At 31.7% G+C, this 115343-nt stretch carries 98 protein-coding genes, 1 tRNA gene and 1 pseudogene (2 of these 100 cut by a window edge); 51 read left to right on the top strand and 49 right to left on the bottom strand.

The window, feature by feature from the left end:
- Both Q0935_RS03475 and Q0935_RS03480 read left to right on the top strand, forming a co-directional pair.
- Nucleotides 1-533, top strand: partial view of a DUF2723 domain-containing protein gene (locus tag Q0935_RS03475; RefSeq protein WP_299382444.1) — the end only. 2959 nt of this gene lie to the left of the window's left edge; 533 of the gene's 3492 nt are visible here — the last part of the coding sequence; its start codon lies beyond the left edge, outside the window; it ends in the stop codon at nt 531-533.
- A 2-nt stretch (nt 534-535) separates the two neighbouring features.
- Nucleotides 536-1189, top strand: a complete 654-nt coding sequence (locus Q0935_RS03480; RefSeq protein WP_299382447.1) for a polysaccharide deacetylase family protein — start codon at nt 536-538, stop codon at nt 1187-1189.
- Here the strand turns inward: Q0935_RS03480 and Q0935_RS03485 are convergent.
- Both Q0935_RS03485 and Q0935_RS03490 read right to left on the bottom strand, forming a co-directional pair.
- The gene (locus Q0935_RS03485) at nt 1186-1482 is read right to left on the bottom strand and encodes a co-chaperone YbbN (protein ID WP_299382449.1); all 297 of its coding nucleotides are present in this window, start codon (nt 1480-1482) and stop codon (nt 1186-1188) included. The two genes, Q0935_RS03480 and Q0935_RS03485, sit on opposite strands and share 4 nt — an antisense overlap.
- 244 nt (nt 1483-1726) lie before the next feature.
- On the bottom strand, nt 1727-3028 hold the full coding sequence (locus tag Q0935_RS03490) for a metallophosphoesterase (RefSeq protein WP_299382451.1): 1302 nt from the start codon (nt 3026-3028) through the stop codon (nt 1727-1729).
- A 205-nt stretch (nt 3029-3233) separates the two neighbouring features.
- Here Q0935_RS03490 and Q0935_RS03495 point away from each other — a divergent pair.
- The 8 genes and pseudogenes from Q0935_RS03495 to Q0935_RS03525 all read left to right on the top strand — a co-directional run.
- Nucleotides 3234-5393: pseudogene (locus tag Q0935_RS03495) on the top strand (GH92 family glycosyl hydrolase); the annotation flags it as partial.
- Entirely contained in the window at nt 5391-6170 is a 780-nt protein-coding gene (locus Q0935_RS15895) for a chitobiase/beta-hexosaminidase C-terminal domain-containing protein (RefSeq protein ID WP_367275009.1), read from the top strand. The pseudogene Q0935_RS03495 and the gene Q0935_RS15895, both read left to right, overlap by 3 nt.
- 81 nt (nt 6171-6251) lie before the next feature.
- A complete protein-coding gene (locus Q0935_RS03500) occupies nt 6252-7568 on the top strand; it encodes a sugar MFS transporter (RefSeq protein ID WP_299382454.1) in 1317 nt (438 codons plus the stop codon).
- A complete protein-coding gene (locus Q0935_RS03505) occupies nt 7565-8566 on the top strand; it encodes a N(4)-(beta-N-acetylglucosaminyl)-L-asparaginase (RefSeq protein WP_299249620.1) in 1002 nt (333 codons plus the stop codon). The genes Q0935_RS03500 and Q0935_RS03505 overlap by 4 nt, the downstream gene beginning before the upstream one ends.
- Before the next feature lie 329 nt (nt 8567-8895).
- Nucleotides 8896-9801, top strand: coding sequence for a T9SS type A sorting domain-containing protein (locus Q0935_RS03510; RefSeq protein ID WP_299382457.1), 906 nt, complete (start codon nt 8896-8898; stop codon nt 9799-9801).
- A gap of 141 nt (nt 9802-9942) precedes the next feature.
- Nucleotides 9943-12789, top strand: a complete 2847-nt coding sequence (gene polA, locus Q0935_RS03515; RefSeq protein WP_299382460.1) for a DNA polymerase I — start codon at nt 9943-9945, stop codon at nt 12787-12789.
- Between the two features lie 105 nt (nt 12790-12894).
- Nucleotides 12895-13146, top strand: a complete 252-nt coding sequence (locus Q0935_RS03520) for a hypothetical protein (protein ID WP_299382462.1) — start codon at nt 12895-12897, stop codon at nt 13144-13146.
- Between the two features lie 68 nt (nt 13147-13214).
- Nucleotides 13215-13925, top strand: coding sequence for a PmeII family type II restriction endonuclease (locus Q0935_RS03525; protein ID WP_299382464.1), 711 nt, complete (start codon nt 13215-13217; stop codon nt 13923-13925).
- On the opposite strand, the gene dcm is transcribed toward Q0935_RS03525, so the two are convergent.
- Entirely contained in the window at nt 13871-15142 is a 1272-nt protein-coding gene (gene dcm, locus Q0935_RS03530) for a DNA (cytosine-5-)-methyltransferase (protein ID WP_299383027.1), read from the bottom strand. The two genes, Q0935_RS03525 and dcm, sit on opposite strands and share 55 nt — an antisense overlap.
- A gap of 118 nt (nt 15143-15260) precedes the next feature.
- Complete coding sequence (locus Q0935_RS03535; protein ID WP_299382467.1) at nt 15261-15761, bottom strand: hypothetical protein; 501 nt, start codon at nt 15759-15761, stop codon at nt 15261-15263.
- 100 nt (nt 15762-15861) lie between these two features.
- On the opposite strand from Q0935_RS03535, the gene Q0935_RS03540 reads away from it, so the two are divergent.
- Nucleotides 15862-16182, top strand: coding sequence for a hypothetical protein (locus Q0935_RS03540; protein ID WP_299382469.1), 321 nt, complete (start codon nt 15862-15864; stop codon nt 16180-16182).
- A gap of 30 nt (nt 16183-16212) precedes the next feature.
- A complete protein-coding gene (locus tag Q0935_RS03545) occupies nt 16213-16422 on the top strand; it encodes a hypothetical protein (protein WP_299382471.1) in 210 nt (69 codons plus the stop codon).
- Nucleotides 16423-16440: 18 nt separating this feature from the next.
- Here Q0935_RS03545 and Q0935_RS03550 read toward each other — a convergent pair whose 3' ends face one another.
- A complete protein-coding gene (locus Q0935_RS03550) occupies nt 16441-17238 on the bottom strand; it encodes a tryptophan-rich sensory protein (protein WP_299382473.1) in 798 nt (265 codons plus the stop codon).
- 222 nt (nt 17239-17460) lie between these two features.
- On the opposite strand from Q0935_RS03550, the gene Q0935_RS03555 reads away from it, so the two are divergent.
- Nucleotides 17461-18417, top strand: coding sequence for a Fic family protein (locus Q0935_RS03555; RefSeq protein ID WP_299382475.1), 957 nt, complete (start codon nt 17461-17463; stop codon nt 18415-18417).
- An 8-nt stretch (nt 18418-18425) separates the two neighbouring features.
- Here Q0935_RS03555 and Q0935_RS03560 read toward each other — a convergent pair whose 3' ends face one another.
- Together Q0935_RS03560 and Q0935_RS03565 are read right to left on the bottom strand one after the other, a co-directional pair.
- Nucleotides 18426-19493 (bottom strand): methyltransferase, encoded by a 1068-nt coding sequence (locus Q0935_RS03560; protein ID WP_299382477.1) that lies wholly within the window; start codon nt 19491-19493, stop codon nt 18426-18428.
- Nucleotides 19494-19576: 83 nt separating this feature from the next.
- Nucleotides 19577-21544, bottom strand: coding sequence for a YgiQ family radical SAM protein (locus Q0935_RS03565; RefSeq protein WP_299382480.1), 1968 nt, complete (start codon nt 21542-21544; stop codon nt 19577-19579).
- Nucleotides 21545-21868: 324 nt separating this feature from the next.
- Here Q0935_RS03565 and rplM point away from each other — a divergent pair, with 324 nt between their 5' ends.
- From rplM to Q0935_RS03625, 12 genes are all read left to right on the top strand, one after another.
- Nucleotides 21869-22324 (top strand): 50S ribosomal protein L13, encoded by a 456-nt coding sequence (gene rplM, locus Q0935_RS03570; protein ID WP_055435952.1) that lies wholly within the window; start codon nt 21869-21871, stop codon nt 22322-22324.
- Nucleotides 22324-22710, top strand: coding sequence for a 30S ribosomal protein S9 (rpsI, locus tag Q0935_RS03575; RefSeq protein ID WP_299249579.1), 387 nt, complete (start codon nt 22324-22326; stop codon nt 22708-22710). The genes rplM and rpsI overlap by 1 nt, the downstream gene beginning before the upstream one ends.
- 202 nt (nt 22711-22912) lie before the next feature.
- Nucleotides 22913-23698 (top strand): 30S ribosomal protein S2, encoded by a 786-nt coding sequence (rpsB, locus tag Q0935_RS03580; protein WP_055435954.1) that lies wholly within the window; start codon nt 22913-22915, stop codon nt 23696-23698.
- 83 nt (nt 23699-23781) lie between these two features.
- The gene (gene tsf, locus Q0935_RS03585; protein WP_299249573.1) at nt 23782-24741 is read left to right on the top strand and encodes a translation elongation factor Ts; all 960 of its coding nucleotides are present in this window, start codon (nt 23782-23784) and stop codon (nt 24739-24741) included.
- 171 nt (nt 24742-24912) lie between these two features.
- The gene (gene pyrH, locus Q0935_RS03590; RefSeq protein WP_299249570.1) at nt 24913-25638 is read left to right on the top strand and encodes a UMP kinase; all 726 of its coding nucleotides are present in this window, start codon (nt 24913-24915) and stop codon (nt 25636-25638) included.
- 159 nt (nt 25639-25797) lie between these two features.
- Nucleotides 25798-26355 carry a ribosome recycling factor gene (gene frr / locus Q0935_RS03595; RefSeq protein ID WP_299249567.1) on the top strand — a complete coding sequence of 186 codons (558 nt, stop codon included), beginning with the start codon at nt 25798-25800 and terminating at the stop codon, nt 26353-26355.
- A 68-nt stretch (nt 26356-26423) separates the two neighbouring features.
- Complete coding sequence (locus Q0935_RS03600) at nt 26424-27164, top strand: TlpA disulfide reductase family protein (protein WP_299249564.1); 741 nt, start codon at nt 26424-26426, stop codon at nt 27162-27164.
- Between the two features lie 3 nt (nt 27165-27167).
- On the top strand, nt 27168-28436 hold the full coding sequence (locus Q0935_RS03605) for a DUF5686 family protein (RefSeq protein ID WP_299249561.1): 1269 nt from the start codon (nt 27168-27170) through the stop codon (nt 28434-28436).
- A 52-nt stretch (nt 28437-28488) separates the two neighbouring features.
- Nucleotides 28489-30900 (top strand): efflux RND transporter permease subunit, encoded by a 2412-nt coding sequence (locus tag Q0935_RS03610; RefSeq protein ID WP_299382485.1) that lies wholly within the window; start codon nt 28489-28491, stop codon nt 30898-30900.
- A 45-nt stretch (nt 30901-30945) separates the two neighbouring features.
- On the top strand, nt 30946-32376 hold the full coding sequence (gene asnS / locus Q0935_RS03615; RefSeq protein ID WP_299249555.1) for an asparagine--tRNA ligase: 1431 nt from the start codon (nt 30946-30948) through the stop codon (nt 32374-32376).
- Between the two features lie 94 nt (nt 32377-32470).
- Nucleotides 32471-33928 carry an RNA polymerase factor sigma-54 gene (gene rpoN, locus Q0935_RS03620; RefSeq protein WP_299382487.1) on the top strand — a complete coding sequence of 486 codons (1458 nt, stop codon included), beginning with the start codon at nt 32471-32473 and terminating at the stop codon, nt 33926-33928.
- 24 nt (nt 33929-33952) lie between these two features.
- Nucleotides 33953-34558, top strand: a complete 606-nt coding sequence (locus tag Q0935_RS03625; protein ID WP_299382489.1) for a hypothetical protein — start codon at nt 33953-33955, stop codon at nt 34556-34558.
- Here Q0935_RS03625 and Q0935_RS03630 read toward each other — a convergent pair.
- From Q0935_RS03630 to Q0935_RS03670, 9 genes are all read right to left on the bottom strand, one after another.
- Nucleotides 34553-35257 (bottom strand): porin family protein, encoded by a 705-nt coding sequence (locus Q0935_RS03630; RefSeq protein ID WP_299382491.1) that lies wholly within the window; start codon nt 35255-35257, stop codon nt 34553-34555. The genes Q0935_RS03625 and Q0935_RS03630 overlap by 6 nt on opposite strands.
- A 178-nt stretch (nt 35258-35435) precedes the next feature.
- Nucleotides 35436-35912, bottom strand: a complete 477-nt coding sequence (locus Q0935_RS03635; RefSeq protein WP_055435965.1) for a biopolymer transporter ExbD — start codon at nt 35910-35912, stop codon at nt 35436-35438.
- Between the two features lie 18 nt (nt 35913-35930).
- Nucleotides 35931-36566, bottom strand: a complete 636-nt coding sequence (locus Q0935_RS03640) for a biopolymer transporter ExbD (RefSeq protein WP_299249531.1) — start codon at nt 36564-36566, stop codon at nt 35931-35933.
- Between the two features lie 2 nt (nt 36567-36568).
- Nucleotides 36569-37021, bottom strand: a complete 453-nt coding sequence (locus Q0935_RS03645; RefSeq protein WP_299249528.1) for a hypothetical protein — start codon at nt 37019-37021, stop codon at nt 36569-36571.
- A 31-nt stretch (nt 37022-37052) separates the two neighbouring features.
- Nucleotides 37053-37820 (bottom strand): MotA/TolQ/ExbB proton channel family protein, encoded by a 768-nt coding sequence (locus Q0935_RS03650; RefSeq protein ID WP_299249526.1) that lies wholly within the window; start codon nt 37818-37820, stop codon nt 37053-37055.
- 182 nt (nt 37821-38002) lie between these two features.
- Nucleotides 38003-39034, bottom strand: coding sequence for an asparaginase (locus tag Q0935_RS03655; protein WP_299382494.1), 1032 nt, complete (start codon nt 39032-39034; stop codon nt 38003-38005).
- A gap of 35 nt (nt 39035-39069) precedes the next feature.
- A complete protein-coding gene (locus Q0935_RS03660; RefSeq protein WP_299382496.1) occupies nt 39070-39837 on the bottom strand; it encodes a TatD family hydrolase in 768 nt (255 codons plus the stop codon).
- A 109-nt stretch (nt 39838-39946) separates the two neighbouring features.
- The gene (locus tag Q0935_RS03665; protein WP_299382499.1) at nt 39947-40687 is read right to left on the bottom strand and encodes a tol-pal system YbgF family protein; all 741 of its coding nucleotides are present in this window, start codon (nt 40685-40687) and stop codon (nt 39947-39949) included.
- Nucleotides 40688-40692: 5 nt separating this feature from the next.
- Nucleotides 40693-41274 carry a sigma-70 family RNA polymerase sigma factor gene (locus Q0935_RS03670; RefSeq protein ID WP_299382501.1) on the bottom strand — a complete coding sequence of 194 codons (582 nt, stop codon included), beginning with the start codon at nt 41272-41274 and terminating at the stop codon, nt 40693-40695.
- Nucleotides 41275-41425: 151 nt separating this feature from the next.
- Between Q0935_RS03670 and Q0935_RS03675 the strand changes: the two genes are divergently transcribed.
- The 5 genes from Q0935_RS03675 (at nt 41426) to Q0935_RS03695 (ending at nt 47845) form a co-directional block, all read left to right on the top strand.
- Complete coding sequence (locus Q0935_RS03675; RefSeq protein WP_299382503.1) at nt 41426-41863, top strand: hypothetical protein; 438 nt, start codon at nt 41426-41428, stop codon at nt 41861-41863.
- A gap of 270 nt (nt 41864-42133) precedes the next feature.
- Complete coding sequence (locus tag Q0935_RS03680; RefSeq protein WP_299382505.1) at nt 42134-44092, top strand: PKD domain-containing protein; 1959 nt, start codon at nt 42134-42136, stop codon at nt 44090-44092.
- A gap of 51 nt (nt 44093-44143) precedes the next feature.
- Complete coding sequence (locus Q0935_RS03685) at nt 44144-46717, top strand: CHAT domain-containing protein (protein ID WP_299382508.1); 2574 nt, start codon at nt 44144-44146, stop codon at nt 46715-46717.
- Complete coding sequence (locus Q0935_RS03690; RefSeq protein ID WP_299382510.1) at nt 46707-47153, top strand: aspartyl protease family protein; 447 nt, start codon at nt 46707-46709, stop codon at nt 47151-47153. The genes Q0935_RS03685 and Q0935_RS03690 overlap by 11 nt, the downstream gene beginning before the upstream one ends.
- A gap of 59 nt (nt 47154-47212) precedes the next feature.
- A complete protein-coding gene (locus Q0935_RS03695; protein ID WP_299249500.1) occupies nt 47213-47845 on the top strand; it encodes a response regulator transcription factor in 633 nt (210 codons plus the stop codon).
- A gap of 1401 nt (nt 47846-49246) precedes the next feature.
- Here Q0935_RS03695 and odhB read toward each other — a convergent pair.
- Genes odhB through Q0935_RS03710 form a run of 3 tightly spaced genes read right to left on the bottom strand, consistent with a single transcriptional unit; the run spans nt 49247 to nt 53649 of the window.
- Nucleotides 49247-50461, bottom strand: a complete 1215-nt coding sequence (odhB, locus tag Q0935_RS03700; RefSeq protein WP_299382512.1) for a 2-oxoglutarate dehydrogenase complex dihydrolipoyllysine-residue succinyltransferase — start codon at nt 50459-50461, stop codon at nt 49247-49249.
- A gap of 40 nt (nt 50462-50501) precedes the next feature.
- Nucleotides 50502-50873 carry a DUF3887 domain-containing protein gene (locus tag Q0935_RS03705; protein ID WP_299249494.1) on the bottom strand — a complete coding sequence of 124 codons (372 nt, stop codon included), beginning with the start codon at nt 50871-50873 and terminating at the stop codon, nt 50502-50504.
- A gap of 19 nt (nt 50874-50892) precedes the next feature.
- Nucleotides 50893-53649 (bottom strand): 2-oxoglutarate dehydrogenase E1 component, encoded by a 2757-nt coding sequence (locus Q0935_RS03710; RefSeq protein ID WP_299249491.1) that lies wholly within the window; start codon nt 53647-53649, stop codon nt 50893-50895.
- Nucleotides 53650-53764: 115 nt separating this feature from the next.
- Here Q0935_RS03710 and Q0935_RS03715 point away from each other — a divergent pair, with 115 nt between their 5' ends.
- The gene (locus tag Q0935_RS03715; protein WP_299249488.1) at nt 53765-54298 is read left to right on the top strand and encodes an alpha-ketoglutarate decarboxylase; all 534 of its coding nucleotides are present in this window, start codon (nt 53765-53767) and stop codon (nt 54296-54298) included.
- Between the two features lie 130 nt (nt 54299-54428).
- Nucleotides 54429-54932: a cytochrome c gene (locus Q0935_RS03720; protein WP_299249485.1), complete on the top strand. Its 504-nt coding sequence runs from the start codon at nt 54429-54431 to the stop codon at nt 54930-54932.
- Between the two features lie 50 nt (nt 54933-54982).
- Here Q0935_RS03720 and Q0935_RS03725 read toward each other — a convergent pair whose 3' ends face one another.
- Together Q0935_RS03725 and Q0935_RS03730 are read right to left on the bottom strand one after the other, a co-directional pair.
- Nucleotides 54983-55336, bottom strand: a complete 354-nt coding sequence (locus tag Q0935_RS03725; protein WP_299382514.1) for a hypothetical protein — start codon at nt 55334-55336, stop codon at nt 54983-54985.
- Between the two features lie 11 nt (nt 55337-55347).
- On the bottom strand, nt 55348-56322 hold the full coding sequence (locus Q0935_RS03730; RefSeq protein WP_299249479.1) for a polyprenyl synthetase family protein: 975 nt from the start codon (nt 56320-56322) through the stop codon (nt 55348-55350).
- A 158-nt stretch (nt 56323-56480) separates the two neighbouring features.
- Between Q0935_RS03730 and Q0935_RS03735 the strand changes: the two genes are divergently transcribed.
- From Q0935_RS03735 to Q0935_RS03775, 9 genes are all read left to right on the top strand, one after another.
- Nucleotides 56481-57086, top strand: a complete 606-nt coding sequence (locus Q0935_RS03735) for a TetR/AcrR family transcriptional regulator (protein WP_299249476.1) — start codon at nt 56481-56483, stop codon at nt 57084-57086.
- 3 nt (nt 57087-57089) lie between these two features.
- Complete coding sequence (locus tag Q0935_RS03740; RefSeq protein WP_299249474.1) at nt 57090-58397, top strand: TolC family protein; 1308 nt, start codon at nt 57090-57092, stop codon at nt 58395-58397.
- A 22-nt stretch (nt 58398-58419) separates the two neighbouring features.
- Nucleotides 58420-59589: an efflux RND transporter periplasmic adaptor subunit gene (locus tag Q0935_RS03745; protein WP_299382516.1), complete on the top strand. Its 1170-nt coding sequence runs from the start codon at nt 58420-58422 to the stop codon at nt 59587-59589.
- 10 nt (nt 59590-59599) lie between these two features.
- The gene (locus tag Q0935_RS03750) at nt 59600-63112 is read left to right on the top strand and encodes an efflux RND transporter permease subunit (RefSeq protein WP_299249465.1); all 3513 of its coding nucleotides are present in this window, start codon (nt 59600-59602) and stop codon (nt 63110-63112) included.
- A 93-nt stretch (nt 63113-63205) separates the two neighbouring features.
- On the top strand, nt 63206-64954 hold the full coding sequence (gene aspS / locus Q0935_RS03755; RefSeq protein WP_299249460.1) for an aspartate--tRNA ligase: 1749 nt from the start codon (nt 63206-63208) through the stop codon (nt 64952-64954).
- 71 nt (nt 64955-65025) lie between these two features.
- A complete protein-coding gene (locus Q0935_RS03760; RefSeq protein ID WP_299382519.1) occupies nt 65026-65580 on the top strand; it encodes a hypothetical protein in 555 nt (184 codons plus the stop codon).
- On the top strand, nt 65552-66364 hold the full coding sequence (locus tag Q0935_RS03765) for a hypothetical protein (RefSeq protein WP_299249454.1): 813 nt from the start codon (nt 65552-65554) through the stop codon (nt 66362-66364). Before Q0935_RS03760 ends, Q0935_RS03765 begins: the two co-directional genes overlap by 29 nt.
- A gap of 66 nt (nt 66365-66430) precedes the next feature.
- Nucleotides 66431-68233 carry a chloride channel protein gene (locus Q0935_RS03770; RefSeq protein WP_299249452.1) on the top strand — a complete coding sequence of 601 codons (1803 nt, stop codon included), beginning with the start codon at nt 66431-66433 and terminating at the stop codon, nt 68231-68233.
- A 42-nt stretch (nt 68234-68275) separates the two neighbouring features.
- Nucleotides 68276-68509 (top strand): hypothetical protein, encoded by a 234-nt coding sequence (locus Q0935_RS03775; RefSeq protein ID WP_299249450.1) that lies wholly within the window; start codon nt 68276-68278, stop codon nt 68507-68509.
- A gap of 33 nt (nt 68510-68542) precedes the next feature.
- On the opposite strand, the gene Q0935_RS03780 is transcribed toward Q0935_RS03775, so the two are convergent.
- Both Q0935_RS03780 and Q0935_RS03785 read right to left on the bottom strand, forming a co-directional pair.
- Nucleotides 68543-68992, bottom strand: a complete 450-nt coding sequence (locus Q0935_RS03780) for a nucleoside deaminase (protein ID WP_299249449.1) — start codon at nt 68990-68992, stop codon at nt 68543-68545.
- 66 nt (nt 68993-69058) lie between these two features.
- Entirely contained in the window at nt 69059-71722 is a 2664-nt protein-coding gene (locus Q0935_RS03785) for a T9SS-dependent M36 family metallopeptidase (RefSeq protein ID WP_299382521.1), read from the bottom strand.
- A gap of 151 nt (nt 71723-71873) precedes the next feature.
- Between Q0935_RS03785 and dxs the strand changes: the two genes are divergently transcribed.
- Nucleotides 71874-73646 (top strand): 1-deoxy-D-xylulose-5-phosphate synthase, encoded by a 1773-nt coding sequence (gene dxs, locus Q0935_RS03790; protein ID WP_299382523.1) that lies wholly within the window; start codon nt 71874-71876, stop codon nt 73644-73646.
- A gap of 43 nt (nt 73647-73689) precedes the next feature.
- Here the strand turns inward: dxs and Q0935_RS03795 are convergent, their stop codons facing one another.
- The 3 genes from Q0935_RS03795 to Q0935_RS03805 form a co-directional block, all read right to left on the bottom strand.
- Entirely contained in the window at nt 73690-74403 is a 714-nt protein-coding gene (locus Q0935_RS03795) for a hypothetical protein (protein WP_299382525.1), read from the bottom strand.
- 5 nt (nt 74404-74408) lie between these two features.
- Complete coding sequence (locus tag Q0935_RS03800) at nt 74409-78410, bottom strand: thrombospondin type 3 repeat-containing protein (RefSeq protein ID WP_299382528.1); 4002 nt, start codon at nt 78408-78410, stop codon at nt 74409-74411.
- Between the two features lie 82 nt (nt 78411-78492).
- A complete protein-coding gene (locus Q0935_RS03805; RefSeq protein WP_299382530.1) occupies nt 78493-79833 on the bottom strand; it encodes a deoxyguanosinetriphosphate triphosphohydrolase in 1341 nt (446 codons plus the stop codon).
- A gap of 179 nt (nt 79834-80012) precedes the next feature.
- On the opposite strand from Q0935_RS03805, the gene Q0935_RS03810 reads away from it, so the two are divergent.
- The gene (locus tag Q0935_RS03810; RefSeq protein WP_299382532.1) at nt 80013-82838 is read left to right on the top strand and encodes a TonB-dependent receptor; all 2826 of its coding nucleotides are present in this window, start codon (nt 80013-80015) and stop codon (nt 82836-82838) included.
- 38 nt (nt 82839-82876) lie between these two features.
- A complete protein-coding gene (locus Q0935_RS03815) occupies nt 82877-84043 on the top strand; it encodes a multidrug transporter (RefSeq protein WP_299249429.1) in 1167 nt (388 codons plus the stop codon).
- Between the two features lie 76 nt (nt 84044-84119).
- Here the strand turns inward: Q0935_RS03815 and Q0935_RS03820 are convergent, their stop codons facing one another.
- Nucleotides 84120-84479, bottom strand: coding sequence for a nicotinic acid mononucleotide adenyltransferase (locus Q0935_RS03820; RefSeq protein ID WP_299249426.1), 360 nt, complete (start codon nt 84477-84479; stop codon nt 84120-84122).
- Between the two features lie 397 nt (nt 84480-84876).
- Between Q0935_RS03820 and Q0935_RS03825 the strand changes: the two genes are divergently transcribed.
- The gene (locus Q0935_RS03825; protein ID WP_299382535.1) at nt 84877-86079 is read left to right on the top strand and encodes a porin; all 1203 of its coding nucleotides are present in this window, start codon (nt 84877-84879) and stop codon (nt 86077-86079) included.
- A 78-nt stretch (nt 86080-86157) separates the two neighbouring features.
- On the top strand, nt 86158-88434 hold the full coding sequence (locus tag Q0935_RS03830; RefSeq protein WP_299249420.1) for an inorganic phosphate transporter: 2277 nt from the start codon (nt 86158-86160) through the stop codon (nt 88432-88434).
- Nucleotides 88435-88498: 64 nt separating this feature from the next.
- Here Q0935_RS03830 and chrA read toward each other — a convergent pair whose 3' ends face one another.
- Entirely contained in the window at nt 88499-89623 is a 1125-nt protein-coding gene (gene chrA, locus Q0935_RS03835) for a chromate efflux transporter (protein ID WP_299382538.1), read from the bottom strand.
- A 155-nt stretch (nt 89624-89778) separates the two neighbouring features.
- On the opposite strand from chrA, the gene Q0935_RS03840 reads away from it, so the two are divergent.
- Nucleotides 89779-90630 (top strand): OmpA family protein, encoded by an 852-nt coding sequence (locus Q0935_RS03840; protein WP_299249756.1) that lies wholly within the window; start codon nt 89779-89781, stop codon nt 90628-90630.
- A gap of 147 nt (nt 90631-90777) precedes the next feature.
- Here the strand turns inward: Q0935_RS03840 and Q0935_RS03845 are convergent, their stop codons facing one another.
- The 17 genes from Q0935_RS03845 to Q0935_RS03925 form a co-directional block, all read right to left on the bottom strand.
- Nucleotides 90778-91122 carry a helix-turn-helix transcriptional regulator gene (locus tag Q0935_RS03845; protein WP_055436010.1) on the bottom strand — a complete coding sequence of 115 codons (345 nt, stop codon included), beginning with the start codon at nt 91120-91122 and terminating at the stop codon, nt 90778-90780.
- Nucleotides 91123-91213: 91 nt separating this feature from the next.
- Nucleotides 91214-91678, bottom strand: coding sequence for an NINE protein (locus tag Q0935_RS03850; protein WP_299382540.1), 465 nt, complete (start codon nt 91676-91678; stop codon nt 91214-91216).
- A gap of 54 nt (nt 91679-91732) precedes the next feature.
- A complete protein-coding gene (locus Q0935_RS03855; protein ID WP_299382542.1) occupies nt 91733-92119 on the bottom strand; it encodes a VOC family protein in 387 nt (128 codons plus the stop codon).
- A 99-nt stretch (nt 92120-92218) separates the two neighbouring features.
- The gene (locus tag Q0935_RS03860; RefSeq protein WP_299382545.1) at nt 92219-92674 is read right to left on the bottom strand and encodes a DUF1801 domain-containing protein; all 456 of its coding nucleotides are present in this window, start codon (nt 92672-92674) and stop codon (nt 92219-92221) included.
- Between the two features lie 28 nt (nt 92675-92702).
- The gene (locus Q0935_RS03865; protein WP_299382547.1) at nt 92703-93641 is read right to left on the bottom strand and encodes a 2-hydroxyacid dehydrogenase; all 939 of its coding nucleotides are present in this window, start codon (nt 93639-93641) and stop codon (nt 92703-92705) included.
- 218 nt (nt 93642-93859) lie between these two features.
- A complete protein-coding gene (mgtE, locus tag Q0935_RS03870; protein ID WP_299249401.1) occupies nt 93860-95233 on the bottom strand; it encodes a magnesium transporter in 1374 nt (457 codons plus the stop codon).
- 69 nt (nt 95234-95302) lie between these two features.
- On the bottom strand, nt 95303-96112 hold the full coding sequence (gene rsmA, locus Q0935_RS03875) for a 16S rRNA (adenine(1518)-N(6)/adenine(1519)-N(6))-dimethyltransferase RsmA (RefSeq protein ID WP_299382549.1): 810 nt from the start codon (nt 96110-96112) through the stop codon (nt 95303-95305).
- A gap of 108 nt (nt 96113-96220) precedes the next feature.
- Nucleotides 96221-96544 carry a DUF4286 family protein gene (locus Q0935_RS03880; RefSeq protein ID WP_055436016.1) on the bottom strand — a complete coding sequence of 108 codons (324 nt, stop codon included), beginning with the start codon at nt 96542-96544 and terminating at the stop codon, nt 96221-96223.
- Between the two features lie 6 nt (nt 96545-96550).
- The gene (locus tag Q0935_RS03885; protein WP_299382552.1) at nt 96551-97060 is read right to left on the bottom strand and encodes a GNAT family N-acetyltransferase; all 510 of its coding nucleotides are present in this window, start codon (nt 97058-97060) and stop codon (nt 96551-96553) included.
- 67 nt (nt 97061-97127) lie between these two features.
- The gene (locus Q0935_RS03890) at nt 97128-98903 is read right to left on the bottom strand and encodes a tetratricopeptide repeat protein (RefSeq protein ID WP_299382554.1); all 1776 of its coding nucleotides are present in this window, start codon (nt 98901-98903) and stop codon (nt 97128-97130) included.
- Nucleotides 98904-99364: 461 nt separating this feature from the next.
- Nucleotides 99365-100636 (bottom strand): serine--tRNA ligase, encoded by a 1272-nt coding sequence (serS, locus tag Q0935_RS03895; RefSeq protein ID WP_299382557.1) that lies wholly within the window; start codon nt 100634-100636, stop codon nt 99365-99367.
- A gap of 159 nt (nt 100637-100795) precedes the next feature.
- Complete coding sequence (locus tag Q0935_RS03900; protein ID WP_299382559.1) at nt 100796-102118, bottom strand: HTTM domain-containing protein; 1323 nt, start codon at nt 102116-102118, stop codon at nt 100796-100798.
- Nucleotides 102108-103028: a bifunctional riboflavin kinase/FAD synthetase gene (locus Q0935_RS03905; RefSeq protein WP_299382561.1), complete on the bottom strand. Its 921-nt coding sequence runs from the start codon at nt 103026-103028 to the stop codon at nt 102108-102110. The genes Q0935_RS03900 and Q0935_RS03905 overlap by 11 nt, the downstream gene beginning before the upstream one ends.
- 82 nt (nt 103029-103110) lie before the next feature.
- The gene (locus Q0935_RS03910; protein ID WP_299249376.1) at nt 103111-105015 is read right to left on the bottom strand and encodes a M43 family zinc metalloprotease; all 1905 of its coding nucleotides are present in this window, start codon (nt 105013-105015) and stop codon (nt 103111-103113) included.
- 81 nt (nt 105016-105096) lie between these two features.
- Nucleotides 105097-105663: an aminoacyl-tRNA hydrolase gene (pth, locus tag Q0935_RS03915; protein WP_299249373.1), complete on the bottom strand. Its 567-nt coding sequence runs from the start codon at nt 105661-105663 to the stop codon at nt 105097-105099.
- Between the two features lie 151 nt (nt 105664-105814).
- On the bottom strand, nt 105815-106432 hold the full coding sequence (locus Q0935_RS03920) for a 50S ribosomal protein L25/general stress protein Ctc (protein ID WP_299249370.1): 618 nt from the start codon (nt 106430-106432) through the stop codon (nt 105815-105817).
- A gap of 52 nt (nt 106433-106484) precedes the next feature.
- A complete protein-coding gene (locus Q0935_RS03925) occupies nt 106485-107426 on the bottom strand; it encodes a ribose-phosphate pyrophosphokinase (protein ID WP_299249367.1) in 942 nt (313 codons plus the stop codon).
- A 144-nt stretch (nt 107427-107570) separates the two neighbouring features.
- On the opposite strand from Q0935_RS03925, the gene Q0935_RS03930 reads away from it, so the two are divergent.
- From Q0935_RS03930 to Q0935_RS03945, 4 genes are all read left to right on the top strand, one after another.
- Nucleotides 107571-107652, top strand: a tRNA-Leu gene (locus Q0935_RS03930).
- A gap of 692 nt (nt 107653-108344) precedes the next feature.
- Complete coding sequence (locus tag Q0935_RS03935) at nt 108345-109400, top strand: FRG domain-containing protein (RefSeq protein WP_299382564.1); 1056 nt, start codon at nt 108345-108347, stop codon at nt 109398-109400.
- Between the two features lie 275 nt (nt 109401-109675).
- Nucleotides 109676-110824 (top strand): DUF3800 domain-containing protein, encoded by a 1149-nt coding sequence (locus Q0935_RS03940; protein WP_299382567.1) that lies wholly within the window; start codon nt 109676-109678, stop codon nt 110822-110824.
- A gap of 132 nt (nt 110825-110956) precedes the next feature.
- Entirely contained in the window at nt 110957-111865 is a 909-nt protein-coding gene (locus Q0935_RS03945) for a hypothetical protein (protein ID WP_299382569.1), read from the top strand.
- Nucleotides 111866-112077: 212 nt separating this feature from the next.
- On the opposite strand, the gene Q0935_RS03950 is transcribed toward Q0935_RS03945, so the two are convergent.
- The 4 genes from Q0935_RS03950 to Q0935_RS03965 all read right to left on the bottom strand — a co-directional run.
- A complete protein-coding gene (locus tag Q0935_RS03950; protein ID WP_299382571.1) occupies nt 112078-113031 on the bottom strand; it encodes a DUF6371 domain-containing protein in 954 nt (317 codons plus the stop codon).
- 193 nt (nt 113032-113224) lie between these two features.
- The gene (locus Q0935_RS03955) at nt 113225-114736 is read right to left on the bottom strand and encodes a phage/plasmid primase, P4 family (RefSeq protein WP_299382573.1); all 1512 of its coding nucleotides are present in this window, start codon (nt 114734-114736) and stop codon (nt 113225-113227) included.
- A gap of 11 nt (nt 114737-114747) precedes the next feature.
- Nucleotides 114748-115032, bottom strand: a complete 285-nt coding sequence (locus Q0935_RS03960; RefSeq protein WP_299382575.1) for a helix-turn-helix domain-containing protein — start codon at nt 115030-115032, stop codon at nt 114748-114750.
- A gap of 72 nt (nt 115033-115104) precedes the next feature.
- Nucleotides 115105-115343 carry the end of a hypothetical protein gene (locus Q0935_RS03965; protein WP_299382578.1) on the bottom strand. 712 nt of this gene lie beyond the right edge of the window, so only the last 239 of its 951 coding nucleotides appear in the window; its start codon lies off the right edge, out of view; its stop codon occupies nt 115105-115107.

Here is a 115343-nt window from a genome sequence, read left to right on the forward strand (position 1 = left end):
ACATTTACCATGATCCAGAAACACGTAAAAACTCTATTACTTATAGAGGTAATCTTGCGCGTTTAATGGAAAAACTTATTCAAGAAGAGAAACTAGACAAAGCTGAAAACATAGCAGATATCGCTATGAAAAACATGCCTGTAGACAAGTTTGGTTATTACACATTACTAGAACCATACATTAGTGGTTACTACGAAGTGGGCTCTAAAGAAAAAGCAAGACAACTGTATCAAGATGTTGCAGTTAAATACCAAGAAACCTTAACATATTATAGTGAGTTAACTCTTGATAACCAAATTAAAAATGGACAAGAAATTATTACAGATTTAGAACGCTACAGAGCTTTAATTATCGTATTAGTAAAGTATGATGAGGATTTTGCTGAAAAAGAATTTTTAAATTTTAATAACTACGAAAAACTCTTTAGCAGGTTATTTCCAAACGATGCACCTCAACTTAGAGAAGAACGCGATATAAATAGAGATAGTAGCATTCCTATTGCAGAACCTATTGATCCGGAAATTGAAGAATAAACATGAGATTTGCTCCTGCTAAAATACCGCAATTTATTAAACGAATATTCCCAAACTATGTTTGGGATTTTTCGTCTAAAGACAAGGTTTTATATCTTACTTTCGATGATGGTCCTACTCCTGAAATAACACAATGGACACTAAACACGCTTGAGCAATACAATGCTAAAGCGACTTTTTTTTGTATTGGTAATAATGTTAATAAGCATCCAGAACTGTTTCATGCTATTTTAAAAGATGGGCATAGCATAGGAAACCACACGCAAGAACATGTAAAAGGCTGGGAAACCTCAACAAAAACATATATAGAAGATGTTATTAAAGCTGAAACTATAATTAATAAAGAATTAGCTACCACTAAAATTAAGCTTAGCCTATTTAGACCTCCTTATGGGCAATTAAAGAAAAGCCAAGGTAAAGCCGTTATAAAATTAGGCTATAAAATAATTATGTGGAGTGTTGTTGCTTTCGATTGGGAACAAAAAATCTCTAAAGAGCAATGCTTAAAAAATGTAATTAACAAAGCATCTGTAAAAAACAACATAATAGTGTTTCATGATAGTATAAAAGCATCAAGAAACATGATGTATGCGCTACCAAAGGTATTGGAGCATTTTAGCAAAAAAGGCTATATTTTTAAAGCTATTAGCGCTTAAACAAAGTCTTTAATTAAAGCTATAAGCGTGTTTACATCCTGCTCACCACTTTGCCTCCATTTCATCTCGCCATCTTTATAAATAATTAAAGTTGGTAAGTTTTTTACGCGTAAAGCATCAGACAGTTCTTTATTTTTATCTACATCAATCTTAATTACTCTAGCTTTATCACCAAGTGCAGCTGCAACATCGCGAAGTACCGGATGCATAGCTGTTGATTGCTCATTCCACTCTGTAAAGAAATCTAGTAAAACTGGAATTTTTACATCGATTAATTCTCCAAATTTTGACATTATTTAAAGTATTAGTTTTTAATATCAAATAAACTTTATAATAATCGATTAAATTCGTTTCTTTTTTTCTAATATTTCAAAATAAAATAGAGCCGTAGCTATTGCTATGCTTATATTTCTATCTTAACAAAAAAATAATTCAAATTTATTATCAATCATTTTAAATTTCGTTTGATATGTGGTTAATGTAAATCTACAATATTTTAACAACTTATAGATTTATCTCTTTTAATATAACTAGAATCTAAGCAACTTTAGTGCCTTTTTTAAGTGTAATTACAGTAATTTCAGGCCAAATACCTATACGTCCTGGAAACGCTAAATACCCAAAACCTCTATTTACATGTAAAAACTTTCCTGCCACTTCGTACATTCCTGCCCATTTAGGATAGCGATACTTAACAGGACTCCATTTAATACCTAAAGACGGCACTTCGATACCAAACTGCATTCCATGCGTATGTCCTGCTAAGGTTAAATGAATATGCTTTTCGAAATTAACAATATTAGTTTCGTCTGTTATAATATCATGTTTATTTAGATCGGTTTTATTAAGCTCCATTTCGGTATAATCAAAATGAGAAGGATCATGAGACATTAAAACATTAAAATCATTTTCTCCAATCGTTTTGGTTGCTTCTTTTAAACTTCCGCGTTTTGGAAAATGACGAGATGCTCCCCAGTTTTCAACACCAAGAATATTAATAGCCTGTCCATTTCGTTCTATTCTTCGGTTATCGTTCATTATTAAATCGAAACCTAATTTACGATGCACCTCTTCTAATTGACGTTGATTTTCTTTATTTGAATCCTCATCACTTCCATAAGCATAGTAACCATAATCATGATTTCCCATCACAGCGAACTTTCCATCTTTAGCCTTTAATTGTTTAAATGTATCAATCCAAATATTCATTTCTTCAGCTTTAGTATTTACTAAATCTCCAGTAAATAGAATAGTATCACTCTCTTGCTCGTTAATTAAATCTATACCATAAGCAATCTTCTCTTTACTCTCTAAGCTCCCTGAATGTATATCACTAATTTGAGTAATAGTGTAACCATCGAAAGCGGCAGGTAAATCCTCAAAATAAAGCGCATGTTTAATTACTTTGTAATTATACTTCCCTTTAAAAACACCGTAAATAATTGAGGTAAATGGAATTGCGGCTAAGCCTAAAGCTATTTTAGAAACAAAACCACGTCTACTAGTAGAATAAACAATGTCTTCTGGACTAGATTTAGAGACTTTATTAATTAAACTTAAAGCTCCTCTAACAATATCCTCACCAAACATAAAGAGTATTAAAATAAGTTTTGGAATAAAAAGCATAAACAAAAAAGCTACAGCATAACCATGCTCATGCGTAAAGCTCTCACCACGTACAAAATTAGAATAACGATAAACAAAATTACCTATAACACAAGCACTCGCAAACCAATAAACGACATAAAAGATATAATTTTTGGTAAGTGTTCTAACAGCCTGAAAAGCATAAAAATCTAGTACCAGAATAATTAAAACAAGAATAATCCAACGCAACATAAAGTCAATTTTTGGTGTAAATATATTAATTGTAAAACCGAGTTATCTTACTAATTTGTTAAACGTTATAATTTTTGTCCCACTCACCACCTACTCTTCTATCGTTTTATCTCCTAATGCTGTTTAACAAAAATAAAAATGCTCAACAATTTTTCGGTTTTCATTTTAGTATCTTAGGTTTTTAAATTTAGTAACCTATTTTTTAATGAGAGATACAACCATTTTTGTTTTTTGCATATTCCTATTGTTAACCAACTGTAAAAAAAAAGACGATACAACTTCAGCAACAAAAGATAAATCTTTAATATCGTACGTAAACCCTTTTATTGGCACTAGTGGTCATGGTCATACGTATCCTGGAGCAACTATGCCTTTCGGGATGATGCAATTAAGCCCAGATACTCGGTTAGACGGTTGGGATGGTTGTTCAGGCTATCATTATAGCGACAATGAAATCTACGGATTCTCACATACACATCTCAGCGGAACTGGTGTTAGCGATTATGGAGACATTTTAATAATGCCTACAAATGCACAAATTTTTAACAATGGAGCTAATGGCGAAAAAGGATACAAATCTAAATTCTCGCACGATAATGAAGTTGCTGAACCTGGTTTTTACAAAGTACATTTAGACGATACGAATATTGATGTAGAATTGACGGTTTCTAAACGTAGTGGAATTCATAAATATAAGTTCCCATCTAACGAAAATCAATTTGCTATTGTAGATTTAATACATAGAGATAAGGTTTTAGATGCTAAAATTGAAACAATCTCTAAAACAGAAATTGTTGGTTATCGCTTTTCTAATGCTTGGGCAAAAGACCAACGCTTATATTTTGTAATAAAAACATCGCATCCTTTTAATGATGTATTGCAATCTCCTCCTGAAACAGGAATGCAAGAAGCACAAAAAATAGCATTAAATTTTAGAAACCCAAACAATGATCCTGTTTATATTAAAGTAGGAATTAGTGCAGTTGATGTAGAAGGCGCAAGAAAAAATCTAAAAGGAGAAATTGGAAAACAAACCTTTGAACAAGTAAAAAAAACTGCTCAAGATTTCTGGGAAAAACAATTACAAAAAATAGTTATTGAAAGTGACAACACAAACAATAAAACCAATTTTTACTCATCGATGTATCACGTTGCTTTAGCTCCAAACTTGTATCAAGATGTAGATGGAAGGTATCGTGGTATGGATTTGGAAATTCATAAATCTGAGAATTTCGACTATTATACAGTCTTCTCACTTTGGGACACCTATCGTGCTGTTCACCCACTTTACACAATTATTGAACAAGACAAAACTAACGATTTTATAAACACCTTTTTAGCAAAGCACGATGAAGGTGGCATTATGCCTATTTGGGATTTAAGTGCTAATTACACTGGTTGTATGATTGGATATCATGCTGTGCCTGTTATTGCAGATGCTTATTTAAAAGGTATTCGTGGTTACGATAAAGACAAAGCTTTAGAAGCAATGATGCATAGTGCAACGCGTGATAAATTAGGATTAAAAAGTTATAAAGAATTTTGATTTATTCCTGTAGAAGAAGAAAGTGAATCGGTTTCTAAAACTTTAGAATACGCATACGATGATTGGACGATTGCCGAAATGGCAAAGGCAATGAATAAAAAGGAAGTTTATAAAGAGTATACAGAAAGAGCACAAAACTACAAGAACGTTTTCGATCCAGAAACACAATTTATGCGAGGACGTTTTCGTAATACTTGGTTTACTCCTTTCGATCCTTACGAAGTCAATTTTAATTATACCGAAGCTAATGCATGGCAATACAGTTTTTACGTGCCTCAAGACATTTCTGGATTTACCAATTTACTTGGCGGAAAAGATAAATTAGAAGCCAATCTAGATAAGTTATTTGTTGCCGAATACAAAACTTCTGGTCGACATCAAGTAGACATTACAGGTTTAATTGGGCAATATGCGCATGGAAACGAACCGAGTCATCACATGGCTTATTTGTACAATTTCGTTAATAAACCATATAAAACACAAGAGAAAGTACATCAAATTTTAACCCAGTTATATACTAATACACCAAATGGCATCTCAGGAAATGAAGATTGCGGACAAATGAGCGCATGGTATATTTTTAGCTCAATCGGTTTTTATCCTGTTACACCTGGAAGCAATCAATATATTATTGGAACACCTTTATTTAACAAAGCAACTTTTAACTTAGAAAGTGGAAAAACATTTACTGTTTCTGCTGAAAATTTAAGTGACACAAACATCTATATCGCGTCAGCAACTTTAAATGAAAAACCATACAATCAATCTTATATTTCTCATGAAAACTTAATGAATGGTGGAACACTTCATTTTAAAATGAAAGACTCTCCAACAGATTGGGCAACCAAAGACAACGAAATACCAGAAACTAGAATTGAAGATCACATTATTATTACACCTCCATTTATTTCGAAAGGAAAGACTGCTTTTAAAGGCGAAACTAGAGTTGAATTACAAAGCAACACAAAAGACGCTTCAATTTATTACTCTGAAAACAATTCTGATTTCAAAATATACAAAAAGCCTTTTACCATTTCTGAAGCTGAAACATTAAAAGTCTATTCACAATTAAACGGAATAAAAAGCAAGACGTTAACCACAAATTTCTTTAAAATAGATCCTGATTTATCTATTAAATTAGACTCAGAATATGCTAACCAATATAATGCAGGTGGAAATAATGCTTTAATAGATGGTATTTTAGGCACTCAAGATTTTAGAACTGGTACTTGGCAAGGTTATTTTGATACAGACTTAATTGCAACAGTAGATTTAGGAAGCAGCAAATCTATAAACATGGTAAAAGTAAATTTTCTGCAAGACCAGCGTTCTTGGATTTTTCCTCCATCAGAGGTTTCATGCTTAGGATCTAACGATGGTATTAACTTTTCTATAATTGATAGCTTAATAAAAATAGACAACAGCACTCCTTCCGAAACCGTTAAAATTAACACTACCTATTTTAAACAAGTTTCAAAAAAGTATCGTTTTATTAAAGTGATCGCAAAAAAACTAGGTCAGCTCCCAAAATGGCACTTAGGACATAAAGACAATGGAAGAAGTTGGTTGTTTGTAGACGAAATCATCATTAAATAACTATACAAAAACCATACAAAGAGCCTAAAACACAAAACTGAAAACTTATTTTATCTACATTTAGGCAAACTAAAAACTAACATGAACCAACAAAAATCTTACCGCTCATCATTTATTTTACTAACTGCCTTATTCTTTCTTTGGGGATTTATTACCGTTTTGGTAGACTCTTTAGTTCCAAGATTAAGAGAATTATTTACCCTTAGTTATTCTCAAGCTATATTAGTTCAATTCGCTTTTTTTGGAGCTTACTTTATACTATCTGTTCCGGCTAGTTATATTTTATCGAAAATTGGTTATAAGAAAGGAATAATTCTAGGTCTATTAACTATGGCTTTAGGCTGTTTGTTATTTTATCCTGCGGCTTCTTATCGTGAGTTTGGAATTTTTCTTGTTGCTTATTTTATTTTAGCTGGAGGTATTACATTATTACAAGTAGCTGCAAATCCATATGTTGCTGTTTTAGGTAATGAAGATGGAGCATCTAGTAGACTAAACCTATCACAAGCTTTTAATTCTTTAGGAACCGCAATTGCTCCTGCTGTTGGTGCTTTATTTATTTTAAGCGATACTATTAAAACCAAAGCAGAAATAGCATCACTTACAGAAACAGCCAAAGATACTTATTTAGCTACAGAAGCCTCTGCTGTTCAAAAGCCATTTTTAGGCTTAGCTATTTTTATTATCTCTATTGCTGTCTTCTTTTTATTCGCAAAACTACCTAAACTAATTGGCGAAAAATCTACTGGCACTTATACCGATGCTTTTAAACAAAAGAATTTAATGCTGGGTGTCCTTGCTCTTTTCTTTTATGTTGGAGCTGAGGTGTCTATTGGAAGTTTTCTTGTAAACTATTTTCAAGATATGAACATGGTACCCATAATAAGAGAAAGCAACTCTTTAATGAATATTGCAAACACCGTAGCTAGCGTATTTTTTAAATCTCTTGAAGGTGCAGATAACAAGGCTCTACTAGGTATTTTTGTTATTTTTTATTGGTCTGGAGCCATGATAGGTCGTTTTGTAGGCACCTACCTTACTAAGATAATGAAACCAGGCAAAGTACTAAGTATCTTTGCTTCAATAGCAATTCTATTAATTATTATTTCTATAAGTACAACGGGCTTATTATCTATGTGGAGCATTCTTGCAGTTGGTTTATTTAACTCAATAATGTTTCCAACAATATTTGCTTTGGCAATTAATGGTATTGGAGACCTTAAACCAAAAGCTTCTGGATTACTATGTATGGCAATTGTAGGTGGTGCTATTATTCCACTAATATGTGGAAGTTTAATAGATTCTATAGGATTTAAATTAGCCTTTTTATTTATTACTATTTGTTATGGTTATATACTATATTATGGCTTTAGAAACTCAAGAAAATTAATTTCATGAATAGAAGAAAATTTCTAAAAAATGCAACTTTATCTACTGCAGGCTTAGCAGTTGGCAGTACACTTATTAGCTGTGCTGAAGATTCTAAAATTAACAAACCAGTTATCTCCACTAAAGCAACAACATCTTTTCCATTAGTTGTTGCAACTTGGGATGTTAAAAATGCTACCGAAGCTGCATATAAAGTTTTAGAAAAAGGAGGAAATGCTTTAGATGCCGTAGAAGCCGGTTGCCGTATTGAAGAAGCAAACGAAAAAGGGCAATCTGTTGGAAAAGGAGGCTTACCAGACAGAGACGGAAACGTAACTTTAGACGCCTGTATTATGGATAAAAACGGAAACTGTGGTTCTGTCGTTTATCTTCAAAATGTAACACATGCAATCTCTGTTGCCAGAAGTGTTATGGAAAATACACCACATGTTATGTTAGCAGGAAAAGGAGCAGAAGAATATGCTTACTCTATAGGTTTAAAAAAAGAAAACCTGTTAACCGAAGCTTCAAAAAAAGCTTGGGAAACATGGAAAATAGAAGCTAAATACAAACCCATTATTAATATAGAGAATCACGATACTATTGGCATGATTGCTATTGATAAAAATGGTGATATCTCTGGCGCTTGCACAACAAGCGGATTAGCTTATAAAATGGGTGGACGTGTTGGTGACTCTCCAATTATTGGCGCTGGTCTATTTGTAGACAACGAAATTGGTGGTTGTGTAGCTACTGGTTTAGGCGAAGAGGTTGTAAAAACAGTAGGCAGTTTTTTAGTAGTTGAATTAATGAGACAAGGTAAAACACCTCAAGAAGCTTGTGAAGAGGCTATTAGAAGAATTGTAAACAAACCAAATAGTAATTATAAAAATTTTCAAGTTGGTTATGTTGCTGTAAATAAAAAAGGAGAAACTGGAAGCTATGGCATTCACCAATGGTTTAGCACCACAAAATATCAAGATGGTGTTAACGAAAATACTCAAGCAGATTTTATTATTAAAGCCTAGATATCTTTCCATTATCCTCCAAGGTTTTAAATACTAAAAAAGATAAAAAGCCGAAACATAAGTTTCGGCTTTTCCATATAATTTATTCATTATAACATCTTTTTGTGCTCTATTAAGCAAGCTACAACACCATGAATAAAAACTCAACACTACATTTTTTTTTGCAAAAGTTTTATTATTAGCATAATTTCCAACTCAAATAGTCCTGTCTAAATTTAAAATTGCTAATAATTTAATGCACAAATCATCATTTTAAGGACATTCCTAAATTTGTGGCAATAAATTTAAGTTTTAGCTTTATTTTTACTCGATATTGAAAAACAAATACAATGAAAAAAATTACTTACCTATTACTTTTAATTTCATTTCCTACACTTGCTCAGGTATCTATTCCAGATGTTAATTTTGAAACAGAACTTATTGCTCAAGGTATTGATACAGACGGTGTAGTTAACGGGCTAATATCTAATGCAGATGTACTTGCTAAAACTGGAACTTTAGATGTTGACAGTAAAATGATTGCAGACTTAACAGGTATAGAGGCCTTTGCGAATATTAATCGATTATACTGTGAAAATAACAATTTAACCGCTTTAGACATATCTGCACTTACTGGGCTAACTCAATTAAGAGCTGGAAATAATAATTTAAGCACTTTAGTTGTTACAACTAATACTGCTTTAACTCAATTACTTTTTGACAACAACAACATTAGTACAATTAATGTTTCCAATAATACGCTCTTAACTAAAATTAATGCTCATAATAACACTCTAACATCTATAAATCTTTCATCTAACACCGCATTAGAAATATTAAGACTTCAAAGTAATAACCTGTCAGATTTAGATGTTTCCAATAATTCATCATTAACACTCTTTACATGTCCTAGTAATCCATCTTTAATTTGCATTAAAGTATTTGATGTTGCTTATGCCGAAGCTAATTTCACAAAACCAGCAGATGCAACTTTTTCTACAAGCTGCACATTAAATACTTCCGATTTTAATTTAACGCAAAACATTAGCATCTATCCTAATCCAACTTCTAGTTCTGTATCAATTTCTAGTTCTACTAAAATTTTAAGTTTAGAACTTTACAATTTATTAGGCAAACGCATTCTTATTACTAAAAACAGTAATAAATTAGATTTATCAAATTTAAACTCTGGAGTTTATTTAGTTAAAATTCAAACTGAAAAAGGAGAGACCACTAAAAAAATTATAAAAAACTAAAAAGCTATTAAACACACCTATTTAAAAAAGAAGCAATTAGTACAATCTGATTGCTTCTTTTTTTTTGAAGTCATGTTAATAAATTATAAAGCAAACCTGCGTTAAGTTTTGTAGTTTTGGTATTCTATCAAAATTCCAATTATGTCAGATAACAAACGTGTATTTCTAGTCGATGCTTTTGCCTTAATTTTCCGTGGCTACTATGCCTTTATAAAAAATCCAAGAATCAATTCTAAAGGCGAAGATACTTCTGCAATAATGGGTTTTATGAACTCATTATTAGACGTCATTAAACGTGAAAGACCAGACCATTTAGCCGTTTGTTTCGATAAAGGCGGAAGTACAGACAGAGTAGAAATGTTTGAAGCCTATAAAGCCAACAGAGACGAAACTCCCGAAGGTATTAAAACAGCAATACCATATATCATGGAGATTTTAAAAGCCATGCATATTCCTATTGTTGTAAAAGCAGGTTTTGAAGCCGATGACATTATTGGAACCTTAGCTAAACAAGCCGAAAAAGAAGGTTACCAAACGTTTATGGTAACACCAGATAAGGATTTTGCGCAATTAGTAAGCGAAAACATTTTTATGTATCGCCCAATGTTTGGTGGTGGTTACGAAACTTGGGGAATACCAGAAGTACAAAAGAAATTTGCAGTTACCGATCCCTTACAAGTTATCGACTTTTTAGGAATGATGGGAGATGCCAGTGATAATATTCCTGGATTACCAGGCGTTGGAGAAAAAACAGCTAAGAAGTTTTTAGCAGCTTATGGCACCATGGAAAATCTTTTTGCAAATACACACGAGCTTAAAGGTAAAATGAAAGAGAAGATAGAAGCCAATCAAGAATTGGGTTTACTCTCAAAAAAACTAGCAACAATAATGCTAGACGTCCCTGTGACTTTTAACGCTAAAGATTTTGAATTGGATCAGCCAGACATTCCAAAAGTGACTGAAATTTTTAAAAAATTAGAATTTAGAAGACTCATAGATAATTTTAATAAAACATTTACTTCTGGAGCTCCTGCAACTGTAACCGCAGAATCTTCAGCTAAAAAAGAAATAAAAGTAACACCTAAGGAAGCCGAAAGTGCTGGAGCAGGACAATTTAATTTGTTTGGAGGCGAGAGTCCTTCCGCGGAAGCGACAACAGAAGACGCTTTTACAAGAAAAACAATAGAAAACACATCGCACTTTTACCAAAGTGTAGCGCCAGGAATGGCAACCAAGCTTTTTATTAAAAACTTAATGAATCAAACTTCGGTGTGTTTCGATACTGAAACCACAGGCTTAAATCCGTTAACAGCAGAGCTTGTTGGTATTGCATTTTCTTGGGAAGTTGGCAAAGGATTCTATTTACCATTTCCAGAAGACAAAGAAGAGGCACAGGCTATTATCGAAGAATTACGATGCTTTTTTGAAGCAGAAAACATTCAGAAGATTGGTCAGAATTTAAAATACGATATTAAAGTATTAGCCAAATATAACATTCAAGTTAAAGGCGAATTGTTCGATACTATGTTAGCGCATTATCTAATTAATCCAGACATGCGCCACAACATGGATATATTAGCAGAAACATACTTAAACTACACACCTGTTTCTATAACAGAATTAATTGGTAAAAAAGGAAAGAATCAATTATCAATGCGCGATGTTCCGTTAGAGAAACAAACAGAATATGCGGTTGAAGATTCTGATATTACATTACAATTAAAAGAACATTTTGAAAAAGAATTAGGAGAAGCTAACACCAAAAAATTATTCACAGATATTGAAGTGCCTTTAGTACGTGTACTAGCTGCAATGGAATTGGAAGGTATTAATCTTGATGTTGACTTTTTAAATTCTTTATCTATAGATTTAAACAAAGACATAGACACCTTAGTTGCTAAAATTTACGAAGTTGCTGGCGAAGAATTTAATATTGCCTCTCCAAAACAATTAGGAATTATATTGTTTGAAAAACTAAAACTAGTAGACAAACCTAAAAAAACCAAAACTGGACAGTATAAAACGGGAGAAGATATCTTATCTGCTTTAGCAAAAGAGCACGAGATTATTAGAAATATCTTAGAATACCGTGGATTAGCAAAGCTAAAAAGCACGTATGTGGATGCTTTACCTCTTCAGGTGGAAGAAGCAACTGGTCGTGTACACACAGACTATATGCAAACCGTTGCTGCTACAGGACGTTTAAGTAGTAACAACCCTAACTTACAGAATATCCCGATACGTACAGAACGTGGACGTCAAGTGCGTAAAGCCTTTATACCGCGTAATGACGACTACATTTTATTAGCTGCCGATTATAGCCAAATAGAACTACGTATAATTGCTGCATTAAGCGAAGAAGAAACCATGATTGAAGCCTTTAAAAACGGAGAAGATATTCACGCCTCTACCGCCTCTAAAGTTTTTAATGTGCCTTTAAATGAAGTTACCAGAGACCAACGTAGTAATGCCAAAACCGTAAACTTCGGGATTGTGTATGGTGTGTCTGCTTTTGGATTAAGTAACCAAACCGATTTATCGCGTGGTGAAGCCAAAGAGCTTATTGACACCTATTACGAAACCTATCCAAAGCTTAAAAAATACATGAGCGCTCAAGTCGAGTTTGCGCGCGATAATGGGTATGTAAAAACCGTTTTAGATCGTAGACGTTATCTAAAGGATATTAATAGTGCTAACGCTATTGTGCGCGGTGCTGCAGAGCGTAATGCGGTTAATGCACCAATACAAGGTAGTGCTGCAGATATTATTAAAATTGCCATGATTAACATCTATAACAAACTAGAAGCTGGTAATTATAAAACCAAAATGCTATTACAAGTACATGATGAATTGGTTTTTGATGTCTTTAAACCTGAATTAGAGGAAATGAAAACATTAATTAAAACCGAAATGGAACAAGCCTTTAAAATGGAAGTGCCTTTGGATGTGGAATTGGATACTGGTTTGAATTGGTTGGAGGCGCATTAATTTAATAGTTTGGGCGTTACCCGAAAAAGGGTCAGGCTATACGTTGCAAGTCCTCGTTCGTGCCTCACTGTGGGCTTTCCACTACTATCCTTAACGCAAATAAATATGATGAATAATTTTGAAACTATAAACACAGAATATTTAAGAGCATCTCGAACAATAGAAACTGTAATAGTTTCAAATGAAAATTCAAGCACACTTTTCTTTATTTATAATTATGAAGGGATTTCATTTAGAGTGTTTAAAACTCATATTGATTTGATACATTTTTTTTTAAATAAATCAGAAGGTATTATTCATTTTGATAATGAGAATGCAGTTGATGATTTTCTTAGTGAGGTGAAATTAGCTGCATAAAAAGACACTAATTTAATTTAATTATAACCACCTAATGCAAGATAAATAAAAAGCAATACCTTTAGTTTATGGAAGAAAACAAATTATTAGAAATAATAACAAAATATTTCGAAGATAAAATTTTTGAAAATCATAAAATCAATGCATTAAAAACGCATTCAAAACTTAAATCTTATAAGATAAATCCTATTATAGTTAAATACCTTTCTAAAATTCTTGAAGACAATTTCACTCCGTTAGGAATTGCAAAAGCATTGTATTATCCAAGAATATTAGGAACCTCAATAAACACATCTTTTGGAACGAGAATACAGAATATGTTTGTGGAATTAAATCTTGCTAATGGTTCGTTAATAAAAGGAATGGATATTGAATTTATAGATAAAGTTGATAATCGCAAAAAATGGTGTCAATTAAAATCTGGTCCAAACACAATAAACTCAGAAGATGTAAATCCACTTTTAAAGAAATTCACAACTGTTACTAATCTTGCAAGAACCAATGCAATGACAATGAATAACTCGGATCTAATTTTAGGCGTTCTATATGGAGAAGAAGACCAACTAAGTCAACATTACAAAAAAATTGATTTACAATTCCCTGTTATTGTGGGAAAAGAATTTTGGTATAGAATTACAGGCTTCGAAAATTTTTACACTAAATTAGTTTCAAATTTAGACATGATGATTTTAAATCTTGACACAGAAGACTTCTTTAAACAAGGCTACATCGCTTTATCTAAAGAAATAGAAACTTCTAATTTATTTGATTTTAAATAATATTTATTCAAAAAACTAATAATTGAATACCCGATTTCTGTACCTAAATTACAAGGCACCGCATTACCTATCTGCTTGTATTGTTGAGAAACAGAACCCATAAATTTCCAGTCGTCTGGAAACGTTTGAATCCTTGCATATTCTCGAACTGTAAAAGGTCTTGTTTCATCAGGATGACATCTTTCTGTTTGCTTCTGCGCAGGACTACAGGTTAGAGTTAAACTTGGTTCATCCCAACCAATACGTCTTGCCATTCCTGTTTTCCCACCACCTAAATAAAAACTTTTACCCATATATTCCTTTTGAATATCCAGAGGTAAATTTCTCCAATATCCTTTTGGTGGTACTAAATCTAATATTGCTTTTTTATGTTCCGGATATTTTGAACCTTCAGATTTTGGAACATTAGAATCGTAAAGCTTTCCTTTCTTCAAAGCATCAGATAAATTATAAATAGTTTGATATGGTTTAGGGTATTCATATTTGATATCAATATCTTTTCTAATACCAACAACTATTATTCTTTCTCTTTTTTGAGGGACTTTATAATTTACAGCTTTCAAGACTTCAACAGGAACAACATTGTAACCAATTTCATCAAGAATAGACAACATACCTTTTAACGTTTCACCTTTTTCGTGAGAGCGCAAACCTTTTACATTTTCACCAATACAAATTGGAGGATTGACTTCTTTCACTGCACGAGCGAATTCATAAAACAAAGTTCCTCTAGCATCTTCTAAACCAAGTTTTTTTCCAGCATAACTAAAAGCCTGACAAGGAAAACCACCTGTAACAATATCGACCTCTCCTTTAAATTCTTCAAAACTAAAAGATTTAATATCTCCTTCTAAAACGTTCCAATTTGGCCTGTTTTTCCTTAAAGTTTGACAAGCCCATTTATCAATTTCGTTTAAAGCAGCGCATTTTATTCCTGCTTTTTCAAGGCCAATCGCTAAACCTCCAGCTCCCGCAAATAGCTCTAAAACTTTAAATTCTTTAATCGGTTTTTCGGAATTATCAACGACTTCATCAATAATATCAAATAAAGGCTTTATCAAATTATTAATATCTTCTTTTTTATATACTCGATACTTACTTATTGGCTCTCTTAAAGCTTCAAGTGTTCCGTTTTTATCCCATCTCCTTAAAGTGTCAGTAGATTTGCCCAATAATTCAGCAGCTTCAGATATAGAATAATAACTTTTAATAACCATATTATGCAACATTATGTATTGGTTACAAATTTAAATAAGATTTTTGAATAATCATTAAAATTTATAATTATAATTATCAACAGTAATTAAATTTTAAAAAAAACCAGTCCAAATAATTTTATCGTAACCCATAATTATGATTTTTTGCATAATTATCAGCTTCTTTCGTTTGAACCATATCGACTTGAAAATCTCTAGCTCTTAAAATCCTTGTCCATGGAAAGCTATATCCTGTATTTAATGACTTTACCAAGACTCTTGACTTTTCGCCATCATCCATGAATTCTAAAACTAAATAAATATCATCTGGACTTTCATCTTCAAGTAACGTATGAAATTTAACAATTTGTCCAGCTCTATTAGGAATAAAAATATTTTTATTAGCATCCTTTAAATAAAACTTTTGCCCTTCACTGTTAAGATATATATCAAGCATTTCTGTTTGTATTATATCAACTTCTAACAAATAAGCAAACACACAACTAATTTCCCTTGTCTTCTCAGTACAAATTTTAACTTTAGATTTCTCACCTTTTTCAAAAAACTCTAAAACAACATGCAATTGATTTTGCGACGAATTTATAAATTTAACCATTTGACCTCTTCTACTTGGTATCATATTTTATTGTTTTAAACAAAATTATCATATAAACCAACAGTAGTCAACATACAATAAGTATCATCTTACTATATTTAGTATTTAAATAAAAACTAATTTAATGATTTGGTATGCAAGAAAATCTAGCGATGATGGAAAAGGAATGAATAAGGGAATTCTTTTTCATGAAGGAGGACACTATTCTCGAAATAAACAACATGCAAAAGAATATGTTGAATCTCTTGGTCTAAAATGGGAAGAAGAATTAAAAACCATTAATACTAAAGACGAATGGTTTTATTTTACTGATTGGGAAGAACTAGATGAAGAAGAGTTTTATGATTTTGATGGGAACACACATAAACGATGTCACAACTGTAAACATGTAGTAAGAATATTAACCGAAATGAATCTTTGTAAAAATTGTAACGTTTATACTTAATAAAAACATTAACCAAATTAACATTGTAAAATGAGAACAATAAAGAAAGAACTTTATGCCATTTACAAAGATAAAAATCACATGGGCAATGAAAGAGGTGATTCAAAAGAAGATGCTATAAAATCCTATTTAATTGCAGCAGACTTAGAAGACTACATCTACAACATAGAATTAACAAATCAGTACACTGCTGTCATAGCAATAAACGGAATACATCATTATACGATAAAACTACACTAAACATCGTAAAACTACTTCCTATCCCCTAAAATACTCCATACACTTAATTGCAGGATTTGTTTTTCGGTTTTTAAAACTATGCGCAAAACTGCTTACTATTAAAATAATAGCAGCCACTAGCGCTGCATAAGCAACAGTACTATTAGCATCGTTATTGGCAACATAAATAGCAATTAAAGCCCACGCACCCACAAGTGCAAACTCGCGCATGTTTCGTTTCCAGGTCACTGCTATATTTATTATGGTTGCTATTACTATTAATAAAACGGTCCAAAATGTTGGAGACAATCCAAAACCGTCCCAATTATATTTTACTAAAACTGCAGAGACGTTAGCAATACTAGCTACCGTAATCCAACCACTATAAATTACAAAAGGCCACCATAAAAACACAATTACAGAAATTGGAGCATCAAATAGTTCCATTTTATTTTTAAGCACTATTTGTAATAGAGAGAATAGTATAATAAAGATAAATATTGAGGATAGTAAGGTGTAACCGTAAATCCATGTCACAATCCAAGCACAATTAGCAATACAGGAGACTAAAAACCACCAACCTGTTGTTAAAATAAAAGCGTCGTCTCTAACCTTTACAAATAAACTACGTCCTTGATAGACTATAAACCCTGTTAAAAACAGATAGATTAATCCCCATATTGAAAACGCATAACCTGCTGGAGTAAATAATGTATTATAGTCTTTAGAAATCGCTCCTATGGTTGTGTTATTTAATAAACCTGTATTAGATAAATAGTTCATTACAATAACACAAACAAATGCAATACCGTTAATTATTTGTAGTAATTTTTTCATACTTATAATATACAAAAAATTAAAAAAATGGTACGCACAAAAAACGAAATCTATTTTTTAATTATTACCAAAGCCCATAGCAAACAAGATTGCTAATTATAAGTTTAAGCGCCAACCAACTCCCAAAGCTCCACAACTTCTTCAGCACGCCAATTTTGGTCACGCTTTGTTTTATCTTAACAACAAATTAAACTATCTTTGATACTATCAAATGATAGTATCATGCAAAAACCACCATACGAGATTACCTCAAAAATTCTAAAATTGATTAGCTCAATTTCAGAAAAAATTGGTACTATAAATGCAAATTATATAAATAAACCCTCTCCAACTTTAAGAAAGCAGAATAGGATTAAAACTATCCATTCCTCTTTAAAAATAGAAGGCAATACCTTATCTGAATCTCAAATAACGGCATTACTGGAAAACAAAAAAGTGGTTGGCCCTAAAAAAGATGTGCTTGAGGTTTTAAATGCAATTTCGGTTTATAATAATTTAGAAAGCTACAAACCAAATAATGAAACCTCTTTTTTAAAAGCGCATACTGTTTTAATGGATGGTTTAGTAAAAAAACCAGGAACCTACAGAACCGAAAGTGTTGAGATTGCAAAAAACGATATTGTTGCGCATATTGCTCCTCCATATAAAAATGTGCCTTTTTTAATTAAAAACCTCTTCGATTATATAAACAACGATGATGAAATAGACTTGATAAAAAGCTGCGTGTTTCATTATGAGTTAGAATTTATTCATCCTTTTCTAGATGGTAATGGTAGAATGGGACGTTTATGGCAAACTGTAATTCTAATGGAAAAATATCCTGTTTTCGCTTACATTCCATTTGAAACATCTATTAGCAATGACCAAAAAAGCTATTATAACGTTCTTGGAGCATGTGATAAATTGGGGAGCTCGACAAAATTTATTGAGTATATGTTAGGTATAATTGATACCTCGATTAACGATTTACTTAATTTCAACAATAGAACTTTTACCACAATAGATAGGTTGCAACATTTTATAAGTTTAAATAAAACCGAGTTTTCTAGAAAAGATTACATGAGCATTTTTAAAGATATCTCTTCTGCGACAGCTAGTCGTGATTTAAGAAAAGGAATTGAATTGAATCTGTTTCAAAAAACAGGAGAGAAAAACAAAACTATTTATTTAATTACTTAATTCTATAACTAATCATTCACCAATTCCCAAAGTTCCACAACTTCTTCAGCACGCCAATTTTGGTCACGCTTTGTTTTATCTGAAGCCAATTTCACTTTACGTGTTAAACAGTTTTCCAATTTAAAACGTCCACCTTCGGCAAGTTCCTTTTTTATAGGATGTTCTTTTGCAACCTCAGTAATTTCTGCCATATTAGAGAATATAATAACCAACTTACCATCTGGTAATAGTCTCTTTTTAGCTTCAGCAAAAAACTCTGGAAATAGGTTATCGTTATAATAAATAGCTTCGTCATTTTTATCTAAATCGTGAGCAGCAGGTAACCAAGGTGGATTAAAAACAATCAATTCGGTTTGTTTTTCAAACTTTCCAAAAAGAGGCGCAAAATCTAGTTCTATTTTTCTAGACATTTTAGTATCTCCTAATGTCTCTGCTAAGCCAACAATAGCATTTGGGTTTGTATCTGTACCAAACACTTTTTGAAAACCATGTTTTACCATTTGAAAAGACAACACACCAGAACCAATACCAACATCTATTACAGATTTTTTTGGTCCTTCGTAACGCTTTAACCAATTATCGAACAGTATTAAATGATCGAATCGTGTTGGAAAATACACACCATAAAAAGGATGTATTTTGTTTCGTAATACAGGAAGTATAATTCCGTTTTTATGCCATTGCCAAGCACTATTTAGTCCTTGTACTTTAGTAAATGGTAATAAAAAATTATCATCTTCTGGATATAATTCTTTTAACCAACCAATAGCAGGTGCTTTTTTAACGGTTAATTTATGGTCAACAATTTTTATATAAATAAGCTTTGCTAATTCTTTATAAGCCAAACGATAATCGCGCTGCTCTTGAAAAGTCTCGTTAGGAAACTTTCCGTTTAAGTGCTTGTGTAACGCTTTAAGCAAATCTAAACCGTTGCTATAAAATTCTGTTATCATTACAGGTTTACCAGCTTCTAATCCTTTAATCGTACGATTAATGTTAATAGAGCGATTAAACTGCACTAATGGCTGTTCTGGTAAAAAAGGTGCTGGTTTATTTATAATTATATCAGAAATCATAGGTTGTATGCGTTAAATTGAATTGCAGAATAATGCTATTAGCAAGACGTACTATTAAATAATGTTTTATTGAAACTTAGAGACTAACGTCTCTTATTATTAGACTTAGATTTAAACTTTGCCTTATTCTTCCTTTGGTTAAAAGGAACATTAGGCACAGCATCGTTAAAGGTGTTTTTAGCATCACCTTTAGGTTTGTTTTTACGCCATTTGTCGGTTTTTTCCGGAAGTAATACTTTTAGTAAATCTTCACGACCTAATTTGTTTAACGTCTTTTTAATCCAAGCTTTATTTTCGTCTTTATACCAAAAGAAAAAACGATGTTGCTCGTCTTTCTCTTTTTGCGAAATAGGTGTATTTACTTTTTTAAGCGTGTATGGATGGTAACCACTATAATAAATTACAGTTGCAACCGTCATTGGTGTTGGTGTAAAACCTTGCACTTGCTCTAACTGGAAACCAAGATCTTTAGTTTCGGCAGCTAGATTTGCCATATCTTCAACTTCGCAAGCAGGATGATTAGATATAAAGTATGGTATTAATTGAAGCTTTAATTTCTTAGCGACATTAATTTTATCGAAACGCTCCTTAAACTTATGGAAGTATTTAAAAGAAGGCTTGCGCATTAGTTTTAAAACAGGATCACTAGTATGTTCTGGAGCCACTTTTAGTCGTCCAGAAACGTGCTTAGTCATTACCTCTTCGGTATAAGCATCTAATTCTTTTGGATCTGCATTTTTATTAAATTCTGGCACTAACATATCATGTCTAATTCCAGAACCAATAAACGATTTTTTAACCTTTGGATGCTTATCAACCGCTTGATACAATTCGGTTAATGGCTTATGTGATGTATCTAAATTACTACATATTACTGGCGAAATACAAGAAGGTGCCACACACTTGTCGCAAATAGATTGTACTTTACCTTTCATTTGATACATGTTGGCACTTGGTCCACCAATATCTGACAAATAGCCCTTAAAATCTGGCATATTAGCCACAGTATCTACTTCTTTTAAAATAGATTCTTGGCTACGAGACGCAATAAACTTTCCTTGGTGTGCCGAAATGGTACAAAAGCTACAACCACCAAAACATCCTCTATGAATGTTAATGGAGAACTTTATCATCTCGAACGCAGGAATTGGTCCACGCTTATTATATTTTGGATGTGGTAATCTTGTATATGGTAAATCGAAAGACGCATCAATTTCAGCTTCCGTCATAGTAGGATACGGCGGATTTATCATCAAGGTCTTATCTCCTACTTTCTGAAAAATACGCCTTGCAGCCAATTTATTAGATTCCTGCTCGATTACTTTAAAGTTAGAAGCATATTTCTTCTTGTCCTTTAAGCACACTTCATGCGATACAATTTCTACATCTTCCCAATTTGCATTTTTAGGTATTGCTTCGTCTTTATCTAAAAGAACAGCCGTTTGTAGTACCGTATTTATACTGCTAAAAGGTACTCCTTTTTCTAATAAACGCACAACTTCTCGTAAAGGTTGCTCACCCATACCGTAAACCAACATATCTGCTTTAGAGGTTTCTAAAATAGAAGGCATTAATTTATCACTCCAAAAATCGTAATGCGTTACACGACGTAACGATGCTTCAATACCACCAATTAAAACAGGAGTATCTGGCCATTTCTCTTTTAATATCTTAGAATATACAGATGTTGCATAATCTGGTCTAAAACCAATATCTCCATTTGGAGTATAAGCATCTTTATCTCTTTTCTTTTTATTAGCATTATAATTGCTAATCATAGGATCCATACAACCACCAGTAACACCAAAAAACAATTTTGGTTTACCCATTTTAACAAAATCCTGAAGATTATCTTTAACGTTAGGTTGTGGAACAATTGCTACACGCAAGCCAAAACTTTCTAACATACGCCCAATAACTGCTGGACCAAACGTTGGGTGATCTACATAAGCATCACCACTAAACAGGATAACATCTAGTGCTTCCCATCCGCGTATTTTCACCTCTTTATTAGTGGTAGGTAACCAATCTGAAAGTTTTAATTCTTGCATAACGCTGCAAAAATAGACAAAAAATGGCTCTTATCTATTATTATAAAAGGCTTTAGCTTAAAATTATGAGGTATCTTTTTATATAAATAAAAAACAATTGTCCTATTATGCTCTACCGTTTTGTGTTTTAGCTAAGAAATAAACAATGTGATGTAGTTATAAACAGTTGGTTTTCAAAAATGAGAAGGTAATTAACAAAGCTGCAAAACATATCAACAAAGTTATCAAATAAAATACGCCATACTATTTGGTAATCAATAAGATTGTCGTAAATTTGCAAACTCTTTTTAAGAGAGGAATGTTTAATTATAAAATTTAAAAATTGTGGATACAATAAGCTACAAAACCATTTCAGCCAATAAAGCTACTGTCGATAAGCAGTGGGTTTTAATTGATGCTGATGGTCAAACTTTAGGGCGTATGTGCTCTCAAGTCGCAAGACTTTTAAGAGGTAAGCACAAGCCAAGCTTCACACCTCACGTTGATTGTGGAGATAACGTAATCGTTATCAACGCAGAAAAAATCATCTTAACTGGAAACAAGTGGAATGACAAATCGTACATTCGTCACACAGGTTACCCAGGTGGTCAAAGAAGTTTAACTGCTACTGAATTGTTCGGAAAAGATCCGTCAAGATTAGTAGAGAAATCTGTAAAAGGAATGTTACCTAAAAACAAATTAGGAGCAGCTCTTTTCAGAAATTTAACTGTTGTTACAGGAACTAAGCACGCTCACGAAGCGCAAAAGCCTACAGTAATTAACTTAAACGAATTCAAGTAATGGAAGTATTACACAAAATTGGTCGTCGTAAAACGGCTGTTGCTCGTGTTTACCTTAAAGAAGGTAAAGGACAAATCACGATTAACAAAAAAGACATTAAAGACTACTTCGATACAGCTACGTTACAGTACAAAGTAAACCAACCGTTAGTATTAACTAACAACGAGGATACTTTTGACATTAATGTAAATGTATTTGGTGGTGGTATCACTGGTCAAGCAGAAGCTATCCGTTTAGCAATCTCTCGTGCAATGTGCGAATTAGATGCTGAACATAGATTAGTTTTAAAGCCAGAAGGTTTATTAACAAGAGACCCAAGAATGGTGGAACGTAAGAAATTCGGACAGAAGAAAGCCCGTAAAAAATTCCAATTCTCGAAACGTTAATATTATCCTTCAACAGTATTGGAAATTTGTTTTTCATTTTTTCAATAGTGTTGAAAACACAAAAAAAATAAAACAGTTATTGTTGTCCATGTGTCTTTAAATTAAAGCACAGGATTTAGTCTAGCATCTAAATAATTAAGGCGAATTTTAATAAATGACCACTTAATTATTGCTAATTCAACAGAACGTAAACTATTACAAAATGGCAGTAGAAGTAAAAGAATTACTTGAAGCAGGTGTACACTTCGGTCACCTTACACGTAAGTGGGATCCAAACATGGCTCCTTACGTATATATGGAGCGTAACGGTATCCATATTATCAATTTATACAAAACAGCAGCTAAGATGGACGAAGCTGGAGAAGCTTTAGCGAAAATCGCAGCCTCTGGTCGTAAAATCTTATTTGTAGCTACAAAAAAACAAGCAAAAGACATCGTCGCTGAAAAAGCGGGAGGTATTAACATGCCTTTTATCACAGAAAGATGGCCTGGTGGAATGTTAACTAACTTTATTACTATTAGAAAAGCAATCAAGAAGATGGCTACTATTGATAGAATGAAGAAAGATGGAACATTTTTAACTTTATCTAAAAAAGAACGTTTACAAGTTGATCGTTTAAGAGCTAAGTTAGAAAAGAATTTAGGTTCTATTGTTGACATGACTCGTCTTCCAGCAGCTTTGTTTGTTGTAGATATTAAACGTGAGCATATCGCGATTAAAGAAGCACAGAAATTAAACATTCCTATTTTTGCAATGGTAGATACTAACTCTGATCCACGTCAAGTAGATTACGTTATACCATCAAATGATGATGCTTCTAAATCGATCGATAAAATTTTAACGCATGTTACTGAAGCTATTACTGGTGGATTAAATGCGCGTAAAGCTGAAAAAGATGCTAAAGCAGAAGGTAAAACTGAAGCTAAAGTTGAAAAAGCGGCTCCAGCTAAAACTGAAAAAGCAGCAGCTAACGAAGAAGAAGAATAAAACAATAAAATTATTACAAATAAAGTCGTTTAGTTCTTTCTTAACAGAAATTAATTAAACGACTTTTTTAAATTATATTTACTATGAGTGATGTAAAAATTTCAGCAGCAGAAGTAAACAAGTTAAGAAAAGCTACTGGTGCAGGTATGATGGATTGTAAAAAAGCCTTAGTGGAAGCTAAAGGTGATTTTGATGAAGCAATCAACGTATTACGTAAAAAAGGTCAAAAAGTTGCAGAAAAGAGAGCTGACAGAGATTCTTCTGAAGGTGCTGCTGTTACAAGAATTAATGCAGACAATACTGTTGGTGTTGCTATTGTATTAGGATGTGAAACAGATTTCGTTGGTAAAAACGAATCTTTCTTAGCATTAGCTGGACAATTTGCTGATATCGCTATCAACTTTGATAACAAAGAAGATTTCTTAGCTGCAGACTTTGGAGGTATGACAGTAGCCGAAAAATTAGTTGAACAAACTGGTGTTGTAGGTGAGAAATTAGAAATCAATGCATTCGAGAGATTAGAAGCTCCTTACGTTGGTACTTACGTTCATATTAATAAAATTGGTGCATTGGTTGGTTTATCTCAAGCAGAAGAATCAGTGGCTAAAGATGTAGCAATGCAAGTCGCTTCTATGGGAGCAACTTCTTTATCTTACAAAGGTTTTGATGCTTCTTATGTAGCAAACGAAACTGAAGCAAGAATTGCAGTTATAGAAAAAGATAATATTGAATTAGGGCGTTTAGGTAAAACACTTAAAAACGTACCTCAATATATTTCTATGGCTCAATTAACTCCTGAAGTTATGGCTAAAGCAGAAGAAGATGCTAAAGCACAATTAGCAGCAGAAGGTAAACCAGAAAAAATCTGGGGAAATATTTTACCAGGTAAAATGGATCGTTTTGTTAGCGATAACACTACTTTAGATCAAGAACAATGTTTACTTGACCAAAGATTTATTAAAGACGAAAAGCAAACAGTTGCAGCTTATGTTGCATCTAAAAACGTTGAAGTAACTGCTTTTAAACGTGTTTCTTTAGGATAATAAATGCTCTCTGTTATTCCTAACGTAAGCTAAGAATCTCAAACAAACATTTAAAATAAAAAACCACTACTCTATTTTTAGAGCTAGTGGTTTTTTTTATGCTTAAAAACACTTAATTTTGCGTAACTAAAATTTCCGCGAAAGCGAAAATAACACACAGCGACATTCAACATGAAATACAAAAGAATCCTCCTAAAACTATCTGGTGAAGCCCTAATGGGAAATCGCCAATATGGTATTGACCCAGAACGTCTAGCAGAATATGCACAAGACATTAAAGCTGTAACAGAAAAAGGTATTGAAGTTGCCATAGTAATTGGTGGTGGAAATATTTTTAGAGGTGTTGCAGGAGCTATGAATGGTATGGATCGCGTTCAAGGCGACCACATGGGAATGTTAGCAACTGTTATAAACGGTTTAGCATTACAACAAGCACTAGAAGATGCAGATGTAAAAACACGTTTACAAACCGCTATTAAAATTAATGAAGTTGCCGAGCCTTTTATTAGAAGAAAAGCAATGAGTCACCTACGCAAAGGACGAGTAGTTATTTTTGGAGGAGGAACAGGTAACCCATATTTTACTACAGATTCGGCAGCCGTTTTAAGGGCTATTGAAATTGAAGCAGATGTTATTTTAAAGGGAACTCGAGTAGATGGTATTTACAATACGGATCCAGAAAAAGATGCTACTGCAATAAAATTTGATCATATTACTTTTGACGATGTCTTACGTAAAGGCTTAAAAGTTATGGATACGACAGCTTTTACATTAAGTCAAGAAAACGATTTACCTATTATAGTTTTCGATATGAATACAAGAGGAAACTTAATGAAAGTAGTTACTGGAGAAAACATTGGAACTCAAGTAAGTTTATTACCAAAAGCAAGTAAGTAACATAAAACCTTAGAAATTGATAAATTTGTATCCGTTTCTAAAATTGTTTACTTTAGTATTTAAATTAAGAGATATACTACTATCTAATTAAGTTTAATAGGCCTGATAAAATTCGGCTTAATTCTTGAATAAAGTATAGTAGTAACAAAAATTTTAACAATGAACGAAGACATTCAATTTATTATAGATAGCACTAAAGAGTCTATGGAAAATGCTATCCAACACCTTATTAAACAATTCTCTAACATACGTGCTGGTAAAGCTAGTCCTGCAATGTTAGGTAGTGTTATGGTAGATTACTACGGTTCTCAAACACCATTAGCACAAGTAGCAAATGTTAACACTCCAGATGGTAGAACCATTACTGTTCAGCCTTGGGAAAAAAATATGATTCAACCTATTGAAAAAGCAATTCAAATTGCAAATCTAGGTTTTAATCCAATGAATAATGGAGACATACTTATTATTAGTGTCCCACCTTTAACTGAAGAGCGCAGACGCGATTTAGCTAAGCAAGCAAAATCTGAAGCAGAAGATGCTAAAGTTGGTGTTCGTAATGCAAGAAAAGAAGCTAACAACGATATTAAAAAAGTTGAAGGCGTATCTGAAGATTTACAGAAGAATGCAGAAGCAGATGTGCAAACACTTACAGATGCTTCCTCTAAACGGATTGAAGAGATCTTAGCAAGCAAAGACAAAGAAATAATGACGGTTTAAACGTTAAAAGCGACTTAATTGTCGCTTTTTTTTATACGAGGACTATTAACTTTATCGTTTATATAATTATGAGCTATCTAAAATCCATATTCCTCTTGTGTGCTTTATTGTTTTCTACAATAGGTATATCGCAAGATTATAAGTTTATTCCTGAAGATCAAGAACGTTTAACAGATGATCAGGTTAAAACCTTGCAAATCATGATTACTCCGGATGTTTTACTATTTAACGAAAAAGGTAAAATTCTTCCAATGTCTAATATGGAATTAATGGCTAATCCAGATTACAAACCATTATTTTATGCTAACGATGAAGGGAAAATTAAATCTGTAATATTTCAGAAAAAAAGTAATCATCCTGTTTTAATTAAAAAAAATCCTGAAGCAGATTTCGCAAAAGGAGAAAAAGCACTTGATTTTATTGTTACAGACTTAGAAGGAAACACAATTAAACTTTCAGAATTAAAAGATAAAGTGGTTGTTTTAAACTTTTGGTTTACAAAATGTGGTCCTTGTGTTGTAGAAATGCCAAAATTAAATGAACTTGTAAAAGAGTATGAAGATAAAGATGTTGTTTTTTTAGCAATTACATTTAACAAAGAAGGTATTGTAGAAAATTTTCTATACGAAACAGACTTTAATTACACTATAGTTCCAAATGCAAACGATGTTATTAACATGTATGGTGTACAAAGTTACCCAACCAGTATTGTAATTAATAAAAAAGGAGAAATAGTACTTAAAGAAATTGGATACAGAACAAACATTAAAAGCGTTCTTTCTAAGGCTATTAAAAACCAACTAAAATAATTTATGCGCAACCTTTGGTTATACACGCTTTTCTTTTGTTGTGCATTTATATTAAATGCCCAAACACCAGAAAAAGATACCGAAAAACCACAGGACTCTACAAAGTCTAGTGTTCTTTTAAAGCAAATAGGTAATGGTTTTTTTCCTACTAAGCTTTGGAATTTCGACTTACGCTATTTAGTTAAGTTTAATCAATATGAAGGCTTTAGAACTGGATTAGGAGGTGTAACTAACGATGAATTTTCAAAAAACTTTAGAATAGATTCTTATGGTGTGTATGGATTTAGAGATCATCGTTTTAAATACAAACTTGGTGGTGGTTTTCTTTTAAATGAAAAAACTAAAAGTTGGCTTAACGTTTCTTACACAGATGATTTAATGGAAACTGGTAGCTCTAATTTTTTAACCGATGGCAGAACATTCTCTTTTTTCGAGCCACGTTTGCTTAATATTAGTTTGTTTCATAAACACATTACTTCGGCTATATCTCTTGAACACGAAATAAACCCAAAGTTAATTACAGAGACAGAAATTGCTATTAGTAACATCACTCCAACTTACGACTATAACTATATTCTTAACAATACATCTTACAACTCTTTTGAAACAACAACTGCTAAAGTTGCTTTGCAATGGAGTCCTTTTGTAGAATATGAAACTGTAGACAGTAAAACAAAAACTACAGTAGATGGCTACCCTAAATTCACTCTACAATACAGTAAAAGTTTTAGAAATGTTTTTAATGCAGATTTTAATTTTTCGAAGTTAGATTTTAGGACCATTCATAAAGTTATACATAATAAGGATTCTCATACCATAGGAACTTTTTCTTTAGGCTTAGCCCACGGAGACACTCCACTAACGCATTTATATCACGCATACCCAAACAATATTAATAAAGAAACAATTTTAAATCGTTTCTCTGTGGCTGGAATTAACAGTTTTGAAACTATGTTTTTTAACGAGTTTTTCTCAGATAGGTTTGCAACTTTAGTCGTTAAACACTATATCAAACCCTTTCATATTAGTAATTATTTTAAACCACAACTGGTTTTAATTACACGTTATGCTGTTGGAAATATGAATAATATTGCGAGACATGAAAATGTTAGTTTTGGAACTTTAAAAAGTGGTTATACAGAATCTGGTATCGAATTAAATAAGCTACTACTAGGTTTTGGGTTAAGTTTCACTTACCGCTACGGTGCATATCATCTACCTAAAGAGGAAGATAATATTGCTCTTAAATTCACTTTTAATATTACATTATAATTTCGAAAAATCTATAGGTTTTCCCTACCTTTGAAGCTCCTTTTAAAGCATCATGGCGAAACAAAAAAAATCGAAATTTTGGGACATAGTGGCTAGACTAATTTTACGTAATAAAATTGGTATTCTTTTAGGCATTATAATAATTACTATTCTATTTAGTACACAATGGAAATACATGCGCTTCACTTATACCGAAGCAAACCTATTACCAGACGATCACGAAGTAAATATTGAGTATAACAACTTCTTAGATGTTTTTGGAGAAGAAGGCAACCTTATTGTTTTAGGTGTTAAAGACTCTACTCTTTTTACTGTCGAAAAATTAAATGCCTGGAATGCGCTTTCAGATAGTTTTAGAGCTTCAAACGAAGTAGAAAGTGTTGTATCTATTAAAGATTTACAAAAACTTGTAAAAAACACTAAAGAGCAAAAGTTCGATTTAGAACCTTTTATTAAAGATTCGGTTAAAACTACTGCTCAAATAGAAATACTTCAAGACGAGCTTTTTAACAAATATCCTTTTTACGATAACTTCTTATTTAATAAAGAAACAAAAACAGTAAGAACGGCTATTTACCTAAAAAAAGAGTTGGTAAATACACCTGCGAGAAAAGATTTTGTTATTGAAACTTTAATGAAAAAGGTTAAGGTTTTTGAAGACACCTACAAACTAGATGTTCGTGTTTCTGGAATGCCATATATAAGAACTTTAAATGCTCAAAATATTGTAGATGAAATTGGTCTATTTGTTCTAGCTGCCTTAGGTATTACATCTTTTATATTCTTTTTATTCTTTAGATCTTTTCGTGCCACATTTATTTCTCTAATAGTTGTTTGCGTTGGTGTAATGTGGACACTAGGAATACTTGGTCTTTTAAAATACGAAATCACGGTTTTAACAGCTTTAATTCCGCCACTTATTATTGTAATTGGGATTCCTAATTGTATTTTCTTAATAAATAAATACCAACACGAAGTAAAATTACATGGTAACAAAGTAAAATCACTACAACGTGTAATTACAAAAGTTGGTAATGCAACGTTAATGACTAACGTTACAACTGCCTCCGGGTTTGCTACTTTTATTATAACAGAAAGTAAGTTATTAAAAGAATTTGGAGTCGTAGCATCGCTTAGTATATTAGCTATATTTATACTTTGCTTACTTATCATACCAATTTTATACACTTTCTTACCTTACCCAAAAGAACGCCATTTAGAACATTTAAATAAAAAATGGATTGGTGGTTTTGTAGATTGGACTGTGCGTATGGTAAAAGAAAAACGCATTGCAATATATGCAACTTCTTTAGGATTAATAATAGTTTGCATTATAGGTATTTACAAAATTAAAGTTTCGGGTAGTTTAATAGAGGATATGCCTAAAAATGCAGAATTCTTTAGTGATATTCGTTTTTTTGAAGAAGAGTTTAACGGTATTATGCCAATGGAAATTATGGTAGATACCAAGCGTAAAAAAGGAGTTATGAAATCGACGACCTTAAAACGCATGGAACAAATTGAAGATTTAATTACAGAAACACCAGAGTTATCTCGACCAATCTCTGTTGTTAGTCTTGTTAAATATTCTAAGCAGGCTTACTATAATGGTAACCCTAAATATTATCAGCTACCAACAAAACAAGAAGAGGCCTTTATTTTACCTTATGCTAAAAACTCTACCTCTGGAGAAGGTAATCTATTAAACAATTTTGTTGATTCTACAGGACAATATGCTCGTATTACTACATTTATGAAGGATATTGGAACCGATAAAATGGAACGTATCGAAGAGAATCTTCTTAATAAAATAAATAATGTTTTCCCTAAAGAAAAATACAATGTTAGTATTACAGGTAAAGCTTTAGTTTTTCAGAAAGGAACAACCTATTTGGTTAACAATTTAGCCTTATCGTTATCACTAGCGATATTACTTATTTCGCTATTTATGGCTTATATGTTTCGTTCTTTTAGAATGATTATTGTATCGCTAATACCTAATTTATTACCATTAGTTGTAACCGCTGGATTAATGGGTTACTTAGGTGTCCCAATTAAGCCATCTACTATATTAGTATTTAGTATTGCTTTTGGAATATCAGTAGATGATACTATTCACTTTTTAGCAAAATACAGACAAGAATTACAAGCTAATAACTGGAAAATTAAAAAGTCGGTTTATGCCGCATTAAGAGAAACTGGTGTAAGTATGTTCTATACTTCTATTGTTTTATTCTTTGGCTTTTCAGTCTTTACTATTTCTAGTTTTGGTGGTACTGTTGCATTAGGAGCTTTGGTTTCGGTAACATTATTATTCGCTATGTTATCTAACTTGCTATTATTACCATCACTATTATTATCTTTAGAACGTAGTATTGCTAATAAAGAAACACTAAAAAAACCTTCAATAAATATTATTCCTATTGAAAATGATTCTGATGAAAAATCTGAGGAAACGGAATAATAAAACGAGGTAAAAAATTATATTTGCTATCTAATAAATACAAAAATGACAAAATTAACAATTGCACAATTATTAAAAGAAACAAAGCTACAGCAAGTAGAAGCAAAAGGTTGGGTTCGTACCTTTAGAGCTAAAAGATTTATCGCCTTAAATGATGGTTCTACTCTTAATAATATTCAATGTGTTGTTGATTTCGAAAATACAGATGAAGACACTTTAAAACGTATTACAACAGGTGCTGCTGTCCATATTAAAGGAGAACTAGTAGAAAGCCAAGGTAAAGGACAGAGCGTTGAAATTGTTGTCTCTTCTATCGAAATTTTAGGTGATAGTGATCCTGAAACATATCCTATTCAACCTAAAAAACACTCATTTGAGTTTTTAAGAGAAAACGCACATTTACGTACACGTACAAATACTTTTAGTGCTGTTATGCGTTTACGTTCTGCATTATCTTTTGCAGTTCATAAATACTTCAACGACAATGGTTTTAACTATATGCACACACCTATTATTACAGGAAGTGATGCAGAAGGTGCAGGAGAAATGTTTAGAGTAAGTACTTTAGATCAAAAAAATCCACCATTAACAGAAGATGGATCAATAGACCACTCTAAAAACTTTTTTGGAAAAGACACAAACCTTACTGTTTCTGGTCAATTAGAAGCAGAAACTTACGCAATGTCTTTAGGTAAAGTATATACTTTCGGACCAACATTTAGAGCAGAAAACTCTAATACTTCTCGTCATTTATCTGAATTTTGGATGATTGAACCAGAGGTTGCATTCATGGATTTAGCTGGAAACATGGATTTAGCAGAAGATTTCATGAAGTCTGTTATCTCTTACGTTTTAGAACATAATGCTGAAGATTTAGAATTTCTAGATCAACGTCTATTTGATGAAGAAAAAACGAAGCCACAAGCAGAACGTAGTGAGTTACGTTTAATTGAAAAATTAAAATTTGTAACCGATAACAATTTTAAACGTGTTAGTTATACTGAAGCAATAGACATTCTAAAAAATTCTAAACCGAATAAAAAGAAAAAATTTAATTATATAATTGAAGAATGGGGAGCCGACTTACAATCTGAACACGAGCGTTTTCTTGTAGAAAAACACTTTAAATGCCCTGTGATTTTATTTGATTACCCAGCAAATATCAAGGCATTTTACATGCGTTTAAACGAAGATGGTAAAACAGTTCGTGCTATGGATATTCTTTTTCCAGGTATTGGAGAAATGGTTGGAGGTTCTCAACGTGAAGAACGCTTAGATGTTTTGAAAGAGAAAATGGCAGTTTTAGATATTTCTGAAGAAGAATTATGGTGGTACCTAGACCTACGTAAGTATGGAACTGCGGTACACTCTGGTTTTGGTTTAGGTTTCGAACGTTTAGTTATGTTTGCAACTGGAATGAGTAATATTAGAGATGTAATACCTTATCCTAGAACACCACAAAATGCTGAATTTTAAAAAGCATACCACATAAATAATTATTAAAACAATCTACTAATATCCATATTGTAGATTGTTTTTTTTATTTTTATACTTATACCAAATTAATATTATGCTTAAACAATACTTACAGTTCAAATTATCGCAGAAATTGTCTCCGCAACAAATTCAATTAATGAAATTGATACAATTGCCTACGCAAGCTTTTGAGCAACGTTTAAAGCAAGAATTAGAAGAAAATCCTGCTCTTGATACTGGAAAAGAAGACAAAGAGAACGAGTATGAGGATATGGATAATTCTCAAGATGAGTATGATGACAATGAGAAAATTGAGGCTGAAGATATTAATGTAGACGATTATTTAAGCGATGATGAAATTCCAGATTACAGAACAAGCGTAAATAATTATAGTGCAGATGATGATGAAAAAAGTATTCCTTATGCTTCTGGAACGTCTTTTACACAACATCTAAAAACGCAATTAAACACATATCGTTTAAACGATGAAGAACGTGACATCGCAGAATTTTTAGTTGGAAGTGTTGATGAAAGTGGTTATATCCGCCGAGAATTAAGTGATATAATGGACGATTTAGCATTTACGCAAAATGTATATACAACCGAAGAAAAAATTGAACATGTGCTTAAAATAGTACATCAATTAGATCCTGCCGGTGTTGGAGCTAGAGATTTACAAGAATGTTTAAGTATTCAGCTTAAAAGAAAAGAACAATCACCAGATGTAGCATTAGCATTAAATATTATAAACAATGCTTTCGAAAGGTTTACAAAAAAACACTATAAAAAATTAATGTCTAAGTTCGATATTAGTGAAGAACAGCTTAAAGATGCTATTCATGAAATAGAACGCCTAAACCCCAAACCTGGAGGCAGTTATTCTGGTAACACTAGAATGATAGAGCATGTAATTCCAGATTTTGCAATCAAAATTGTAAATGGTGAATTGGAGTTGACCTTAAATGGAAGAAATGCTCCAGAACTGCATGTATCTAGAGAGTATAACAATATGCTTAAAGGCTACAAAGAATCTAAAGAAAAGTCTAAATCACAAAAAGATGCAGTCATGTTTATTAAGCAAAAACTTGATGCTGCAAAATGGTTTATTGAAGCTATAAAGCAGCGTCAGCAAACTTTATTTGTTACTATGAGTTCTATTATGCATTATCAAAAAGAGTACTTCTTAACGGGTGATGAGCGTAATTTAAGACCTATGATTCTAAAAGACATTGCAGACGAAATTGAAATGGATGTTTCTACCGTATCACGTGTTGCTAATAGTAAATATGTAGATACACCTTACGGAACTAAATTGATTAAGGAATTCTTCTCTGAGTCTATGACTAACGATCAAGGTGAAGAAGTGTCGACTAGAGAAATTAAAAAAATTCTAGAAACAGTTATAGAAGAAGAAAACAAAAAGAAACCTTTAACAGACGAAGCTTTAGCTAAAATTTTAAAAGAAAAAGGTTATCCAATTGCAAGAAGAACAGTCGCTAAGTATCGTGAGCAGTTAGACATCTCTGTAGCACGATTAAGAAAGGAATTATAACATCAAATTTTAGATTAATAATTAATGCATTGGCTACTTAAAAGCATATCCTTTATTTTTCATCCTATAATAATGCCATTATTAGGTGTTATTTTTTATTTCTCAAAATCACCTAGATATATTCCTCTAGAGGTTATGAAAGCGAAAATTATATCGCTAACTATACTTACAATTATATTACCAATACTGCTATATTTTTTACTAAAAACAATAGGCAAAACAGATTCCATATATCTTAAAACCACAAAAGAGCGTATAATTCCATTATCATTAAACATTATTATATGTATTTTGATAATACTACGCGTGTTACCTTCATATCAAATAATAGAATTATATTTTTTCTTTATTGGTATTCTAATATCAACTATTATTTGCCTAGTACTAGCTATTTTAAACTTTAAAGCTAGTATCCATATGATTGGTATTTCAGGAGTATTAATGTTCGCAATCGCTATATCCATACACTTTGGAAAAAACCTAAACGGTTCTTTAGCACTATTCTGTTTAATAGCAGGAGCAATTGCAACTTCAAGATTGCACTTGAAAGCGCATACTAATGTGGAGTTAATTTTCGGTTTTTTTATTGGGTTATTTCCCCAATTATCAATCTTAAGCTACTGGTTATAAAATATAAAACATAAGACCAACCTTAATGGCATTGGCATCTATAACCTTAGCATCTATTGTAGAAGAACTATTAAAAATAGGGTTTAAAGCATAGTACAAATAAAAATTCCAAGTATTATAACCTGCTCCTAATGTTAGCCCATATTGTAAGTTGTTAAAGGCACTATTATTTTTAAGACTAATATTTTCTGGAGAACCTTCAAACTTGGTACTATTCGCAAATATGTAACCTAATTTAAAGCCTGAATAGATACGCCAAAACTTATAATCTGTTGCTGTGGAAGTACGCCATCTATATTCTATTGGCATCTCAACCATGTAGGTTGTAAACTTGTTTTTAGTATAAGTAACTTCTGTTTCATCTATAATTTGAAATAATGTATCACCATTAGAATCCTCATAGATTTGCATATTTTGATTGAAAGAATTAAAAGACAAACCTAAACCTAAACCAATAGCCTTATTTCGTTTTTTATTAATTGGCATGTCTTTAGTATACCCAAAATGAAAACCTCCAGAAAAACCACTCTGAGATAATCCAGAAGGCTTTTTACCTATAAGATTGTACGTTAACCCAAAATAAAACTGATCTTCTTTATATAATGAATCAATTTCTTGAGTGTTGATATTTAATTCTTCTTGAGAAAAAGAGTAAAAGGTAATAAGACAAAGAGAAAAGAAAAGTATTATAGATTTCATTTGATTTTAATTTTTGTGCCTTATAGCTACAAGCCTAACGCTATTCTAAATTACTTTTTACAAATAATTTATTTGCAATTATTCTATTTACAATATACTAAAATAGGAAGATTTAAAACAAATAAAAGGCGTTTTGAAATTTCAAAACGCCTTTTTATAAAATTAAGAATATATGCTACTAATTATCAAGTGCATCACCTTTTTTGGTAGTGTAATTAATTTTAAGTGCATTAGTTTTACGTAATTCTTGCTTAACATCTGTAAGCACACCCATTTTTGCATCTCTATCTACTTTAAGAGAAACAGTAAGTGTTGGCACTAACTCTTCTGCTAATGCAGCACGTTCTGCAGCAATAAATGCTTGAACCTGTTCAACACTTTGCAACTTATCGTTTAATTGTATTCTATCTTCAGTACCATAAGTATCTATATAATTTGGACTTGGTTTTCCAATATAAATATAACTTATAGGCTTCTTTTTATCTAATTTCTCAATCTGATTTGCTTTTGGTAAACTATTTTGGATTATTAAATTATCCTCTTTAATTACTGTAGCAACCATAAAGAAAAACAGAAGCATAAATACAATATCTGGTAAAGATGCTGTTGAAATTGGAGGTAAACCTCCATCTTTTTTCTTTTTAAATTTAGACATAGTGTTTATGTTAATTTGTTAATCTCTTTTTGCCTCAGCTTCAGAGAATTTTTGAGGTACTATTGCTTTAATTGCTTCTAGCTTCTCTTTTAAGTTTTCTCTTACTTTTGGCTCTGTTGAAGGATCTTGATACATTTCTGTAGCTTGAACAAAATCCATTTCTAAATTTGGATAGTCCTTCTTAAACTCACGGTTTCTAATATCGTTGTAAGCTGCTAAAATTTCATTTTGCACAGCTATGTACGTTTTATAATCTGTAAGTCTATCGTTAGCTAAAGAAATAACTGCCTTGTCTAAGTTATCAGAAGAGGCTTTATCACCTTCTCCTTTACATCTTTTACAAACGTCTTTTCCTTCTCCTCCTCCATTATCAAGAAATTTCACAGCTTGAGCTCTTAATTCATTAAGCGGTACAAGTTCTGAATCTCCTCCAGAAGTTAACAATATCTCATTTTTACTATTTAAAGTTAAAGCGAAAATGTTTTTTTCTTTAATAATAACAGGTACATCTGTTGGCGGCTCCCATGGTGGTAACTTTCTACTTAATCCAGAATCTGTTGCGATGTCTGTTGTTACTAGAAAGAATATAAGTAATAAGAAGGCAATGTCAGCCATAGAGCCTGCATTAACTTCTGGTGCTGATCTTTTTGCCATAATTATTTAATTAATTTTTTAACTCCTGAGAATACCATTGATGCAATTGCAACAACACTTAATATATAAAAAGCAATTAAACCACCTCCTACAAATCTTGATTCTCCTTCTGTTGCCATAACTCCATCGTAAGCATATACTTTACCTACTAAAGGATCTCCTCCTGAAAGACCATATCCTATTATTAGCACTAAAGCAAAAGCACCAACACCTATTAAAGTGTTTTTAATGTTTCCGCTACCACCAAATAAATTAGTGATTACAAAGAAAACTACTAATGCTAATGTTAAAGCTAATATTATATAAGCTATCCAAGCCATTGGTTCTAATAAAGAAGTATCTCCTGCAGCTGCAAGACCTTTTACTTCTTCTTCACCTTTTGCGATAATACGGAAAAGTGAAATTATACCAACTAAACTTAATAGAGCTACAACTATTTTTAAAATCTTATGCATAATCTTATGTTTTTAAATTTTAGTTAATAGCTTATTTTTTATATTTCGATAACATATCCATTAAAGTGATAGAAGAATCTTCCATGTCATTTACAATACTGTCAATTTTTGCTACAATATAGTTGTAGAAAACTTGTAATATAATTGCTACAATAAGACCAAATACAGTTGTTAATAAGGCTACTTTAATACCACCTGCTACTAACGTTGCATCCATTCCACCTGCAGACTGAATTTTATCAAAGGCTTGAATCATACCAATTACCGTACCCATGAACCCTAACATTGGAGCTAATGCGATAAATAATGATATCCAAGATACATTTTTCTCTAATTGTCCCATTTGAACTCCACCGTAAGCTACAACAGCTTTTTCAGCAGATTCTAAGCTATCGTCAGCTCTATCTAAACCTTGATAGAAAATAGATGCTACAGGACCTTTTGTGTTTCTACATACTTCTTTTGCTGCTTCAATACCACCTGATTGTAGTGCGTCTTCAACATTTTGAGTTAATTTTTTTGTGTTTGTAGAAGAAAGGTTTAAAAAGATAATTCTTTCAATAGCAATTGCTAATCCAAGAATTAAACAAAGTAATACAATTCCCATAAAACCAGGTCCACCTTCAATAAAACGTTTTTTAAGTTCTTGGTGGAACGTTAATTCTTCTGCTACATCATCTGCTGCTGCATCTTGTGTAGTCGCAATAGTCGTAGCAATTGTTGCTGCGCTCGTAGTTGCATTAGCTGTGCCAAATGCCATTAAAAATACTATGGCTAGGATAGAAAATAATCTTTTCATGTTTTTGATCTTAATTTTATTAATTAGTTAAAGTGTTAAAGATATAAAAAAAAAGGAAGTAAATATAAAAATATTAATAGAGCTTGTAGAAAATTCTTACTCAAGCCCTAAATGTATTTTAATAATTTCCGATTTCAAATTAAATGAAAAAAAAGTTAAGTCTCAAATTTTAAATGATAATTTTAAGCCATTTCTCCTCTTAATGCAGTTTCATATATGGTTTTAAACAAGTTAGGTGTAATATTTTCTCCTAACAAATACATGAGTTTACTAACCGCTGCCTCGGTTGTGATGTCTTTTCCTGAAATTAAACCTATTTTTTTTAGTTTTTCACTAGTTTCATACTGTCCCATCATGACACTTCCGCCAGAACATTGTGTAATATTGATAATATGTATGCCTTTTTTAATGGTTTCTTTTAATAATAAAATGAACCAATCTTCGGTTGTACAATTTCCGGCACCATAAGTTTCGATAATAACACCTTTTAGGTTTGGCGTATTAAATATACAGCGCAACAATTGTTCCGAAATGCCCGGAAACAACTTTATTAACGCTATATTTTTATCTAAATTTTTATGAACCAACAGTTTTTTTCTTTCATTGGGTTTAAATAACGCATCGTTATTTACCTTTAAATGTACGCCAGACTCTGCTAAATCAGGATAGTTTAAACTTGCAAAGGCTTCAAAATGCTCTGCGTTTATTTTTGTAGTTCTATTTGCTCTATATAATTTATATTCAAAATACAAGCACACCTCTTTAATTATAGGTTTACTATAATGTTGCAAAGAAGCAACTTGTATAGAAGTAATTAAATTCTCTTTGGCATCTGTACGCAAATCTCCAATTGGTAATTGAGAACCTGTAAACACTACTGGTTTTGCTAAATGTTCTAACATAAAACTTAAAGCAGACGCAGTATAACTCATTGTATCGCTACCGTGTAATACCACAAAACCATCAAATGTGTCGTAATTCTCTTCAATAACCTCAGCAATCTCAACCCAATATTTGGGCTCCATGTTACTAGAATCTATTGGTTCTATAAAAGAAAACGTTTCTATATTACAATCTAAAAGCTTTAGTTCTGGAATACGAACCAATAAATTATCGAAATCAAACGCACGTAATGCTCCTGTTTCGGGATCTTTTATCATACCAATAGTTCCACCGGTATATATAAGGAGTATGTTCGGAATTGTTTTTGTCATTTATTCGCTTTTAACTAACAGTATTTAGCTTTTGGTTACACGCCAAAAATGGCTTTAGAATTCTCTGTTGTAATATCGGCAATTTTTTCTTCAGAAATATTATAGATTTCCGAAAGCTTCTCCACGACCTTTAATATATAAGTACTTTCATTTCGCTTTCCGCGGAAAGGTTTTGGTGCTAAATAAGGAGAATCGGTTTCTAAAACAATATGTTTTAAATCGATTTCATTTAAAAACTGATCTATTTTACCATACTTAAATGTCGCTACACCACCAATACCCAATTTCATATTATAAGAAATAGCTTGATGGGCGTGCTCTAAAGTTCCTGTAAAACAATGAAAAATCCCGTAAAGATCATCACTCTTTTCTTCTTCTAATATTTCAAAAATTTCATCGAACGCTTCACGGCAATGTATTACAATTGGTAATTTATGTTGTTTTGCTAACTGTATTTGATATCTAAAAGCTTCTTGTTGTATTGCCAACGTACTTTTATCCCAATACAAATCGATACCAATTTCGCCAACGGCATAAAACTTATGGCTATCTAACATTTCTACAACATGTGCCAATTCCTCTTTATAGTTCTCCTTTACATGTGTTGGGTGTAAACCCATCATTAAAAAAATATTTTCAGGATAGTCTTTTTCTAATTGCAACATAGATGCTGTGTATGTAGAATCTATTGCAGGAATAAACAATCTTGAAACATTTGCTTCTATAGTACGCTGCATTACCTCCGCTCTATCTTCATCGAAAGCCTCACTATATAAGTGTGTATGTGTATCTGTAATAATCATGCGGTAAAAATAAAAAAGTCATCGGTTTAATGATGACTTTTTATGATTCTATTTTCTATAAAGTTCTGATAAATAAATTTAACCCTAACTAAAAATTATAATTTAGAGCTTACTCTAATTTATCTAACAACTTTTGAGCCTCTTTATAGTCGTCTGCTTCTTCAGAGATTTGTTTTAAAAGCACAATAGTAGCATCAATATTTTTTTGCTTCAACCTACTTAATGCCGAATACCACAATGCCCTGTCTTTATATGCAGATTCTCCTGCAATAATTTTATTTAATTGGGAGTCCGCTACCTTATAATTATCCAATTCTATATTAGTAATAGCATAATACAATTGTAATTCGCTGTTTTCAGGATCTTTTTCAAGCACATTTTTTAATAACACATTTGCTTTTTCATAGTCCTTATTATTAAAGGCTTTTGTAGCAGCTATTAAATCTTTTACGCTACCTCTAACAATTGTCATTGGTTCGTGTGCGTTATAATCTGAATACGTGGGATTAGAAAACTGATTAAAAGCAAAAACACCTAAAAAGATAACCACACTTGCAGCCATTGCCAGCTTTGCAAATCTAAACACTTTTGAAGGTTGTGGCTTAGTTGCTACTGCTTTCGCTTTATTAAAATGATTAGTAGATATACTTTCTAAGTTCTTTTTAAAGTCATTTGTTTCAGCTTCATTTCTAATGCTATTTTGCAAATAAATAGTAGCGTCTAAAAACACTCTAAAACTTTGCGCAAATGCTTCGTCACTATCACGTCTGTTTTCAAAAGCTAGGCTTTCTTCCGCAGATAATTCATTATTTATATAACTATCGAATAAAATGTAATCCTGATCTTCCATATCAATTAAAAATTAAGTTGATTAAATTTTGGCGACTCTTGAACCAACTTTGTTAATTGCCCAATGCATAACGATTTCTTTTTTCGAGCATAAGCATAAGTTACACCTAAACTTTTAGCAACATCTTCCATAGATTTTATTTTAAAAGTTGCTTTTATTAAATCTTTACACGCTGTACCCATTTTTTGGAACATCTCGTTAAACAAAGCTTGTTTTTCTCCAAATAGCGAGGTTTCAAAGGCTAGTTCTTGTGCATCGTCATCTATAGATAAAACTTCTTCGTTAATTGTTACCTCTTTATTTTTATTTTTTTTGAGTGCGTTTAACCACTTACGTTTACAAAGCAAAAAGAAATAAGCATCAAAAGGACACGTAAGTTTCAAGTCTTGTTCTTTTGCTTGATTATATATAGTAACAATAGTTTCTTGTATAATGTCTTGCGCTTTATCTGCATCGCCACTATTCTGTTTTATATAATTAACCACTTTAGGCACGAACTTATCGTAAATAGCTTGTATAATAAAAGAGTTATTATTTAATAATCCTTCTATATACTTTTGATCTTCATGAATTTTCTTCCCACTCATAAGTCCTTGTTTTTCGGTTAGTTTCCTACGAATTTAAAAAAACTTTAGAAAAGAGAGGTAACAATTTTTAAATGGTTTTGATATAAGGTTGTAAAAGGCAAAACGCCAATAACTTTATAACAAAACATTAAGCTATAAACATTTAGAAATTATGAAAAATTCAATTTTAATTATCGCGACAGTAGTATTAAGCTTTTTAAATTTAAATGCTACAACCTTAAAAACGAACCCAAACACTGCAACAAGTGTAGATATTACAAAAGATGAAATAGTACAAATTTTTGATTGGACTGTTAAAACAACAACTGGTGAATTTGCAGGAACAGCCTCTACTTTATTCGACGCCAAAAGAATATCAAACATGTTAGGACAAGGCACGATAGTACTTGAGCAAAAAATCACCAACTATTATGTATTAAAAAGTGAAATGCATTCTAAAACTAATAGAGCTTATTTCTGGGAAGTAAAGAGCGAATACGGTTATGCTAAAGGATATAGCTCTAATGAGTTTTCTGCTAAAAAGATGATGCATTTAGTAGTAAAAGGAGATATCGTTTCTTACAAAATTATAGAGAGTAAAAACAAATAAAAAGCAGAATAGACACAAGAAGCTCTTGATGTATTATCGATATTAGATTACTACCTATAAAAGACCAGGAAATAATTTTTTTTCTGGTCTTTGTTTTACATTAAAAAGTATAGAATTAAAACAAGCTATTTGACTTATATAAAACCTAATTTACAGTTAATTAACTCAAAACAGCAAGTAATATAATGTACTTAAGAAATTAACAGATTTTCAATTAACTTTGAAATTACAGTTTTTGTATCTTTAAATTCTTAACCAACCAACGCTATTATGAAAAATCTAATAACACTTTTCATTATTCTTTTTATCTCTCAAAAGGCAATAAGTCAAGAAAACCAAGTAGTAGATACAACTAGAAGAGTTGCTAATATTACATATAAAAAGAACGGTAGCGAAGTTACCTTTACACCAGAAACACCTCCATTAACTCAAATAGCAGGAGCTCCAACAGCATTTTACAAACACTTTTGGGAGCTAGGAGATGGTGATTACAGCAACGAAAAAGCACCTACAAAACAATATAAAAAAGAAGGCGAATACGAAGTTAAATATTGGGCAACCAATGTTTACGACAATGGAAAACCACCAACATCAAGGCCTAAAAAAATTAAAGTTGACGATGCTAATGATTCTGCAGAAGCTTCTAATACTATGGCAGACGATCTTACGCTCTTGCGTAACAGAGAACCTATGCCCGAAGAAGAAATGGTTGTAGTTATGAGTTATAAAAATTATAAAGACTACGCTACTAGCGGAACGCTTCATCTTTATTTTAATGAACAAAAGTATAAAGCCGATAATTTTGAATTAGCAGATACCAGACTTTATAATAACGAAAGACAAATAGATAGTGAAGACTTTGTTTTTACACACGAAGTTAACGATGAGCGTAGTTTTTACGCTTCGTCTAAAAACGAAATAAATTTACTTCGTGCACATTTTCAAGACTCTACAGAAAAGGAAGATCTTGAGCTTACACTTATGGAAACTAAAGCAACATATAAAAAATCAAGCACCATTGCTTTTGAGAATATGAAACCTAACGAAGAACGTAACATCTTCTACACTTTTAAAACAACACCAGAAATGTTGAAGGATACAAGTGCCATAATTTCGGTTAGAAGTATTTATATTCCAGATAACAATTACAAAACTCACAAAGTAAAAGACATGGAAATGGAGATTGTAACCTCTCACGATCCTAATAAAATGTCATCAAATTCTACCTTTTTAAATTATAGATTGGTTCGTTTTAAAAGACCAAAATTTAAAATTCGATTCCAAAACAATGGCGAAGGTCCGGCAAGCACTATTCGTTTGGAAACAGATGTTCCAGATATGTTCAATAAATCTACCATTCAAGTCGAAGACATGTATCCAAAGGTGAAAATCTGTCCAAAAACTGAAGTCAATTACAGTTGCCTAGACACTACCTATACCGATAAGCAAGCCATTTTCACTTTCAAAAACATCTATCTTCCTGGAAGCGAACAAAAAAATGTAAAGGATTACGATTCTACTCAAGGTTTTGTAAAATACAGTTTAAACTTTAGCAAAGATTTTCATAAACAAAAAACGAAATCAAGAACCGCTATTATTTTCGACAAAAACGAACCTATAATTACCAATTATTCTACAACTCGTTTTTTACCAGGCATCTCAATTGGAGCAAAAACAGGGTACAATGCGTTTAGTGATCTTGAAGATTCTAAAAGTTATTTTGTAGGCGCTACTATTTCACCTTATAAATCTTACAAGTGGTATTGGCAGGTTGAGTTATTAAACAGTTTTCATGAATATAACGACAACACTACGGTTACTGTCGAAGATATTGACTCACCTACTTTTATTGGCATACAGCGTACCACTAAAAAAACTAGTTACAATAATGTAGATTGGGAATTACCTGTTTTAGCACGATACAACGTAAATAATTATATTGGTTTAGGAGCCGGATTACAAGGCATGATTTCGTTAAGTGAAAAGAATACCGAGAGCACAACTATAGAGCGAGCAGAAAGCATAAATGGAGTCGAAATTGGTCCCTACACTCAAATTAGTGAGACCGCTAACAGCACAACAAATTCTTTTAACAACTTTAGAACTGGTTTTCTAGTAGAAGCCACTGCAGGTTTTGCGAGAATTGGCCCTAGTGTTGGAGCACGCTATGTTATCAGTTTTAAAGAAAACTATAATTACATGCAATTTTATGCTATCTGGAAATTCTGATGCTAAGCCTCTTTTGGAAACTCACTCATTTGAAAATTATTATAATTAATTATGAAAAACCACTTACTCATTCTCTGTTTTCTTTGCTTCGGAAGTGTGTTTTCGCAAACCTTAGAAAATAGAATCTATGAGGCTACAGACGCTTTTAATCTTACTAAATCTACTGAAGCATTAACTACATTAAACAATAGTATTACATCTTTTGAAGCACAATTGTCTACAACAGACGATTACTTGGCATTTGTAAACCTACTCCTAAATAAAGCACATTACTTAAAAGCGAATAACAATAATACAAAAGCGATTAATAGCTACGAAAAAGCGTTTCTGCTTTATAATAATAAAGTTGCATCTGTTTATAAATACAATATTGTCGATTATTGTTTAATTCCATTAGGTGTGCTTTATAACGAAATTGGAGATCATACAGCTGCCGAAAACATTATAAAAACCTACATCTCATTAGCCGAAAAAAACAAAAACAATACACAACGTGTTGCAGGAGCTATAAATTTATCGCGTTTGTACCAAACCATTGGAAGGCATCAATTAGCTATTGATATTGCAAATTATGGCCTCAATATAAAACAAGCTAGTACGCTGCAAAAAAACAAGTTAAAACTTATAAAATCGAGAAGTGAAGCAAGGCTAAATAAAAAAGCAAAATTCATAAATAACGGTGACATTGTGCTTAACTTTAAAACACAATCTATAGAAGCTTTAGAATTGGCTTACGAAATAGCTATTCAAAAAAAAGATTATGTATTAGCTTTAAAAATATTTAAAAACTTAAAAGGGCTCAAAACGAATGTACTGTCATCAGCAAATAGTTTGTCTAAAATTTATATTGAAGAAGCACAACTCTACTTACTACTTAAGCAACCCGAGGACACTAAAAAAAGTTTGAAATCTGCTTTAAAATTATTGATTCCTAATTATAGTTCTAAGGCAATGCCTTTAGAAACTGACTTATATCCAGAGAATGCTTTTATTGGGATTTTCGATTTATTTGCTGAAATACAAACCAATCCTAAAAAAGCAATTGAGTATTACAATTTAAGTTTTTATGTAAGTGATTTGCTCACTGAAAACATTACATCTCAAGAAGGGAAACTTATAGCACTAAACGAAAAACGCAAGCGAAGCGAAGAAAGTTTAAACCTATTATATTATCTACAAAATAACAGTGATGACACTAAATACACATTAGAAGCATTACAACTCTGCGAACGCTATAAAGCTTCGGTTTTAAAAGAAACTATTAGTAAAAAAAACTTATTAAAGGAACATCCAAAAGATTCACTTTTAATAACACAACAAAAGCTTTTAAATAATCAAGGACAGATTATTAATAAACTAACAAGGGCTCCTTTTACTAATTTTACTGAAGACCAAAAACTAGAACTTAGAGAACAATTATCTTCAATAAATATTGAATTAAAAGACTTAAAAAGCATCATTAATAAAAAGTACACTACTAAGTCAAAAGCCTCTTTAGATATATTAAAACTTAATACTAAATTAATAAAAGACCAATCTACATTGGTAAATTACTTTTATGGTAAAAATGCGCTTTATCAAATTATTGTTTCAGATAAAGCAACAGCTTTTAATAAGATTCTTTTAAATGATGTAAATACTAAAGCTATTAAAACCTTTATAAAGTATTTTGATAATCCTTCTGCTATAAACAACAATATCTCTAAATATACTGCAGATGCGCATTCACTTTACAAACTATTAAAATTAAATGAAGTAAAAGACAAAAAGAACCTCATTATTATTCCAGATGGCTTTTTAAATTTCATTCCTTTTGATGCCCTTTTAACTACAAAAACTGAAAGTAAGACTTTCGGAAACATGCCGTTTTTTGTAAAATTTCATACAGCAGTTTTTAACTCTAACATTTCATTATATATAAAGGACAATTCTACTAAAGTAAAACATAGTGTTTTAGGTGTATTTCCTGTTTTCAAAAATACTTCTCAAGAATTAATTTACTCAATAGACGAAGCCAAAAATATTAAAAAAAAAATAGAGAGTACATTATTAATGCGTGATCAAGCCACTAAAAGTAACTTTCTAAAACAAGCCAACGAATACTCTATTCTTCATATATCCACACATGGAACAAGTGGTGATTTTTTTGAGCCTGCACAAATAGCTTTTATAGACCAACCAATATCTACTACCGAGCTATATGGGCTAAATTTAAATCCAGAATTGGTAGTTTTAAGCGCTTGCGAAACAGGTGTTGGCGAAATAAAACGTGGAGAAGGCGTTTTAAGTATTGCAAGAGGTTTCCAATATGCTGGAGCAAAAAGAATATTGTATTCGCTTTGGCAAATTAGTGATTTATCGACATCGCAAATAATGACTTCCTTTTACAAAAAATTGTACAATAGTAAATCTATAAGTTATGCGAATCAACAATCGAAGTTAGATTACATCAATAATGAAGATATAAAAAACTTAAAAAAATCACCATATTATTGGAGCGCCTTTACACTTTACGGAAGTTTTGATAAAGTTAATGAAACTAATAATTTATGGCTAATTATTGGACTGTCACTTGTAATTATAGTACTTTTACTGTGGTTATTTAAACGGAAAAATGGAAAATAAGCTCTGGGATCATTTACTTCAAGAAGGATACAAAAAAATAAAACTAAGACTCACACAAACTAATCATTTTGAAGTAAGAGCTAGTATTAATGGTGTAAAAGGACTTTTTATTTTAGACACAGGAGCATCTAATAGTTGTATTGGTTTTGAAGATGTCGATTTTTTTAACCTAAAAGCCAAAGCTTCAAACATAAAAGCTGCAGGAGCAGGAGCAACAGATATGCTAACTCAAACAGCATCTAAAAACACTATTAAAATTGGTAGTTGGAAAAACTTAAACCTTACCTTAGTCCTATTCGATTTAACACATGTAAATACAGCCTTAACAATGCATAATGCAAAACCTGTAAATGGTATTATTGGTGCTGATGTATTAAAAAAAGGAAAAGCAATTATAGATTATAACAAGAAATACCTTTACTTAAAATCGCTATAGTGCAATAATTTTATTACATTTATTAAGCTATGCCTTTCACATAAAAACTCCCTTAAAATATGAGTACCTCCATTGTTATTGCAGACGACCATCCATTAATGCTTCGCGGCTTAAGTGATTTTTTATCCTCTAAAGGATACAACATTTTAGGAAAAGCAGAAGATGGACAGGCGGCATACAATCTCATTATTAAACACAAACCAGATATTGCTGTTCTAGACATAAGAATGCCTTATTTAACAGGCTTAGATGTTGCCGAACAATGTCAAAAATACGAGCTAGACACGAAAGTAATTTTAATTACTTTCGATAATGAAGAGGCTCTTTTCGATAAAGCGAGAGCATTTAATGTATATGGTTATATATTAAAAGAATTTGCTATTGAAGAAATTGAAATATGTATTGGTCATGTTGAAAAAAACGAAAAGTATTTTAGTGAAGAAATAGCCTCTTATTTAAACTCTAAAATAAAATACTCTAATGCACACATTAAAGATTTACTAACCAAAACAGAATTGAAAGTTGTTAAGCTGCTATCGAAAAACAAATCTAATCAAGAAATTTCCGATACGCTACAGAGTTCTATAAGAACAATAGAAAAACACAGAAGCAATATTGTAAAGAAATTAAAACTTCAAAAGTCTCATAATGCACTTATGCTTTGGGCTAATTTGAATAAAGATTTATTCTAGTTTTATTTCTTAAAATTAGATTTTTAGCGTTTTGAGATAATAATAAAATGCTTTTTAAAATTACTTTTTTTACACAAAAAACCCAACTAACCAACAATAACAAAGCTCACGAAGGATTATTAGCTAAATTTTAAATCCGAAAAAATACGTAGTTCTACGTATTTTTTTTACCGTTTATTCGAAGTATATTTATAATGCTATTAATCAATGACTATAAGAGAAACCAAAGCTCTACATTATAACTAATGTAGAGCTTCTCTTTTTTTAGCTGGTTGTTTTTTGACTAAAACTAATCAATATCTTATCTTATTTCAATCCTTTCTTTTTTTCTGAAACAAGTCAATAATTAATAAAACTAGCGTTTTTAAATTAAAGAATAAATTACAGTGTAACTTCAAAAAACATAAGAAATAACGCTAACCAGTATATAAAAAAGGGGTCTACAGTGTTTTACACATTTAATTAAATCTCATAAAAATACGTAGTTCTACGTATTTTTTAAATCAAATATTCACATTATCTTTATAATGCTATTAATCAATTACTTTAAGGGTAATTTAAGCTCTACATTACAACCTAATGTAGAGCTTTTCTTTTTTTAGTAAATAAACATTAGTGGTATCCTATATTACTTCAATTGGTTATTCTCTATAAAACGAGTTGTAAAGCTATTGATCTTAAGTTTTTTTACTTAACAATAAAACCCGGTAAATATTAAAACTAAAAAAACACGTAGTTATACGTGTTTTAAATAGGTTATTGAAACTATCTTTATAATGCTATTAATCATCTATCATTAAGGAAAAACCAAAGCTCTACATTATTACTTAATTTAGAGCTTCTCTTTTTAAACACTCTTAGTTTGTTAATAGTTACTTTCTACCAAGCTATTACATTTTCTATCTATTCTTTACTATTAATTTTAAAAAACAAAATTGAAATATATTGAAAACTAGCGTTTTTAAGTCTAATTAAAAAAGTAGAAATCAAAGTAAAAACCAAACACAAAACAAGCAAACAAGTAGTAAAACATAACAGTTCGAGCGTTTATTTTCTTTTTAAAAACTTAAAAAAAATACGTAGTTCTACGTATTTTTTTTAACGTTAATACAAGCTATCTTTATAAAGCTATTAATTGATTTTTAAGGGAAGAAATTAATTAAAAAAAGCTCTGTACTGTAAAAGGTACAGAGTTTTTAATTAATCCAAAAACAACCTCAAACCTATGGAAGAATTAGATGACACAAAAAACAACAAGCTAATTTTTGGAATTATTACTATTGCAATAATTCTAATTTGCTTTAACATTATTACTGTATTCGTGCATTAACACACTAAACTCTTAAACACAAAAAGCTCCTCTATTAGAGGAGCTTTTTGTGTTTATAAACTATTTATATATTAAAGCTCTAAAGCTTTCTTAATATCATTGTTCATTAATAACTCTACTGGGTTTTCTAGGGCTTCTTTAACAGCAACTAAGAAACCAACACTTTCTTTACCATCGATAATTCTATGGTCGTAAGATAAAGCAACATACATCATAGGATGAATAACAACTTGTCCATCAACCGCAATTGGTCTTTCTATAATGTTATGCATTCCTAAAATACCACTTTGTGGTGGGTTAATAATTGGCGTAGATAACATACTACCAAAAACACCTCCATTAGTAATAGTAAATGTTCCTCCTGTCATTTCATCTACAGTAATCTGTCCATCTCTTGCTCTAAGTGCTAAACGTTTTACTTCAGATTCTACACCTCTAAATGTTAAGCTTTCTGCATTTCTAATTACCGGAACCATTAAACCTTTTGGTCCAGAAACTGCAATACTAATATCTACAAAATCGAAAGTTTTCATTTCCTTACCGTCAATCATAGAATTAACCGCTGGATACATTTGTAATGCACGAACTACTGCTAAAGAGAAGAAAGACATAAATCCTAAACCAACACCATGCTTTGCTTTAAACGTTTCCTTATATTCTTTTCTAAGTGCAAAAATTGGAGACATATCTACTTCGTTAAAAGTAGTTAACATTGCTGTTGTGTTTTTAGCTTCAACTAAACGTTCTGCTACTTTACGACGTAGCATAGACATTTTAGAATTTGAAGAGCTACGGTTTCCACCTGTTGGCGTTCCCATAGAAGGCACTGCATTTACAGCATCGTCTTTAGTTACACGACCATCTTTTCCTGATCCAGAAATAGTACTTGCATCCATACCTTTTTCTGCTAAAATCTTTTTTGCTGCAGGACTTGCTGTACCTGTTGCATATGTTTTAGCTTCTGTAGCTTTTGGAGTTTCTACTGCTGCTTTTGGTGCTTCTGCTTTAGTTTCTACTTTTGGTGCATCAGAAGATCCTTCTGGTTTTGCAGCACTTGTATCTATTAAACAAACAATTGCTCCAACTGCCACAGCATCACCTTCTTCAGCTTTTAGCGTTATTGTTCCGCTAGCTTCTGCAGGTAGCTCTAAAGTAGCTTTATCACTATCTACTTCTGCGATAGCTTGATCTTTTTCTACATAATCACCATCTTGAACTAACCATTCTGCTATTTCAACTTCTGTAATAGATTCGCCTGGCGAAGGTACTTTCATTTCTAAAATCATCGTAATGTAATTTTGTTATAATGTCTTGTTTACTATTGTATTATTTTGAAGAATACATTTGTAATCCACTAATTTTATTATTGTTATCTAAAAGAAAAAAGGCTTCTCCTACTCCATTCTCGAAAGTTACTTTATAGTTATGCCCTGTTCTTATTATTTCTTTTAATTCTACTGCTTTAATATTACCTAAAGCTTCTGCATTAATGTTTGTTTTAAAGAATGTTTTCGTCTTTTCTAATGTCAATGTTTTTTGAAAGTTGGCACTAAACATATTGTAAACACTCTCGAAATCTCCATTATTATAATTGGTTTGAAAATCTGAAATTACTGTTTTATAATTCGCCTCTTCAGTTTGGGCAAAACCCAAAGAGAAACTTAATACTGCAACTATAATTAATAAAATTCTTTTCATGATATTATATTTAAATGGTTTAACGCTGATTGTTTTTTGTTTTATCAAATACGTAATCAATAACTTCTTGATGACGCTTTTTAGATCTAACAGAACTTCCTGCAGATGGTGCTCCATAAGCACGCCTTGATGCTACTCTAAATGTTTTAGCTTCATCAAAATGCATTAACATATGTGCATAAGCTCCCATATTTCTTGGTTCTTCTTGAGCCCAAACAATATCTTCTGCTTTATTATATTTCTTTAATGCTTCACGCATTTTCTCTGCCGGTAATGGGAATAATTGCTCTACTCTTACAATAGCAATATCATCACGTTTTAAAGTTTCACGTGTTTCATCTAAATCGTAATAGAACTTTCCTGTTACAAAAATTAATGTTTTAACCTTATCAACCTTTGCTTCTACATCATCAATTACTGTTTGGAAACTTCCGTTAACAAAAGACTCTACAGTCGATACTGCTTTTGGGTGACGTAATAAACTTTTAGGAGTAAATACTATTAAAGGTTTTCTAAAATTTGCTTTCATTTGCCTTCTTAACAAATGAAACATGTTTTCTGGAGTTGTACAATCTGCAACAAACATATTGTCTTTTGCACATAATTGCAAGTAACGCTCCATTCTAGCCGATGAATGTTCTGCGCCTTGGTTTTCGTAACCATGAGGCAATAACATTACTAATCCGTTTTGTGTTTTCCACTTATCTTCTCCTGCAGAAATATACTGATCTAACATTATTTGGGCACCGTTACTAAAATCTCCAAATTGTGCTTCCCAAATAGTTAGTGTTTTAGGGCTCGCCATAGCATAACCATAATCGAAACCTACAACACCGTATTCTGATAATAATGAATTGTAAATATGAAATTGACCTTGCGTATCGCTTATGTTATTATGTAAGATAATTTCTTCTTCACTATCCTCTACCTTAACAACTGCATGTCTGTGAGAGAATGTACCACGCTCTACATCTTGACCAGAAATTCTAACATTGTAACCTTCTGTTAAAAGTGATCCGTAGGCTAAATGTTCTGCCATTGCCCAGTCTAATTGATTATCGTCGAACATCGTTTGACGAGACTCTATTAGTCTTTCTATTTTACGAATAAACTTTTTATCTTTTGGTAAGTTTGATATAACCTTAGTTATATCTTCTAAGTTCTTTTTAGAGACTTTGGTGTCTATATCTTTCATCATCTCTACTTCGTCAACACGTGTAAAATCTTTCCACGTAGACTCCATAAATGGTGTGATTACTGTTTTATCTTCTTTTCTTGAAGCGTCTAATTTCTCTTCAAGAGTATCTTTATATGCTTTTTCTAATTGCTTAACATGGTCTTTTCCTATTACACCTTGAGCAATTAATTTTTCGGCATAGATATTTCTAGGGTTTGCGTGCTTAGAAATTGCCTTGTACAATTTAGGTTGTGTAAAACGTGGCTCATCTCCTTCGTTATGACCATATTTTCTATAACCTAACATATCTATAAATACATCACGCTTAAAATTCATTCTAAAATCTAAAGCAAATAATGTAGCGTGTACTACTGCTTCTGCATCGTCTGCATTAACATGTAATACAGGAGATAATGTTACTTTACCAACATCTGTACAATACGTACTCGATCTAGCATCTAAGTAATTTGTAGTAAAACCTACTTGGTTATTTACTACTATATGTATGGTACCATTAGTTTTATAACCATCTAATTGTGCCATTTGAACCAATTCGTAAACCAAACCTTGACCAGCTATTGCTGCATCTCCATGGACTACTATTGGTAAAACTTTACTAAAGTCGTCTTTATAAAATTCATCTTGTTTTGCTCTTACAATACCTTCTACAACTGCTCCAACAGTTTCTAAGTGAGATGGATTTGGTGCAATACTTAATCTTATTTCTTTACCAGAATCTGATTTTCTTTTGCTTGTCCATCCTAAATGGTATTTTACATCACCATCAAACACTTTTTCTTCGTAATCTTTACCGTCAAATTCGCTAAAGATATCTTTTGCCGATTTTCCAAAGATGTTTGTAAGTGTGCTTAAACGACCTCTATGTGCCATTCCCATTATAAACTCTTCTACACCTAATTCTGCTGCTTTTTCAATGACAGCATCTAAAGCTGGAATTAAAGCCTCACCTCCTTCAAGAGAAAAACGCTTTTGCCCAACATATTTAGTATGTAAGAAACTCTCGAAAGACACTGCTTCGTTAAGTTTTTTAAGAATATGCTTTTTTTGATCTGAAGAAAATGCGGGTTGATTATCGTTAATATTCAACCTCTTTTGTATCCATTGGATTTCTTCAGGTTTTCTAATATACATGTATTCTACACCTATAGAATCGCAATAAATGCTTTCAAGATGATTTATGATTTCTTGAAGCGACTGTGCTCCAATGCCCAAAATCTCACCTGCACTAAAAACAGTTGACAAATCGGATTGTGATAAACCAAAATTTTCGATCTCTAAAGTTGGTGCATATTTTCTACGTGCACGTACAGGATTCGTTTTTGTAAACAAATGCCCTCTATTTCTGTAGCCATCTATTAATTTGACTACCTGAAACTCTTTTTGAACATGTTCTGGAATTTGTGTAGAAACTCCTTCTACAATGTCTCCATCCATGCCATAACTCTCACTACCAAAGTCGTAGCCTTGAAAAAAGGCTCTCCAACTTGGCTCAACAGAGTCCGGGTTTACTTGGTATTGTTCGTATAAATCAGCAAAGTATGCTGTATGTGCTGCGTTTAAAAAGGAATATTTATCCATTATTAAGTATAAGACGTGTTCGCTTCAACAAATTTTATCAAAAATACAACTTTCTCTAAAAATAGCTATGCTTTTCTTATATTTATGTCTTTCTTAACAAACTAATCTTTTTTTTATGACTTTAAAAACGCTTTCTTTAATAAAAACTGTTGCATTATTCTTGCTACTACTCTTCACCTTTTCTACTATTTCTGCACAAGACAACAACCAAAAAAGTGATTTTTGGGAAAACGTGCGTTTTGGAGGTGGCTTAGGATTAAGCACAGGAAGTAAAGTTTTTAGCGCCACTTTAGCACCTAGTGCTATCTACGATTTTAATTCTCAATTCTCTTTAGGTCTAGCATTAAGTGGCACATATTATAGTCAAAAAGATATTGCTAAATCTACTATATTAGGTGCGAGTATAATTAGTTTGTATAACCCTATTAACGAAATTCAATTATCTGCTGAATTTGAACAAAACCATGTAAGCAGAAATTTTGACAATCCCATTTTTATAGACGACAACTATTGGATTCCTGCTTTTTTTGTTGGAGCTGGATACAGAACTAACAATATAACAATAGGTATACGTTACGATTTACTTTATGATGATAACAAAAGTGTTTACGCTAATGCTTGGGTGCCTTTTATTAGAGTTTATTTTTAAAAACCAACAACCTATTATTCCTGAAATAATCAACTATTTTAAATTAAGACAGAACAATCTTAACTAATGACTTTTATCATTTTTTTTATCTGTTTATCAATCTATTTTTGTTCAACAAATAGATAAACCCATGAAAGCAACATTAAAACTAATTTCCGTATTATTTATAACACTACTTATAAGCTGCGGAGGTAAGGAAGAAAAAAAGAAAGAAAAATTTTCTTATCAAAAAAAAGCAATAACAGAACAAACAACAACTCCTAAAACAGAAGAAACACCAGCATCTAAAAAAGTAGATTTAGAAAATAAAGGTGTTGGACCTATTAAATCGGTAGACTTAAGTGCTGCTGTAAACCAAGAAATGGTAGCTCATGGAGCAGATGTATACAAAAAAATGTGTACTGCTTGCCATAGAACAGATAGAAAATTTGTTGGTCCAGCGCCAACAGGAATTTTAAAACGTAGATCTCCGGAATGGGTTATGAATATGATTTTAAATCCTGAACAAATGGTAAAAGAAGATCCTTTAGCTAAAGAATTACTAATAGAGTTTAATGGTTCGCCAATGGTAAACCAAGGACTTACTGAAGAAGATGCTAGAGCTGTTTTAGAATATTTTAGAACACTAAAATAATATACTACTTCTAGAAAATATTCTAAGTAATTTTTATACTTCTAGAAAAATTACTTAGAATATTTATTTTTAAACCAAACCTTTTGCCATTCTCTTTTTAATATTAAAAAGGAAACTTGCTCTGCAAGTATTAAAGTATCGCTACCGTCTAAACTTTTAATTGTATCCTCTGGAACATCAATAATATAAAGAAGGTTTAAATACTCGGCAAATTTTTCTTGAATAAGCTTATAAACGATTTCGTGTAGTAATAGTTTTAAACTTTTAGGCAGAATATCTTCATCGAAATCAAGATCGATATTAGCATATAAAAAATCCTTATTCAATTGAAGAATTAATTTTTTATATAAATTTAATTGATTCGCTTCGTCAATTAAATCTTGAAATGTTTCAGGAAGCTTCATATTATAAGACTTTATACTTTTCTTGTCATTAAAGAATTTCCAAAAGCTTTTAAAAGCTCTTTTTTCTCTTCAGAAATATTTAATGTTTCTAAAACCAAAAAGGCCTTGTTTGTATAATTTTCAATTTCTTTCTGGGTTGCTTCCGCAGATCCACTGCTAACAAAAAATTGTTTTACAGTTTCAATTTTTTCAAAATTATCTTCTAAATTAACAGTGAACAATTGCTCCAACTGTCTTGCTTCAGAAGCATCTAAAAACGCTAAAGCTTTTAAATACAAATACGTCTTTTTATTCTCAATAATATCTCCACCCACTTGTTTTCCAAAAGTTTCAGGATTACCAAAAGCGTCTAAATAATCGTCTTGTAATTGAAATGCAATACCTAACAAACGACCAAATTCGTAAATAGCGTCTTGGTCTTTTTGCGATGCGTTTGCAACAATAGCACCCATTTTCATGGCTGCACCAACTAAAACCGCTGTTTTATACTCAATCATTTTTAAATACTCTGGAATAGTAACATCTTCACGTGTTTCGAAGTCCACATCGTATTGTTGTCCTTCGCAAACCTCTAAAGCGGTTTTGCTAAATAATTTTGCTAAAGCTTGAAATGTTGCTGGTTCGTAATTTTCGAATAATTGATAAGCCATAATAAGCATGGCGTCACCAGATAAAATACCTGTATTAGTATCCCACTTTTCATGCACTGTTTGCTCTCCTCTTCTTAAAGGCGCAGCATCCATAATATCATCATGAACCAACGAAAAATTATGAAACACCTCTATACTTAACGCTGCATCCATCGCTTTTTTATAATCGCAATTAAAAATATCTGCGCTCATTAATGTTAAAACAGGACGTAAACGCTTACCGCCTAGCTTTAAAATATAATTAATAGGGTCGTATAAATTTTTTGGCTCTCGATCTTTATAAAAATTTTCTAAATAGTCTATAAATGTAGCTTGATAATCTTGAGTGTTCTGCATAGCACAAAAATAATGTAAAATAAATTCACCAAATAAAAGATACGTGTTAAGAAAACAATAAAACTTTGGAAACTTTTATTGTTTATAAAGTTTCCTTACGTACATTTGCATTTAAATTAATAAAAGAAGTTATCCGTTTTTTATGCGGAATATTAAAAATGAGAGAGAAAATTATAAATAAATCTGGAGAATTGTTTTTAACACTAGGCTTTAAAAGTGTTACTATGGATGATATTGCCAACGAATTAGGCATATCTAAAAAAACCATTTATCAGCATTTTGATAATAAAACAAAATTAGTAGAAGCAACTACCCTTAGTATCTTCAATAGCGTTTGCGATGGTATAGATTGTATTTGCGAAGCATCGCATAATCCTATAGAAGAATTATACGACATTAAAATGTTTGTGATGAATTATCTTAAAAACGAAAAAACATCACCACAGTTTCAGCTAAAAAAATACTATCCGAAAATACACCAGCAATTACAAATGAAACAATTTGAAAAAATGCATGTTTCAGTAAAAGGAAGCATTCAAAAAGGTGTCGACACAGGTTTATTTAGAGAAAGCATAGATGTAGATTTTATCTCTAGAATGTATTTTAATGGTATGTCTGGTATTAAAGACGAAAATATTTTTCCTTCAACATTATTTACAATGGAATATTTAATGGAAAGCTATTTAGAATATCACCTTAGAGCCATTTGCAGTGAAAAAGGATTACAAACACTTAATAAATTTATTAACACCAATCAATCTTAACTAATGAGAAAATTACTCATATTATTTAGTTTAATTATTAGCACAATTGCATACTCACAAGAAATCAAAACTGAGTTTACTTTACAAGAAGCTATTGATTATGCTTTAGAAAACAACCGACAGTCTAAAAATGCGGCTTTAGATATTGATGCTGCTATTAAACAAAAATGGGAAACTACAGCAACTGGATTACCGCAAATTAGCGCTACAATAGATTATCAAAATGCATTAAAAAGAAACGTTTTTGTTTTTGGAGACCAAATAATACAAGCGGGATCAAAACATACATTAACAGGTACTGCAACATTAAGTCAACTTCTTTTTGATGGCTCTTATCTTGTTGCGCTTCAATCTGCAAAAGTGTATTTAGAAATTTCTGAAAATGCTAAAATTAAAACAGATTTAGAAGTTCGAAAATCGGTTATTAATGCATACGGAAATGTACTTTTAGCAAAAGAAAGTGTTTCTATATTAGAAAGAAACATAGCTGTACTAGAAAAAAACTTGAATGATATTACCAAGATATTCGAGAACGGCTTAGAAGAAGAAGAGAGTGTAGAACAGTTAAAAATTACACTATCTAGCGTAAAAAGCAACCTAAACAACACTTCGCGTTTAAAAGATTTAGCATACCAAATGCTAAATATAACTATTGGTAAACCTATAAACGAGAGTATTGTTGTTGCTGAAAATCTAGATGCTCTAGCTGTAGCAAACATACAATTAGAGTTATTAGATACTACAAACAATGCAGAAAACACAATAGATTATAAAATTGCTGCAAATGACAAAGTCTCTAAAGAACTATTGGTAAAACTCGAAAAAAGTAAAGCATTACCAACATTAAGCGCTTTTGTTAATGGCGGATATTCTGGAAATAGAGAGTCTTTTAACTTTACAAACACAGGCGAAAAATGGTACGGATCTTCAATTTTTGGTGTAAGCTTAAATGTCCCAATTTTTAGTTCAGGTATGAGAAGTGCTGCCACGCAACGTGCTCAAATTAATTTAGAAAAATCTGAAATTAGCTTAACAGAAACCGAGCAAGTACTTAATTTACAAATACAGTCTGCCAAGAGTGATTACCAATTTGCAATTGAAGACTATCAAAACAAAAAAGAAAACCTAGCACTTGCAGAACGTATTGAGAAAAAAAATCAAACTAAATTTTTTGAAGGTATTAGCTCAAGTTTCGATTTAAGACAAGCACAAACCCAATTGTACACTGCGCAACAGGAATTACTTCAAACAATGTTAGATGTTATTACTAAGAAAGCAGAACTAGAAACATTACTAAACACAACTATCTAATCAATTTTACAAAACACTAATTATGAAACATATAATAACACTTTCTTTTTTAGCTATTTTATTAGCCTCTTGTGGTGGAAATAAAAAAAACACAGTCGAAAAAGTTTTAGAAACTAATAACTTAGAAAGTATTAGAACAAAAAGAGCAGAGCTAGTAGCGGAGCAAGATGCGGTTCATTCTAAAATAAAATTATTAGACGACAGAATAAAAACATTAGACACAACTAAAAACATTCCTTTAATTACCACTTTTATAGCCAAAGAAGAGGTTTTTAATCACGTATTAGAATTACAAGGAAATGTAACAACAAAAAACCTTTTAATAATTACTCCAGAGTTTAGTGGTATACTAACAAATGTATATGTAACCGAAGGACAACGCGTATCTAAAGGTCAAATTTTAGCTAAAGTTGATGATGGTGGTTTAAGCCAACAATTGGCACAATATAAGATACAAGCAGATTTAGCGAAAACTACTTTTGAACGTCAAGAACGTTTATGGAATCAAAAAATTGGTAGCGAAATACAATATCTACAAGCAAAATCATCTTACGAGGCGCAACAGCAAGCTATTAACCAATTACAACAACAATTAAACAAAACAACGGTTAGAGCACCATTTAGCGGGACTATTGATGATGTTATTACCGAAAAAGGAAGTGTTGTTGGAGCTGGTCAAACACCATTAATACAAATTGTAAACTTAGACAAGATGTATATTGAAACAGATGTGCCAGAAAGCTATGTAGCAGATGTTGTAAAAGGTAAAAATGTAACAGTCGAGTTTCCAATTTTAGGAAAAACAATAGATACAAAAATCCGTCAAGCAGGAGATGTTATTAATCCAGCAAACAGAACTTTTAAAGTAGAAATCGATGTTCCTAATAAAGACAAAAGTGTTAAACCTAACTTAACAGCAAGACTTAAAATTAACGATTACACAAACCCAAAAGCCATTTTAGTACCACAAAGTATTATTTCGGAAAATGCAGATGGTGAGCAGTATGTTTATGTTGTAAAAAACAAGAAAGAAAATAACGAAGGAGAAGTAACCAAAGTTATTATTAAAACAGGAAGAACACAAGGTGATGTTATCGAGGTTTTAGCAAACATAGAAAATGGCACAGAGCTTATAAAAGAAGGAGCACGTAGTGTTAAAGATGGACAAACCGTTAAAGTAATAAACTACTAAACCAAAAAACATGACTAAAAAGAAAAAACAAGTCGATAAAGAATTTGGTTTATCATCCTGGGCAATTAACAACAAAACCACAATGTATGTGCTAATTGCTGTAATCTTTTACTTAGGTATTGCTGCCTTTTTCAGTATGCCTAGAGAAAACTTTCCGGAAGTAAACGAAACCAAAATTTACGTTAGCTCTATCTACCCAGGAAACACTGCTGAGGATATTGAAAAACTAATTACAGATCCCTTAGAAGACAAATTAAAAACAGTAAGTAATGTTGTAGAAATAACCTCAACATCTCAAGAAGATTACTCGATGTTAATTGTAGAGTTTGACGAAGGTATTACTGTAGATCAAGCCAAACAAAAGGTTAAAGATGAAATTGATACTGAAACCTCTGGCGAAGATTGGCCAAGCTTTAATGGTGCTAAAGTAGAACCAGATGTATTTGAATTAAGTTTATCTGAAGAAATGCCAATCCTGAACATTAATATTTCAGGAGATTATCCAATTCAAAAATTAAAAGATTTTGCCGAATACCTTCAAGATGATATTGAAGATTTACAGGAAATTAAAAAAGCAGACATACGTGGTGCTCAAGAAAAAGAAGTTGAAGTTGCTGTAGACATCTATAAAATGATGGCTGCACAAGTTACTTTTAACGATATCATTGGTGCTATAAACAATGGAAACTTAACCATGTCTGCAGGTAATTTAAAAGCAAGCGGACAACGACGTACTATTAGAGTTTTAGGTGAGATTGAAAAACCATCAGAATTAGAAAACTTTGTGGTTAAATCTGAAAAAGGAAAATCTATTTACCTAAAGGATATTGCAACGGTCTCTTTTCAAGAAGAAGACCATACTACTTTTGCTAGAGAATACGGAGAACCAGTTGTTATGCTAGATGTTAAAAAACGTGCTGGTAAAAACATGGTTGCTGCTGCAGAGCAAATTCAGGTTATTGTTGCAGATGCTATCGCTAATGTATTTCCTCCAGATTTAAAAGTAACAATTACTAACGATCAGTCTTCAAAAACAATTGGTCAAGTAGACGATTTAGTTAACAATATTATTTTTGGTGTTATACTGGTAGTAACCGTTTTAATGTTCTTTTTAGGATTTAAAAACGCATTATTTGTTGGTTTTGCTATTCCAATGTCCATGTTTATGTCTTTAATGATATTAGAGTTACTTGGACAAAGTTTAAATACAATGGTTCTTTTTGGTCTTATTATGGGACTAGGAATGCTGGTTGATAACGGTATTGTGGTTGTAGAAAACGTGTACCGTTTAATGGAAGACGAAGGTATGGGCAGGATTGAAGCTGCCAAGAAAGGTATTGGAGAAATTGCGTTTCCTATTATTATCTCAACAGCAACAACTGTTGCAGCCTTTACACCATTAGCCTTCTGGCCAGGAATTATGGGAGAATTCATGAAGATTTTACCAATAACATTATCTGTTGTATTAGGATCTTCCTTATTTGTAGCCATATTTTTCAACTCGGTATTAGTCTCAAAATTTATGACTATTGAAGATAAGGATATGCCTTTAAAACAAATTATTAGAACAACAATAATAGTGGGTCTTTTTGGTGTTCTTATTCTATTATTTGGAGGAACTTACAAAGGATTAGGTACCGTAATGATTTTTACAGCTATAATGCTTTGGGCTTACCGTTTCTTTATACGTAAATGGGCAAATAGCTTCCAAAATAAAGCTTTAGTAAATTTAGAAAACTGGTACGAGCGTCAATTACGTGGTTCTCTTTCAGGTTGGAGACCCTATATTTTAAGTATTGGTACATTTCTATTATTAATAGCTTCTTTTATTGCTTTTGGTATTTCATTAAGTACACAAAGAACAAAAGTTGAGTTTTTTCCAGATAACAAGCCAAATCAAATTATTGTTTACATAGAATACCCTCAAGGTACAGCTATTGAAAAAACAAATGCTATTACAAAAGAAATTGAAAAACGTGTATTTACTGTTCTTAACCAAGACCAATATATGCTTAATGGTAAAAACTTTTTAGTAGAAAGTACCGTTTCTCAAGTTGGTGAAGGTGCAGGAAATCCTCAAACCGATGGTGGTTCTGCTGCCGAAATGCCTCATAAAGGTAAGATTACTGCATCCATGCGTGATTTTAAATTTAGAAAAGGAGAAGATAGTGAGTTATTGCGCCAAAAAGTACAAGCTGCATTAGTTGGTATTTATCCTGGTGTTTTAATTTCTGTTGAAAAAGATGCCAATGGACCGCCTGCTGGATCACCAATTAACATAGAAATTGAAGGTAACGACTACAATGAGCTTATTGCAACTGCAGAAAATATGCGTGAGTTTATTAACACAAAAAGTATTGCTGGTGTCGATGAACTTAAAATAGATGTTAATAAGGACAAGCCAACAATGCGAGTTACCATCGACAGAGAAAAAGCTGGAGAATTAGGTATTAGTGCAGCACAAGTAGGACAACAATTACGTAGTTCTATCTTTGGTTCTAAAGCTGGTATTTATAAAGAAGACGGCGACGATTTTGATATATATGTACGTTTTAACGAAGAAAACAGATACAATAAAAGCGCTTTATTTAATCAAAACATTACGTTTAGAGATAATACTGGACAAATAAAAAGTGTTCCCATTTCTGCTGTTACTAAATACGAAAACAATTCAGGATTTAGTGCCATTAAACACAAAGACACAAAACGTGTTGTAACCGTTTATTCTGCATTATCACCAGGTTTTACAGATGCCGCCGCTATAGTAAATCAAATTCAAAACGAAATGAAAGCTTATGAAGGCTTGCCTAACGGAATAAAAATTGATTACACAGGTCAAATTGAAGAGCAAAACAAACAAATGATCTTTTTAGTTGGTGCCTTTTTTACTGGATTAGGATTAATCTTTTTTATCTTAATATTCCAATTTAATTCGGTTTCTAAACCAACAATAATAATGATCGCTATTTTCCTTAGTTTTATTGGTGTCTTTGGTGGTATTGTAATTTCAGGAAGCGCATTTGTTATCATGATGACCATGGTTGGTATTATATCACTAGCCGGGATTGTAGTAAATAATGGTGTGGTGCTGTTAGATTATGCACAATTGCTTATAGATAGAAAGAAAGCAGAATTAGATTTAGAAAAAGAAGATTACTTATCTAACGAAGATCTTTTCGAAAGTATTGTAAAAGCAGGTAAGGCACGTTTAAGACCAGTATTATTAACCGCTATTACTACCATTTTTGGATTAATACCGTTAGCCATTGGTTTAAACATTAACTTCTTTACACTGTTTGCAGACTTCGACCCAAATATTTACATGGGTGGAGATAACGTTGTTTTTTGGGGACCACTAGCTTGGACAGTAATATATGGTTTATTAATAGCTACTTTCTTAACATTAATTGTAGTTCCAATATTATTTTTCTTGTCTGTGAAATTCAAAATGTGGTTAAAGAGTAAATTTTCTTCAGATGAAAAAGAAGAAATAATTACTCTCGAAACTATAAATGAAGAGTAATTTATCAATTACTTAAATACTATAAACGATTTAAACAAAAAATCCGAAGTCTTTACTTCGGATTTTTTACTTTTGCAATTCTAATAAAATATTATGTACAGAAGTCATAACTGTGGTGAATTAACTGCATCGCATATAAATACAGAAGTAACCCTTTCAGGATGGGTTCAAAAATCAAGAGATAAAGGTTTTATTGCTTGGGTAGATTTACGTGATCGTTACGGAATTACTCAACTTGTTTTTGATGAAGAAAGAACCTCTAAAGACATGCTTGAAAAAGCACAAAAATTAGGGCGTGAGTTTGTTATACAGGTTAAAGGAACTGTAATTGAACGTGCTTCAAAAAATCCTAATATGCCAACAGGTGATATTGAGATTTTAGTTTCAGAATTAAACATTTTAAACGAAGCGCTTTTACCTCCTTTTACTATCGAAGATAAAACCGATGGTGGAGAAGATATTAGAATGAAATATCGCTACTTAGACATTAGACGTAATCCAGTAAAAAACAGTCTTATTTTTAGAGCTAAAGTAACTCAAGAAGTAAGAAACTATTTATCTAACGGTGGTTTTATAGAAGTTGAAACGCCTTATTTAATTAAATCTACACCAGAAGGTGCTCGTGATTTTGTTGTGCCTTCTCGTATGAATGAAGGTGAATTTTACGCATTACCACAATCACCTCAAACATTTAAGCAATTGCTTATGGTTGGTGGAATGGATAAATATTTTCAGATTGTAAAATGTTTTAGAGATGAAGATTTACGTGCAGACAGACAGCCAGAATTCACGCAAATTGATTGCGAAATGGCATTTGTTGAGCAAGAAGATATTTTAAATGTTTTTGAAGGTTTAACACGTCACTTACTTAAAGAGGTTAATGGTGTTGAAGTAGATAAATTCCCACGCATGCTTTACGACGATGCTATGCGTTTATACGGAAACGACAAACCAGATATTAGATTTGGGATGGAGTTTGGCGAATTAAACGAAGTAACACAACATAAAGAATTTGGTGTTTTTAATAGTGCAGAATTAGTTGTTGGTATTGCTGTTCCTGGAGGAAACGCTTACACAAGAAAAGAAATAGATAAAATAATTGATTGGGTAAAGCGTCCACAAGTTGGTGCTTTAGGCATGATTTATTCTCGTTGTAATGACGATGGAACATATAAATCTTCTGTAGATAAATTCTACGATCAAGACGATTTAGCAAAATGGGCAGAAATTACAGGTGCAAAAGCAGGCGATTTAGTTTGTGTACTATCTGGAGAAACTAATAAAGTACGTGCGCAATTAAGTGCTTTACGTATGGAATTAGCAACACGTTTAGGCTTAAGAGATCCAAAAGTATTTGCTCCACTATGGGTAATTGATTTCCCATTATTAGAGTTAGATGAAGAAACTGGTCATTATCACGCAATGCACCATCCATTTACCTCTCCAAAACCAGGTCAAATAGAATTATTAGACACTAATCCTGGAGATGTAAAAGCTAACGCTTACGATTTAGTTTTAAACGGAAACGAAATTGGTGGTGGATCTATACGTATACACGATAAAGCGACACAAGCGATCATGTTAAAACACTTAGGTTTTAGCGATGAAGATGCAAAAGCTCAGTTTGGTTTCTTAATGGATGCTTTCGAATATGGTGCTCCTCCACATGGTGGTTTAGCCTTTGGTTTAGATAGATTGGTTGCTATTTTAGGCGGACAAGAAACAATTAGAGATTTTATTGCTTTCCCTAAAAACAATTCTGGTCGCGATGTAATGATCGATGCTCCTGCTCCAATTGATGACGCTCAATTAAAAGAATTAAATTTAAAGCTTGATTTGTAGTTAATACCTTCAAGTTAACTGTTTATATATTAATCCCGCTTTTCGCGGGATTTTTTTATTAGATTAGATTTATGAAACGAAAGAAGGTTTTAAAAATAGTAGGAATAGTTATAGGAGCCATACTTATTGTCATTGCAGCTTTATCTGCATTTGGTTATTATATGATGTATTATAGTTTATTGCCTAATGAAGGTGAATTTAAACACGATGCACATTATATAAATCCTGAAGAAGCCATTTTAAATGATGACTTTAACGTTTGTAATGAAAACTATATTTTTCAGTATTATAATCAGTCTGAAGTATTACCATATTTAAATGGCAAAAATGGCTTTAGAGATTATATAAATAAAAACTATGAAAATCGAAATTATTCAGATTCCGGGTATTTCAATATTAGATTTATTATTAATTGTGAAGGAAAAGCAGGACGATTTATAATGCATGAAAACAATCTTGATTTAGAACCACAAGCATTTAATTCAGATTTAAAAAAACAACTTATTAATTTAACTACAAGCGTTAAAGAATGGCAACCTATATTTCTTTTCGAAAAAAATAGAGATGCATATATGTACGTTTCATACCGAATAGAAAATGGAGAAATCACTGAAATTATTCCTTAGTATAAGCTGTTTTATTTTTATCTTTTCATGTAGTAGTAAAAGAGAAAAATCTGAAGCCACATATAATCGAGCCATACAATATCCGCAAGGCTCTATGATGAGTATTAATGGCATAAAAAGAGCTACAGAAATAGACTCTACCAATGAGCAAGCAGTCTACGAACTATCCGTAGCTTATTTAAAACGCGGCTTACCTCACAAATGGTTGCCACAATACAACAAAGCTGTAAAACTAGATTCTGTAACAAGAATTCCTTGGCGTGGTTATCTATATTTATGGTTTTACAGAGATTACAAAAAAGCTATTGCCGATTTTGATGCCAGCGATACGTTAACACCAAATTTTATAGATGCGCCTCAAGGGCACAGTGTAGATTACTGGAGAGGAATTGCTTATTTAGGTTTAAACGATTTTAAAAACTCTAACGCTTATTTTGAAAAAAACATAGCAAAAGAAACAGAAGAATTTGGCGAAGACTATGTTGATTTAACAGCTTTTCTATACAACGGTATTTCTTATTTTGAAGCAGGTAATTATGAAAAAGCACTTTTAAATTTCAACAAACAATTACAATACTCTCGTAACCTAAGCGCCGACGCTAAATATTATAAAGCACAAATTTTCAATGCAGAAGGTGACAACGAAAAAGCTTTAAAAATTATTAATGAAGCCATAGACGATTTTAATCAAGGTTATAGCAACAAGCGTGCGTATGTGGAAACGATGAAACAAATTTATATTCAAGATTTAACCGAACTCAAGTTTAAAATTGAAAACCTATAAATTCTTTTAATATTAAAATCCTGCTTCTCGCAGGATTTTTTGTTACTTTGATTTAAGTAACAAATCATGCCAAAAAAAACACTACTTAAGCGCATTTTAATTTGGAGGTATAAACATATCTCACAAAAAAACTTTGTCTTTATATTAAGTGTTTTGGTAGGTCTTTTTGCTGGAATTGCATCGGTAACTCTTAAAAACCTAACTTTTACCATACAAGCCGCTTTAGAAAAAGGTATTATTTTTTCTCAAAAGCAACTCTATTTTATTCTCCCTTTTATTGGTTTGCTTTCGGTCTATTTAATAAAGAAATACTTTTTTAGAAAAGCATTTAATCCTGCAACTCCAACATTTATTAAAAGAGCTATTCCGTCGTTATTATACTCTCTATTAAGACAAAAAGGATTATTATCTTATAAGTTAATATTTCATCCTTTAATTATGGCACCGTTAACAGTTGGTTTTGGAGGTTCGGTTGGGTTATTAGGTCCTGCAATTACATCGGGCTCTGCTATAAGTTCTAATTTAAGTAGACTGCTTCATATCGATAAAAAAACAAGAACGTTACTTATTGCCTGTGCAACAGCTGGAGCCATGGCATCTATGTTTAAATCGCCAATTGCTGCAATTGTTTTCGCCGTAGAAGTCTTTAGTTTAGATTTAACATTCGCATCATTATTACCACTTTTAATAGCTTCTATATCTTCGGTATTAACATCCTATTTTTTTCTAGGAGACGAGGTGCTTTTCAACTTTACAATAACAGATAAATTTACCATTAACGATACGCTATTTTTTATAGCATTAGGCATTTGCACAGGCGTAGCTTCTTTATATTTCACAAAAATATACTTTGCTATTTATTCCTTTTTTGAGCAATTTAAAACACGCTTTTTAAAATTACTTGTTGGTGGTTTTTCTATTGGTACCATGTTATATTTTATCCCACCTCTTTATGGTGAAGGTTTAAGTTTTACCAAAGATTTATTTGACGGTAATCATTTACACGCCTTAGGCTCATCATTTTTCGATGATTATTTAGACAACATCTGGGTTGTAATTGCTTTACTTATTGGTTTCACAATATTTAAAGCCATTGCCATGACTACAACTTTTGCTGCAGGTGGTGTTGGCGGTGTTATTGTACCAACCATGGTAATGGGAAGTGCTTTAGGAAATGTTGCTGCTAAGATTATTAATAATTTAGGTTTAGGACATCAAGTTTCTGAAGCTAATTTCACCTTAGTTGGTATGGCTGGTTTAATTGCAGGAGTAATTCATGCGCCTTTAACTGCTATTTTCTTGATTGCTGAAATTACCGGTGGTTACGAATTGTTTATCCCGTTAATGATTACGGTTGCCATTTCGTATATGATTACAAAAAACTATATGGAGCATACCATATTTACTAAAGAATTAGCAGAAAGAGGCGATTTACTAACGGACGATAAAGATCAAAACGTTTTAACATTAATGAGAATTGATGCCATTATTGAAAAAAACTTTGTGCAACTACATCCAGAAATGTCTTTAGGCGAAATGTTACATGAAGGTGTTGCTAAATCTAATAGAAATTTATTTCCGGTTACAAACACCAAAAGCGAACTCGTAGGTATTATACTCTTAGATGATATTAGAACTGTTATGTTCGATCAATCTTTATACGAATGTACAAGTGCCGAAACTTTTATGCATAACCCACCTGATTACATTATCTACGAAAAAGATACCATGCAAAAGGTTATGAAAAAATTTCAAAGTTCTGGAGCTTGGAATTTGCCTGTAATTAAAAACGGGAAGTATGTTGGTTTTGTTTCTAAATCGAAACTACTTACAGCTTATAGACAACAATTAATTAATGTGTCTTCTTAGCAGTTAATTTTGATTAATTTTGCAATACAATATCTTATAAAAATGAAATATATTATCTGGTTTTTCTTTATTGCAGCTTTCACCTCTATAATCTGTGGTTACGCTTTAGATGTTTCGTACTCTCAAAAGCTAATTGGTTATGGTGTTTTAGGCTTCTTTTTTATTGTAATTCCTTTGTTTTCATGGTACAGTTGGAAAGATAAGAATCCTAAAGACTACATGTTAAATAAAGAGAATTTAGATAAAATGCGTGAACGCGAAAACCGAAAAAAATAATATACTCTCTGTACACTTATTCGTGCTAAATAACTAATTCAAGTTTCGTCTTTCAACAAAAAAACGTTTCATTAGCTTAGACGCTTCTTCTTCAAGAATACCTCCTTCTATTTTAGTTTTAGGATGGAGCTTAGTTTTTAAGTTAATACAACCACGATCTTCATCCCTAGCAGCATAAACTATTTTAGAAATCTGACTCCAATACAAAGCACCTGCACACATTTGGCAAGGTTCTAAAGTCACATACAAAGTGCAATTTTTTAAATATTTTCCGCCTAAAAAATTGGCAGCCGCTGTAATAGCTTGCATTTCTGCATGCGCAGTAACATCGTTTAAAAGCTCTGTAAGGTTATGTGCTCTAGCTATAATTCTATCTTCAATAACAATAACAGCACCAACAGGAATCTCTCCTTTTTCGTAAGCTGCTTCTGCTTCTTGCAATGCTCTTTGCATGAAATATTTGTCGTCGTATGGTTTTATCATTTTATAAAAATAAAAAAGGCAACCATAAAAATGATTGCCTTTTCAATATTTGTTTAAAAATTATTTCTAATTTTTAAGAATCTTATCATTTGTATTAATTCCTTCTCCTTTAATAGTAAGAATATACATTCCAGATTGTAATGCGCTAATATTTAATTGAGCATCTGAAGATAGATTAGCGTTTTTAGTTAACACTATTCTGCCATTAATATCTGTTAATGTCATTGTAACATCTCCAAAACTCTTCTTAACCTTAATGTTCAACACATTATTAGCTGGATTAGGGAAAATTGAGTAATTAGAAGTTTTAAATTCATCTACACTTAAACTTGTACAGTTTTGTAAAGATGCATCTGTATCTGGAGGAGTATCGAAATTCTCTACCTGATCTGTTCTTGATCCAAAAGAACCTTGTGAGGCAGTAAACCCAACACCTCTAGCGGCAAAAGCTTCCCATATCATACATTGATCCTCTCCACCTGTTATTGCCATATCAGCTGCTAAAATTCCATTTCTACCAGCAACAAATCCAGCGTTACAACCTTGTAGTTTAATGCCATCTATAACCAACTGCATTATTTTATTATTTCCTCCTGATCCATTATATACATCCGCATCAAATCCATACTTCTCTATATATTTCCATGTTAAATCCCATAAAACTGTTGCCCATACAGTTCCTATACCGTGAGGTTGTGAAATTGTTGTTACATCATTAGTACTTGCGTAAGTTAAACCGTTTATTGATGTATCTGTGCTATAAGGAGCTGGTCTAATACCAGGGCCATCTAATCCTTGTCCAGATGAATATGTAACAAAACCTCTAGCATCAGTAGGTTGATCTGTAGCTTTCATTGTTATCATCATTCCAAACCAGTCTGACCATCCTTCTCCCATTTGCTCAGCATTACCTAAACAATTAGAGTTTGATGCTCCTCCTGCAAGTCTTGTAGATATACCATGACCATATTCATGAGCAACAATCTCATTATCTAAACTACCGTCTACCAATGCTCTAAAAATAGTTGCATTAATTACTGTGTTATTTTGTAAAGCTAATATTAGTTCTTCACCATCTGCATTATTAATAAATATAGAAGGTATTGTAAATGCTGGATTAGTTAATCCTGCCATATTAACATATTCTGTATAAGTTGGATCGTTTGTCGGATTGTTATGATTAACCATAATAACTCCTACCGCTCCTGCATTTTGAGCATTTTGAATTTTTGCAGTAAAATTACAACTACCTCTTTTAATTACTGCTATTTTACCATTTAACTCTGCTCCATTTATAAGCGCATTACAACCTTCTGATGAAGTCGCTCCCGTACCATCATCTACAATAACAAGATCTGCCGTTACTGGTATATTAGATGGTCCCGTTATATTATTATCTACATCATTTGGAGGGATAGAAGCAACCACCTCTCCTAATAGTGTTCCTCCAGAATTAATATTTAGTGGGCTACTATTTGTGTCCCATAAAAACATTTGCATTCCTGGATTAAAACCATCTGGTGGTGTGCTAAAATTTGCATTATTGAAAGCGATTCCATCCTGACCATCTGCTATAACATAATCGTTTTGAGCTCCACCATTTCCGTAATTATTTTGCTGAAAATTACCACTAACCTCATCAAAACCATACTGATACCATACGTCATGCATGATATTATTTATATAAAATAAATTAGTTAAAGACAAGTCTTGAAACTCTGTTGGCCTTAAAGTTATAGCTGAAGAAGAATAATCAAAATTTAAAGTAGCTCCTCCATTTGGAGCTGCTCCAAAACCATCATTCCCGTTTTGATCTTCTTGAGCATAAACATTATTACCTCTAGTAATATTAAATTCGGCTCCAGTCACTCCATTTGTATCATGCCACCCAAATGGAGAAGCTATGATATTAGCTGGTTCTGAAACTAAAGTTAGAGGCCCATCAGTTGGATTTTTAAAAGGAATAGGAAACACACTATATTGAGAACCATCTACCATCATAGAGGTAGATTTAAATAAGTTAAACGTATCATCCTCATTAGCTTCATGATTTGTATGACCTAGATGATTTCCATCACCAAAATTACAGCTAACAACCCAATCATTAGTGTCTAAAATTTGACCATTAACAGCATCAACTCTTACACTATACCAGTTTTTTCCATTTAAAGACTGAATATTTAAATCCCATGCTAATTTTATTTCTCCATTTTCAATTGGTTGATACACCAAAGTAACAGGAATGTTAACTTTAGACACGTTACCTGTAGAAAACTCATAGTTATTATTAGAACTATTAATCAGTACTAAATCAGAAAGGCTTCCTAAGTTATAGTGATTTACAACCGTATTAATTGCTCCTTCTGCATTAATCGTAGGAGTAACCGTATTGATTTTTGTTTCAATATCGCTAATCAAACCATTAGCATAATAAAATACATAGTTGTCTTTTACAGCAACACTTGAAACTGCATTATGTATTTTCACACCTTGGTAGCCTTGATTAACATAGACATGATTAATTCTAGTTTTTTTAGAAAAATAGGCATCCGTTACCAATAAGTTAGATAGATCATTCTCTAATAAATCATATTTTTCTTTATTTTGGTCTAACCAATTTTGAATTAGCGAACCAAATTGGTTATCATTTAGCTCATTTTGTGCTTGTCCCTGTTGGAAAACAAACAAAAATACAGTAGCAATTAAGCCAAGAATGTAATTTTTCTTCATAATATTGTAATAGTTTTATAGTATTTCTTATATACAAGTCTCAAATATAGCAAGTAACTTACAATTATTTCAATATTAAGCTTAATTTACTGATAATATCTTTAAACTCAACCTGTGTTTTTAATAATTTCACAAATTCTTTAATCGCATAATGCATAAAAAACTATTAAATTCTATTGGTACTTTAGAATCATTACGAAACCTAAAACAAGAAGAACTTTCTCTTTTAACCAAAGAATTACGCACATTTATTATTGAGGCAGTTGCTGCAAAGGCTGGACATTTAGGTGCTAGCTTAGGAGTAGTTGAACTAACAATTGCAATTCATTATGTTTTTAACACTCCAAAAGATGAACTAATTTGGGATGTTGGACACCAAGCTTATGGTCACAAAATATTAACCGGAAGAAAAGACCTATTCGATACCAATAGACAAAAAAATGGTATTAGTGGTTTCCCTAAACGAAGTGAAAGTGTTTTTGACAGTTTTGGAGTTGGACATTCCTCTACATCTATTTCTGCAGCTCTAGGAATGGCAGTTGCATCTAAATTAAAAGGTGATTTAAAAAAACAGCATATTGCTGTAATAGGTGATGCATCCATAGCTAGCGGGATGGCTTTTGAAGGCTTAAACCATGCTGGAGTAACAAACTGCAACTTACTGGTTATTTTAAATGACAACGCCATTGGCATTGATCCAAGTGTTGGTGCTCTTAAACAATACTTTACCAATGTAAAAAAAGGCACTCAAAAACAAGATAATATTTTTGAAGCTTTAAATTTCGATTATTCTGGACCTATTGATGGACACAATTTACCTCTTTTAATTTCAGAATTAAACCGTTTAAAAAACGTAAATGGCCCTAAATTCTTGCATATTATTACAACCAAGGGTAAAGGGTTACGTCAGGCTGAGGAAAATCAAGTTACCTATCATGCTCCTGGCAAATTTGACCCAAAAACTGGAGATTTATATAATCAAATAGACTCTATTCAGCCTCCAAAATTTCAAGATGTTTTTGGTTATACTATTGTAGAACTGGCTCACCAAAATAAAAATATAATAGGTATTACTCCTGCTATGCCAACAGGGAGCTCATTAAAATACATGATGGAAAAAATTCCTGAACGTGCATTTGATGTGGGTATTGCAGAGCAACACGCTGTGACTTTTGCTGCAGGTCTAGCAACACAAGGCATGGTACCATTTTGTAATATATACTCTACATTTTTACAACGTGCTTATGACCAAGTCATACATGATGTAGCAATACAAAGCTTACCTGTTATTTTTTGCTTAGATCGTGCCGGTTTAGTAGGTGAAGATGGAGCAACTCATCATGGAGTTTTTGACATAGCCTATTTACGTTGCATACCAAACCTTATTATTTTTGCACCTAGAAATGAAATAGAATTACGCAACATTATGTATACAGCTCAATTAGGTTTAAAACAACCTATAGCTATAAGGTATCCAAGAGGAAGAGGATTTAATATTGAATGGAAACAACCTTTTTCTAAAATAAAAATTGGCAAAGGTTATTGTCTTAAAAAAGGAACAAAAACGGCTATTCTTTCTATTGGAAGTATAGCTCAAAATATCACTAAAGCGTTAGAGTTAATAGAAGATACTACTCTATTTTCTCACTTCGACATGCGTTTTGTAAAACCGTTAGATCTTGAAATGTTACATGATATATTTAAAAGCCATGAAACAATAGTAACAATTGAAGACTCTTCAATAAAAGGAGGTTTTGGCAGTGCTATTGCGGAATTTTCTGCAGAACACAATTACACAAATAAAATAATAACGAAAGGAATTCCCGATACTTTTATAGAACATGGCACAATTTTAGAATTACAACAATCTCTACATCTTGACCCAAAAAGCTTAAGTTTATTCTTAAAAAAAATGACAGACTAATATTTATTTAGTCTGTCATTATAAATTTATTTAAATAAACGTATTAGTTTGTAGTAAATGACCACTCTTGCCCTATACTTTTAGCTCCATTATCATCCTTAGTATCCACTCTCCAATAATAAGTAGTTGCAGCAAGAGTTGTTACATCAAAATTTGATACTGCTATATCTGCTTGCGTTAAAACTGGATCTGTAGTATCACCAAAATAAAGTTCGTAAGTTAAACTATCATCTGTATCAACATCACTACCTGACCAATCTAAAGTCGTTATCCCTGCACTTATAGAAGCGCCTAAAACTGGCGCATTTAAAGAAGCTGCAAATGGTGTATGGTTAGATATTCCTTCTCCTTCAGTATAAAAAGCATAAGTTTCAGAAGCTGTTGCTTCATCTTCATTATCAAAAGCTACAACATTCCAATAATAAGCAGTTCCATTATCTAATGCTACTGTTATGTTTGTTGCTGTAGTTGTAATTTGTTCAACAATACTTGCTTGGTTATGGTTTCTATTTGTTGCAATTGTAAGCTTATAACTAATTGCATCTCCATCTATATCCGTTGCTGCAGCCCATTGAAAGTTAATATCACTTTCTATACATAATAAATCTGAACTAGGGTATGTTAATATATCAACAGCTGTAGGGGCTGTATTTGGTGTTGAAACTACATTAGCACCGCCTCCATCATCGCTACTACTACAAGAAACAGCAAACACTAATAGTAATAATACTGGTAAAAATTTTATTTTCTTAATCATATCTTTTATTTTTTAACAATTCTTAAAACTTCTGATGTATCTAAATTCATTTTAATAAAATATACTCCTGAATTTAAATTAGCAAAAGGAACATCTAAAGTATTAGAGTTATTATTTCTATAGTTTTTATTAATAACCAACTTACCATTTACGTCAAAAACTTGAAGTTTTATCTCTGTCTGCTTAATAGAGTTTGGCAATGTTATTTTAAGATTATCAATAACTGGATTTGGACTAGCGATAATATTTAACGTATTATCAATAGTTGTTTTAAAAGTACCTTCACAAGCTTTTGCTGTTTTAATTTCTAATGTTCCAGAACCTAATAACTCTAACTCAAAAGATGGATTGCTTGTTATTTTAATAACTTCATCGTTAAACAAAACAGTAAACGGTGCTGTACCCCTACTAACCTCTATATCACTAACATTAGAACCATCATAATTATTTACAAATTCCAATTCAATAAGATCTGCTGCTTCAATGTTTATCTCGAAACACTGCTCATAAGCTGTTCCATTTACCATTACACAAACCGTGTATGAACCTACCTCCATATCTTCAAAGGTGTACGCACTTGATGTAACTTGTTCTGATAAATTTAATCCGTTACCAACAACAGTTGCTGTATAAGTAACATATGTTTCGTTAACATTTACTACAATCTTACCATTGTTCTCTCCAAGACAGGTTTCTGAAATAGTTTCTAAAGAAATGTTATCTGGATTCGTATAACTTGTATCACAAATGTCTCCTATTCCGTTTCCATTAGTATCATTTTGATTTGCATTCGCTACATTTATACAATTATCAATATCATCAAACACACCATCACCATCTGTATCTTGACAAACATCTCCAACGCCATCGTTATCTGTATCTAATTGATCAGGATTTGCTGTTGTTGGGCAATTATCAATAACATCTAAAACACCATCATTATCGGTATCTTGACAAACATCACCTATACCATTTCCATCTATATCTGCCTGATCTGCATTAGGAGTATTTAAACAGTTATCTACACCATTATTTACACCATCTCCATCTTCATCACCATTTGCATCTAATTTAAATTCTCCAGAAAAAACACCTCTCCCATAGGTTGCCGCAAAGACCATATTATCATCTCTTAAGTCTAAATCTGTAACTTTTACATTAGACATTCCATTAAAAGCTTGATTCCAAATGGGATTAACATCAGAAAAATTATTTGTAAACCAAACACCTAATTCTGTCCCAATAATTACTTCATTTAAGCTTAGTGGATTTTGAAGAATCGCTTTAACAGGCATATCTGGCAAGTCTCCTTCTTTGGCCTGCCATGTAGCACCACCATTATTAGTGTACCAAATACTTTGTACACCATAATTATGCATAGTAATAAAAATCTCATTTTCAGATTGTCCAAATTCAATATCTGAAATACTTCCTACTATTACATTTGTTAAATCTAATTCTGTCCAAGTTTGAGATGCAGCATCTGCATTTTCAACTTTAAACACATCACCAAGAACCGTACCTACCAATAATGTAGAAGAACTTGTAGTATAAGGAGAGACTTCGAAAGCGCTAGGAGAGGTATCCATATCTACAAATGTTAAATTTGTACCTTCTACTGTATTTTGAGATTTTATTCCAGAATAACGTCTAATTATACTATTCCCTCCTGAAGAATAATTTGAATATAAGATGTCTAAGTTTGAATCTAATGCTTGTGGGTTAATAAAATCTCCATTAGAACTTCCTTCATCATTAATAGTAACATTCGTATTATTATTTAAATTTAAAAGATTAACACCTGAGTTATACACATAATTTCTTATCATATATCTATCTGTACCATCTTGATCAAAGAAGGTATATGCTCCATCTCCTCCATAAGGTTCTGTAGAAGAGTCTGGTGCATTTGGGTTAGCATCTTGAAATAATTGCGTTCCATTATCTTGTAAACCTCCTGCAAAGTAATCTCCTGTAAAAGCTGTTGTAGGACCTACCGCGACAGTATAAAATTGAGATGTATTAAAATCTTTGTTTCTAGAACTTGTTGTAGTTCCAGAATTTCCAGAATAATAAACACCTCCATCGTTACCAAATGCAACTACACTAGAAGATCCATTTGCAAATGTCATTGCATGTTGATCAGCATGTACTTCTTGAGATCCAAAACCTCCATACCAATGACTAAATTGAGCCCAAGAACTACCAGCACTTGTAGATCTAAATAAATCAATACCTCCTGCATAAACAACTTGATCATCATTTGGATCTACTTCTAACATTAAATCGTAAAATGCTTGACCTCTGGTAAAGTCATTTGCATCAATTCCTGTATCCGCATCATTAGGTAAATTTACCGACAAAATTGTAGAAAAACCATCTTCCGTTCTTTCCATAAGCACTGGGTTAGTAGCATCACCTTGAGCTAAAACAAAGATTTTTTCTGGGTTAGAAGATGACACAGCAATTTGAGTTCTATTACCATTTGGAACTGTTCTTGCTAAAGTAAAGTTTGTTCCATCGGTAGAGCGAAATATTTTTCCTCCTCCATCTCCAAAAACCCTACTATTAATAGTCGATACCCAAACATTATTATCTGCTCCTATTTCAATATCATTAGGACAATGCTTTCTAGAATTATCTGTTAGTGGCATTGCTATTTCATTCCAATTAGCTCCATTATCTATTGATTTATATAACCCATATTCTGGACCTGTTAAAAAAGTTGTTGATGATCCCGATGAACCACCATAAAAACTATCACCTGCTGCTACATACACCTCAGAAACACCTGCATTATCCCTAACTTTTATATCATTTACAAATTGTATTCCAGGCACCAAATTACCTGTAAACGTATCCGTAGAAGGGTTTATTGACCCTGTAACAGTTCCTGCTAATACAGCAGCCTCAATAAGATCACCATCTGCCTTAGATAACATAACAGATGGTATAGTAATTGTTGGATCAGAACCTCCCATTGGAATAGGTTCTCCATCGTTATTATTCATCATTATAACCCCAATTGCTCCAGCATCTTCAGCACTTTTCACTTTTACTGTAAAATTACATACACCTCTTCTAATTAAAACTATTTTTCCACTAAGAGCAGTTGGATTTGTTACTGTGCCACATCCTTGCGGAGAAGTAGATGTGTTTCCTGCAATTGTTACACTTTCTGATTCTATTAATACGATTTCGGCACTTAACACCGTACTAGTTTCTGTTCCAAAAGCTGTAGTTGGATAAGACGAATAATCTCCTGCAATAGTAGCAGGTGCGTTTATTGTAATATTTGAAGCTGATTCAAAAGTAGTTGGTCCAGTAATGCCACCAAAAACTTTTGCCCATGTAACTCCTCCATCTACAGATTTCCAAACACCATCTCCATTAACATCTCCACCTACATAAGACTCTCCTGTTCCTAAATAAAAAATATTTGTATTATTAGGGTCATAAGTAATACAACTTACAGCTAAATTTTCTGGAATATCAACTCTTGTCCATGTTGTATTTGCATCAGAAATCTTAGTGTTTTTCCATAAACCACCACTAACTCCTCCGGCAAAAAGAGTCTCATTAGTACTATCGTTAGGATCAAACATGATTGCTCTTGTTCTACCTCCAACATTATTTGGACCTCTTTCTATCCAACTATTATCTATAGCATCTCCAGGCACTCTTGAAGAAGCTAAAAAAGCATCTCTTTTTGCTATTTGATCTGCTTTTATTTGTTTTAGATTTTCAGAAGTTGGCCTGCCCAATAAAGGATTCATTGTCAGCTCCCATTCTTGCTCAAAATACTTATTAGGTGTTAATCCAGACGCTTTTCTTTCTGGTTTAGTTAACTTAAGCGTTTTTGTAAAAGGACTTTTTTCTAAGTTTTCTTTATGAAGTTTTTTAATTGTATCCTGGTGTGTTAATTGCCTTTCCTCTTTATTAGAAAACGTAAAAAGCGCAGCAAAAACTAGAATACAAGATGTTAGAATAATAATTTTCTTTTTCATGTTATTTTTTTAAGTTTTTAAAAGTACTTGATTTTATTATTTTTATAATAGTATTATTGTTAAATTTTTATTGATTATCCCGTTAAATACTAAATCCCTTTATTTTTCTGTATTGAATAATTGCTTGGCTATCGCTTAACAATGATATATAATGACAAACACTTAAAAGTCTTTCATATAAACTTTCTTGATCTGTATTTATCGTTTTAGGTAAACCTTTAAGAATTAACTTATCGTAATTAGACGCTGTATTATCAAAACAATTATTTACCGCACTTGTGTATGTTTCAAGCAAAGTACTTAACACTCCATAACCAGCAATTTCCTTATCTACAACCTCTGTAGATTGGTATATTCTCTCAACACTTAACTTAATGATGTCATTAATTTGAGCTTCGTATTTGCTTTTATCTAATAACCCATCACTAAACGTTCCTGCTAAAATGGCTTCTTCATTTTTCATAAACATATCAATAGCTTCTTCAATTAATGCTCCAATTGCTAAAGCTCTTAAATAGCTAATACGGTCTTCGGTATTAGAAAGCGTGTGATATTTTTCTGTTTTAATTTTATCTCTAACCAAGTTTATTAGATACTCTAAAGCAAAAGCTTCTGGTATTAATCCTAAATTAATACCATCTTCAAAATCTATAATCGTGTAACAAATATCGTCTGCTGCCTCTACTAAAAAAGCTAAAGGATGCCTAGCGTAACTAATATCTTTTTCACTTCTCTTTTCTAATCCTAATTCTTCTGCAACATCTATAAATGCTTCTTTTTCATTCTGAAAAAATCCATACTTCTTATCTGCAATATGCTTGGTTGGTTTTTTAGGTAACGACTCTTTTGGATATTTTGTAAAAGCACCTAATGTTGCATAACTTAATCTTAAACCTCCTTCTCTACCTACTCGACTTTGAGTAACAATTTTAAACCCGTTAGCATTACCTTCAAAATCACATAAGTCTTGGTATTCTTTTTCACTTAACTTATCCTTATGCTCTTTTCCTTTTCCAGACTTAAAGAATTCACCAATCGCTTTTTCTCCAGAATGACCAAAAGGAGGATTACCAATATCATGTGCTAGAGCTGCTGCTGCTACAATAGCTCCAAAATCATGCGCTTGGTATCCATGAGTACTTTGTAAATGTGGATGCTTTTCTAATATCTTCTGTCCAACACGTCTTCCCAAAGAACGACCAACAACACTAACCTCCAAACTATGCGTTAAACGCGTGTGCACAAAATCGGTTTTCGATAATGGAATAACCTGAGTTTTATCCTGAAGACTTCTAAATTCTGAAGAAAAAATAATACGATCGTAATCGACCTCAAAACCTAAACGTGTTTCATCTTGTTCTTTACGTAATCTTTTGTTTGTGTCGCCAAAACGTTTTAACGATAGTAGTTGCTCCCAGTTCATATTAAGATATTAAGTGGATGCAAGATATAAATTTCAATGTTAAATTAAGGTTTCCTAATTACAAAAAGACAACTTCTTTGATAACATTAAACTAACGTTTTGATGAAAAAGGTTTAACCTGTAGTTAACCTTGACTTTACATGTTGATGGTTTCTTTGCAGCAGAAATTAAACTATAAAATGAAACAATTTTTACTTACCATCACCTTACTAACATCATTACTTACTTTTTCCCAGAACAGTGCTTCAATTTCAGGAAAAGTATTAGACCAAGAGTTTAACAACGAACCGCTACCTTTTGCAAACGTTTTAATTAAAGGAACTGATAAAGGAACGTCTTCAGATTTTGATGGACTTTATAAAATTGAAAATTTAGACGCAGGTTCTTATATTATTGAATTTAGTTTTATTGGTTACGAAACACAAAACATCCCTTTTCAAGTAAAAACTAACGAAAGTAAAGTTTTAGACATTACTTTAAAAGCAAGTGCTGCTGCTCTAGACGAGGTTGTATTACAAACCACTACAAAACGTGAAAGTGAAACCGCTTTACTTTTAGACCAAAAGAAAGCAGTAGACATTAAACAAAGTATTGGAGCAGACGAATTATCTAGAAAAGGTGTTAGCGATGCTGCTGGTGCAGTTGCTAAAATCTCTGGTGTATCTAAACAAGAAGGATCAAGTAATGTTTATGTACGTGGCCTTGGTGACAGATACTTAAACACTACTATGAATGGCCTATCATTGCCATCTAACGATGTTAATAAAAAGAACATCGACTTAAATTTATTTTCTTCAGACGTTATACAAAACGTATCTATAAGCAAAGCATACTCTTCTAGATTCTATGGCGATTTTTCTGCGGGAAACATAGATATAACTTCAAAAGAACATAAAGGTAATTTATCTTTTAATGTATCGACTGGCTCTGGCTTTAACACAAACGCAATAGATAAAAACTTTGTAAGAAGCGAAGGCACTGGATATTTTGGTTACTATGGTAGATACGAGCATAATCCTTTTGCTATTATTTTATCTCATGGTATCGATCCAGAAAATGTAAGCTCACCTATAAACATTAACTACGGAGCATCTATAGGCAACACGTTTGAGTTTAATGAAGAGTCTCGTTTAAGTGTTTTTGCTACTGCTTCTTTCGAAAACAATTACGAGTACAGATTTGGTAAAGCTGTAGATTTTTCGACTGTAGAAAAAAAGCGTTTTGATGCAGCCGAAGAATACGAATATAGCACAACGACAACGGCTATGGCAAATTTAAACTATAGAATAAATAGTGATAATAGTTTAAAATTCAACTCTGTTTTTATTAATAGCTCTTCAGACGAAGTTGGTTATTACGGTATTGATGGTAAAGGAAAAAACAGAGATGCAATTCTTAACACAGACGAAGGTTTTTACCAAATGAATGTACAATTCGATCAAACTAGAATGTTTGTAAACCAATTATTAGGAAATCATAAATCTGGAAAATACGAATTAGATTGGGGATTCGGATACAATAAGGTATACGCAAACCAACCAGATAGAAAACGTATAAGTTTAGAAAACTATCACCTTGCTTTTGATAATGATCCTACTACAAACCCAAGTTTTTATAGCAATGTAGATTTCGATAATCAACGTTATTTTCAAAACATTGAAGACGATGAGTACAATAGCAAACTTAACTTAGCCTACGAAGCTAATGAGAACCTGAAATTAAATTTTGGTTACAACGGAAGATACAAAACAAGACAATTTGATAACATCCGTTATGGTTACGACATCCAAGATAATGGCTATGCAGTAACAGATGTAAATAATTTTGATAGCTTCTTTACCTTATCAAACATTAGTTTTGATAGCAACACAACAGGATACGATACTTCAGTAATAAACGGAATTCCTGTAAGTACAACAGATCCAAACCAAACTTTAGGAAACACTAACTTACCTGGTTTACCAGAAAACACTTACTCTGGTAAATTAAGTATTGCTGCTGGTTATGCAGATGCTGAAATTAAAGCTGGCGAAAAATGGCTATTTGTTCCTGGTGTTAGATTAGAGTCTTTCGACCAGTCTATTAAATACGATGTTATTAATTTAGGTAATCAAGGAAACAGCGAGCGCTCGTTTAAAGAGACTTTTATTCTTCCTACTTTAAATGTAAAATATGCTTTAAACGAAGATCAAAACCTACGTTTCTCTGCAAGTCAAACAGTTTCTGTTCCAGAATTTAAAGAAGTTGCTCCTTTTGTATACGAAGATGTATCTACAAGAATTGGTGGTAACCCAGATGTTTTAGGGTATTCTAAAATTTTAAATGTCGATTTAAAATACGAATGGTTCTTTAGCAGAAGTGAAATCTTCTCTGTAGGTGCTTTTACGAAACAAATTAACGATCCAATTAACTTAGTTGTAGTTGGTGATGCCACTGGAACACAACGTTATGTTAGAACTGGAGAAAAAGCTAACGTATATGGTGTTGAAGTAGAATTAAGAAAAAACATTTTAGTAGATAACGAAGACAACACAAGCTTATCTTTTGGTATTAATGCTACTTACATGAAAACTAAGCAAGATTTATATCCAACAATAGATGAAACTTTCGATTTAGCTTTCAATAAAACTGAAGACGAATTACAAGGTGCTTCTCCATTAATATTAAATGCAGACATAAGCTACTCGCCAACTTTTAAAAACTACAAACCAATAGCTAACCTAGTATTCTCTTATTTCTCTGACAGAATTGATGCTTTAGGATCTGGAGATTTAGGAAACATTGTAGAAAAAGGTGTTCCTACTTTAGATTTTATTTGGAAAAACACCATAAACAAAGATTTTGAAATCAACTTTAGTGCTAAAAACATATTAGATCCTTCTATACAATATGTAAGAGAAGATGCCAGAGCTGGTGACATATTTGTGACTTCGGCAAACGGAAAAGGTATTACAGATTACAAACGTGGATTAAACATAAACCTTCAACTTAAATATAAATTTTAACTACAACTCTTAATTAAAAACAAATTAAAAAAAACACGATGAAAAAACAACTAATTTTAGGCTTAGCAATATTAGCTTCGGTATTTTCTTGCACAACTGATGATACTTCTGACATTGTAATAAACTCTACAACAAATAACACTACTGGTGGTGGAACTGAAACTGATCCATCAACAATTTTCTTATCTGGTACTTATACTGAAGATTTAACACTTGACGCTAACAACACATACAAAATCAATGGTTCTTTAATTATGGCAAGCGGAACAACATTAACTATTCCTCCTTGTATGACTATTGAAGCTTTATCTTCTGGTGCAGATGTTTATGTTGCCATTTCTCAAGGTGCTAAAATTATAGCAAACGGCACAGCAAGTTGTCCAATTGTATTTACTTCAGATTCATCTAATCCATTAGCTGGAGATTGGGGAGGATTAATTTTATTAGGAAAAGCGCCAATAAACTCTGTAACAGGAACAGCTACTGCAACTTCAGAAATTGCTAGTTTACCTTACGGTGGAAATACTGCAAATGATAATTCTGGTTCTTTAAGCTATGTAAGAGTTGAATATTCTGGTGGTGCAGCAGATGGACAATCTGAAAACAACGGATTTTCATTCTACGGTGTAGGAAATGGTACAACTGTAAACCACATTCAAGCTATCGAAGGAAAAGATGATGGTATTGAGTTTTTTGGAGGTACAGTAAATGCTAGTTATATCTCTGTTGTAAATGCTGAAGATGACTCGGTAGATTGGACAGAAGGTTTTTCTGGAACATTAACAGATGTTTACATTTCTAATAGAGCTACAGACGATAAAGCAATTGAAGCAGATGGTTACAATACAGACTTTAGTAATGCTACCGGTATTTTCTCTAAGCCAACATTAAACAATGTAACTATTGTTGGTGAAGGTTCTGCAAATTCTTCGGAAGCGGTAAGATTAAGAGCAGGTACTCAAGGTATCTTTTCTAACATTCATATTACTGGTTACGCTGAAGGTTTTGATTTAGATGATTTAGATACAGGAAATGGTGTAGTAAGCGACGATTTACAAGTTACTGGAGTTACTTTTGTTGATGTTACATTAAACATGAAAAACGATACAACTGTTACTTTTACAATTGCAGATTTTTACACAAATGAAGGTACTGCAACTGGAACAGATTATGCTACTTGGGGAGCAAACTGGACTGTTCAATAATAGACAATAATTTTACAAAATAAAAAAAGCATCTTCAAATTGAAGATGCTTTTTTTATTTTTTTAATTTCAATAATTTAATTGCTATCAGCAACAGAAGCTTTTACTTTCCATTCGCTAACACTTGCAATAGCATTATTGCTATAATCTACTTCTTTTAAAGTAGCATCTTTCCAGATTAACCACTTGCCGACTTTTTTACCATTATCATAATTTGCAGAAACTTGTTTCTTGCCTTGTGCGTCATAACTAAGCCACTCTCCTTGTAATTTACCATCTGCAGTATAAGCACCTGTTTGGCTTACAACTCCATTGTCATGATAATAAACAACTTCAATTAAATTAGTGTCTTTATTAAGTTTTAAATCTCGCTTATCTTGAGCGAAACTTACCGCAGCAATTAAAAAGGCAATTGAAAATAAAATTGATTTCTTCATAATTATGGGTTTTAATATTATATTCCAAAGATAAGCAATACATAACATTAAAACAACAATTACGTAACATTAAATTAACATTGAATATTTAAGACACTGATTTTCATCGTTTTAAAAATTAAATTTAACATTAAAAAGCTTAATAATTACTTAATATTAGCTTTACACTAACTTTAACTAAGGTTAGCATCTTTGCTAAGTCTTAAGACAAATCAATTAGTTTTTCATATAATCTATTTAGTTTTTGTCGACTACATTATTATGATTTCTAATGAGGCTGTCTTGGCCAAGGCAGCCTCTTTTTTGCTTATATTTATATTAAAAGTTAATCATTTAGAAACATTTAGTTAACATTAGAATCGGTTATTTGCATCGACAAAAAACTAAAAGATTAATAATGAAAATTAAATTTATCCTTACGGCACTATTGGTGTGCGCGTTATTCTCATTGAATGCACAAGAAATAAGCGACACTAAATTTGGTAAAGGCCTAATAAATTTTACAGCTAAAGACAGTTCTTTTAGTATAAAGTTTGCACCACGCTTTCAGTTTCGATCAACATCTTCTTGGGACTATGACGGAAATCAATACGAAAGCCCAGACCATAATTTTATTATACGTCGTGCACGTTTAAAATTTAATGGTTTTGCATATTCTCCTAAATTAAAATACAAAATAGAACTAGGGCTATCTAACAGAGATATTTCTGGAGCAAATGATTTTAACAGAAATACACCACGAATTATTCTTGATGCCGTCGTTATGTGGAACTTTGCCAAAAACTTTGAGCTTTGGGCAGGTCAAACAAAATTACCTGGCAATATAGATCGTGTTGTTTCTTCAGCAAACCTACAATTAACAGATCGTTCTTTATTAAACAGTCGTTTTAATCTTGATCGTGATGTAGGCGTTCAATTACGTCATAAATCAAACTTAGGAGGTCATTTTTTAATGCGTGAAAAAATTGCTATTTCTCAAGGAGAAGGACGTAATGTTAGCGAAGGTAATATTGGCGGTTTACAGTACACTGGTCGTTTAGAGTTATTACCTTTTGGCGAATTTCAATCTAAAGGAGATTATATTCAGGCCGCAATAAAAAGAGAAGAAACACCTAAATTAATGGTAGGAGCAACATATAACTATAACCAAGATGCGGTTAGAGAACGTAGCGGATTAGGTGATTATATGTTTAGAAGCGATGATTCTTTATACGAAACAGATATTACTACAGTATTTGTAGACGCCATGTTTAAATACCAAGGCTTCTCCTTTATGGGAGAATATGCTTCACGAAGTGCAGAAAATGCTATTGCTATAGACTTAGATGGTACACCAACTGGAGATATTGTTTTAACAGGGAATGCAGTAAATTTACAAGCTGGATATATGTTTAAAAGTAATTATGAAATTGCTGCGCGTTTTACTACTTTAGATTTTGATCCTGAAACAGGAACCGATCCTCAAGAACAATACACATTAGGTGCATCAAGATACATTGTAGGTCACAAATTGAAGGTCCAAAGTGATTTAAGCTATACAACTTTAAATGGAACCGAAGACAACATCACTTTTAGAATTGGATTCGATATTCACTTTTAACCACGAATTAATAACATTGAGGTAACATTGTACTCGATAACACTAAAGATATTTGCAAACTTATTTTAATTAAAAATTATGGATAATATTTATTTATTTATGTTGATTGCCATTACGGTTTTAGCTGTAGCTGATATTGTAGTTGGAGTTAGTAATGACGCGATTAATTTCTTAAACTCTGCGATTGGTTCTAAAGCCATTTCTATGCGAACTATCATGATAGTTGCAAGTTTAGGTATTTTTATTGGAGCTGTATTTTCTAGCGGAATGATGGAAGTAGCTCGAAAAGGTATTTTTGTACCTAGTATGTTTAGTTTCGAAGAGATTATGTACATTTTTATGGCTGTAATGATTACAGACATTTTATTACTAGATTTCTTTAACACCTTAGGTTTACCAACCTCTACAACAGTATCTATTGTATTTAACTTATTAGGAGCTGCAGTAGTAATGTCTCTAATAAAAATTAATGCTCCAGATAGCACACAGACTTTAGCAGATATTGGCAGTTATATTAATACAAAAAAAGCCGTCGAAATTATTCGAGGTATTGTAATGTCTGTTTTTATAGCATTTACTGTTGGTGCATTAGTACAGTGGGTCTCTCGATTGGTATTTACTTTTCAATATGAGAAAAAAATAAAAAACTTTGGAGCCTTTTTTGGTGCTTTCTGTTTAACAGCCATTACTTACTTTATCTTTTTAAAAGGATTAAAAGGATCTCCATATTATAATGAATTAAAAGGTTTTATTGAAGGTAAAGAAATAATAATAATCCTTGGTAGTTTTTTACTATGGACAGGTGTTTCGTTTGCATTTCAAGCTGCAACAAAAAAATCAATCTTATTAGTAGTAATTGCAGTAGGTACTTTTGGTTTAGCATTAGCATTCTCTGGTAACGATTTAGTAAATTTTATTGGTGTACCAATGGCAGCTTACCACTCTTACGAAGCATGGATTGCTGGAGGTATGGATAGCACAATGTCTATGTCTATATTAAGCAAAAAAATGCCTGCAGAGCCTTTTCTACTATTTATTGCTGGTGCAATAATGGTATTAACATTATGGTTTTCTAAAAAAGCAAAAACTGTTGCTGAAACAGAATTAAGTTTATCGCGTCAAGGTGATACACACGAAAAATTTGAACCAAACATGTTATCTAGAGGTGTTGTAAAAGGAACAACTTATTTATCTAATGCTATAAGCGCTATTATACCAAAATCTCTTCAAGAGAGTATGGATAAAAGTTTTCAAAAGCCTGATGCAGCTTTAACTAAAGATCAAAGTATAGACGCTCCTGCTTTCGATATGATTAGAGCTTCGGTAAACCTAATGGTTGCCGGTGTATTAATTGCTATAGCAACTTCAATGAAATTACCTTTATCTACAACATATGTAACATTTATGGTTGCAATGGGAACCTCGTTTGCAGATCGTGCTTGGGGAAGAGAAAGCGCTGTTTATAGAGTTGCCGGTGTATTAAATGTTATTGGTGGTTGGTTTGGTACTGCTTTTGGTGCTTTTGTAGCTGCTGGTATTGTAGTGTTTTTAATAAACTGGAATCCACAAGTAATGACTCCTATATTATTATTAATAACTGGATTCTTATTAGTTAGAAATTACTTAGCACACAAAAAATCTTCAAACAAAACAATTGATGAAGATAGCTTAAAGGAAACAGGAAGTAGTTCTGTACAAGGTGTAATACATGAAAGTGCTAGTAATATTGCTAGTGTTGTAAAGCGTGGAAACACTATTTATAGTAATGCGATTAGAGGTCTTGCAAAGCAGGATACTTCATTACTTAAAAAGAATAAAAAACAAGTGACTAAATTATCAGATGAGGTTGATAGTTTAAGAGATAATATCTTCTACTTTATTAAAAATTTAGACGAAACAAGTTTAAGAGCTAGTAGTTTTTATATTAATATTTTAGGTTACTTACAAGATATGACACAGTCTTTAGAATACATTTCTAAAGCAAGTCATAAACATATTAATAACAATCACAAAAATCTTAAATTTAGTCAAATTAAAGAATTAAAAGAAGTTAATGATGCATTAGAAATTTTATTTAATGATACTAAAAACGCTTTCGACTCTAGATCTTTTGAACAAATTGGAGATATTATTGGACGTAAAAAAGACTTATTCGATTTAGTAACTTCAAAAATTGTAAAGCAAGTTGCTCGTACAAGAACTGAAGAGTCTAGCCCAAAAAACACAACGTTATACTTTAGTTTATTATTAGAAACTAAAGATTTATTATCTGCAACAATGAACCTATTAGAAGAGTATTATGGCTCTCATGATAGTTCTGTAGAAATAGCAACTATTCCAGATACTGAAGAATAGAATAAACGTTCTAAATATTAAGAAAGCCATCATTATATAATGATGGCTTTTTGTTTTTAAAAATTTATATGAATTTAATTAAAACGTAACCAAGTAAAGATCCCATTATAATAATCCAGATAGGACTTACTTTCGTTTTAAAAACCAAAACTGTAGCAATTAAAGCAATTACTACTCCCCTCCAATCTAGTAATGTTTCTTTAGTCATTACAATTAGCACAGATAACATAACAGCTACTGCTGCAACATTTACTGCATCTAAAAAATAGCGTAGCATTTTAGAGTTTCTCATTTTCGGAATAAACGGATTGAGAATTAAAACAAACAAAAAAGAAGGCAAAAACATTCCTGCTGTTGCCACTAAAGCACCTGTAAATCCGGAAAGTTGGTAACCAATAAAAGTAGATGTAGATAACACCGGTCCGGGTGTAAATTGCCCTACAGCAATAGCGTCTATTAACTCTGCTCTAGTTAACCAGCCTCTTGTAACCAACTCAGCATCTAAGTAAGCAAAAAGAACATAACCACTTCCATATAAAATTGCTCCTACTTTTAAAAAAACTAAAAACACTTTTAATGTAGATAGTTTTGTTAATGCTAAACCTAGACTAGAAGAAAAGAGCATTGGCGAAAAACTGTTTAAACTCGATATCTTTTTCTCTTTAATATAAAAATATAACATACCTAAAATTCCTGCGCTTAAAAGCGCTACAATTTCATTTACACCTAATAGTGTAACAATTAATACTAATACGCCTAAAACAGTTAACTCTGTTGTTTTAACAGCTTTCTTACCTAGCTTTAATACAGCAGAAGCTATAATTGCCAATACAGCAGGCTTAATACCAAATATAAATGGTGCTACTTCAGGTAATTCACCATACTTAACATATAAGTAAGCCAATAAAGCTGTTATAACTATTGCTGGAAAAATAAAAGATATACCGGCTACAAAAAGTCCTTTCTTGCCAGCACGTTCGTAACCACAATGCATAGTCATTTCGGTAGAGTTTGGTCCTGGAATTAAATTAGTAGTTCCAATAAGATCTAAAAAAGAGTCACGCGTTAGCCATTTTCGTTTTTCTACAACCTCATCTTCCATCATTGCAATATGTGCTGCTGGTCCACCAAATGCAAAACAACCTAATTTAAAAAATACTAAAGCAACCTCTTTAAGTCTATTATTCATCGTTTATTTTATAACTTTAAAAATAGGAATAAATTAATTTAACACTAAACTAAACAGGTTCCTATTTGTTAAAGTTTTTTTAAAATTAGTTTTAAGGAAGTCTACAATTACAAATTCCACGTAACTATACTAAATTCTAAAACTTAATTATGACTATTAAAAAAACAGCAATCTCGGTATTCGCATTTATTATTTTAGCAAGTTGTGTTTCAAAAAAGAAATACGTTGCATTAGAACAAGAAAAAGGAGAGGTAGTTAGTGAACTAACAAAGACTAAAGTTGAGAAAGAAGAACTAGAAGCAAAATTTGCAAAAATTGAAGCTCGTGTAAGTGATTACAACGCTAAAATTAATTCTCTAGTTACAGATAACGAAGGTTTACAATTGGAAAACGATAGTAAACTCGATATTTCACCAGATGGTACGGTTGCATCAAAATTAACTAAGCAACAAATGCGTAACACATTAACTAAAGTAGATCCTTACAAATTAAGTCAGGCTAAAACTTTAAAAGATTCTATGAATCTTGCTGTAGAATACAGTTTAAATCGTGTAATTGATACAAGCTCTTTAAATGAAGATGAAGACATCTCTGTAAATATTAACGAAACTGTAGTAATGATTTCTATTAGTGACAAAATGCTTTTTAACACAGGAAGCTATAGATTAAGCAATAAAGCTAATGGTATTTTACAAAAATTAGCAGATGTTATTAACTCTGAACCAAGCATAGATGTTATGGTAGAAGGACATACAGATGCAAGATCAATTAGTACTGCTAAAGTTTCAGACAATTGGGATTTAAGTGTTTTAAGAGCAACATCTGTTGTAAGAAAATTACAAAATAGCTTTGGTGTAGCACCAGAAAAATTAATAGCTTCTGGACGTAGTAGTTACCAACCTTTAACAGATAATGATACTAGAGAAGGACGTTCTAAAAACAGACGTACTAGAATAATTTTGCTTCCTAATATCGATAAGTTTTTTGCTTTAATGGCATCTAACTAATAAGGTGTTTTAATAACGTTTAGGCATTATTAAACAAAACATTAAAAAAGCCACAAGTCTTTATAAAGACTTGTGGCTTTTTTGTGTTTACTTAAAATCATCTCAAGTTTTTATTTGACTTGATATTAAAAACGTAATATGATTAGACTATTTTAAAGAAGAAACAGTATTAGAGCAATTAACTTGCGTTTTAACAAAGAAGTCGTTTATTAAACGTCTACACTCGTTTAGTTTATCTTGATTTATACTGTAATAAAGGTTTTTACCTTTTACAGTTTGTTTTAACAAACCTGTTTTTCTTATTTCTGCCAAATGTTGAGAAATAGTAGGCTGTGCCAACCCAATAGCTTTTACTAAATTGTTACAATTAGAATCTTCATTCTGACTTATATATTGAATAATAGATACTCTAGCAGGATGCCCAATCATTTTAGTGAAATTAGCAATCTGGTTTTGTTGCTCATCGAAAATATGTTTTTTTGTAAAGCCCATTGTAATTATTTAATTGTGATATTGCAATATCACGTTTATTTGTGAATTAAAAAAAGCCAAAGATGTAATTACCTTGGCTTTTAGCAATTATTTAGAACCAAGCTTTTTTACCTACTTGGTATGTGTTGTAAAATTCTTCGTCAGATTTTGTTAAATAAATAATACCTTCTACTAGCCCAATAACACCTGGAATCCATACAAAAAGTAAACCTATTGCAAAACATGATAAAAGATACATTATTAATGAAAAGCCAAGTAAAATAGCTCCTTCTTTATTGTATCCTAAAATAAATTTATGAACTCCTAAAGAACCTAAAAGTATAGCCAATATTCCAGCCATTAATTTTTTATTCTCTCCATTAGCACCACCAAAAGTTTCTTTAGCACTATCACTAAATTCTTTTGCTGTCTCTTTAGCATCATCAGCAAACTCACTTGCTTTTTCTTTTGCTTCGCCAGCGAACTCACTAGCTTTGTCTGCTGCTTTTTTAGCTCCTTCTTTAGCGTCTCCTAACATATCGTCAAGGCCATCTTTTAAATTTTTTTCGTCGGACATTATTTTAGTTTTTGTAGTTGATTTATTCTTTAAAAGTACTAAAAAAAGTACCGTTTACAAAAAAGCCTTATCTATTGGCTCCCATAGCTCTATTTTATTCCCATCGTTATCGAGTATCCAACCAAATTTCCCATAGTCGTATTCTTCAACTTTTCCAACAATAGTAACGCCTTCTTCTTTTAAAGCAGCTAATAGTTCGTGTAAGTTTTCTACACGATAATTAAACATGAACTCTTTTTTTGAAGGCTCGAAATATTTTGTGTCGTCTTTAAAAGGAGACCATTGTGTGGAACAGTCATTTCCTTCTTTATCTTTTGTCCAGAAAGTACAACCGTAATCGTCTGTATTAAAACCTAAATGTTTATTGTACCAATCTTTAGCTGCTTTTGGGTCTTTGCTTTTAAAAAACAAGCCTCCAATACCTGTAACTCTTTTTTTCATAAAAACTATTTTATTTCTATTCCCTTAAAAAAGGGAATCTAGTTATAATTTATTTCAAGATTTCATAGATTGAATTCCTGAATATTATTAAATTAATAATTATTTTTTAATCGTACTCTCGTAAATTTCAATCCATTCTTCTACACTCATTTTGCCTAGAAGCTCTTCAATTAAATCGTAAGGAATATCGTCAATTTTTTTAAACCTAACACAACTTTTACCCATATCTAGTTTGTACTTGCAATGTTTAGGATACTCTGCTACAAACCAATTATAAAGTTCCTTTTTAGCATATATTCCTGAATGGTATAATGCTATAAAATTTTTCTGTGATGCTAGATTAATAAAAGGCAAAGGCGGAAATGGTTTACAATGGTAGCCGTTAGGGTAAATAGATTTTGACACATAATAAGCTAGCATTCCATAACTTATTCCAGCTTCTAAACCTTTTGGCATGTGCTTTATTATAAGATTATTTAATTTAGTAACTGCTGCTTTCCTGTCTTCTGGAAGTTGCGCAATATAATCTTCGGGAGTGGTTGCTTGAGAAGTCATTTTAAGTATTAATATTTAAAGCTTAAAGTTAATAAAATTTTGCTTTAATCTTATCTACTATAGTTTGCGCTAATTTCTCTTTACTTTCAATAGTCCAACCTGCTACGTGTGGTGATAACAATACGTTTTCTGATTGAATTAAATATTGAAATGCCTCTGGCATATTACCGTCGCTAAACAGGTTTTCGAAGGAGGCTTTTTCGTATTCTAAAACATCTAAACCTGCTCCTAAAATCTTTCCAGTTTTTAATGCTGAAACCAAAGCTGATGTATCAACACTTTTCCCTCTTGCTGTATTTATTAACCAAAAGTCTTTTTTAAACGTATTGATAAATGCTTGATTAACCATACCAACAGTTAAATCTGTTTCTGGTGTGTGCAAGCTTAAAACATCTGCTTTTTCCTGAAGTTCTTCTAAAGAGACTTGCTTTGCGTTATTGTCTCCTACATTCGGTTTTAGGTCGTAACAAAGTACTTGGACATCGAACCCTCTAAGTTTCTTAGCAAATGCTTTTCCCATGTTTCCGTAGCCTATAAGCCCTACTGTTTTACCATCTAGTTCAAGTCCTCGATTGTCTTCTCGTAACCATTGGCCTTCTCTTACTTCTCTATCGGCTTTATTTAGTTTATTAAATAAAGATAAAAGCATTGCTAAACTATGTTCGCCAACAGCATTTCTGTTACCTTCTGGTGCTGCAATTAACGTGATGCCTTTTTCTTGAGCGTAATCGCAATCTATGTTTTCTAATCCTGCACCTACTCGACCTATAAATTTTAAGTTTTTTGCTGAATCGATAAAATCGCGATTGATACTAAAACGACTTCTAATTATAAAACCATCGTATTCGTGAATTATTTTTTGAATGTCTTCTTTTGAATCTGAATAATTTTCGTGATTAGTGAAACCTAAATCGTTTAATTGATTTATTAAAAGCGGATGATTTGTGTCTAGGTGAAGTATTTTCATATTGAAGGTATTGCCTATTCGTTTTATTATTTTTCGACCGAACTGCTTTAAATTAAACAGCTTTTAAAGTTACGAAGATTTGCGTTAGTGGTAGAAACGGCATCCTTTTTTTTGTTGCATATATGCAAAAAAAAGATATAGTGGATAACACGACCTTTTGCGATACTGCAAGGTTCTATAGACCTTGTGGTATCGCAAAAGGTAACGCCCAAAAAATATTAAAAGCCTAAAATAAATTTAGCGATTAAAAAGTAAGTTAATATACCAAAAACATCGTTACTGGTAGTAATAAATGGTCCAGTAGCAACTGCTGGATCTATACCTCTTTTGTCTAAAAATATAGGTACAAATGTGCCAATTAACGCAGCCATAACAATTACAGCAACTAAAGCAATAGCAATGGTTATTGATATATTATATGGTGTACCGAAGGCAAAATGAGTGATTAACAAACCTATTATTGCAATGGCAACGCCGTTTACTAAGCCTAATAAAAACTCTTTAAAAAGACGTTTTAAAATATTACCGTCTAAGCTGTTATTTGCTAGTGCTTGCACAACAATTGCCGACGATTGTACGCCTACGTTTCCTGCGGTTGCTTGAATTAACGGCACGAAGCTTAGTAATACTATAAAACCTCCCATACTATCGTTAAAAGACTCTATAATACTTGCTGCACCTAAACCTCCAAACATACCTATTAATAACCAAGGTAGTCTTGCTATTGTTAGTTTTTTAATACTATCGTCTGCTTCTACATCTCGCGATATACCGGCTGCCATTTGGTAATCTTTTTCGGCTTCTTCTTTTATTACATCTACAATATCGTCTATGGTAATACGGCCAACAAGTACTTTGTTTTCATCGACAACTGGAATGGCTTCCAAATCGTATTTTTGCATTATTCTGGCTACTTCTTCTGCATCTTCATTTACATCTACGAAATCTACTTTAGGAATGTAAACCGTTGAAATATGTGCTCGTGGTGAAGCCATTAGTAAATCTTTTAGAGAGAGGCGACCTATTAGTTTTTCGTCTCCATCTACTACGTAAATAGAATGTACTCTTGTAACGTTTTCGGCTTGCGCTCGCATTTCTCTTACACACTCTGTAATGGTCCAATTTTCGTTAACTCTTACAAGTTCTTTTGCCATTAAACCACCTGCTGTATCTTCGTCGTAGGTAAGTAACTCTCGAATTTCGGCTTTGTGCTCTTCGTCTTCAATGTATGCAATAACTTCCTCTTGACGTTGTTCGGAAAGTTCGGCAATCATATCTGCCGCATCATCTGTATCAAGCTCCTCAATTTCTTCGGCAATTTCCTTTGTAGATAGTGTTGCTAAGATTTTCTCACGATCGTCTTCATCCATTTCCATAAGGATCTCGGATGTAATGTCACTATCTAAAAGTCTAATAATGTATGATGCCTGATCTGTACTTAGATCTTCAAGAATCTCTGCTATATCTGCGTAATGGTATTCGGTTAGTAAATCTAAAATACCGTTATCGTCTTTAGAATCTACTAATTGCTCTACGCTTTCAATAAGCTCATCGTTTATTGAGAATTTGATGTTTTCGTCTTGTTCTTCCACTAAAGATATGTTTTATATTTTCCAATTAAAACTTACAGGTTGTCGAAAGTTTTTGGTTAATATTTAGTGTTAATCGATTTCTTTTTCGTCGTTTTCTATTAAACTTGTTAAATCAATAAAAGCTTGAACATCTAGCTGTTCAGGACGTTTGTCAAATATAACGTTTGCTTTTAGACTATCGCTTAATTCTAATGTTTTTAAACTGTTACGCAAGGTCTTTCTTCTATGCATAAATGCTTGTTTTACTACTCTAAAAAGTAGTTTCTCATCGCAAGACAACGTAAAATTTTCTTTACGTGTTAATTTTAACACTCCAGATTCTACTTTTGGTGGCGGATTAAATACCGTTGGAGGAACGGTAAATAAATACTCGGCATGGTAAAAAGCTTGTGTTAACACAGATAGAATACCATAGGCTTTGCTACCTTCTTTAGAGCAAATACGTTGGGCAACTTCTTTTTGGAACATTCCAGAAAACTCTGGTATTTGATGCCTTAGTTCTAATGTTTTAAAAACAATTTGTGTTGATATATTATAAGGAAAATTACCACATATAGCAAAAGGTTCGTCTTCAAAGGTTTCGGACAAATCGTACTTTAAAAAATCTTTTTCTATAATTCTTGGCGCAAGAGTTAGATAGTTGTTTTTAAGATATTCTACACTTTCTGTATCTATTTCGATAGCGTAAAGCGTTATTGGTTTTTTAAGTAAAAATTTAGTTAGAACTCCCATTCCTGGACCAATTTCTAATACTTTATCGTAACCTTTTAATGATAATGCATCACCAATTTGCTCTGCAATAGTTTCATCTTCTAAAAAATGCTGACCTAAAAACTTCTTAGCTTTTACTTGGTGTGGATTGTGAAATTTCTTTGCCATATTTTTTTGTTTTACCACGAATACACGAATTTAATTAATGTGATTTCGCTTATTAAAGTGGTGTATAATTTAATTACAAGAATTTAAAGCTATGTTTAAATAAAATTATTATTTAACGTCTACAGTATACTCATCTACAACTTCTAGTTCTGTTCTAAAAGCAAGCATTTTATCTGCAAATAGTTTTGCTCCTTCTGCTCGTAATCGGTCTGCATCTTCTTTATAATATAAATCTAATGTTTCGCGAGAATGTGCTCTATACTGTATAGAATAGGTTTGTCCACCCATTTCTTCTTCGATTAAAACTTTAGTTAGCTTTGCCTCTTTAAACTTTCCGGTTGCTAATACTTGTGGAATATGTTCTTTAATCCATTTTAGCCATTGGTCGTGAGCGCTATCGTCTATGTTTACTGTAACGTTATAAATTACCATTTTATATTATATTGTTTTTGCAAATAACAGAAGTTCTTGGTCATCATCAAAAGGTTTTACTTTTTTTTCGAAGTAAAAACCTAGTTTTTCTAACAGTTTTATAGAGTTCTTGTTTATTTCGAGTGTTATTGCTACTAATTTTTCTATTTTAAATTTCTCTTTTGCTAATTTAATAATGGCTTGAGAAGATTCGAACCCGAAACCAAAACCTTCATATTCTGGTAACATTGCGAAACCAAGATCTATATTATCTAATGTCTCTCTTTTTATTAAACCACAACTTCCAATAGGTTTTGGGCTGTCTTTTAAACGTAAAACATAAAAGCCAAAACCGTTATTTTTATAACTGTTTAAATGTCCGTTTTCAATCCTTTCTTCAGCTTGCTCTACAGTTGTTACATTTCTATCTCCTATGTATTTTAACCAATGCGGTGTATTAACTAATTCCATAAAGAAAGCAGCATCCTTAATTGTAAACTCCGAGATAATTAGTCGGTTAGTTTTAGCAACTATCATAGTTTAATGTTATTAGTTGAAATTTTTGGAGTTAAATGATAATGTATTACTGCTATAATTGCAATAATTAGTTAATAGCATCACCACGTAAAGCACGATACTTCTTTCTTGATTCTACAAAATAAATACTATCGGCATGTTCGAAAATAATGCTTTCGTAAAGTGCTTTTGCTTTTTCTGGTTGGTTTAATTTATTCGCATAAATTTCGGCTAAAGCATAAATAGCATCATCTACTAATATACCGTCTTTAAAATCTAAAATTATACGCTCGTAATTTTCTTTAGCATTATCAAACTGAGCTTTTTCTTCAAGTAACTGTGCTTGTTTTAAAAGTGTTTGTGCTACAATAACTTCGGTTTTATAATCTTTTAATATAGTGTTTAAAAGGGAAATGGATTCTTCTTTTTTATTCTGAAAAGCTAACAAATCTGCTTTAGCATACACTTTTAATGCCGTTTGTAAAGAGTCTTCCGTTTTATTATCTCCTATTAATAATTTTAAATCTAAAGCATCGTTTGCTGTAAGCTGAGATGTCGAGGCTTTTAATATTTTAAGCTGAGATTCTGCCCATTTAAAATCGCCTTTATAATAACTTGTTTTTGCAACTTTAAAACGCGCTTCTTGAGAAATAGTACTGTTTTTAAGGCTGCGCTGTATTTGGGTATAGTAAATTAATGCTTCGTTAAACTTTTCTTCTAAAACAAGAATATCTCCTAACTCCATTTTAATTGGTGCCGAACTGTAATTATCTATACCAGATTTTAAACTGTCTTTTAAAAACGAAATGGCTTCTGTAGTTTTATTAAGATAAAAGGCTAGGAAATGAGCGTAAGCAATTTGAATATTTAGAGTGCGTCCATCTTTCCCATAAGTTTCCAATAGCTTTACATAACTCTCATTTATTGACTTATAATCGTCTTTAGTCGCTTGTTCTGTTTCTATTTTAAGAAGATTATACTGTCCATTAATTTTAATATCTATATCCTGAGTATTATCCACAATAAATTGAAAGATCTCTTTTGCAAGCTCTGGTTGCTTTTGCGTGTATGCAATATTTGCTAATTCTTCTACACGGTCTAGAGATTCCATTTCTCTTTTATAAATAGCCTTTTCTTGGGTAAAAGCTTTTTTATAATCTTTTTGCTGAATAAACAACCAACTCAACATATCGTTCCATTTTAAATCTGGATCGGTTTGTATTTTTTTAAGTATAATTTTTCTTAAAATAGTATTGTTTTCATTCTCTTTATTCTCACTTATAAAACTGCTAAATTCTCTTTTTATAAGGTTTATGTAAGCATCATTAATTTCAGAAAAATTAATATAACTATTAAACATTTTTTCAATATCACCTTGCTCTCCATAAATACGAGCTAATTGCATATTAAAATTTAATTCTGGTTTTGCAACCATCGCTTTTTTATAAGTTTCAATAGCTTGGTCTAAAAGCGAATATTCTTCAAACGTTCGACCAATCATTCCTGCATAGTTAGGTTTCAACTCTAATTCATGTAGTGCTTTTTGGTAATTAATGTTAGCATTAATACTATCGTTTTGCAGTTTGTAATTATAGCCCAATTGTATAAGTGCTGGAGGATAATTTACAAGAGAAGTATATTTTAAAAGTAAGGCTTCTGCCTCTTTGTATTGTTCTAACTGTTGATGTGTTTTTACTAACGCAGTTAAATACCTTCTATTCTTTATATTTTTAGAATACAGCTTTTTGTAAGAAATTAAGGCTTTTTCGAACTTTCCATTTTTAAAATATTCGCGCGCAACAATATCGTCTTGAGAAAACGCATTGAAACAAAATAAAAAACAAAAAATATAAAGTAAACGCATAAAAAGTATTTGTGTAAATATAGCAAATGTTATGCCTTAAGCGAATATAGTAAATTACAAAAAGGCATAAAAAAATGCCTGAACTTAATCAGGCATTAGCCAATCTAAATAAATGTGCTATTAATCATTATATTTAAAATGATTCAATTACTCGACTGGAGAATTTTCTATTTAAAAACTAATTATTTGTTCGCCATTACTATGTTAGTTGTTTTCTCTGTTTTCAATTTGTCGAAATCCGACGAAAAGACTTTCACAGCTAAAACAATTAACGCAGCAAGTAGGAATAAGCGTTTAATGTTTTTCATTTCCAAGGTTGTTACTATTTGGGGAATTAAATATGTAACAAATATTCTTAAAAAAGAAACAAACCAATGCTTTTTCGTTAAACAGCGTATTTTTTTAACACTTTATCGGTGGTAAAATACTTTTTAGAATGATTTTGTAAGAATAATCTTATGTTAATCAATAATAGAAAAACCAGTATATGGTATTAAAGCTTCAGGAATTTCAATTCCTTTTTCTGTTTGGTAGTTTTCTAAAATTCCAGCTAAAACTCTTGGTAAAGCTAAAGAGCTTCCGTTAAGTGTATGTGCTAATTCGTTTTTACCATCGCTATTTTTAAAACGAAGCTTTAAACGGTTAGCTTGGTAAGTTTCAAAGTTAGAAACACTAGAAATTTCTAGCCAACGATCTTGCGCTGTAGAAAATAATTCAAAATCATAAGTCATTGCAGCAGGAAAACCAGTATCTCCTCCACATAATCTTAAAATTCTAAATGGTAATTTAAGCTCGCGTAAAATATCTTTTACATGCTCAATCATACCATCAAAAGCCTTGTAAGAATTGTCTGGATGCTCAACTCTAATAATTTCAACTTTATCAAATTGATGTAGTCTATTTAAACCACGAACATGTGCACCATAACTACCAGCTTCACGTCTAAAACAAGGCGTGTAACCTGTAATACCAATTGGTAACTCACTTTCATTTAATAAAACATCTCTAAAAACATTTGTTCCTGGCACTTCGGCAGTAGGAATTAAATATAAATTATCTCTAGAATCATGATACATCTGTCCTTCTTTATCTGGTAACTGTCCAGTACCATAACAAGACGCTTCGTTTACTAAATGTGGTAATTGGTATTCTGTGTAACCGGCATCAGTATTTTTATCTAAAAAATAAGCAATAAGCGCACGTTGTAACCTTGCACCTTTTCCTTTATATACTGGAAAACCAGCTCCGGCAATTTTATTACCTAATTCGAAATCTATAATGTCGTATTTTTTTGCTAATTCCCAATGTGGTTGTGCTCCATCGTATAATTCAGGAATACTTCCTTCGCTATAAATCTCTTCATTATCCTCTTCAGATTTTCCTGCAGGGACAGATTCGTGAGGTACATTTGGTAATTGGTACAGTAAACTTTGTAATTTATCTGCCGCAGCACTTAAATCGTCAGACAATGTTTTAGAGTCTTCCTTTAATGCACTTACCTTTTCTTTTAACTGGTTAGCTTCAGCAGCTTTACCAGTTTTATACAAGTTCCCTATTTCCTTAGATAAAACGTTAGATTCAGCCAAAGTGTTATCTAGTTTTGTTTGTAAACTACGACGAGAATCGTCTAACGCAATCACTTCTTCAACTATATCTTTAGCATCAAAATTTCTTTTCGCTAAACCTGTAATAACAGTTTCTTTGTTGTCTCTTATAAATGGTACTTGTAACATATTTTTTGTTTTTGGCGTTACCTAAAGGTCGGGCTGTACACTATATCTTTTTTAAGAAAAATAAAAAAAGATGCCGTTTCCATCCCTAACGCGAAATTATAACTCTTGTTTTAAAGTGGTAAAAATAGTAAGATTTTGTTAGCCAAAAAATAAGTATTGCTAATTGTTTTTTAATTTTGAAGGTAATATCCAATCGTTATGTGTAAAGTAGTTCCATTCTACATTTGCAAGATCTACTTTTGGATCTATAAGCTGCCTGAACGGCCTACTATTTACACTCACTTTGGCATTAACAAAAACTTGTATATCCTCTCCTTTACTCTTATATTCCTTTTTTAAATATTGTGCAAATTGCCAAATACCATCTGGTTTAGAACTTACCAAACGAATTTGCTTTTTGGTAAGGTAAGCACTCAATTTAATTGGCGTTTCAACTTTTGTATTAATATTAACCACCTTAAAACTTGCTTGTCCAGATTTAGAACGCAACATCATGCGCCAAGACATTCTATGGCCTTCTTCAGTCCATAGAACATTGTCCTCTATAAAATGATGCCGAATTGGTAATAGTAACTGAATAATAAAATAAAGACTTCCTAACGTTACTAAAATAGGTTTATAGCTTGGCACAATAATTTCTGCTTTAGCATAATATTCTTTCCTCTTTAAAAAAATGTTCTTAATAGTTTCTGGGTTAAAAAAGAATAATGAAAAAGCTAAAGATAAATATGGAAATACACCAACCTGAAAAACGATAGAATTAAATAAATGAAAGAAAATTGAAGCGAAAAAAGCATACTTTCTAGTTTGCTTAAATAACAATAATGGTATTATTAAACCATCAAATAGAATACCACCATAACCAACAAGGTATGGCATAAAATCATTTTGCAATAAACCACCAATAATAGGATAGTTAACTTTACTTTGCATTAGTATTCTTGGCATAGTTAAATCTAACCAATCGGGATACATTTTTGCTTTAGAGGCATAAGTATAAAGTATTAATAACTGAATTACAAAAATCCATTTACACCAAGCAGGCATAGAAATGCTTTTAATTTTAGGATTTAGTTTTACATCTAGAGACGCGTATTTATTTGCAGGTAAAAGAACCATAAATGCACTAAGTAAAACCAATAAGTAGTAATGATTATTATAGGACGTTTTCTGCATAAAATATACAGAACTCCACATTACAAAAAATAAAAATGCACTCACTCTATATTTATAGCCTAGCATTATAAGTAAACCAAAACTACCCATAATAACATAATAAACATACATCCAATCACCTGGCAATGGCTGTAACCACCCGAAACCTAAAAAAGTAAATGTAAACTTGGGTTCTACAAGTGTTCTTGTAATCCAGCCTGTAAAAATCGCTCCTACAGATTCTAAAAAACAGAGTAACCCAAAAATAATTCTAAAAACTATTAAAGCACTATTATCTATCTGTTTAAAAAGAAATTTATTGAGCATAATCAATTATAAATTGTAAAGCGTTCGTTTTATCTTTTAACAATTGCTTTTTAAGGGCATCAACCGATTCGAATTTCTCCTCATCACGAAGTCTTTCGAGTAATTCGATAGTTAATGTTTTACCATATATTTTTTCATCAAAATTAAAAAAATTGACTTCTATTGTTTGTGTTTTACCATTAACAGTTGGGTTTGTACCAATATTCATCATACCAAAAATAGTTTTTTCATCTATGGTAGATTTCACAATGTAAACGCCTTGCTTTGGTATTAATTTATAATTTTCACTTATATTAATATTTGCAGTTGGAAAACCTAATGTTCTTCCTAATCCTTTACCTTCCTCTACAATTCCAGAAATAATAAAAGGATAGCCTAAATAACTATTTGCTGTTTCTATATCTCCTTCTAATAATGCTGTTCTAATCTTTGTAGAACTTACAGCAACATCGTTTATATCTTGAGCAGTTATTTCTTCAACGTCAAAATTATACTGCTTACCAAAAGCCTTTAAATCGTCGATATTTGCTGTTCTATTTCTTCCAAAATGATGATCGTAGCCTATTATTACATGTTTTACTTTTAATTGCTTCACCAAAATAGACTCAACAAACTCCTCTGCTGTTAATCGAGAAAAATCCTTTGTAAATTTTTTAACTACTAAGTTTTCAAGACCAAATTGTTTAAGAATTTGCTCTTTTTCACTTAAGGTATTTAAAAGTTTAATATCTGCATCTTTTTGCAACACCATTCTTGGATGAGGAAAAAAGGTAAGAATGGTTGGTAACAAGTCTTTACTTTCACCAACTTCAATAAGCCGTTGAATAATTTTTTGATGCCCAATATGCACACCATCAAAGGTGCCAATGGTTACTACTGTATTTCTATTATCGATTAGATCTGGTTTCAACGCTTAACAATTTAATTACAAAAATAGAAAAAGCGGATTGAAATTACTTTCAATCCGCTTTTAAATATATATTAAGTAAAAATTACTCTTTAATAAACTTGATAGTTTTCGTTGCGTTTGCTGTGTTTAACTTTAAAAAATAAACACCATTTGCAATTGCACTAACATTTATTGTTTCTAAGTTAGTTACAATACTGAATACTTTTTTACCAGTAACACTATATATTTCAACACTTTCTAAAGTAGACTCTAATCCTTTTATATTTAAAGCATCTTTTGTTGGGTTAGGAAATATTGAAACTCCTGATAAAGCAAATTCATCAACGCTTAATGAATTTGTAGAAATATTAGTATTTTCTATTGATGCAAAATCACCTCCTGCAAATATAACATCTCCAGTAGATGTTGTTAAATCATAAGAACCAATACCATAAGCACAACATATACCATCTCCAAAAGCATCTTCGATTGTAAATGTGTAACATTCGTTAGGATCTACATCAAATGTTTCTGTATAACTCGTATTATTTGCATAAGAATTTCCTGAATACAGAACAGTTCCTGCTCCGTTTTTAAATTCCCATGAAGTTTCAGAACCATAATCATCAGTTAATAAATTAAAAATTATTTGAGGCGTTGTAGGATAAGATGATGCCGCAGAAAAATCTCTACTATCATCATTATTACAACTACGAGCATCTGCCAAACTATTTACATCTATAATACTAGCATTAAATGTTTGTGTTCCTCCTGTTGTCGTAATAACTGGTAATGCAATTTCATCATATTCACCATAAGCTAAAGAACCAGACCAGCTATAATTTAATGCCGTTCCACCATCTACATTATATGAAATATTAGCGGTAGTTAAATTACTAGTTCCCCAGTTTGTTATTTTAATGTTAGCATTTAATTCTGGATTACAATCTCCAACAGATAAACACTCTACAGTCACTTCAGCATCATTTGCTTCAACAGCAGGAGCAGTTGCTCCATTAGATGTTGCTAAACCGCTTCTAGGACCAGCAAGAACAGCTTGAACTCTAGCTTTCTGTCCAGCAGTAAAAGTATTCATACAAGTATCGTCTGTATAATCCATGTAATTTTCAATCATGTCTGTTGTAGAACAAGATTGGTGTCCTGTTGGACAACCATAGTTTGGTGCATCTACAGCAGGTGTATCAGCTACTTCGTCACCAACTCCTGCACAACCTCCTTGAAAAGTATGATATAAACCTAAGTAATGACCTACTTCATGAGTCATTGTTCTTCCTTTATCGTAAGGAGCAGAAGTATTAAATGTACCATCGTTGTAATCCGAACTACCAAAATAAGTATGCCCTGCACTTACTCCATCTGTGCTTGCTGCACCACCAGGAAATTGAGCAAATCCTAAAATTCCATTTAAATCACCAACATATTTAGAAGACCACATGTTCATGTATAAATCACGATCCCAAATTGTTTGAGTTTTCCAATAATCTACATCACTACTATTTGTTCCATCTTGACATATATTAACACGGTTAATACCATTTGTAATACAACCATCAGGCGTTTGTTTTGCCATAACAAAATTAACCTCTACATCTACTCCTCCAGCTGTACTTTGTCCAGGTGTGCCAGCAAGCATTCTAAAATCTTCGTTCATAACTGTAACTTGAGAAAGAACTTGCGCGTCACTAATGTTTGCACCAGTACCTAATGGTTCTCCATTATGAAGTACGTGAATAACAAGAGGGATAGTTACTACTACCATATTGTTTCTATTGCTATTATTACTTGTTACTCTAGCAATTTCAGTATCTATTTTATTTTTGAAATATTCACTACCCATCATATTTGGGTTAGTTTCTAGTAATCTAGCATTATACTCATCAGATCCACATCTAATAATTTGCCCATCATTACTCTTACTTTGAGCCAGCACTAAAGCAGGCAAACAAAATAATGTTAGAAGAAATAATTTGAAAGTAATTTTTTTCATAACGACACCGTGTGTTAAATTTTAGTTAATTTTCTTTAAAAATAGTAAAAAATCAAACTATAACGCAAAATTATCGTTAATTTATTTTCCATTAAAACTGTTCATTGTATTGTTTATTCCTGCAAGACCAAAAGATTTTATTAGTTCTATGCTTTTTTCTAATCGTTCATCTAGTTGGGAGTTTTCATCATCAGTCCATTCTCCAAGAACGTAATCTACCTGTCTACCTTTACTAAAAGCATCACTTATACCAAACCTAAATCGATTATATTTTGTTGTATTTAATTTGTCTTGGGTATCTTTTAAACCATTGTGTCCTCCATCACTTCCTTTCATTTTCACTCTAATACTACCAAACGGAAGGTTTAAATCATCAGTAATAACCATCAAGTTTTCTAATGGTATTTTCTCTTTTGTTAACCAATATAAAATAGCCTTACCACTTAAGTTCATATAAGTATTTGGCTTTAAGAAAATAAAAGTTCTTCCTTTTATTTTATAAGTTGCGATATCTCCAAGTTTTTGAGTTTCGAAGGTTAATTCTTCTTTTTTAGCGAAGTAATCTAAAATTTTAAATCCAATGTTGTGACGTGTATTTGCATATTCTCCTCCTATATTTCCTAGGCCAACAATTAAAAATTTCTTCATAGGGTTTATTTCTTCAACAATGTTTGCTTTCTTATTTCCGCTAAAATATTTAATAATACACTCAAACATATTTAAAATTATTTTAGTAAAAATAAAAAAGCATCCTGAATATTTCAGAATGCTTTAATAATTTCTTTAAAAGAATGATTTTTTATTCAGCTGCAGCTTCTCCTTCAGCTCCTTCTGCTTCATCTTCATCATCTTCGTCATCTACTATAACAGCAGCTCTAGAACGTCTTACTAAACATACAACAGTATTATCTGGGTGCATGAATGTATACTTTTCTGATGCTAATTTACCAATATATAGTTTATCACCAATTTTAAGATCTTCGATGTTAGTATCGATAAAATCTGGTAAGTTTCCTGGTAAAGCTTTAACTCTTAAGCTACGCTTGTTTTTACGTAAAACACCACCATTTCTAACTCCTCTTGGGTTTCCAATATAGTTTACTGGAATATCCATAGTAATTTCTTTATCCTCGAAAACTTGGTAGAAATCTACATGTAGAATTCTATCAGTAACTGGGTGAAATTGGATGTCTTGTAAAATAGCATTAAAAGTTTCTCCACCTTCTAATTCGATTACAACTGTATGCGCATTAGGTGTGTAAACCAATTTAGAGAATGCTAATTCAGCTGCTGAAAAATGTACTGATTTGTCTCCTCCGTATAATACGCAAGGAACCTGACCAGCATTACGTAAGGCTTTAGTTGCTTTGCCGCCCACGCTTTCTCTTTGAGATCCGTTGATTGTAATTGACTTCATTTTATTATTTATATTTAATTATTAATATACTTATTCAAATAACCGATTAAGGTTACATTAAAAATTTTGAACTAATCGATTTGTTATAATGTACGTTATGCATTACTTCAGCAAATAAATCTGCACAACTTATAACTTTAATCTTTTTACTTTTTTGTTTTAGCGGAATTGAATCTGTTACAATTAACTCCTCTAACTTAGAATTTTCTAATCTTTCGTAAGCATTACCAGATAATATTGGATGTGTACATATAGCTCTTACGCTTAATGCACCACGCTCCATCATTAAATCGGCAGCTTTAGTTAATGTTCCAGCTGTATCAACCATATCGTCTACTAAAACTACATTTTTACCAGTTACATCACCAATTAATTCCATGTGAGAAATTACATTAGCCTTAGCACGTTGCTTATAACATATTACTACATCACTTTCTAGTGCTTTAGAATATGCATATGCTCTTTTACTTCCTCCCATATCTGGAGAAGCAATAGTTAAGTTATCTAAATTTAATTCTTTTAGGTAAGGTAAAAATACAGTGGATGCAAATAAATGATCTACTGGTTTTTCAAAGAACCCTTGAATTTGATCTGCATGCAAATCCATGGTAATAATTCTAGTAGCACCTGCTACTTCTAACATTTTAGCAACTAATTTAGCTGCAATTGGCACTCTTGGTTTGTCTTTTCTATCTTGTCTTGCCCATCCAAAGTATGGTAAAACTGCTGTTATATGTCTAGCAGAAGCACGCTTTGCGGCATCAAGCATTAATAACATTTCCATTAAATTTTCAGAACTTGGATTTGTTGATCCAATTATAAAAACTCTTGATCCACGAATAGACTCTTCGTAAGATGGTTGAAATTCGCCATCACTATAAGTAGAAGTAATCACGTTACCTAATTGGGCACCATATGCCGCTGCAATTTTCTCGGCTAAAGTTTTACTTTGCGTTATTGAAAAAATTTTTGCGTCTGGCTTAGTATTTGGCATCGTAAAAATGGTTTAAAGTAGTGGAAAACACTACGTTATTTTTAATGAGGTGCAAATTTATAACTTTTTTTTATCTATGAAGCATAATCCCTACTATTTTTAGGACAATTAACAAAAAAAGATATATTTTTGCATACACAATTTGCTCAAATGGCGGAATTGGTAGACGCGTTGGATTCAAAATCCAATTTCTTCGGAAGTGTGGGTTCGATTCCCACTTTGAGTACTAAGTATTACCGTAATTAGTTGTTTTTCAATTGATTACGGTTTTTTTACGCTTTATTTTGCCGAGAATTTGCCGACAAGAAGTAAAAAACAAACCAAAAAACAAGCCTAAAACAGCTTAATAAAACCCGAAAAAACACCTTTAATCAATGAATATTTACAGTGTTTTTAACTTCTTTAAAGCAAAACCTACACTTAAAGTAATGCATAAACGATTCTTTTCAACTCACAATCGTTGATAAATAGATTTTTTACAAAAAATTCTATTTTATAGTTTTAGCAACAGAATACCAACAACAAACCAACAATAAAAAAAAAGAGCGCATACTACTATAAAAAATCGTTAACCATTATTAATACACTAGTCACAAGCACTATACTGCACAACCAACAATAACCAACACTGTTGCTATTAACTACTGTTGTTTACTGTTGTTTACTGTTGGTTCTTGATAAATTTACAACTTCAAAGCATTACGAGATGAACACATTATTTATTGTTAAATGCAAAGGAAATAATTCTTAAATGAGGTAAACCGTAATACAAAACCGATTTATATTTATATTTTTAAGGATTAAATAAACCAACAGCTATTAATTTCACTTACTAAAAACCATTGTTTTATACTAATTTCCAGATAAAAAATATTAATTATCTATTAAAGTTTTGAAATTATTAAAAACACTTAATCTATGGACATTTTTAAATACTTATACCACTATCACACAACAGAGCATACACGTATTAATCCTTTAGGTAAAGAAATTAGAGGAATTACACCCGTAATAAATGATACTTATTTTGAATATAATTTCGAAAACGCCTTGGACTTTCTCGATGTATTTGATGTAAATAGATCAGAGCTATATAAGGACGATGGCACTGACATTAGGACAAGTTATATATATAGAGGCCACAAACATCACTACTGGGATCTATTACCAAGTTTTTTTAGACAAAACCAAGATTATAAAGCAGCTTACTTAAGTGGCAATGGTCATTCTTCAGGAGAAGTTGACAACTTTTTACATTTCATTAAAGGTATTGATAGTATTGGTTATAATGTTAGCGACTATTCTTTTGAATTATTACAATTAATTAAAACCAGAGACAACGCGTCGTCTTCAAATTTCGACTTATCAAGTATGCTTTTTCATTTCCCTAACAAAAAACAATTAGAAGAATTAGCACTGGCACAACACTTTGGAGTAGAAACAAGATTATTGGATTTTACTGAAAACCCATTGACTGCTTTATTTTTTGCCAGTGAAAGCATTTACCCATATGATTTCCATTCAAAAAATGAAAATGACAAAATAGGAGTTTGGGTAATACCCAAACTATTAATAGACGCCATAAAACACGAAAGATTTCTCCACTATGTAGATGTTAAGAAGTACCAAAATAAATATATTTCTGCTCAAAAAGGAGTTTTTTTACATTATTTCCCATCCGTTAAAGAAGCTAGTAATAAATCCATAAACCTAGAGACAGACAACCTATTAGATATAACTTATAAACTAGACCAATTACTAACTTCAAAATTCAAAAACGAATCACTTAACAAGTTGATAAAGGAACATATTGGAAAACCTATGCTTTTTACTTTGCCACACAATGAATTATTCCCTATAGCCTCCAGATTAAATCAATTAAACATTAATTGGACAACATTAATGCCTAGTCTTGACGGTGTAAAAAAAGAGGTAATACGACAAAACAACAAACCTTTCTCTAATATTATTTAAGAAAGCAAAAATATTGAGATTTGCAAGAAGAAAAATCTGAACTAACTATAATCAAGAAGAGCCTAAGGATGCCTTAAATAAATTATAATAAATACAGGCAACAACTAACAAAGTCAATTATAGATTTAGATCATATAAGAAGTCATAAAAGTCTTTCTTTCTGAATTTTAAATCCTAAAAAAGTTCACAATCTCACACAAAAAAATATTACATCAGATGAAGCTTAGACTAGACTGGTTAAATAAGAATATTAATAATAGAAAACAGTTAATCCTATGAGTGAAAAGGTTTTTATATATGGTGATGAGTTTGGCACAAGTCATTTAGATATTAATATTCAAGGTAATATTTCTCATTTTATCTATGCATCATTAATCATTCAAGAAAAGGATTTAAAACAAGCATATAAAATCAGAAAACATTTAAGTGATAAATATTTCTCAGGAGGCAAGCTTAAGTCCAATTCTCGAGGCATGAAGGACAAGAATTTTGATAAAAGACTCGAAATACTCAGCTATATAGTCGATAATTTAGATTTCAAAATAAATACTATTGTTGCCGATAAATCTCTAATAAAAAGCAAAGGTCTTGAGTTCAAAGAAGTATTTTACAAGTATTTTCAATCTATGCTAGTACATAATATTATTACAGAGTATGAAAGATTTGAAGTTTATGCTCATAGAATTATAAGTGATAGCTTTGCAAAAGAAATGTATATTTATTTAGACAATAAGTTAAACACAAATACACTCTTTAGTAGTTATAAAATGGTTGATGACAAGGACGAGGTACTTGTTCAATTGTCGGATGTAATTGTTGGCTCTTTAGGGCGAGTTTTTACTCACTCACATTATCACAGTAGGTCAAATGAAATAATGGATATTTTGCATTTAAAAATGAATACACCTACCTTTTTTCCTTATAAAATTAACAATCATCTTAAGTCAAGTGCTGCCGATTTCAATGTGGATAATGATATAAACCAAATGGTAATCAATGATGTTGTTAACTATGTTGAAAACGATACAAATAGCAAAGAGAAGAAGGATTTACTAAAGTATTTACTTTTTATGAACAAAGTTTCTCCTTTCAAAATGAATGAGATATACGAAATAGTATCAAAAATGAATTTTCTACATAACAATATCACAAAAGACAATGTTAGGAGTATGATAAAAGATCTAAGATATGATGGTATATTAGTAATTAGTGCTTCAGGCAAAAGTGGCTACAAGCTTGCTTGTAACGAAACAGATGTTGTTAATTATTTTAGTCACTATTTTAAATATGTAGAACCTATGTTGGCTAAAATTGAAGTTGCTGATAAAAAAATCAAAGAAAGTAAAGGCTCGGAATATTCTTTATTAGACAATCCGAAATTCAACCTATTAAAGCATCTTATGACTATTTATAATAAATATTAACTAATGTGCAAAAAAATAGTTGAAAACGTTTTATTCATGTGAACTTTAGATAACACATAAACAAAACAGACCAACAGAGACAGATTGAATATCCCATTAATTAACAATAAAATATTTAGAAATTAGTTAAGAATGAATTTTATACCACCATTAGAAATAGCCTCAAAAATTATGACTTTAATTGAGGAGTCCAAAAAAGAGCTCATTTTGGTTTCCCCATATGTGGAGTTGTCAAAATGGAATAAAATGAGAAAATGTATTGATCGAGCAATAAATAGAGGAGTAAAAATCACCTTTGTTGCACGAAAAAATGCCAAGCAGAATTTAAGCTTTTTACAACGTCCAGAAATTAATTTAGTTCTAGTTAACGACTTACATGCAAAACTATATCTAAATGATGATTATGCGATTGTTACATCTCAAAATATTGTATATTATTCAGATATCAACTCCATAGATATAGCTTACAAAACCACCAACACGGAGCAAAGACTTGAGTTGGTTGATTTTATTAATAAGTATGTCGTTAATATAGAAGAACAGCAAAAGGAGGCTGCTAAAATAGTAGGTGAACCTAAAAAAACTATTAAAATAATTGACAAAACAATTGATTATGATGTGAAATTTTTAACTGCAAGTGAATTAGATAAATTGTCAGATTATTTTAACACCACATATAGTGATGTGAAATTTGTTACAACTAAGGACTATGTTTTTAGTAAGCACTTAGTCTCATTTGCTGATATTATGATTGCTTCTGTTTATACGGTTAAAACCCGAAAAGAGGACAATGATAATATTGAATACTTTATTAAGGAGATTTCCACATTTAATTTAAACCTACAAAATGATATTTCTGTTAAACTAAACACAGATCACAACAAATTTAATTATATCTATTTCGCACCTAAAGTTAGCTATGAAATTGAAGGCTTAATTAATGATTTTGAGTTAATAACTAACGCTATTTTGGAGTCAAAATACAAAAAGAAGCGAGATATAAGAGTAAATGTCAATGGGTGTAAAGTTATTTATAAATGATGTTGAGGTTAGCTTGTTCTCATATAATAGAAATAAAGCTTAATCCTTGTTCCAATATTTTGTGAACTCATCTTGTTCTGCTCCTAGTGGGAATAATACATGATACCAAAGACAATTAAACATATATTTGATTATTCTAACCCATCGAGGTAATTTTGATTTTGTCATAATAATTAAGTTCTTAGAGATTAGAATATAATGATTTAGAGACTCTACTCTATTATTGTTCTAAAAATATCTTCCAGATCACAGTTGTAATCTCCATCTGTTTTTAGTTGCTCGTCGGTTCTACCATTCGTCATGTCCCAAATGGAAGCTTTTACTCCTATTCTTGTTAATTCAATAATTTTATTACTAATTATTTCAACATCTTTTTCGCTCATATCTGGAATAATTAGAACCGTATGACCTATTAAGCAATTATATTTTGCTTCCGTTAAGCCATTACGTCCAGAATAAGACAGCCAAACAAATTCAGGCAATAAAATAGCACCAATTATTGCTGTTTTCTCGCTTTCAACTAAAACCAATTTATCTACTCCTTTTTTATTGTCAATTATTAAATGCTCTCCAAATAAACATGAAAAATACCCATCGCTGTTTTTATATGGAGCATTAAATTTATTTGTTCTTTTACCATTTTGGTTATAATATGCAACTTTACCTTTTTGAACTAGATTTTGCTTATTAATATTCCAAAAAACAGCACCTCCATCTGTTGTTGTTCCTAAAGCGTAGTCTTTAAATACTTCGTCAACATTGCTATTATTATAAGTATTTCTAATATATTTCATTAAATTATTTTCTGGAGTGTTTAAATAGTAGCTCCATATTGTTTTTTCTTCAATATACTTTTGTTTAATTACTGTTGTTGGTTTGTTGTTGGCTTGTTGTTGCCTTGTTGTTGGTGCTTTATGAGTTGTATCAAATGTGATAGGTTCGTACCTATTAGTATTATCGTTCCACATAAATTCTTTATTGCTTTCATCTAAATATATTGCAGGTGGCAGCGTTGCTTTACCGCAAGAATGACAATACCCATAGTTTTTAGATGAATTTTTGAAAGTAATAAATTTACCGTTTTTATTTACTTTATTGCAACAAGGCGTTATTAGTTTGTAATTTCTTTTGGTGTTAAAACTGTGTTTTGTTTCTTGCTTTTTCATTGCATTTTGTAAAATTTACTCTTTTGCTTAATTCATTGGTTACTTTCATTTGCCAACAACAAAGTAACAACGGAGTTGGTTTGTTGTTGTTAATTAGTTAGCATATAATATTTTCTTATTTATACATGCATTTCCTACATAAGCTACATAGGCAAAAAATAAAAATGTATGTTATGTGTGAAATGTAGATAGATTAAAAAACTTTTTTTTCTACATAAACACTAATACCGTAACTTTTTCTAATTACTTCAAAATTGTTTTTCTTTAATCTTGTAGAAAATGTTTTTTTAGAACAACAACGCATTCCAGAATCAATACAATACACTTTGTATTCGTTGTATAAGTTTTTTAGTGTGTAATTTTCTGTTGTAGATACAATGTAATTTTCATCTTCCATAAAGGTTAGAACACTATCAGAATATTTTTGATAGTTTAGAACTTCTTTTTCTGCAATTTCGCTACTCGTAAAATCATTCTGTTTTAATAATCTTTCTAGACCGTTTAGCATCCAGTTAAAAACACCTGAAAGTTCACTTTTAATAATTTTATTTGATAATTTTTTATCCTGATCGGCTTCTGGAATAGTAACATTAAATGGTATTATAATAAATCTTCTAAAAAAGGCATTTGTGTTCTCTACTTCTTTTGGTAATTCATTACAATTAAATAAGAGTTTAGCGTATTCAGTAATTACCCTATCTTGTTTGTATAAAACTTGTACGGGTAGTGGTTCTCCAGAAACCATTGATTTAAAAATATCACTTTTTAATTTACCATCTATTTCACTAGCATAGTTTAAAAGCTTGTATTCTATATTAATTCTAGATTTACTATTATCTTGAGTTAAGGAACTTAATGTATAATTGGTTGTGTTTTCGCTTCCCAATAGCGCCATTACAATCTCGTAAAAAACACTTTTCCCATTTGCTCCACTACCATAAAGCAAAAGACATTTTTCAAGTTTTAAAACATCATTTTTTATAAAAATTGAACCTAAATATTCTGCAAGTATGTCTTGTAGTTCTTTTTCTGGTAATACTTTATTAAGAAAACTTTGAAATAATGGAGATTTAGCGTTTTCATTATAACTGAAGGGTAATTGATACTTAATAAAGTCTTCTTTTTTAAATTTTCTTAAAGCAGTCATGTTTTCAGAAACTTCAAATGTTCCGTTTTTCAAATTAATCAATGTCGTTCCTTTTGAAATACTCATGCTTTTTAGTCCTCCCGCAGATAAAAATTGTTTGTACAGCTCCTCTTTAAATTTATAGTGTTTCGATTCATATTTATCAATGCCCAGTTTTAAAGCAGCAAGCCCTAAAAAGTCTGTAAAACTCTCATCTGTAACACTTTCCCAAAACTCTGAATTGTAGATGTAAATATTACTATTGCTCCTACATAGACTGAATCCATTCTTATTAGCAATGTTTATTATTTCCTCGATAGTGGTTACTAAATAATGTTTCTTCTGAAGCTTGTCATCTTCTTTGGGGAGATTAACTTTTTTTCTAAAATTTATAGGCTGAATAAGTTTTATAATTTCATTCAATAAATTCTCTGCATCAAGACTAATTCTATTACTTTTTAGGAAGTTTTTTTTAATATTAGCTCTAATGTTTTCGATACTGCTAGTTTCTGTATCTTTACCTTGATTTTTGGCGAAATCATTGGTGCTGTTTTTAGCACCTTTTTTATTGTCTTTCATATTCAAGGAAATTAATCGAATTGGTTCATTTTCTTAAGAGCCGATAAAACCTCAGATTTTTTATATCGAACCTTAGTACCTATTCTAAATGCAGGTAGAACATTGTTTTTACTGTATTTCCATAAGGTTACTAAGGAAATTGATAGCATTTGGGCTGTTTCCTCTCTCGTTAGTAGTTTATCATCTTCTGTGCTGTCTTTTTTGAAGTTTAAAAGAAGCTCTTTAACACCTCCTAAAATTTCGTTTTTGAAATCTTCGTTGTTGGTGTTTTCAATTTGTAGAATTTTTTTAATCATTGCCTTGTTGTTTAATTGTTACAAGGGCAAAACTATTTTACTTTACTAAATTTAATAAATTTGGGTAACCCATTAAATACCCAAATTACTTAAAAGTTGATTTATTTTATCTTGTGATTTTATAGCTACTTCTGATTTTTCAGATGGTTTTTTATCTATTTCAGAAATATAATCTCTGATATTTCTTTCACTAGCATTAATTAAAGGATTAAAGAGTTTCTCTTTGTCCGTTGGCTTTAAATTTTCCCATATATCAGATTTAATATCCCTTATTGCCTGTATCAACAAAACCTTTTCTCTTATGGTTAAAG

This window comes from uncultured Lacinutrix sp., from assembly GCF_947500605.1.
Taxonomy (GTDB): domain Bacteria; phylum Bacteroidota; class Bacteroidia; order Flavobacteriales; family Flavobacteriaceae; genus Lacinutrix.

Excerpts from the sequence above, each read along its gene's own strand:
- Q0935_RS03805 (WP_299382530.1), bottom strand. The coding sequence starts at position 79,833 with ATGAACTGGGAGCAACTACTATCGTTAAAACGTTTTGGCGACACAAAC.
- Q0935_RS03555 (WP_299382475.1), top strand. The coding sequence starts at position 17,461 with ATGCAAAAACCACCATACGAGATTACCTCAAAAATTCTAAAATTGATT.
- Q0935_RS03890 (WP_299382554.1), bottom strand. The coding sequence starts at position 98,903 with ATGCGTTTACTTTATATTTTTTGTTTTTTATTTTGTTTCAATGCGTTT.
- Q0935_RS03785 (WP_299382521.1), bottom strand. The coding sequence starts at position 71,722 with ATGAAGAAAAATTACATTCTTGGCTTAATTGCTACTGTATTTTTGTTT.
- Q0935_RS03955 (WP_299382573.1), bottom strand. The coding sequence starts at position 114,736 with ATGAAAGACAATAAAAAAGGTGCTAAAAACAGCACCAATGATTTCGCC.
- odhB (WP_299382512.1), bottom strand. The coding sequence starts at position 50,461 with ATGATTTTAGAAATGAAAGTACCTTCGCCAGGCGAATCTATTACAGAA.
- Q0935_RS03910 (WP_299249376.1), bottom strand. The coding sequence starts at position 105,015 with ATGAAAAAAATTACTTTCAAATTATTTCTTCTAACATTATTTTGTTTG.
- Q0935_RS03725 (WP_299382514.1), bottom strand. The coding sequence starts at position 55,336 with ATGAAGCTTCCTGAAACATTTCAAGATTTAATTGACGAAGCGAATCAA.
- Q0935_RS03925 (WP_299249367.1), bottom strand. The coding sequence starts at position 107,426 with ATGCCAAATACTAAGCCAGACGCAAAAATTTTTTCAATAACGCAAAGT.
- Q0935_RS03550 (WP_299382473.1), bottom strand. The coding sequence starts at position 17,238 with ATGAAAAAATTACTACAAATAATTAACGGTATTGCATTTGTTTGTGTT.
- rpsI (WP_299249579.1), top strand. The coding sequence starts at position 22,324 with ATGGAAGTATTACACAAAATTGGTCGTCGTAAAACGGCTGTTGCTCGT.
- Q0935_RS03820 (WP_299249426.1), bottom strand. The coding sequence starts at position 84,479 with ATGAAGAAATCAATTTTATTTTCAATTGCCTTTTTAATTGCTGCGGTA.
- Q0935_RS03535 (WP_299382467.1), bottom strand. The coding sequence starts at position 15,761 with ATGATACCAAGTAGAAGAGGTCAAATGGTTAAATTTATAAATTCGTCG.
- Q0935_RS03630 (WP_299382491.1), bottom strand. The coding sequence starts at position 35,257 with ATGAAATCTATAATACTTTTCTTTTCTCTTTGTCTTATTACCTTTTAC.
- Q0935_RS03815 (WP_299249429.1), top strand. The coding sequence starts at position 82,877 with ATGAAAAAACAACTAATTTTAGGCTTAGCAATATTAGCTTCGGTATTT.
- Q0935_RS03810 (WP_299382532.1), top strand. The coding sequence starts at position 80,013 with ATGAAACAATTTTTACTTACCATCACCTTACTAACATCATTACTTACT.
- Q0935_RS03500 (WP_299382454.1), top strand. The coding sequence starts at position 6,252 with ATGAACCAACAAAAATCTTACCGCTCATCATTTATTTTACTAACTGCC.
- Q0935_RS03660 (WP_299382496.1), bottom strand. The coding sequence starts at position 39,837 with ATGATTATTACAGATACACATACACACTTATATAGTGAGGCTTTCGAT.
- chrA (WP_299382538.1), bottom strand. The coding sequence starts at position 89,623 with ATGAATAATAGACTTAAAGAGGTTGCTTTAGTATTTTTTAAATTAGGT.
- Q0935_RS03480 (WP_299382447.1), top strand. The coding sequence starts at position 536 with ATGAGATTTGCTCCTGCTAAAATACCGCAATTTATTAAACGAATATTC.
- Q0935_RS03665 (WP_299382499.1), bottom strand. The coding sequence starts at position 40,687 with ATGGAAGATCAGGATTACATTTTATTCGATAGTTATATAAATAATGAA.
- Q0935_RS03865 (WP_299382547.1), bottom strand. The coding sequence starts at position 93,641 with ATGAAAATACTTCACCTAGACACAAATCATCCGCTTTTAATAAATCAA.
- asnS (WP_299249555.1), top strand. The coding sequence starts at position 30,946 with ATGACAAAATTAACAATTGCACAATTATTAAAAGAAACAAAGCTACAG.
- aspS (WP_299249460.1), top strand. The coding sequence starts at position 63,206 with ATGTACAGAAGTCATAACTGTGGTGAATTAACTGCATCGCATATAAAT.
- Q0935_RS03760 (WP_299382519.1), top strand. The coding sequence starts at position 65,026 with ATGAAACGAAAGAAGGTTTTAAAAATAGTAGGAATAGTTATAGGAGCC.
- Q0935_RS03950 (WP_299382571.1), bottom strand. The coding sequence starts at position 113,031 with ATGAAAAAGCAAGAAACAAAACACAGTTTTAACACCAAAAGAAATTAC.
- tsf (WP_299249573.1), top strand. The coding sequence starts at position 23,782 with ATGAGTGATGTAAAAATTTCAGCAGCAGAAGTAAACAAGTTAAGAAAA.
- Q0935_RS03940 (WP_299382567.1), top strand. The coding sequence starts at position 109,676 with ATGAGTGAAAAGGTTTTTATATATGGTGATGAGTTTGGCACAAGTCAT.
- Q0935_RS03540 (WP_299382469.1), top strand. The coding sequence starts at position 15,862 with ATGATTTGGTATGCAAGAAAATCTAGCGATGATGGAAAAGGAATGAAT.
- pyrH (WP_299249570.1), top strand. The coding sequence starts at position 24,913 with ATGAAATACAAAAGAATCCTCCTAAAACTATCTGGTGAAGCCCTAATG.
- Q0935_RS03645 (WP_299249528.1), bottom strand. The coding sequence starts at position 37,021 with ATGCATAAGATTTTAAAAATAGTTGTAGCTCTATTAAGTTTAGTTGGT.
- pth (WP_299249373.1), bottom strand. The coding sequence starts at position 105,663 with ATGAAGAAATTTTTAATTGTTGGCCTAGGAAATATAGGAGGAGAATAT.
- Q0935_RS03765 (WP_299249454.1), top strand. The coding sequence starts at position 65,552 with ATGGAGAAATCACTGAAATTATTCCTTAGTATAAGCTGTTTTATTTTT.
- rpsB (WP_055435954.1), top strand. The coding sequence starts at position 22,913 with ATGGCAGTAGAAGTAAAAGAATTACTTGAAGCAGGTGTACACTTCGGT.
- Q0935_RS03640 (WP_299249531.1), bottom strand. The coding sequence starts at position 36,566 with ATGGCAAAAAGATCAGCACCAGAAGTTAATGCAGGCTCTATGGCTGAC.
- Q0935_RS03885 (WP_299382552.1), bottom strand. The coding sequence starts at position 97,060 with ATGATAGTTGCTAAAACTAACCGACTAATTATCTCGGAGTTTACAATT.
- Q0935_RS03520 (WP_299382462.1), top strand. The coding sequence starts at position 12,895 with ATGATGAATAATTTTGAAACTATAAACACAGAATATTTAAGAGCATCT.
- Q0935_RS03775 (WP_299249450.1), top strand. The coding sequence starts at position 68,276 with ATGAAATATATTATCTGGTTTTTCTTTATTGCAGCTTTCACCTCTATA.
- Q0935_RS03720 (WP_299249485.1), top strand. The coding sequence starts at position 54,429 with ATGAAAGCAACATTAAAACTAATTTCCGTATTATTTATAACACTACTT.
- Q0935_RS03670 (WP_299382501.1), bottom strand. The coding sequence starts at position 41,274 with ATGAGTGGGAAGAAAATTCATGAAGATCAAAAGTATATAGAAGGATTA.
- Q0935_RS03525 (WP_299382464.1), top strand. The coding sequence starts at position 13,215 with ATGGAAGAAAACAAATTATTAGAAATAATAACAAAATATTTCGAAGAT.
- Q0935_RS03680 (WP_299382505.1), top strand. The coding sequence starts at position 42,134 with ATGAAAAATCTAATAACACTTTTCATTATTCTTTTTATCTCTCAAAAG.
- Q0935_RS03900 (WP_299382559.1), bottom strand. The coding sequence starts at position 102,118 with ATGCTCAATAAATTTCTTTTTAAACAGATAGATAATAGTGCTTTAATA.
- Q0935_RS03740 (WP_299249474.1), top strand. The coding sequence starts at position 57,090 with ATGAGAAAATTACTCATATTATTTAGTTTAATTATTAGCACAATTGCA.
- Q0935_RS03505 (WP_299249620.1), top strand. The coding sequence starts at position 7,565 with ATGAATAGAAGAAAATTTCTAAAAAATGCAACTTTATCTACTGCAGGC.
- rsmA (WP_299382549.1), bottom strand. The coding sequence starts at position 96,112 with ATGGCAAAGAAATTTCACAATCCACACCAAGTAAAAGCTAAGAAGTTT.
- Q0935_RS03715 (WP_299249488.1), top strand. The coding sequence starts at position 53,765 with ATGACTTTAAAAACGCTTTCTTTAATAAAAACTGTTGCATTATTCTTG.
- Q0935_RS03850 (WP_299382540.1), bottom strand. The coding sequence starts at position 91,678 with ATGTCCGACGAAAAAAATTTAAAAGATGGCCTTGACGATATGTTAGGA.
- Q0935_RS03490 (WP_299382451.1), bottom strand. The coding sequence starts at position 3,028 with ATGTTGCGTTGGATTATTCTTGTTTTAATTATTCTGGTACTAGATTTT.
- Q0935_RS03485 (WP_299382449.1), bottom strand. The coding sequence starts at position 1,482 with ATGTCAAAATTTGGAGAATTAATCGATGTAAAAATTCCAGTTTTACTA.
- Q0935_RS03705 (WP_299249494.1), bottom strand. The coding sequence starts at position 50,873 with ATGAAAAGAATTTTATTAATTATAGTTGCAGTATTAAGTTTCTCTTTG.
- dcm (WP_299383027.1), bottom strand. The coding sequence starts at position 15,142 with ATGGTTATTAAAAGTTATTATTCTATATCTGAAGCTGCTGAATTATTG.
- Q0935_RS03510 (WP_299382457.1), top strand. The coding sequence starts at position 8,896 with ATGAAAAAAATTACTTACCTATTACTTTTAATTTCATTTCCTACACTT.
- Q0935_RS03730 (WP_299249479.1), bottom strand. The coding sequence starts at position 56,322 with ATGCAGAACACTCAAGATTATCAAGCTACATTTATAGACTATTTAGAA.
- Q0935_RS15895 (WP_367275009.1), top strand. The coding sequence starts at position 5,391 with ATGAAAGACTCTCCAACAGATTGGGCAACCAAAGACAACGAAATACCA.
- Q0935_RS03735 (WP_299249476.1), top strand. The coding sequence starts at position 56,481 with ATGAGAGAGAAAATTATAAATAAATCTGGAGAATTGTTTTTAACACTA.
- Q0935_RS03780 (WP_299249449.1), bottom strand. The coding sequence starts at position 68,992 with ATGATAAAACCATACGACGACAAATATTTCATGCAAAGAGCATTGCAA.
- frr (WP_299249567.1), top strand. The coding sequence starts at position 25,798 with ATGAACGAAGACATTCAATTTATTATAGATAGCACTAAAGAGTCTATG.
- Q0935_RS03605 (WP_299249561.1), top strand. The coding sequence starts at position 27,168 with ATGCGCAACCTTTGGTTATACACGCTTTTCTTTTGTTGTGCATTTATA.
- Q0935_RS03690 (WP_299382510.1), top strand. The coding sequence starts at position 46,707 with ATGGAAAATAAGCTCTGGGATCATTTACTTCAAGAAGGATACAAAAAA.
- Q0935_RS03545 (WP_299382471.1), top strand. The coding sequence starts at position 16,213 with ATGAGAACAATAAAGAAAGAACTTTATGCCATTTACAAAGATAAAAAT.
- Q0935_RS03960 (WP_299382575.1), bottom strand. The coding sequence starts at position 115,032 with ATGATTAAAAAAATTCTACAAATTGAAAACACCAACAACGAAGATTTC.
- Q0935_RS03685 (WP_299382508.1), top strand. The coding sequence starts at position 44,144 with ATGAAAAACCACTTACTCATTCTCTGTTTTCTTTGCTTCGGAAGTGTG.
- Q0935_RS03710 (WP_299249491.1), bottom strand. The coding sequence starts at position 53,649 with ATGGATAAATATTCCTTTTTAAACGCAGCACATACAGCATACTTTGCT.
- Q0935_RS03795 (WP_299382525.1), bottom strand. The coding sequence starts at position 74,403 with ATGATTAAGAAAATAAAATTTTTACCAGTATTATTACTATTAGTGTTT.
- Q0935_RS03745 (WP_299382516.1), top strand. The coding sequence starts at position 58,420 with ATGAAACATATAATAACACTTTCTTTTTTAGCTATTTTATTAGCCTCT.
- Q0935_RS03880 (WP_055436016.1), bottom strand. The coding sequence starts at position 96,544 with ATGGTAATTTATAACGTTACAGTAAACATAGACGATAGCGCTCACGAC.
- Q0935_RS03625 (WP_299382489.1), top strand. The coding sequence starts at position 33,953 with ATGCATTGGCTACTTAAAAGCATATCCTTTATTTTTCATCCTATAATA.
- Q0935_RS03845 (WP_055436010.1), bottom strand. The coding sequence starts at position 91,122 with ATGGGCTTTACAAAAAAACATATTTTCGATGAGCAACAAAACCAGATT.
- dxs (WP_299382523.1), top strand. The coding sequence starts at position 71,874 with ATGCATAAAAAACTATTAAATTCTATTGGTACTTTAGAATCATTACGA.
- Q0935_RS03600 (WP_299249564.1), top strand. The coding sequence starts at position 26,424 with ATGAGCTATCTAAAATCCATATTCCTCTTGTGTGCTTTATTGTTTTCT.
- Q0935_RS03935 (WP_299382564.1), top strand. The coding sequence starts at position 108,345 with ATGGACATTTTTAAATACTTATACCACTATCACACAACAGAGCATACA.
- Q0935_RS03920 (WP_299249370.1), bottom strand. The coding sequence starts at position 106,432 with ATGAAGTCAATTACAATCAACGGATCTCAAAGAGAAAGCGTGGGCGGC.
- Q0935_RS03855 (WP_299382542.1), bottom strand. The coding sequence starts at position 92,119 with ATGAAAAAAAGAGTTACAGGTATTGGAGGCTTGTTTTTTAAAAGCAAA.
- Q0935_RS03560 (WP_299382477.1), bottom strand. The coding sequence starts at position 19,493 with ATGATTTCTGATATAATTATAAATAAACCAGCACCTTTTTTACCAGAA.
- Q0935_RS03695 (WP_299249500.1), top strand. The coding sequence starts at position 47,213 with ATGAGTACCTCCATTGTTATTGCAGACGACCATCCATTAATGCTTCGC.
- Q0935_RS03750 (WP_299249465.1), top strand. The coding sequence starts at position 59,600 with ATGACTAAAAAGAAAAAACAAGTCGATAAAGAATTTGGTTTATCATCC.
- Q0935_RS03610 (WP_299382485.1), top strand. The coding sequence starts at position 28,489 with ATGGCGAAACAAAAAAAATCGAAATTTTGGGACATAGTGGCTAGACTA.
- serS (WP_299382557.1), bottom strand. The coding sequence starts at position 100,636 with ATGTTACAAGTACCATTTATAAGAGACAACAAAGAAACTGTTATTACA.
- Q0935_RS03830 (WP_299249420.1), top strand. The coding sequence starts at position 86,158 with ATGGATAATATTTATTTATTTATGTTGATTGCCATTACGGTTTTAGCT.
- Q0935_RS03565 (WP_299382480.1), bottom strand. The coding sequence starts at position 21,544 with ATGCAAGAATTAAAACTTTCAGATTGGTTACCTACCACTAATAAAGAG.
- Q0935_RS03945 (WP_299382569.1), top strand. The coding sequence starts at position 110,957 with ATGAATTTTATACCACCATTAGAAATAGCCTCAAAAATTATGACTTTA.
- Q0935_RS03825 (WP_299382535.1), top strand. The coding sequence starts at position 84,877 with ATGAAAATTAAATTTATCCTTACGGCACTATTGGTGTGCGCGTTATTC.
- Q0935_RS03800 (WP_299382528.1), bottom strand. The coding sequence starts at position 78,410 with ATGAAAAAGAAAATTATTATTCTAACATCTTGTATTCTAGTTTTTGCT.
- Q0935_RS03770 (WP_299249452.1), top strand. The coding sequence starts at position 66,431 with ATGCCAAAAAAAACACTACTTAAGCGCATTTTAATTTGGAGGTATAAA.
- Q0935_RS03860 (WP_299382545.1), bottom strand. The coding sequence starts at position 92,674 with ATGACTTCTCAAGCAACCACTCCCGAAGATTATATTGCGCAACTTCCA.
- Q0935_RS03655 (WP_299382494.1), bottom strand. The coding sequence starts at position 39,034 with ATGACAAAAACAATTCCGAACATACTCCTTATATATACCGGTGGAACT.
- Q0935_RS03650 (WP_299249526.1), bottom strand. The coding sequence starts at position 37,820 with ATGAAAAGATTATTTTCTATCCTAGCCATAGTATTTTTAATGGCATTT.
- Q0935_RS03635 (WP_055435965.1), bottom strand. The coding sequence starts at position 35,912 with ATGTCTAAATTTAAAAAGAAAAAAGATGGAGGTTTACCTCCAATTTCA.
- Q0935_RS03675 (WP_299382503.1), top strand. The coding sequence starts at position 41,426 with ATGAAAAATTCAATTTTAATTATCGCGACAGTAGTATTAAGCTTTTTA.
- rpoN (WP_299382487.1), top strand. The coding sequence starts at position 32,471 with ATGCTTAAACAATACTTACAGTTCAAATTATCGCAGAAATTGTCTCCG.
- polA (WP_299382460.1), top strand. The coding sequence starts at position 9,943 with ATGTCAGATAACAAACGTGTATTTCTAGTCGATGCTTTTGCCTTAATT.